At 41.1% G+C, this 115,343-nt stretch carries 97 protein-coding genes and 3 pseudogenes; 60 read left to right on the forward strand and 40 right to left on the reverse strand.

Features of this window, described 5'->3' with window-relative positions; genetic code table 11:
• Window positions 1–223: 223 nt before the first annotated feature.
• From glyQ to V7K56_RS03100, 3 genes are all read left to right on the forward strand, one after another.
• Window positions 224–1,123: a glycine--tRNA ligase subunit alpha gene (glyQ, locus tag V7K56_RS03090; RefSeq protein WP_334907502.1), complete on the forward strand. Its 900-nt coding sequence runs from the start codon at window positions 224–226 to the stop codon at window positions 1,121–1,123.
• Between the two features lie 671 nt (window positions 1,124–1,794).
• The gene (locus V7K56_RS03095; protein ID WP_334907504.1) at window positions 1,795–4,149 is read left to right on the forward strand and encodes a ComEC/Rec2 family competence protein; all 2,355 of its coding nucleotides are present in this window, start codon (window positions 1,795–1,797) and stop codon (window positions 4,147–4,149) included.
• Between the two features lie 269 nt (window positions 4,150–4,418).
• Window positions 4,419–5,519: a tetratricopeptide repeat protein gene (locus V7K56_RS03100; protein ID WP_334907506.1), complete on the forward strand. Its 1,101-nt coding sequence runs from the start codon at window positions 4,419–4,421 to the stop codon at window positions 5,517–5,519.
• A 26-nt stretch (window positions 5,520–5,545) separates the two neighbouring features.
• Here V7K56_RS03100 and V7K56_RS03105 read toward each other — a convergent pair.
• Window positions 5,546–6,244, reverse strand: a pseudogene (locus V7K56_RS03105) (phosphoribosyltransferase).
• A 192-nt stretch (window positions 6,245–6,436) separates the two neighbouring features.
• On the opposite strand from V7K56_RS03105, the gene V7K56_RS03110 reads away from it, so the two are divergent.
• The 5 genes from V7K56_RS03110 (at window position 6,437) to V7K56_RS03130 (ending at window position 12,106) form a co-directional block, all read left to right on the forward strand.
• On the forward strand, window positions 6,437–7,117 hold the full coding sequence (locus V7K56_RS03110; RefSeq protein WP_334907508.1) for a uracil-DNA glycosylase: 681 nt from the start codon (window positions 6,437–6,439) through the stop codon (window positions 7,115–7,117).
• A gap of 169 nt (window positions 7,118–7,286) precedes the next feature.
• The gene (locus tag V7K56_RS03115) at window positions 7,287–7,571 is read left to right on the forward strand and encodes a hypothetical protein (RefSeq protein ID WP_334907510.1); all 285 of its coding nucleotides are present in this window, start codon (window positions 7,287–7,289) and stop codon (window positions 7,569–7,571) included.
• Window positions 7,572–7,659: 88 nt separating this feature from the next.
• Complete coding sequence (locus V7K56_RS03120) at window positions 7,660–9,399, forward strand: Dyp-type peroxidase (RefSeq protein WP_334907512.1); 1,740 nt, start codon at window positions 7,660–7,662, stop codon at window positions 9,397–9,399.
• Window positions 9,400–9,614: 215 nt separating this feature from the next.
• Window positions 9,615–10,802: a class I SAM-dependent methyltransferase gene (locus V7K56_RS03125; protein ID WP_334907514.1), complete on the forward strand. Its 1,188-nt coding sequence runs from the start codon at window positions 9,615–9,617 to the stop codon at window positions 10,800–10,802.
• A gap of 425 nt (window positions 10,803–11,227) precedes the next feature.
• The gene (locus V7K56_RS03130; RefSeq protein ID WP_334907516.1) at window positions 11,228–12,106 is read left to right on the forward strand and encodes an NAD(P)-dependent oxidoreductase; all 879 of its coding nucleotides are present in this window, start codon (window positions 11,228–11,230) and stop codon (window positions 12,104–12,106) included.
• A 187-nt stretch (window positions 12,107–12,293) separates the two neighbouring features.
• Here V7K56_RS03130 and V7K56_RS03135 read toward each other — a convergent pair whose 3' ends face one another.
• Together V7K56_RS03135 and hslO are read right to left on the reverse strand one after the other, a co-directional pair.
• A complete protein-coding gene (locus V7K56_RS03135) occupies window positions 12,294–14,387 on the reverse strand; it encodes a chromosome segregation ATPase (RefSeq protein ID WP_334907518.1) in 2,094 nt (697 codons plus the stop codon).
• Between the two features lie 161 nt (window positions 14,388–14,548).
• Entirely contained in the window at window positions 14,549–15,448 is a 900-nt protein-coding gene (gene hslO / locus V7K56_RS03140; RefSeq protein WP_334907520.1) for an Hsp33 family molecular chaperone HslO, read from the reverse strand.
• 185 nt (window positions 15,449–15,633) lie between these two features.
• Between hslO and V7K56_RS03145 the strand changes: the two genes are divergently transcribed.
• The gene (locus V7K56_RS03145) at window positions 15,634–16,020 is read left to right on the forward strand and encodes a hypothetical protein (RefSeq protein WP_334907522.1); all 387 of its coding nucleotides are present in this window, start codon (window positions 15,634–15,636) and stop codon (window positions 16,018–16,020) included.
• Between the two features lie 401 nt (window positions 16,021–16,421).
• On the opposite strand, the gene V7K56_RS03150 is transcribed toward V7K56_RS03145, so the two are convergent.
• On the reverse strand, window positions 16,422–16,535 hold the full coding sequence (locus V7K56_RS03150) for a biotin/lipoyl-binding protein (protein ID WP_334907524.1): 114 nt from the start codon (window positions 16,533–16,535) through the stop codon (window positions 16,422–16,424).
• Between the two features lie 1,002 nt (window positions 16,536–17,537).
• Between V7K56_RS03150 and V7K56_RS03155 the strand changes: the two genes are divergently transcribed.
• The 4 genes from V7K56_RS03155 (at window position 17,538) to V7K56_RS03170 (ending at window position 18,820) form a co-directional block, all read left to right on the forward strand.
• The gene (locus tag V7K56_RS03155) at window positions 17,538–17,783 is read left to right on the forward strand and encodes a hypothetical protein (protein ID WP_334907526.1); all 246 of its coding nucleotides are present in this window, start codon (window positions 17,538–17,540) and stop codon (window positions 17,781–17,783) included.
• Between the two features lie 102 nt (window positions 17,784–17,885).
• Window positions 17,886–18,128, forward strand: coding sequence for a hypothetical protein (locus V7K56_RS03160; protein WP_334907528.1), 243 nt, complete (start codon window positions 17,886–17,888; stop codon window positions 18,126–18,128).
• Window positions 18,129–18,232: 104 nt separating this feature from the next.
• A complete protein-coding gene (locus V7K56_RS03165) occupies window positions 18,233–18,475 on the forward strand; it encodes a hypothetical protein (protein ID WP_334907530.1) in 243 nt (80 codons plus the stop codon).
• A 102-nt stretch (window positions 18,476–18,577) separates the two neighbouring features.
• Complete coding sequence (locus V7K56_RS03170; RefSeq protein WP_334907532.1) at window positions 18,578–18,820, forward strand: hypothetical protein; 243 nt, start codon at window positions 18,578–18,580, stop codon at window positions 18,818–18,820.
• 689 nt (window positions 18,821–19,509) lie between these two features.
• Here V7K56_RS03170 and V7K56_RS03175 read toward each other — a convergent pair.
• The 3 genes and pseudogenes from V7K56_RS03175 to hisD all read right to left on the reverse strand — a co-directional run bounded on the left by V7K56_RS03175 (window position 19,510) and on the right by hisD (window position 22,373).
• Window positions 19,510–20,097 (reverse strand): annotated as a pseudogene (locus V7K56_RS03175) (Uma2 family endonuclease).
• A 19-nt stretch (window positions 20,098–20,116) separates the two neighbouring features.
• Window positions 20,117–20,542 (reverse strand): universal stress protein, encoded by a 426-nt coding sequence (locus tag V7K56_RS03180; protein WP_334907534.1) that lies wholly within the window; start codon window positions 20,540–20,542, stop codon window positions 20,117–20,119.
• A gap of 529 nt (window positions 20,543–21,071) precedes the next feature.
• The gene (gene hisD, locus V7K56_RS03185) at window positions 21,072–22,373 is read right to left on the reverse strand and encodes a histidinol dehydrogenase (RefSeq protein WP_334907536.1); all 1,302 of its coding nucleotides are present in this window, start codon (window positions 22,371–22,373) and stop codon (window positions 21,072–21,074) included.
• 741 nt (window positions 22,374–23,114) lie between these two features.
• Between hisD and rpsT the strand changes: the two genes are divergently transcribed.
• From rpsT to V7K56_RS03215, 6 genes are all read left to right on the forward strand, one after another.
• Entirely contained in the window at window positions 23,115–23,411 is a 297-nt protein-coding gene (gene rpsT, locus V7K56_RS03190; protein WP_334907538.1) for a 30S ribosomal protein S20, read from the forward strand.
• Between the two features lie 240 nt (window positions 23,412–23,651).
• Window positions 23,652–24,449: a TatD family hydrolase gene (locus V7K56_RS03195; RefSeq protein ID WP_334907540.1), complete on the forward strand. Its 798-nt coding sequence runs from the start codon at window positions 23,652–23,654 to the stop codon at window positions 24,447–24,449.
• A gap of 515 nt (window positions 24,450–24,964) precedes the next feature.
• On the forward strand, window positions 24,965–25,180 hold the full coding sequence (locus V7K56_RS03200) for a hypothetical protein (protein WP_334907542.1): 216 nt from the start codon (window positions 24,965–24,967) through the stop codon (window positions 25,178–25,180).
• 271 nt (window positions 25,181–25,451) lie between these two features.
• Entirely contained in the window at window positions 25,452–28,751 is a 3,300-nt protein-coding gene (gene rpoB / locus V7K56_RS03205; RefSeq protein WP_334907544.1) for a DNA-directed RNA polymerase subunit beta, read from the forward strand.
• Between the two features lie 209 nt (window positions 28,752–28,960).
• Window positions 28,961–30,838: a DNA-directed RNA polymerase subunit gamma gene (locus V7K56_RS03210; protein WP_334907546.1), complete on the forward strand. Its 1,878-nt coding sequence runs from the start codon at window positions 28,961–28,963 to the stop codon at window positions 30,836–30,838.
• A 97-nt stretch (window positions 30,839–30,935) separates the two neighbouring features.
• A complete protein-coding gene (locus V7K56_RS03215) occupies window positions 30,936–34,979 on the forward strand; it encodes a DNA-directed RNA polymerase subunit beta'' (RefSeq protein ID WP_334907548.1) in 4,044 nt (1,347 codons plus the stop codon).
• Window positions 34,980–35,393: 414 nt separating this feature from the next.
• On the opposite strand, the gene V7K56_RS03220 is transcribed toward V7K56_RS03215, so the two are convergent.
• The 5 genes from V7K56_RS03220 to V7K56_RS03240 form a co-directional block, all read right to left on the reverse strand.
• Window positions 35,394–35,783: a VOC family protein gene (locus V7K56_RS03220; RefSeq protein ID WP_334907550.1), complete on the reverse strand. Its 390-nt coding sequence runs from the start codon at window positions 35,781–35,783 to the stop codon at window positions 35,394–35,396.
• 82 nt (window positions 35,784–35,865) lie between these two features.
• Window positions 35,866–36,402, reverse strand: a complete 537-nt coding sequence (locus tag V7K56_RS03225; RefSeq protein WP_334907551.1) for a GAF domain-containing protein — start codon at window positions 36,400–36,402, stop codon at window positions 35,866–35,868.
• Between the two features lie 371 nt (window positions 36,403–36,773).
• Window positions 36,774–40,262, reverse strand: a complete 3,489-nt coding sequence (locus V7K56_RS03230; RefSeq protein WP_334907553.1) for an Eco57I restriction-modification methylase domain-containing protein — start codon at window positions 40,260–40,262, stop codon at window positions 36,774–36,776.
• Window positions 40,263–41,102: 840 nt separating this feature from the next.
• Window positions 41,103–44,534, reverse strand: a complete 3,432-nt coding sequence (locus V7K56_RS03235; protein WP_334907554.1) for a helicase-related protein — start codon at window positions 44,532–44,534, stop codon at window positions 41,103–41,105.
• A gap of 445 nt (window positions 44,535–44,979) precedes the next feature.
• Window positions 44,980–46,164 carry an NAD(P)H-quinone oxidoreductase subunit H gene (locus V7K56_RS03240; protein ID WP_334907555.1) on the reverse strand — a complete coding sequence of 395 codons (1,185 nt, stop codon included), beginning with the start codon at window positions 46,162–46,164 and terminating at the stop codon, window positions 44,980–44,982.
• A 283-nt stretch (window positions 46,165–46,447) separates the two neighbouring features.
• Between V7K56_RS03240 and V7K56_RS03245 the strand changes: the two genes are divergently transcribed.
• Window positions 46,448–48,364 (forward strand): M48 family metalloprotease, encoded by a 1,917-nt coding sequence (locus V7K56_RS03245; RefSeq protein WP_334907557.1) that lies wholly within the window; start codon window positions 46,448–46,450, stop codon window positions 48,362–48,364.
• Between the two features lie 171 nt (window positions 48,365–48,535).
• Entirely contained in the window at window positions 48,536–49,420 is an 885-nt protein-coding gene (gene rsmH / locus V7K56_RS03250; RefSeq protein ID WP_334907559.1) for a 16S rRNA (cytosine(1402)-N(4))-methyltransferase RsmH, read from the forward strand.
• A gap of 13 nt (window positions 49,421–49,433) precedes the next feature.
• Here the strand turns inward: rsmH and V7K56_RS03255 are convergent, their stop codons facing one another.
• Both V7K56_RS03255 and V7K56_RS36895 read right to left on the reverse strand, forming a co-directional pair.
• Window positions 49,434–49,658: a DUF6887 family protein gene (locus V7K56_RS03255; RefSeq protein ID WP_334907561.1), complete on the reverse strand. Its 225-nt coding sequence runs from the start codon at window positions 49,656–49,658 to the stop codon at window positions 49,434–49,436.
• Window positions 49,655–49,834 carry a DUF6888 family protein gene (locus V7K56_RS36895; protein WP_442939906.1) on the reverse strand — a complete coding sequence of 60 codons (180 nt, stop codon included), beginning with the start codon at window positions 49,832–49,834 and terminating at the stop codon, window positions 49,655–49,657. Before V7K56_RS36895 ends, V7K56_RS03255 begins: the two co-directional genes overlap by 4 nt.
• A 394-nt stretch (window positions 49,835–50,228) precedes the next feature.
• Between V7K56_RS36895 and V7K56_RS03260 the strand changes: the two genes are divergently transcribed.
• Both V7K56_RS03260 and V7K56_RS03265 read left to right on the forward strand, forming a co-directional pair.
• Window positions 50,229–50,435, forward strand: a complete 207-nt coding sequence (locus tag V7K56_RS03260) for a glycogen debranching protein (RefSeq protein ID WP_104909440.1) — start codon at window positions 50,229–50,231, stop codon at window positions 50,433–50,435.
• Between the two features lie 383 nt (window positions 50,436–50,818).
• A complete protein-coding gene (locus V7K56_RS03265) occupies window positions 50,819–51,376 on the forward strand; it encodes a methylmalonic aciduria and homocystinuria type D protein (protein WP_334907563.1) in 558 nt (185 codons plus the stop codon).
• A 196-nt stretch (window positions 51,377–51,572) separates the two neighbouring features.
• On the opposite strand, the gene V7K56_RS03270 is transcribed toward V7K56_RS03265, so the two are convergent.
• The 5 genes from V7K56_RS03270 to dnaK form a co-directional block, all read right to left on the reverse strand.
• Window positions 51,573–51,845, reverse strand: a complete 273-nt coding sequence (locus V7K56_RS03270; protein ID WP_334907565.1) for a DUF3143 domain-containing protein — start codon at window positions 51,843–51,845, stop codon at window positions 51,573–51,575.
• A 99-nt stretch (window positions 51,846–51,944) separates the two neighbouring features.
• Window positions 51,945–52,469 (reverse strand): J domain-containing protein, encoded by a 525-nt coding sequence (locus V7K56_RS03275; protein ID WP_334907712.1) that lies wholly within the window; start codon window positions 52,467–52,469, stop codon window positions 51,945–51,947.
• A gap of 222 nt (window positions 52,470–52,691) precedes the next feature.
• Window positions 52,692–52,820: a hypothetical protein gene (locus tag V7K56_RS03280; RefSeq protein ID WP_334907567.1), complete on the reverse strand. Its 129-nt coding sequence runs from the start codon at window positions 52,818–52,820 to the stop codon at window positions 52,692–52,694.
• A 233-nt stretch (window positions 52,821–53,053) separates the two neighbouring features.
• A complete protein-coding gene (locus V7K56_RS03285) occupies window positions 53,054–54,049 on the reverse strand; it encodes a DnaJ C-terminal domain-containing protein (protein WP_334907569.1) in 996 nt (331 codons plus the stop codon).
• Window positions 54,050–54,236: 187 nt separating this feature from the next.
• Window positions 54,237–56,294, reverse strand: a complete 2,058-nt coding sequence (gene dnaK, locus V7K56_RS03290; protein WP_334907571.1) for a molecular chaperone DnaK — start codon at window positions 56,292–56,294, stop codon at window positions 54,237–54,239.
• 329 nt (window positions 56,295–56,623) lie between these two features.
• Here dnaK and V7K56_RS03295 point away from each other — a divergent pair, with 329 nt between their 5' ends.
• Window positions 56,624–57,472, forward strand: coding sequence for a M28 family peptidase (locus V7K56_RS03295; RefSeq protein ID WP_334907573.1), 849 nt, complete (start codon window positions 56,624–56,626; stop codon window positions 57,470–57,472).
• A 177-nt stretch (window positions 57,473–57,649) separates the two neighbouring features.
• Here V7K56_RS03295 and V7K56_RS03300 read toward each other — a convergent pair whose 3' ends face one another.
• The 6 genes from V7K56_RS03300 to V7K56_RS36910 form a co-directional block, all read right to left on the reverse strand.
• Complete coding sequence (locus V7K56_RS03300) at window positions 57,650–58,564, reverse strand: bestrophin family protein (RefSeq protein ID WP_334907575.1); 915 nt, start codon at window positions 58,562–58,564, stop codon at window positions 57,650–57,652.
• A 464-nt stretch (window positions 58,565–59,028) separates the two neighbouring features.
• Window positions 59,029–59,436: a VOC family protein gene (locus tag V7K56_RS03305; protein ID WP_334907577.1), complete on the reverse strand. Its 408-nt coding sequence runs from the start codon at window positions 59,434–59,436 to the stop codon at window positions 59,029–59,031.
• Window positions 59,437–60,231: 795 nt separating this feature from the next.
• Window positions 60,232–61,056, reverse strand: coding sequence for an SIMPL domain-containing protein (locus V7K56_RS03310; RefSeq protein WP_334907579.1), 825 nt, complete (start codon window positions 61,054–61,056; stop codon window positions 60,232–60,234).
• Window positions 61,057–61,584: 528 nt separating this feature from the next.
• Window positions 61,585–61,782 carry a hypothetical protein gene (locus tag V7K56_RS36900; RefSeq protein ID WP_442939903.1) on the reverse strand — a complete coding sequence of 66 codons (198 nt, stop codon included), beginning with the start codon at window positions 61,780–61,782 and terminating at the stop codon, window positions 61,585–61,587.
• A gap of 302 nt (window positions 61,783–62,084) precedes the next feature.
• Complete coding sequence (locus V7K56_RS36905; RefSeq protein WP_442939904.1) at window positions 62,085–62,309, reverse strand: hypothetical protein; 225 nt, start codon at window positions 62,307–62,309, stop codon at window positions 62,085–62,087.
• 20 nt (window positions 62,310–62,329) lie between these two features.
• A complete protein-coding gene (locus tag V7K56_RS36910) occupies window positions 62,330–62,446 on the reverse strand; it encodes an NAD(P)-binding protein (protein ID WP_442939905.1) in 117 nt (38 codons plus the stop codon).
• A 134-nt stretch (window positions 62,447–62,580) separates the two neighbouring features.
• Between V7K56_RS36910 and V7K56_RS03320 the strand changes: the two genes are divergently transcribed.
• From V7K56_RS03320 to V7K56_RS03330, 3 genes are all read left to right on the forward strand, one after another.
• Window positions 62,581–63,423, forward strand: coding sequence for a hypothetical protein (locus tag V7K56_RS03320; RefSeq protein WP_334907581.1), 843 nt, complete (start codon window positions 62,581–62,583; stop codon window positions 63,421–63,423).
• A complete protein-coding gene (locus V7K56_RS03325) occupies window positions 63,405–64,772 on the forward strand; it encodes an O-antigen ligase family protein (protein WP_442939907.1) in 1,368 nt (455 codons plus the stop codon). Before V7K56_RS03320 ends, V7K56_RS03325 begins: the two co-directional genes overlap by 19 nt.
• A 286-nt stretch (window positions 64,773–65,058) precedes the next feature.
• Window positions 65,059–65,574, forward strand: a complete 516-nt coding sequence (locus tag V7K56_RS03330) for a hypothetical protein (RefSeq protein ID WP_334907585.1) — start codon at window positions 65,059–65,061, stop codon at window positions 65,572–65,574.
• A gap of 111 nt (window positions 65,575–65,685) precedes the next feature.
• On the opposite strand, the gene V7K56_RS03335 is transcribed toward V7K56_RS03330, so the two are convergent.
• Window positions 65,686–65,850, reverse strand: a complete 165-nt coding sequence (locus V7K56_RS03335) for a DUF6887 family protein (protein ID WP_334907587.1) — start codon at window positions 65,848–65,850, stop codon at window positions 65,686–65,688.
• A gap of 16 nt (window positions 65,851–65,866) precedes the next feature.
• Entirely contained in the window at window positions 65,867–65,983 is a 117-nt protein-coding gene (locus V7K56_RS36915) for a DUF6888 family protein (protein ID WP_442939908.1), read from the reverse strand.
• A gap of 282 nt (window positions 65,984–66,265) precedes the next feature.
• On the opposite strand from V7K56_RS36915, the gene V7K56_RS03340 reads away from it, so the two are divergent.
• From V7K56_RS03340 to V7K56_RS03350, 3 genes are all read left to right on the forward strand, one after another.
• Entirely contained in the window at window positions 66,266–66,787 is a 522-nt protein-coding gene (locus V7K56_RS03340) for a Ycf51 family protein (RefSeq protein ID WP_334907589.1), read from the forward strand.
• A 715-nt stretch (window positions 66,788–67,502) separates the two neighbouring features.
• Window positions 67,503–68,768 (forward strand): iron-containing alcohol dehydrogenase family protein, encoded by a 1,266-nt coding sequence (locus V7K56_RS03345; RefSeq protein ID WP_334907714.1) that lies wholly within the window; start codon window positions 67,503–67,505, stop codon window positions 68,766–68,768.
• On the forward strand, window positions 68,765–69,997 hold the full coding sequence (locus V7K56_RS03350) for an aspartate aminotransferase (RefSeq protein WP_334907591.1): 1,233 nt from the start codon (window positions 68,765–68,767) through the stop codon (window positions 69,995–69,997). Before V7K56_RS03345 ends, V7K56_RS03350 begins: the two co-directional genes overlap by 4 nt.
• A 1,057-nt stretch (window positions 69,998–71,054) precedes the next feature.
• Here V7K56_RS03350 and V7K56_RS03355 read toward each other — a convergent pair.
• Window positions 71,055–71,459 carry a hypothetical protein gene (locus V7K56_RS03355; protein ID WP_334907716.1) on the reverse strand — a complete coding sequence of 135 codons (405 nt, stop codon included), beginning with the start codon at window positions 71,457–71,459 and terminating at the stop codon, window positions 71,055–71,057.
• 196 nt (window positions 71,460–71,655) lie between these two features.
• Here V7K56_RS03355 and ppsA point away from each other — a divergent pair, with 196 nt between their 5' ends.
• The 5 genes from ppsA to V7K56_RS03380 all read left to right on the forward strand — a co-directional run bounded on the left by ppsA (window position 71,656) and on the right by V7K56_RS03380 (window position 77,308).
• Window positions 71,656–74,157, forward strand: coding sequence for a phosphoenolpyruvate synthase (gene ppsA, locus V7K56_RS03360; protein WP_334907593.1), 2,502 nt, complete (start codon window positions 71,656–71,658; stop codon window positions 74,155–74,157).
• Between the two features lie 65 nt (window positions 74,158–74,222).
• Window positions 74,223–74,657: an element excision factor XisH family protein gene (locus V7K56_RS03365; protein WP_334907595.1), complete on the forward strand. Its 435-nt coding sequence runs from the start codon at window positions 74,223–74,225 to the stop codon at window positions 74,655–74,657.
• Window positions 74,627–74,986, forward strand: a complete 360-nt coding sequence (locus tag V7K56_RS03370; RefSeq protein WP_229452824.1) for a XisI protein — start codon at window positions 74,627–74,629, stop codon at window positions 74,984–74,986. Before V7K56_RS03365 ends, V7K56_RS03370 begins: the two co-directional genes overlap by 31 nt.
• A 147-nt stretch (window positions 74,987–75,133) precedes the next feature.
• Window positions 75,134–75,730: a GNAT family N-acetyltransferase gene (locus tag V7K56_RS03375; RefSeq protein WP_334907598.1), complete on the forward strand. Its 597-nt coding sequence runs from the start codon at window positions 75,134–75,136 to the stop codon at window positions 75,728–75,730.
• 24 nt (window positions 75,731–75,754) lie between these two features.
• Entirely contained in the window at window positions 75,755–77,308 is a 1,554-nt protein-coding gene (locus V7K56_RS03380) for a dolichyl-phosphate-mannose--protein mannosyltransferase (protein WP_334907600.1), read from the forward strand.
• 295 nt (window positions 77,309–77,603) lie between these two features.
• Here the strand turns inward: V7K56_RS03380 and V7K56_RS03385 are convergent, their stop codons facing one another.
• Complete coding sequence (locus V7K56_RS03385) at window positions 77,604–78,767, reverse strand: calcium-binding protein (protein ID WP_334907602.1); 1,164 nt, start codon at window positions 78,765–78,767, stop codon at window positions 77,604–77,606.
• Window positions 78,768–79,353: 586 nt separating this feature from the next.
• On the opposite strand from V7K56_RS03385, the gene V7K56_RS03390 reads away from it, so the two are divergent.
• From V7K56_RS03390 to V7K56_RS03430, 9 genes and pseudogenes are all read left to right on the forward strand, one after another.
• On the forward strand, window positions 79,354–79,938 hold the full coding sequence (locus tag V7K56_RS03390; RefSeq protein WP_334907604.1) for a helix-turn-helix domain-containing protein: 585 nt from the start codon (window positions 79,354–79,356) through the stop codon (window positions 79,936–79,938).
• An 18-nt stretch (window positions 79,939–79,956) separates the two neighbouring features.
• On the forward strand, window positions 79,957–80,307 hold the full coding sequence (locus V7K56_RS03395) for a cyclic nucleotide-binding domain-containing protein (RefSeq protein ID WP_334907606.1): 351 nt from the start codon (window positions 79,957–79,959) through the stop codon (window positions 80,305–80,307).
• On the forward strand, window positions 80,307–80,546 hold the full coding sequence (locus V7K56_RS03400; protein WP_334907608.1) for a hypothetical protein: 240 nt from the start codon (window positions 80,307–80,309) through the stop codon (window positions 80,544–80,546). The genes V7K56_RS03395 and V7K56_RS03400 overlap by 1 nt, the downstream gene beginning before the upstream one ends.
• Window positions 80,486–80,923 (forward strand): annotated as a pseudogene (locus V7K56_RS03405) (dolichyl-phosphate-mannose--protein O-mannosyl transferase); the annotation flags it as partial. The gene V7K56_RS03400 and the pseudogene V7K56_RS03405, both read left to right, overlap by 61 nt.
• A gap of 327 nt (window positions 80,924–81,250) precedes the next feature.
• On the forward strand, window positions 81,251–82,513 hold the full coding sequence (locus tag V7K56_RS03410; RefSeq protein WP_334907610.1) for a flavin monoamine oxidase family protein: 1,263 nt from the start codon (window positions 81,251–81,253) through the stop codon (window positions 82,511–82,513).
• Between the two features lie 1,012 nt (window positions 82,514–83,525).
• On the forward strand, window positions 83,526–84,251 hold the full coding sequence (locus V7K56_RS03415; protein WP_334907612.1) for a helix-turn-helix domain-containing protein: 726 nt from the start codon (window positions 83,526–83,528) through the stop codon (window positions 84,249–84,251).
• Window positions 84,145–86,865: a peptidase domain-containing ABC transporter gene (locus V7K56_RS03420; protein ID WP_334907614.1), complete on the forward strand. Its 2,721-nt coding sequence runs from the start codon at window positions 84,145–84,147 to the stop codon at window positions 86,863–86,865. Before V7K56_RS03415 ends, V7K56_RS03420 begins: the two co-directional genes overlap by 107 nt.
• Before the next feature lie 65 nt (window positions 86,866–86,930).
• Window positions 86,931–88,454, forward strand: coding sequence for an HlyD family efflux transporter periplasmic adaptor subunit (locus V7K56_RS03425; RefSeq protein WP_334907616.1), 1,524 nt, complete (start codon window positions 86,931–86,933; stop codon window positions 88,452–88,454).
• Window positions 88,455–88,743: 289 nt separating this feature from the next.
• The gene (locus V7K56_RS03430; protein WP_334907618.1) at window positions 88,744–89,490 is read left to right on the forward strand and encodes a peptidylprolyl isomerase; all 747 of its coding nucleotides are present in this window, start codon (window positions 88,744–88,746) and stop codon (window positions 89,488–89,490) included.
• A 179-nt stretch (window positions 89,491–89,669) separates the two neighbouring features.
• Here V7K56_RS03430 and V7K56_RS03435 read toward each other — a convergent pair whose 3' ends face one another.
• Window positions 89,670–89,831, reverse strand: coding sequence for a bacteriocin (locus V7K56_RS03435; RefSeq protein WP_334907620.1), 162 nt, complete (start codon window positions 89,829–89,831; stop codon window positions 89,670–89,672).
• Window positions 89,832–90,563: 732 nt separating this feature from the next.
• On the opposite strand from V7K56_RS03435, the gene V7K56_RS03440 reads away from it, so the two are divergent.
• Both V7K56_RS03440 and V7K56_RS03445 read left to right on the forward strand, forming a co-directional pair.
• A complete protein-coding gene (locus tag V7K56_RS03440; protein WP_334907621.1) occupies window positions 90,564–90,947 on the forward strand; it encodes a hypothetical protein in 384 nt (127 codons plus the stop codon).
• Window positions 90,925–91,098 (forward strand): DUF5615 family PIN-like protein, encoded by a 174-nt coding sequence (locus tag V7K56_RS03445; RefSeq protein ID WP_334907623.1) that lies wholly within the window; start codon window positions 90,925–90,927, stop codon window positions 91,096–91,098. The genes V7K56_RS03440 and V7K56_RS03445 overlap by 23 nt, the downstream gene beginning before the upstream one ends.
• A 174-nt stretch (window positions 91,099–91,272) precedes the next feature.
• Here the strand turns inward: V7K56_RS03445 and V7K56_RS03450 are convergent, their stop codons facing one another.
• The 6 genes from V7K56_RS03450 to trmB form a co-directional block, all read right to left on the reverse strand.
• Entirely contained in the window at window positions 91,273–92,373 is a 1,101-nt protein-coding gene (locus tag V7K56_RS03450) for a T3SS effector HopA1 family protein (RefSeq protein WP_334907627.1), read from the reverse strand.
• Window positions 92,374–92,398: 25 nt separating this feature from the next.
• The gene (locus V7K56_RS03455; protein WP_334907629.1) at window positions 92,399–93,559 is read right to left on the reverse strand and encodes a phosphotransferase; all 1,161 of its coding nucleotides are present in this window, start codon (window positions 93,557–93,559) and stop codon (window positions 92,399–92,401) included.
• Window positions 93,560–93,732: 173 nt separating this feature from the next.
• Window positions 93,733–93,948: a hypothetical protein gene (locus tag V7K56_RS03460; protein WP_334907631.1), complete on the reverse strand. Its 216-nt coding sequence runs from the start codon at window positions 93,946–93,948 to the stop codon at window positions 93,733–93,735.
• A 48-nt stretch (window positions 93,949–93,996) separates the two neighbouring features.
• Window positions 93,997–94,434 carry a nitrogen fixation protein gene (locus V7K56_RS03465; RefSeq protein WP_334907633.1) on the reverse strand — a complete coding sequence of 146 codons (438 nt, stop codon included), beginning with the start codon at window positions 94,432–94,434 and terminating at the stop codon, window positions 93,997–93,999.
• Window positions 94,435–94,556: 122 nt separating this feature from the next.
• Window positions 94,557–94,847 (reverse strand): hypothetical protein, encoded by a 291-nt coding sequence (locus V7K56_RS03470; RefSeq protein ID WP_334907635.1) that lies wholly within the window; start codon window positions 94,845–94,847, stop codon window positions 94,557–94,559.
• A 511-nt stretch (window positions 94,848–95,358) separates the two neighbouring features.
• A complete protein-coding gene (gene trmB, locus V7K56_RS03475) occupies window positions 95,359–96,006 on the reverse strand; it encodes a tRNA (guanosine(46)-N7)-methyltransferase TrmB (protein WP_334907637.1) in 648 nt (215 codons plus the stop codon).
• 396 nt (window positions 96,007–96,402) lie between these two features.
• Between trmB and V7K56_RS03480 the strand changes: the two genes are divergently transcribed.
• The 3 genes from V7K56_RS03480 to V7K56_RS03490 all read left to right on the forward strand — a co-directional run bounded on the left by V7K56_RS03480 (window position 96,403) and on the right by V7K56_RS03490 (window position 98,602).
• On the forward strand, window positions 96,403–97,131 hold the full coding sequence (locus V7K56_RS03480; RefSeq protein WP_334907639.1) for a MotA/TolQ/ExbB proton channel family protein: 729 nt from the start codon (window positions 96,403–96,405) through the stop codon (window positions 97,129–97,131).
• 42 nt (window positions 97,132–97,173) lie between these two features.
• Window positions 97,174–97,866, forward strand: coding sequence for a biopolymer transporter ExbD (locus tag V7K56_RS03485; protein ID WP_334907641.1), 693 nt, complete (start codon window positions 97,174–97,176; stop codon window positions 97,864–97,866).
• 373 nt (window positions 97,867–98,239) lie between these two features.
• On the forward strand, window positions 98,240–98,602 hold the full coding sequence (locus V7K56_RS03490) for a phage holin family protein (RefSeq protein ID WP_334907643.1): 363 nt from the start codon (window positions 98,240–98,242) through the stop codon (window positions 98,600–98,602).
• A gap of 115 nt (window positions 98,603–98,717) precedes the next feature.
• Here the strand turns inward: V7K56_RS03490 and psb29 are convergent, their stop codons facing one another.
• Window positions 98,718–99,425: a photosystem II biogenesis protein Psp29 gene (psb29, locus tag V7K56_RS03495; RefSeq protein ID WP_334907645.1), complete on the reverse strand. Its 708-nt coding sequence runs from the start codon at window positions 99,423–99,425 to the stop codon at window positions 98,718–98,720.
• A 208-nt stretch (window positions 99,426–99,633) separates the two neighbouring features.
• On the opposite strand from psb29, the gene V7K56_RS03500 reads away from it, so the two are divergent.
• Window positions 99,634–100,239 (forward strand): chromophore lyase CpcT/CpeT, encoded by a 606-nt coding sequence (locus tag V7K56_RS03500; RefSeq protein WP_334907647.1) that lies wholly within the window; start codon window positions 99,634–99,636, stop codon window positions 100,237–100,239.
• 79 nt (window positions 100,240–100,318) lie between these two features.
• Here the strand turns inward: V7K56_RS03500 and V7K56_RS03505 are convergent, their stop codons facing one another.
• Window positions 100,319–100,687 carry an STAS domain-containing protein gene (locus V7K56_RS03505; protein WP_094351701.1) on the reverse strand — a complete coding sequence of 123 codons (369 nt, stop codon included), beginning with the start codon at window positions 100,685–100,687 and terminating at the stop codon, window positions 100,319–100,321.
• Window positions 100,688–100,964: 277 nt separating this feature from the next.
• A complete protein-coding gene (gene hemF, locus V7K56_RS03510) occupies window positions 100,965–102,005 on the reverse strand; it encodes an oxygen-dependent coproporphyrinogen oxidase (RefSeq protein ID WP_334907649.1) in 1,041 nt (346 codons plus the stop codon).
• A gap of 449 nt (window positions 102,006–102,454) precedes the next feature.
• On the opposite strand from hemF, the gene V7K56_RS03515 reads away from it, so the two are divergent.
• The 8 genes from V7K56_RS03515 (at window position 102,455) to V7K56_RS03550 (ending at window position 112,180) form a co-directional block, all read left to right on the forward strand.
• On the forward strand, window positions 102,455–102,979 hold the full coding sequence (locus V7K56_RS03515) for an SRPBCC family protein (RefSeq protein ID WP_334907651.1): 525 nt from the start codon (window positions 102,455–102,457) through the stop codon (window positions 102,977–102,979).
• Between the two features lie 284 nt (window positions 102,980–103,263).
• Window positions 103,264–104,334, forward strand: coding sequence for an Mrp/NBP35 family ATP-binding protein (locus V7K56_RS03520; RefSeq protein ID WP_334907653.1), 1,071 nt, complete (start codon window positions 103,264–103,266; stop codon window positions 104,332–104,334).
• A 166-nt stretch (window positions 104,335–104,500) separates the two neighbouring features.
• Entirely contained in the window at window positions 104,501–105,814 is a 1,314-nt protein-coding gene (gene rodA, locus V7K56_RS03525; protein ID WP_334907655.1) for a rod shape-determining protein RodA, read from the forward strand.
• A 102-nt stretch (window positions 105,815–105,916) separates the two neighbouring features.
• Window positions 105,917–106,114, forward strand: a complete 198-nt coding sequence (locus V7K56_RS03530) for an NAD(P)H dehydrogenase subunit NdhS (RefSeq protein ID WP_100898602.1) — start codon at window positions 105,917–105,919, stop codon at window positions 106,112–106,114.
• A gap of 162 nt (window positions 106,115–106,276) precedes the next feature.
• On the forward strand, window positions 106,277–106,933 hold the full coding sequence (locus V7K56_RS03535) for an HAS-barrel domain-containing protein (RefSeq protein ID WP_334907657.1): 657 nt from the start codon (window positions 106,277–106,279) through the stop codon (window positions 106,931–106,933).
• A gap of 145 nt (window positions 106,934–107,078) precedes the next feature.
• A complete protein-coding gene (locus V7K56_RS03540) occupies window positions 107,079–109,217 on the forward strand; it encodes a cation:proton antiporter domain-containing protein (RefSeq protein ID WP_334907659.1) in 2,139 nt (712 codons plus the stop codon).
• A gap of 471 nt (window positions 109,218–109,688) precedes the next feature.
• Complete coding sequence (locus V7K56_RS03545; protein WP_334907661.1) at window positions 109,689–110,639, forward strand: UDP-glucuronic acid decarboxylase family protein; 951 nt, start codon at window positions 109,689–109,691, stop codon at window positions 110,637–110,639.
• A 149-nt stretch (window positions 110,640–110,788) separates the two neighbouring features.
• Complete coding sequence (locus V7K56_RS03550) at window positions 110,789–112,180, forward strand: UDP-glucose dehydrogenase family protein (RefSeq protein WP_334907663.1); 1,392 nt, start codon at window positions 110,789–110,791, stop codon at window positions 112,178–112,180.
• A gap of 195 nt (window positions 112,181–112,375) precedes the next feature.
• Here the strand turns inward: V7K56_RS03550 and V7K56_RS03555 are convergent, their stop codons facing one another.
• Window positions 112,376–113,170, reverse strand: a complete 795-nt coding sequence (locus V7K56_RS03555; protein ID WP_334907718.1) for an LmeA family phospholipid-binding protein — start codon at window positions 113,168–113,170, stop codon at window positions 112,376–112,378.
• Between the two features lie 107 nt (window positions 113,171–113,277).
• On the opposite strand from V7K56_RS03555, the gene V7K56_RS03560 reads away from it, so the two are divergent.
• Together V7K56_RS03560 and V7K56_RS03565 are read left to right on the forward strand one after the other, a co-directional pair.
• Window positions 113,278–113,415, forward strand: a complete 138-nt coding sequence (locus tag V7K56_RS03560; RefSeq protein WP_334907664.1) for a hypothetical protein — start codon at window positions 113,278–113,280, stop codon at window positions 113,413–113,415.
• A 199-nt stretch (window positions 113,416–113,614) separates the two neighbouring features.
• Window positions 113,615–115,300 carry a DUF262 domain-containing protein gene (locus tag V7K56_RS03565; RefSeq protein ID WP_334907666.1) on the forward strand — a complete coding sequence of 562 codons (1,686 nt, stop codon included), beginning with the start codon at window positions 113,615–113,617 and terminating at the stop codon, window positions 115,298–115,300.
• Window positions 115,301–115,343 lie beyond the last annotated feature (43 nt).

Raw genomic sequence — 115,343 nt, forward strand, 5'->3', positions numbered from 1 at the left:
ATCGCTTTCAAACTATAATATTTTCAAGGTTCGGTGTCTTGAAAAGCGTCGCTTTTTCGCGCTCCGTTTCAAGCACTTATTCAATATAGCGAACCCAACTCCTCATGTCAACTATTTTTCCCAATTCTTTGGGGAGTGCTTTTGAGTTTCCTGAAATTGCCCACAGTACCGGGTTCTAGGCAACAATGGTTTATGCACTGTGTTGACTAAGGATGGAACAAGCGTGAATTTTCAGTCAGTAATAAGTTTATTGCATCATTTCTGGAGTGATCGCGGTTGTCTGATCGCCCAGCCTTACGATATTGAAAAGGGGGCTGGTACTAAGAACCCACAGACCTTTTTAAGAGCTTTGGGGCCAGAACCTTGGGCTGTTGCCTATGTTGAACCTTGTCGTCGTCCTACCGATGGACGCTACGGCGAAAACCCCAACCGTTTCCAGCACTATTATCAGTACCAAGTTCTCATTAAGCCCTCACCAGATAATATTCAGGAGATTTATCTTGATTCTTTAAGGGCTTTAGGTATCCGTCCTGAAGACCACGATATTCGGTTTGTAGAGGATAACTGGGAAGATGCAACTGTGGGAGCTTGGGGCACTGGGTGGGAAGTATGGTTAGATGGGATGGAAGTTACTCAATTTACCTACTTCCAACAGTGTGGAGGAATTGATTGTCGTCCGGTGTCGATTGAGATCACATACGGGCTAGAACGGCTGACAATGTATCTCCAGCAAGTAGAAGCATTTACAAAGATTCAGTGGACAGACAACATCACCTATGGTGATATTTACCTTCAGGGAGAGATTGAGCAGTGTATTTATAACTTTGAAGCGTCGAATCCTGAGTTGCTACTGACACTATTTAATTTGTATGAGCAGGAAGCTACCCAATTGACGGAGCGAGCATTGGTCTTGCCTAGCTTAGATTATGTAATGAAGTGTTCGCACACGTTTAATCTGCTGGATGCTAGAGGTGTAATTTCGGTGACAGAGAGAACTCGCTATATTGCCAGGATTCGGCATTTGGCTAGGAAAGTAGCTCATTTATATGTTGAGCAAAGGGAGAAGTTAGGTTTTCCGTTGCTCAAAGATTTAAAACCAGTCATACAGCCACCTGTTTTATAGACAGTTGTGCAGCAACTTGTTTCACAGCCAGTCTGATCACAAGCTGTTTTAGAGTCTACAGTTAAATCTCGTTACCAATATATTATGATTGGCTGTTTTTGATTCCAATTATCTCTTATGTCTTTTGGCTAATACTTTCATTAGTTTCGGTAGAAGATTTTGTGTATCAAAAAGTACACATTACCAAAGTAATTGTTACTTAGCTTCAGTAAGAGGATATTTACAAAGTCTAATTGATAACTTGTCTATGCGAGTACAAGTCGCGGCTACACAAACAAAACCTGCCTCCGCAGGTTAGAAAACCCCTGATTTTGCGTTCTCTAAGATAGGTATATCTTGATGATGTGGCTATTGTTAAAGGTTAGAAATAGCGTTAAATTCTGAGTCTAGAACATTAAAGCTACAACGATAAGGCCCGCCTGTGCGGGCTTTGTTTGTATAAATTTGATGGACTATATTTCACTACAAGGATACAAATTTTTTGCTGTTGCTGATTATAGAGACAAAAAACTTACGCATAGGCGCTCCAAGCGCAGATAATAAGAGTTTGGAATATTTTATTTTTGAATTTCATAGCCAAATTCAGTAATGCTGATTTTTCTTTATTGCTGCCCTAGTTATTTTTAAGTCAGCTGCAAATTCGGATTGTCAGGTGCTTTTACAAAAATCTTATGATTCAAACCAGTGGTGTAATTATTTGTCTTGGCTACATTTTTGGGTTGTTGTTTACAGCAGTTCCTTGGGGTGGTGTATGGATTTTGGGGTTGGGGATAGTGGGAGCAATTATCTTTAGAAGACGCACTATCTTACGGCAACTTGCTCAGAAATCAGAAAATGCTGGAACCAAAACAAAGTCAGTGTCTAATAATTGGCAAACTATTCCCCATCCTCGAATATGGCTAGCTGCTGGCTTGGTGGGATTATTGGCAACTCTATATTTTCAATGGCGAGTGCCGCAACCGGGTGCAAAAGATATTAGTCAGTTCGTCCCGCTTGGAAATAGCAGTAATCAAGAACAACTTGTGATTGTACGTGGCGAAGTGGCAAGTAATCCTCGCTTAACTCGCAGTCAGCGAGGACAATTTTGGCTGGAAGCGACTCAGCTAGATGAAGTCAAAAATGATAAAGGTTCAGCGGGTGTTCCACAAGGGGTTACAGGCAAATTGTATGTGACAGTGCCTATACTTCAGGCTACTGGGTTATACCCTAGTCAACAAATTGCTGTAACTGGGATTTTATACAAACCGAAAGCGGCTTCCAATCCTGGTGGTTTCGATTTTCAGAAGTTTCTCAAGCAGGAAGGAACGTTTGCTGGTTTGATTGGGCGACAGATAAATGTTTTGGATCAGGAACGTAAATGGGGATGGTGGCAAATTCGAGAGCGAATTGTGCGATCGCAAGTTCGTTGGTTGGGTATTCCTGAAGGGCCGCTTGTCAGTGCAATGGTTTTAGGTAGCAAAGCTGTTGATTTACCCTACGATATCCGCGACTTATTTGTACAAGCTGGATTAGCTCATGCTTTAGCTGCTTCTGGGTTCCAAACTTCTTTGATTTTGAGTGTGATTTTACAGTTAACGAAGCGGGCAAGAAAAGGAACCCAATTTACCCTTGGCTTTTTGGCTTTAATCATTTTTCTAAGTTTAACAGGGTTTCAACCTGCGGTTCTCAGAGCCGTAATTATGGGTTTTGCTGCATTAGTTGGTCTGCTATTAAAAAGGAAGGTAAAACAGTTCGGATCGTTACTATTAGCAGCAACTTTGCTATTAGTGTTTAATCCTCTATGGATTTGGGATTTAGGTTTCCAATTGAGTTTTTTAGCAACGCTGGGATTAATTGTAACAGTACCTGCATTAGTTACTCGCCTAGCATGGCTACCACCTGCGATCGCTGCTTTGATTGCTGTTCCCCTAGCTGCCACTATTTGGACTTTACCCGTGCAACTCTTTGTCTTTGGAGTTGTACCATCTTATAGTCTGTTGTTGAATGTGGTTAGTACTCCATTAATTTCGATCATTAGTATAGGTGGAATCATCAGTGCCTTAGTAGGTTTAGTTTGGACTGACGCAGGAAGCTTCCTAGCCGGGGTTTTACATTACCCTACTGATTGGCTAATTAAACTAATAGAATATTTTAGCAAGTTGCCTGGAAATTCTGTTGCGGTAGGCAGCATATTTACTTGGCAGCTTTTGGCGATTTATATACTAATTATATTGGTCTGGCTAGTGCCTTGGTGGCAAAGGCGGTGGTGGTTTGCTAATATGATTGCGATTGGCTTAGTATTCATCCCGCTTTGGCATTCTAAAAATACATTGTTTAGGATAACTGTCTTAGAATCCGGTACGGAACCAATTGTAGTTGTTCAAGATCGAGATACTGTAACTGTAATTAATAGTGGTGATGAAGGTACAGGACGTTTTACAATTCTACCGTTTTTACAACAGCAGGGTGTAAATCAAATAAATTGGGCGATCGCAACTGATTTCCAAGGTAATGAAAGTAATGCTTGGTTTGAATTAATGCAGCGTTTACCAATTAATAATTTTTATGAATATTTATCCCAAACAGATAATTCTATTATAACTCAGGCTATTCAACAGGAACTACAAAAACATCAAGGAATTTATCAACCTTTGGCAGTTGGTCAATCTGTGAAAGCTGGTTCGATAGTAGCGCAATTAATCAACGAACAATTACCAATTTTACAATTGCAAATTTTAGATCAGAATTGGTTACTAGTAGGTAATGTTAAATCTAAAGAAGTACAACAACTAGTAAAAAATGGAAGTTTGTCTCGCCCGCAAGTAGTTTGGTGTGCCCCTGAGTCATTGAAAGATTTAGTTATTGCTCTGCAACCACAAGTAGCGATCGCTTCTTCTGCCAACTTTGATCCAAAAACTTTATCTGAACTAAATCAAAGCCAAACTAAACTGTTTTTTACAGGACGAGATGGGGCTATTCAATGGACTCCTAATGGTCAGTTTGAAGCATTTATTGAATCAACAGAAAATAAATCATCTGTTTTATAAAAAATTCACAAATTCTGTAACATCAAAAAAGTTGTATTAAATTCGAGAAAATATAAGAAATACAGACGATCGCAAACGCTCTAAGACTGCTACAGAGTTATTACTCCTCATAAGTGGTAATCTAAAAGCTTCGATTGACGATTCAATAGCGCTCGCTATATAAACTCTTACCTCTCCTAAACTTCTGCTGTGGTGAAGTAGACTGATGAAAGATGCATCCTGGTTTTGGGAACACTAGATTTAGCACCAGACTTCACAGAAAGGAGTTGATGTCTAAAGGCGAATGGAATAAGAGATCGAAAAATACAGTTACCTTGCAATTACCCATAACATACCTAAAACCAGTGAAGCGTAATACAATTACCCATGAATTTGACTCTGGTTCACAAGCAGAAATAATACCTACACAAGAAAGTGATGACCATTTGTCAGAAGCGTCCAAGCTACTAAGACAAGGAATTCAACAGCAGCAAGGTGGCGAATTAATAACGGCTATGAAGTCTTTACAACAATCTCTGGGGCTGTTTCAGGCAGTTGGCGATTTAGAAAAACAGGCACAGGTACTTTCTTTTTTAGGATTGGTAACTTACAGCGCTGGAGACTACAAAGGTGCTATATCTTACTCCCAACAGTGTCTGTCTTTGCTCAATAACACCTCAGATTTAGGATTGCAAATGCAAGCACTTTCCCATTTAGGCAATGCATACCGTCATCTGAATGATCATAAAAAGGCTATTGAGTTTCTAGAAAAATGTTTGAAAATAACGCAGCAACTGCAAGATAAACGAAGTCAAGTGGCAGCACTCAATAATTTGGGATTGGTGTATAAAGCTTTAGGCAACTTTACACAGGCTATTGAGTATCAGCAGCAAAGTTTAGAGATTGTCCGGGAACTCAAAGATAATTGGGGCGAAGAACAGGTACTCAAGAATTTGGGTAATGCTTGGTATGCTTTGAACAATTACCCAAAAGCGATCGCTTATTATGAGCAGTGTGTAGTCCTATCACGCTCCTTAAAAAATGTTCGCAGTGCTTCTCAGGTGCTAAAAAATCTAGGCAATGCTTGTTATGCTTTAGGTGATTATACCAAAGCTATTAAGTATTATGAAGATCGGTTGCAATTAGCCAAAGAAATTCAAGACAAGCGTAGTGAAGAACAGTCTTTAAATAGTTTAGGAGTTGCTTGTGAAGCTTTGGGTGACTATAACAAAGCAATTACATATTATGAAGAACGTTTGCTGTTAGCTAGAAATATCAAAGATCGTCGCAGTGAAGAACAAGCTCTTGCCAGTCTGAAAGTTGCTTGTTATGCCTTGGGTGATTATGCCAAAGCTATGCAATATCAGCAGGGAACATCTTCAAATAGTTAAAAAGTAAGACTGGAAACAATTCAAAATTATTCGCACAGATCAATTCGCTTCATTGTTTTTTGTTGTTGGAGATATACGAGAACTTCTAATGTATCTACTTGGGGAAATTCTGCGTAAAAATTACTCACACTCCAGAAGGGTTCGGGTGTTTTCAAGACTATTGTGCGATCGCCCCACTGTTCTAACCAAAGTAGCAATTTTTGTGGCGCTAATGGAGTACATAACCAAACTGCTGCTGGAGAAAGCGCTCTCATGGCAGTTGCTGCTACCGCTATTGTCATACCTGTAGCAATGCCATCATCAACTAAGATCAGCGTAGCATTCTCTGCATTCACCTGCGGACAAGCAGGAATTAATTGAGCTTCAAGAGACTTAGCTTGCTTGATCGCTTTATTTAAAGCCACTTTTCGTCACCGCACATCATGTTTAGAGCGAAATAGCTTTTGATCGGCCCAAAGAACATTTCCAAAAGTAGTCACTGCACCAATTGCTAACTCCGGGTTTTCTAAATGGCTAATCTTTTTTGCCACAGCAATTGTCAACGGACAATCCAAAAGACATGCTATTGGTGCTGCTACTGGTACACCTCCTCTTGGCAAAGCATAAACAATTGGTACAGGCTTTACCCCAGAATCAATAGTTTGTTGAGTCAAAGCATCATGAATTACTTGCGCCAATAACTCACCTGCATGGGTACGATCGGCGAAAAGTGGGGTATGTGACATGGTTTCCCCCAGCATCTCAGGACGGCACTCCTTTTATCATGACTGAATTTTGTTTCAAATTAACTGATACAATAAGATTTGTATAAATAATTAAGTATTCAGCAAAAGTTTATTGTTCTGAGCAATATTCAGCCAGAGGGCTATTTAAATTCAGATATAACAGCTGGCGCTGATGCCAAAATCCTGATTTTCATGAGCAGCGAAACCCAACTCAGCCTCTTCGACGACTCAACCTTTAACCAACGAGAACTGATTCCTACAGACCCGAAAATTCCAATCGCTCCCGGAACTTATTCTGAGATAACGGAGTTGACACAGGATTGTGATCGCTGCCACCGTTGTGCATTGGGAGACACTCGCACTCATGCTGTTGTCGGACGTGGCAATCTCAAAGCACCAATTATGGTCGTGGGAGAAGCGCCAGGTCAAAATGAAGATGAGACGGGTTTACCATTTGTAGGCAGATCGGGACAATTGCTAGAGAAAATTTTGGCATCAGTGAATCTAACTACTGAGCATGATGTATACATAGCCAATATAAATAAATGTCGCCCACCAGATAATAGAGTTCCCACTCCTGTAGAAGTGGCGGCTTGTCTACCCTACCTATTAGAACAAATTCGCTTAGTTGACCCCAAAATAATTCTGTTAACGGGTGCAACTGCTGTCAAAGGGATCACTGGCGATAAGCGGGGGATTACAAAAATTCGCGGACAGTGGCTGGAGTGGGAAGGGCGTTTATGTATGCCAATTTTTCATCCTTCTTACTTGCTGCGTAACCCTTCTAAAGAAAGAGGTGGGCCAAAATGGTTGATGTGGCAGGATATCCAGGCAGTGCGTGCTAAGTTAGAGGAAATCCAAAATAACAGCTAATGCTTAATTCCGTCTTTTTTAAGGCTTGTCACTACCAACATCTTTTCAATTACTCACTTTGTTGCTTTCCCGGTTGGGAATAAATTCTAAAGCTAATAGCTAAAGTCTTCTCAAGATGACTAAATAACGCCTAATGTGAATTAGAAAAAAAGGCGGGAGAAGTAAGAAGATGAAAGTTACTAGCTTTTCAATTCAGACTTCCCCCATGACTAGCATAGACAATGGATCGCTATTAACAACCATATTTGTCATCGTAAATGATTGGTATCAAAAGCAGGTAAAAAATACAACACTCTTAAAGCCAAGAGTGAAAGCAAGCATGAGCGATAGTGAAATCATGACACTAATGCGATTAATGGATTATCTGCCATTTCCAGGAGAAACCAAGATTGCATCTTATACTGTGCGTTTGTTGCTCCGTCGCTGTTTTGGTATTGATGTTCTCACTTTCTAGTCCCAACCTCTTTAATTCACATTATACGTAATTTGATATTTCCATTCTGGAATAGTTAATAGGCTTTACAATCAACAGGACTTTGATCATGACACAACAAATAATTCGTGAAGCGCCTGCTCCTGAACCGTTAGAAGGTCAACAGGCAAACGCATTTTACGTCGCCGCGCCTAATGAGCCTATTCTCAATGTCAACAATATTCAAGGCAACATTTTAGGTGGATTCAATAAAGACTACCAAGCCCTCTTATTCCTTGAAATTGAAAATCCAAATGCTTTCAAGAATTGGCTGAAGTCACAGATTGATTTCATTGCCACAGCCTCAGAAGTGATCGCCTTCAACCGCTTATTTAAATCTGCCAGACAACGACGAGGCCGCGAAGGCACTGTTAAGGCAACCTGGGTCAATGTAGCTTTCTCTTTTGAGGGGCTGAAGAAACTAACTAATGATGCCGACTCATTTACGGATGAGGCCTTTAAAGCTGGGCTAGCAGCACGCGCTGCTGAACTGAACGACCCAGTAGACAAAGATGGTAAGCCTATTGGCTGGGTTGTGGGTGGGCCGGATAATGGCAAAGTTGATGTAGTTTTTATTATTGGCAGCGACGATCGCGCGGACTTGCTGGCAGAAATCTCGCGGATTTTAGAAAGCATTGTGGCATTTACAGATGGGAAAGGCAACGCTAAAAGCAGCGGAGCCAGAATTACCTTCTTAGAAGAAGGAGCCAACTTACCCGCACCTCTAACTGGACATGAGCATTTCGGCAACTTGGATGGAATATCACAACCTGGTATTCGTGGCAGGGTTGCCGATAATCCTAAAGAACTTCTAACTCCTCGGCAGAATCCAGAGAATAAAAACCAGGGCAAACCAGGACAGGATCTTCTGTGGCCAGGAGAGTTCGTTTTTGGCTATGAGGGTCAGGATAATGATGCTAAAAAGTTGGAACATAGCAAAGGTCAGGTTGTGTCAGCAGGATTACACTGGGCAAATGATGGCTCTTACCTTGTATTCCGGCGATTGCGTCAAGACGTGTATAAGTTTCACAAGTTCTTGAACGATACTGCTGTTGACTTAGACACCGACCCTCGAAAGGTGAGCGCAAAGCTGATTGGTCGCTGGCCCAGTGGTGCTCCCACTGTCCGCACGCCCGAAGAAGACACCCCAAAATTGGGTGATGATGAGAATGCTAACAATGATTTTGAATTCAACGGTGATGATCCACCAGAGGGAAAATTCTTCAAAAACGATGTAGTTCCACCTTCCAAAGATGCAACAGGTCTGCGCTGTCCGTTTATTGCCCATACCCGCAAGACTTATCCACGCAATGACAAAACACCAGGAGGTGGAGGCCCAGGGCCAGAAGAGATTGACCGCAGTGAAGTGACCACTCAAACACATCGCTTGCTCCGTCGCGGCATTCCTTATGGCCCGGTGTCTCCTTCCACGCCAAACAATCCGCTACAAGACCCGAACTTTGTTGATCGCGGTCTCCACTTTTTGGCTTATCAGACTTCGATTGTAGACCAGTTTGAGTTTGTCACTAAGTTTTGGGCTAACGATCCAAACTTTAGTGAGGAGGCGGCTAAAGGTCACGAGTTTGAAGGTAAATTAACTCTTGGTCACGATCCAATTATTGGCCAAAGTGAAAATAACAAACCAGGTGGCGATCGCACACGCAAGTTCTTTATCCACCTTGAAGATGACCAAAATCAACCTCAAACTAAGGAGTTGACTGCACGTGAAGACTGGGTAATCCCTACTGGTGGTGGCTACTTCTTTGCACCGTCGATTTCTGCTTTGAAGGAAGTATTGACAAAATTATGATTTTATGCAGTACGGGTAGAACCATTTGGTGGCGATCGCATCGAACTGCAAACTTCCTCAGTTTTGTCTGTCAATAAATGCCAGCGCTTAGACCACAGTGGTCGATATCATGGGGTTTCTAGACCATTAGGGAAATAATGAATTATGAATTTTGTTTTGCATCATTCATAATTCATTTATTTTTCTTTATTCCCCAATCTCAAACCTCAAATTTTATGGATTCAAATCCAGCATTGTGTGTTGCGATCGCCAACCACATTACCACCAGTCCCCAGCAACGAATCACTTTCGCCCAATTCATGGACATGGTATTATACCACCCTGAATACGGCTACTATTCCAGCGATGCACTCAAAATTGGCTTTAAAGGTGGTGATTTTTTCACGTCTCCTAACCTCTGTGCTGATTTTGGTGAGTTACTAGCAGAACAATTTTTGCAGATGTGGGAGATTCTAGGAAAACCTGTACCCTTTTCTCTGGTAGAAATGGGAGCTGGTCAAGGATTGCTGGCATTGCATATCCTTAAATATCATCAACAGCACTACCCAGATTTTTTTACCGCCCTAGAGTACATCATTGTTGAAAAGTCCCCAACTTTAAGACAAGAACAGCAGCAACGCTTGCAAGATTTCTCCGTGCGTTGGTGCAATTTCGAGGATATATCACTAGATGCGATCGCTGGTTGCTTTTTCTCTAACGAGTTAGTTGATGCTTTCCCCGTCCATCAATTCATCCTAGACATGGGAGAACTCCGAGAAATTTATGTAACCACAGATCGCAATGAAAAAGAAACTAATGCCTCATGCCCATCATTTATGGAAGTCATAGGAGAACCTTCAACACCCCAACTAGTTGAACATTTGGATTTACTGGGAATCGACTTCACCCAAAGTACATATCCCGATGGCTACCGTAGTGAAATTAATTTAGCTGCTCTAGACTGGTTGAGTATAGTAGCAGACCGCTTGCAGCGCGGCTATGTGTTAACAATTGATTATGGCTACCCCAGCAGTCGTTACTATAATCCCAGGCGATCGCAGGGAACGCTACAGTGTTATTACCATCATCGTTTCCATGACAACCCCTATATTAATATTGGGCGACAAGATATCACTGCCCATGTTGACTTTACAGCTTTAGAACGCTGGGGTGAGAAGTGTAACTTAAAGAATGTTGGTTTTATCCAGCAGGGATTATTTTTAATGGCGTTGGGGTTAGGCGATCGGATTGCAGCACTTTGTGATCAACAGCAACCTCTCTCGCAGTTACTACAGCACCGGGACGCACTACACCAACTTATAGATTCCACAGGACTCGGCGGCTTTGGAGTCTTAATTCAGAGTAAAGGTCTGGACAATACAGAAATTTCTCAACCATTAAAAGGATTGATTCTGCCAGAGTAAGCGTAAAGAAAGAAAAATTAAAACTCTATTTAAGAATGCAGTATCAGTCTTATTTGGATTAGCATAACAGTGATTACTGTAAAGTTAAACACACTACCAAAGTAATAATTATGTCCACTCATGACCTGTTAATGTTAGTAACACTACTTACCCCCGGTATTTTACTTTCAGTGATAATTATGTTGACTTTTGCTGCTGGTGGTTGATTGCCAAAGTTAGGGAATAGGAAAATTGGGATTTAGAATTGTATCTTAAATTTCAAATAACTACTTCCCAATTAAATTTGAATCAAACAATCCGATGTTCACGATGAACTATGACGCTCGATAACTTACTCTAAACGTTGCCGCGGCCTTTGGTAGAGAAGCTATGCCAAAAGCTTTATGCAACGCTTACGGTGACGCTGTATTAAAGGAACGTAAAAAATGAAGGTGGCATTTCTGGGAACTGGACTGATGGGACTACCAATGGCTCAAAGGTTATTAGCCGCAGATATACAGCTAGTTGCCTACAATCGTACCCCAGAAAAATTAGCACCACTACAAGCAGCTGGGGCTGAAATTGCTATACATGCCCGCCACGCCATTATTGCTGCTGAGTACGTAATCCTCATGCTCACTAATGCACCAGCCATTTATAATGTCTTGCTTTCAGATACTGCTTCGCAAACTCTCAAGGGGCGCACTATCATCCAAATGGGAACAATTACGCCCACAGAAAGCCAGGAAATTAGAGATGCAGTTGTTGCTGGTGGCGGTGAGTATTTAGAAGCACCTGTATTAGGGAGTATCCCAGAAGCAAAAGCTGGCAAGTTGAATGTTATGGTAGGGGCCGAGGCAGAACAATATGAACGCCACTTAAAGTTACTCCAAAATTTTGGGACAGAACCTTTACTTATCGGGCCAGTGGGATCTGCGGCGGCGCTTAAATTGGCACTAAATCAACTAATAGCTTCTCTAACAACTAGCTTTGCTCTGAGTCTAGCTTTTGTCCAGCGTCAAGGTGTCGATGTCGATGTGTTTATGCAAATCTTGCGCGACAGTCCACTCTATGCCTCTACCTTTGACAAAAAGCTACAACAAATGTTAGATGGCAATTATGCCGATCCCAATTTCCCCACAAAACACTTGCTTAAAGATACGGAATTATTTATCTTAGAAGCGAAATCTCGGAGTTTGGATCTTAGCAGTATTAAAGGAGTACGGCAAATCTTACAAACAGCTGTGAAAATGTCATTTGCTGATGATGATTACTCATCACTATTTTTTGTAATTAAGGAATGGGGAGAAGCGATCGGAGAATAAATTTTTGTCGGGTCTACAAATATACATTGGTGTCAACTTAACGTTAAAAGAGCGGTTGATAACCGCCCTGCGTGTAAGTTGACACTTGACAAATTTTGTAAATTCGGTTCTTCTTAGACCTCGACATTATATCTTTGAAAATGCTCAATCAAAAGGTATTAACTGAATCGGAATCGTTAAAAAGATATTACTGGCCATTAATAGGAGTTGATTGGGGAAATGGTAGAGATTCAGTCTGAGGTTGAGGCACAGACGAAGGCTGAGGCTGAGGTTCAGGTTGAGGATTGAGAAATTCCTGCCAAGTCTTAATTTGCTCTTGCGCTGCACTGTAAGCAGCACTACCGCGTGGAATTGATTTGGCAGTGTCAATGCCTTTAGCAATATCAGACTGACCTTGAGTGCGTGCTATTTCTAACAATTGTTGACTCCATTGGTCAATAGCCTGATTCGCATCCATACGTAAAATGCTATTGTTTGAAACTCGATCCGCCAGTCGTATTGCCTCAATCAAGGCTTCTGGAGTGCCAGCTGCCCCCACTTCCTGGGCTTTTTTCCAGTTTTCTCTAGTGCGGATTTCCCCTTCCCAGTCATTGATCGCAGCTTGTGCTTCTTGTGAAAGCGCCCTTCCCGATGAAGCAATTTGTTGAGCTGTGCTAATGGCGGCGGTGAGATTTCCACTTTGAGCCAGTTCTTGTGCTCGATCTAAATAAGGTTGGTCTTGAATTCGCTCAATCTTTCCTACCCAAGTACGAATTTTTTTCCGTGCTTCTGGATATAAAGCACGACCTCTACGAATTTCGCTAGCCTGGGCGATCGCAGCTTGCAAGGAGTTAATATCCTCGAATATTGCGATCTGGTCGGCGCGGTCTAAGTAAGGTTGGTCTTCAATTGTCTCTACTTGGGCATTCCAGCGACTTATCTCTTGTCTAGCTTCTGCACCTCTCGGGTTACTAGCAGGAATAAGCTGTACTTGGGCGATCGCTGCTGTTAAATTAGGGACTGTTCCCTGGCTAGCCAATATTCTTGCTTTTTCCAGATGGGCAACATCTTCAATTTCCAACTGCCAACGAGCGATTAGTTGCTGTGCCTCATTATACACTGGTCTGGAAGGATCGATTTGTTGTGCTTGGGCGATCGCTGCCTCTAAACCAGAAACATCACCAATCCAAGCACTCCTTTTCGCATCAGCTATGGCAATAAAGTCATCAGTTTCGCCTTGCAGTTTCGCACTTTCCGGTATTTCCCTAGCAATATTCAGCGCTTCATCTGCATCCTGCTTGTCTAGTTTCGCCTGTGCCAATTCCAACATTTTGCGTCCAAATGCCGGAATTGCTTCTTGAGCTTTTTGATAAATGTAACTTTCTTGCCCAATTGACTCAGCTAACTTGATCGCTTCTAGTATGTTATCGACTATTTTGCTGTCTGCTAAACTTTCGGCTTTTCCTAACTTATCGCCATCTTCCCGTGCTGTGGCAATCAAACGATTCAATTGGTCGTATTTAGTACCTGCCCAGTATTGATTGTCTACACGCAGCATTTTAGCAGATAACATAAATGCCGATTGCCAGCGCCGTTCTTTTACTTCGGCGATCGCACCGTTATATGTGGCTTCAGCCTTTGACCAAATTGACTGCCATTTACCAATTTGTTCATCGACTAATTTATAAGCTGCTACATCTTCGGGTATCTTACGAGCAGTTGCGATCGCTTCTTCCAAATTCCCTGTTTGGAAACTTTGATCGGCTAGCTTTAAAATATCCCGCGACCATTCTTCGATGAAACGATCAATTTCTCCATGCAACGGGTGATTTTGTGGTAGTTGCTTCACCAGAGCGATCGCTTGCAATAGGTCGTTTACTGTTTGCTTAGAAGCCGCTAACTGAGCGCAATGTAGCCGCACAGAAGCACTAGCTAGCGGCCAGAAAATCGATGGGCAATTAGGGGCAGCCGGCAACTTCAGCAGCATTGCCATTGCCAAGAATCCTACACTGCCGGGAATCAACATTAGTAGTACTAGCCACAACGTCCAGCTTTTCATCCAGCGTGGCCATTTCCCAGAAGTACCACTGAGTTGAGCAGTTTCTTCTGAATGACTATTTATAGTTAATCCTTCCCTATGGTTTTTTTTTCGCCGCTTCACCGACTTGGAGGTAGAACCAGTAGCTGGGACATCGAATGGCTGAGTTTCACCGAATTGTTCTGTTCGGGATAATCTTTGGCTTTGATCTGGCTTTCTTCCACTGGCTGAAGACCAACTGTCTGGAATATCCCGCTCTGTCATCTCTCACACCAAAATAATTGAATAGCGCTCTGTTTTAGGTTGATAATTCCATTGTTGACATAGTAACTTTCTCGTCATTAAAAAGCTACTTTTTTGATTATCTCTCTCTACAGAGTACCATTATCAATCTCAAAAATCAGTGTGATTTTATACTTTAATCCTCAAACAGCAGATTCGGCTTGCAAATCGCAAATTAGTTGAGCTAACTGCTCGCTACTTGCCTGATAGACGTTGCCGCAAAAGTCGCAAGTTGCTTCAGCACCATCATCTTTAATAATCATATCTTGCAGTTCAGCTTCTCCCAAAATCTTCAGTGCCCCCAAAACGCGATCAAAAGAGCAACCACAGTGGAAGCGCAACATTTGGCGTTCGGAAAAGATTTCCAACCCCATATCTCCCAATAAGTCACCAAAGATTTCAGGTAAGGTCTTCCCAGCTTGCAACAACGGCGTAAATCCTGTTAGACCAGCTACCCGTGATTCCAACGTTTCTACTAAAGCTTCGTCTCTGGCGGCTTTGGGCAATACTTGTACGAGTAACCCTCCAGCAGCAGTTACTCCTGCAGATCCCACGAACACACCTAAAACTAAAGCTGAAGGTGTTTGTTCGGAATTCACCAGATAATGAGCGACATCATCACCAATTTCGCCAGAAACTAGTTCTACCGTACTAGAGTAAGGATAACCATAGCCGATATCTCGCACAACGTAGAGGTAGCCGCCACCCACAGCACCACCAACATCTAACTTACCTTTGGCATTGGGAGGCAATTCTACAGATGGATTCCCAACATATCCGCGTACCGTACCATCTAAGCCTGCATCCACTAATATCCCACCCAAAGGCCCATCGCCCTTTACTCGGACATTGACCCTCGATCCAGTTCGCTTCATACTAGAAGCCATTAACAAGCCTGCCGTCATAGTCCGACCCAGTGCTGCCGTTGCCACATAAGAAAGCTTGTGGCGCTGCCGTGCTTCTTCTGTTAAACGTGTGGCGATCGCACCTACGGCACGAATTCCACCTTCAGCTGCTGTTGCACGAATTAATTGATCCGCCATGAATAACCTTACATTTCTTAACAAGTTCACTTTTTCTATTTTAAGTTCTCTGCTGGTAGAAAAGTAACTTAGTGGGGCATTGGGCATGGGGCATGAGGCATTGGTTATTAGCAAAGGATAAATGACCAATGACAAATGACTAAATTAGAAATAGCAATATCTTATCTTTAGGTGATCCGAGAAAAATGCTGGGTAATTTTCAACAAAGCCAACTGCGGATTGAAATCGAAGCATCAACAGATGCAATTCGTGACAGTCTGCTGCATCCCGTGCAATTAAAAAAATGGCTTTTAGGGCAACGTTTTGCCCCAGGAATGCCAGAAGAACTGCTTCCCGGATTCCAGTTTACAACCTGGACTGGGCCAGTCGCGATTCATCATCAAGTGGATGTTGTAAAATCCAACTGTCTCCGCTTGGTACTTAGCGGAGGTATTGACGGGTTTCACGAATGGTACTGGGGAGAAGGTTGGGTACAATCCCGTTTAGAAGGAGTTTCACTTTTGCCCTTAAATTTGGGTCAAACTTTGAGTTTGTTGAGCTTGCGTCAGTTTCTGGCAACTCAAGGACGTTGAACCAATTCGCAATTTTTTGCAATGGGCTACGAGACGCTACGTTCGCAAAGCGTCTCGTAGAGAAGAGAGCAATTACGTTTTGTGACGGGGATTTATATCAAATCCGGTTAAATGCACACAGTAACCTGGCTATTTGTTTGTGGCCACCAATCGTTGGGATTCAGCCCTGCTTAATCCCGTTCTAGTCTAGCAACAGCAGCTTTGAAAGCTTGTTCTGTTTCCTTAATTTGCAGAATAGCGATCGCCCCCGTATTTCCCATCTGCTGATATTGCTTCATAGATCGAATCGCCTGTAGCATTGCATTGGACTCAGTAGCCATTTGAATTTTTAGCGCTTTGAGTTGTGCATCGATTTGCGATCGTTGTAACTAATTCTGCTGAATATTTCCGAGTATTTGGCTTTATTTACTTTGCAATTGCAAGTTGTCGATCTGTGCGATCGCATCTCCCTTTTTCACAACCTGATTTTCTTTCACCTTGATGCTTATGACTGTTACCTCTGCTGCTGCTTGCACTAACCGTATTTCTGCTGTTGGACGGACAGTAGGATCTGCTTTCGCTATTATCTTGTATTGAATGACAAAAGCTTAATTTATCGAACCTCCAAGACTTCCTTTCCTTCGGAACGCTACGCGAACGCGCAGCGTCTTGTAGAGAAGAACGCCAATAATCGTAGAGTGTGCGTAAGTCCTATTACTGATAAGTGCTTTATCTGTAAGTAGGTGGGTGTGAAAATTTACAAGTATGTCATTGCGAGTAAAACAGAGTGCAACAAAGCAATCACAAGGACTTTGATAGGTTTACATTTTGTTATATAGTTAGGTTAATTCGTGCCTACCTATTTATGTATTTACTATGTTAATATCAATTTTAGTACCAACATCAAATCTTTATAATTTTGACCTAAAATTTTATCGCTTCTTTATTTATTTGCAAAAAATTTGTCTAATTTATCAATAATTCAGCAAAATTAAACGTTTTTATATTAAAAGAAATTATATATATTCAATTTATTGTTGTATAAAATAATTAAAAAAAAACATTTTTATATAAAAATACTTATTCAAAAATGCCGAATTCCAGTTTTGAGTTTTAGGAATTTATTTAAGTATAAATTGTATAAAAAGTGTTATTTTTCTGCTTCATATATCTTGAATTCAGGGCATTTACGTTATTTTACCAGTATTAATACGCGATAACCTTAACTTATATAAGTGTCGATAAAATTTAGCTTTTAGTTCGCCATATCTATATTTATATATATCAACGCCTGTGGTTTTTTGAGCGATAAAAACTTATTTTTTAAGAAAACACGTATAAATAGTAACTATGTAATATATTTCTTCAACAGTGTACTACACATTTCTTAAATATTTAATCGCTTGACCTATTTCGCCAGAGGAGTAATAATACTCCTAACGGCACAAAAAAGTTATTAAATATACAGTTTTTTGCTTATATCTATTACTTTAAAGTGACGTGACTTTAATCCCAACAATCAAGTGAGAACTAAAATAATGGAAAGCACACTTTTTTCTTCATTAAGCACCAACGAAGAAGCTAATCTGTCTGGTGGTAGAAGAAGGCAAAATGTCGGCAATGCTAGTGCTAATGGCGGCAATGCTAATGGCTACGGTGGCGCCGCTGGCAATGATTCTATCAACGTTTTAACTATTAATGATGCAAGTGGAAATGGTGGAACTGGTGGAAATGGTGGAACTGCAAATGGTGGAGGTAATGGCTCCATTATCACTCAGCTCTAGCAGGATAAAAAATTCATCGCCATAGGCAAACTTAGTTAGGTTTAACAGGTTTTTGCTTATATCTATTACTTTAGTCCCAACAATCAAGCGAGAATCAAAATCATGGAAAGCACACTTTTTTCTTCATTAAGCACCAACGAAGAAGCTAATCTGTCTGGTGGCAAAAGGCAAAATGTCGGCAATGCTAGTGCTAATGGTGGCAACGCTAATGGCTACGGTGGCTACGCTGGCAATTTTTCTATCAACGTCGGAAGTATTAATGATGCAAGTGGAAATGGTGGAACTGGTGGAAATGGCGGAACTGCAAATGGTGGAGGTAATGGCTCCATTATCACTCAGGGATAAAAAATTCATCGCCATAGGCAAACTTAGTTAGGTTTAACAGGTTTTTGCTTATATCGCTTATATCTAATTACTTTAGTCCCAACAATCAAGCGAGAATCAAAATCATGGAAAGCACACTTTTTTCTTCATTAAGCACCAACGAAGAAGCTAATCTGTCTGGTGGCAAAAGGCAAAATGTCGGCAATGCTAGTGCTAATGGCGGCAACGCTAATGGCTACGGTGGCGCCGCTGGCAATGGTTCTATCAACGTCTTAACTCTTAATGATGCAAGTGGAAATGGTGGAACTGGTGGAAATGGTGGAACTGCAAATGGTGGAGGTAATGGCTCCATTATCACTCAGCTCTAGCAGGATAAAAAATTCATCGCCATAGGCAAACTTAGTTAGGTTTAACAGGTTTTTGCTTATATCTATTACTTTAGTCCCAACAATCAAGCGAGAATCAAAATCATGGAAAGCACACTTTTTTCTTCATTAAGCACCAACGAAGAAGCTAATCTGTCTGGTGGCAAAAGGCAAAATGTCGGCAATGCTAGTGCTAATGGTGGCAACGCTAATGGCTACGGTGGCTACGCTGGCAATGGTTCTATCAACGTTTTAACTTATAATGATGCAAGTGGAAATGGTGGAACTGGTGGAGCTGGCGGAACTGCAAATGGTGGAGGTAATAACTCCATTATCACTCAGTTGTAGCAGGATAAAAAATTCATCGCCATAGGCAAACTTAGTTAGGTTTAGTAGAAGGGAAACAATAAACGCCAAGACACGATTAATTGCGCCTTTAAAGAAATAAAGCGTTGCGTTTTAAATAATTTACCCTGTTAGCGCAGGTTAAGTTACTTTTTTACGCCCCTGAATTGCTAACTGACTTATCCTACGAGCCATTAGCTGTTTCTTTATCGGGTTAATCTTAACATACGTTTATTGTTACCTAACTACTTTTCTTCAAGGAACTTAACATTGACGTTGCCCACCAGCAACCGTCGATAAGCTTTAGCAGCGCTTTTCCCTAAACATACTGTTTACTTTGAGTAGTCCAGTAAGGAAACAAGCGCTGCTACTTCAGTAATCGACCATATTTATCGCAATCTATAGGACTTACGCAAACTTGTCTCAAAAACCTGATTTGTTGTAGCGGTAATTCTTAAATTACCGCTACTGGAAAAATTTTTTGCGTAAGTCCTGTCTAATAACTTGTAGACAAGCTTTTGTTTTACCGTCAAGGTAAAACTACAATCCTGATTAGTCACCCTCCTAAAGTCATCAATCGGGCTGATTGGATTATACTCCTGGACTAAATAAATTGAAAATGCAAGCTTCTCTAAAGAAGTTACGCCACCAACCCGGCGGCCATTTAGACTTTCTCAATCCTAAAATTATTTTTAATTGTCAGCTGTTAACACTTGTTCAACTGTTAATTCTAACTCCCCAAAAATTTGAGATTGAATGCATTGAGTAGCAAAAAACTCTACTGGTTCGTATAATTCTTCAATCAATGTGAAAACAGTCACTTTGTTCGTTAATGGATTGACAATCCAATACTCTGGAATATTTAAAACGTTATACTCAACTCGCTTGGCTCGATAATCTACAATTTTTGTTGACTCACTGACGACTTCCACCACTAACAAGGGGGGTGGTTCGTTGAGTTCAATAACTGCTTCTCGGTTTCTCAACTCCCGCCACTGAGGCAATGGAATCACAACTACATCTGGAATCCTCGATGTATCCCATCTGCCAGCACGGGGAGAACGAACACCGATAACCATTTGTTTAGAAATCCAATCCAACTTTAGCCGGAGAATTTCTGCTCAAAAACAAACATTGAGAAATTCTGTTACCGCACCATGTTGTCCACTTCCTAAATTCATGGGAATTAGTTCTCCATTGACCAATTCGTAGCGGGTATCAGTACCATCATCATATTTTAAGTATTCCTCAAAAGTTAGTTTTGGGGTAGTTATAGTCATTGCTTCTTGTTGCGAATTTTTACCTTGCTTTGACGACTAACACCGAACAATTAGCCTCTTCCACAACTTGACTGCTAACAGAACCTTGGACAATTCGCTTCATCCCAATCAACCCCCGACTGCCAATTATAATCAAGTCAGTTTTGTAAATATTGGCAAGGCGAATAATCTCTTCGGCAGGATCACCAGTTACCAGTTCTAGCTCACTGTTGAATGATAAGTTTTCCTGATATGATTGCAGCTGTTTTTCAATATGAAAATAAGAAAATGTTGGGGACTCTGGCTGAGGACGATCAGCAGGTAGTTCCATCTCTGACTCTGGCGTAAGGAAAACATGACAGAGAATAACCTTGGCATCTTTTGACAACGCCAAATTATCTAAAGTCTGAATTACTCGTTCTGAAATTTCCGAACCGTCCAGAGCTACCAAAACACTATTTAGCACCGCTCTCGTCTCCTAAAGAGTAGATCCCTTACATAAGTATCTAGCAAAATTCGCCGACAGCTACACTAAATTATTTTTCCATCTGCCTACTTACTAGACTTGTCGCTTAATAAGGTTTTTAAATTTTTCGAGCTAGATAGGGAAAGGCTTTCAGACACCAATTTTTTATAAAGCGACAAGTCTACTTTATATATTCGAGGCTGTGCCATAGATCGGTTTCACCCCACTTTGACGCTAATGAGTTGTAGCAACTGGCGTCGAGAATATTTTTGCCCGTTATTTGAAAAAGGTTATCCTCCTGTAAACTGTTTGCTAGCTGATTACGCAAGTACTCCTTTTCTAATAGCTAGTGGATTAGGCGGGCAATGCCTAACTTGTAGACACCCGCCAAAAAGGCTTAAAGCAGGGTAGCAACTAATCTGCATAAACTCAAAACGGCTTGTCGTCAGACATCGCGATCCAAACTTTTATTCATCACTTATCGAGTAACTTTTGCCAACAGTATTAGGAAAAAATTAACCATTCTAAATCACTCTTCTTGCTGAATTCGGCGTCGGACTGAATCAGCATGGGAAGGTAAACCCTCTGTTGTTGCTAGCACATCAATGGCACTAGCCACATTTTGCAGTGCAGTTTGGGAGTATTGAATAATACTGGAGTGTTTGAGGAAAGTTTCAACCCCTAATGCCGAAGCATAGCGGGCAGCACCAGAAGTTGGCAAGGTATGGTTAGGGCCTGCCAAATAGTCTCCTACAGCTTCTGGTGTGGAGTAACCCAAAAAGATTGCCCCAGCGTGGCGAATTTGTGGTAGAAGTGCCCAAGGGTCTTTGACTTCTAATTCCAGGTGTTCAGGGGCAAATTCATTTGAAAATTCTGCTGCTGCTTGGAGCGATTCTACAACTATAATCAAGCCGTAGTGAGCGATCGCTTTTTCTGTGTCTATTCGCCGTGGGTGATCCACTAGCTGTCTTTCCAAGGCTACTTGCACGTTTTTCGCTAAAGCAGCATCTGTGGTTAGCAAAATTGCTGCCGCCATTGGATCGTGTTCGGCTTGGGCAAGCAAGTCAGCAGCTACATGCACTGGATTTGCAGTTTCATCGGCAATCACCAGTACTTCGCTGGGGCCTGCCAAAGAATCAATGCCGACGGTGCCGTAGACAAGTTTTTTCGCTAGGGTGACATAAATGTTACCAGGCCCAGTAATTACATTCACTTTCGGAATCGTTTCTGTGCCATAGGCTAAAGCAGCGATCGCTTGTGCGCCTCCAATGCGATAAATTTCTTGCACCCCTGCTTCTTGAGCAGCTACCAAGACTGCTGGGTTAATAGCACCCCCTGGCCCTGGTGGTGTTACCATCACCACGTGGGGTACAGCAGCAACATGAGCCGGAATTGCATTCATTAGCACTGTACTGGGATAGGCAGCACGACCACCAGGCACATACAACCCGGCTCGGTCTACGGGGGTGTAGCGTTTGCCCAGTACTACTTCATCGTCACCAAAATGTACCCAGCTTTTTGGTACTCGCTGACGATGAAACGCTTCAATTTGGCGGCAAGCTAGCCGAACTGCGCCCAACAACTCCTTTGATACCTGCTGATAGGCTGCATCCAGTTCCGAGCCTGTAACTCGGAGTTCTCCTGCTTTCAGGGTTTGTTTGTCAAATTCGGCTGTGTAATGCAATACAGCTTTGTCGCCTTGGCGCTTCACTGCTTGCAAAATTTCCCGCACCGTTGCTTCTTTGTGAAGTACCTGTTCGTCATGGGTGCGATCGCAGATCCGTTGTAGTTCTGCTCTAACGTCTGCCTGCTGAGTAATAATTCGCAGCATGGAGTAAGGACAATGCCAAAATTATAATATTGCCACCTGAGATTTAGTATTGCTCTTGACCCACTGGGGTGTGCAAGCTGACTCTAATTCTCTTCTCTAGCTTAACCTGTATTTTTTTGATACTCTCAAGGCTACAGCGTATAGTTTGCTTGAGAAGGCGACTTAATTGCTCAATCCGACAAGCCTTGATTGGCTAACGGCAGGAAGCAGGTGTGCCATTTCCCACTTCCCTTACACCCTTTCCCTCAATCCTTGTGGGGTGCAGATGGTATATTTACACATCCAATCCCTTGAATTTACAGGGGTTAAGGTCTGAGTATAATTTTTACTTATTTCCCTAACTTTTACTAGTTAATATGTGTACAGGCACGATATATCGGTTCTATACTTGAGAATCCCTGAAATTTAGCTCTTTACAGTTCCTGTCTCTAAATAATACATCTGGTTTACGGACAAACTATATTTATTGACAATCACATTGCTTAATCAGGTTGTGATGAGTTAGGGTGACAGTTATTTAGATGTATTTTATTTTAACGCATTTCCTCAATTGACGAAATACTGAATTGGTGAGTAGAGAGTATGGAACTAATACTAATATTGATATTGATCTTCATTCATGACCCAATACCTAATTCCATAATTTTTTTAGGAAATTATAACATTGGCAATTTGGATGCTATATTAGTAAATCTAGTAGTGTGTGTACATAATTAATAATCATAATTTTTGGAATTGACTGTGGCGAATACAAAGTCTGCTCTCAAGCGTGCCCAAATCGCAGAACGTAATCGACTGCGTAATAAATCTTACAAATCAGCAGTCAAGACGCTGATGAAGAAATACCTCAATGCTGTAGCTGCTTATACAGCTAATCCTACCCCAGAATTAAAACAAGAAGCGCAGGCTCGGTTATCCGAGGCTTACGGCAAAATTGATAAGGCGATAAAACGAGGTGTTCTTCACCCAAACAATGGGGCAAGGAAAAAGTCAAGATTAGCTCACAGACTAAAACCCTTCACACAAATAGCTGAGTAGTCATTGGTCATTTGTCCTTAGTCATTAGTGATTGGTAACAAAACAAACGACAAAGCGCAAAGTCGAGCCAGTCGCATAGTCAGGTTTTCCTGACTTGGGCTTTCCTGGCGTTGAGCGGAGGTTTCCACCGGAAAGCGTAGCCCGCCGCAGGCATCAGACGGCAGTTCCTTATAAGCGGGGGAACCCCGCCAACAGACTGCCTCAACTTTGTAAGAGAGGACAAACAACAAAAGGCAAAAGATGCAACTGATAGACACGCATGTACATCTTAACTTTGATAGTTTCCAGCCGGATTTAGCAACAGTGCGATCGCGATGGCAAGAAGCAGGCGTAGTGCGTTTAGTGCATTCCTGTGTTCACCCGGAGGAGTTTTTTAGTATTCAATCCATAGCCCAAGAGTTTCCCGAAATTAGTTTTGCTGTAGGATTACATCCTTTAGATGCTGATAAATGGAATAGCGAGACAGCCGATAAAATCAAAACTTTAGCGAGTTCTGACTCAAATGTGGTAGCAATTGGGGAAATGGGACTGGATTTTTACAAAGCTGATAACTATGAACAACAGTATATGGTGTTCGAGTCCCAGTTGGCGATCGCATCTGAACTAAACTTACCAGTGATTATCCACTGCCGTGATGCTGCCGTGGCAACCAGAGAAGTGTTGCAAAAATGGCGGCAACTCAAAGGTGAAAGAGTACGGGGTGTGATGCATTGCTGGGGAGGAACACCTGAAGAAACTCAATGGTTTCTCGATTTAGGCTTTTATATAAGCTTTAGCGGTATAGTAACGTTCAAAAATGCCAAAGCAATCCAATCCTCAGCTGCAATGGTAAGTAATGATCGCCTACTGATTGAAACAGACTGCCCATTTCTCGCTCCAGTTCCGAAACGGGGCGAGAGGCGCAACGAGCCTGCCTACGTACTTTATGTAGCCGAGCAAGTAGCTAAACTGCGTCATCAAACGGTAGAGGCGATCGCCGATCAAACCACTCAAAATGCCTGTGAATTATTCGGTCTGTCAATATCAAGTGTGTCATAGTATTTTTTGTTAAGTTGTGTAAAAAAAATAAAACTATAGGGGGGACAAAAATATGCTAATATTATTCCCTCAAAAACATTTTGCTTGCGCCATAATGATAAAGGAAGGAGCCTAAAACTTCTCATCTTAATTTTCCATGCTGTTATGGCTTGGTCATCCTCAAAATCTCTACAAGCGGATGCTCTCCACACATGACTAACTGTGCCAACCTAAATTAAGCTAGACTTTTGCACAACATCAGCTTGGTGTGTATTGAACCTATTCAAAATCGTTAAACAAAAATTGCCTTGTGAGTATAATCCAGCAAAATGAAGTGATTCTGATTCAAAATCGACAAGGTGCGGATCGTTCCCTCAGTCTTAGGATATCTAAGATATCACTGAGAGTATTAACAGCGGGGTGGATTTAAAACACACTGTGTAGAGCTGCGTCAGGCTAATTAACGCGCTTTTTGGAGAGGAAGTGAAGAAAGTAAATCAAATTCAGGAATATTTTAACTGGATATTCTTTTTGAAATGGGCATTGGAGAGCCAGTGCGTTGGGGAGGCAGTGCGGTCTTTTCTCAAGGGGAGACGCCAAGGGCGATGGGGTCTCACGCCACTCCCTTCAAGTCGGCAAAGCCGCCCAACGGGGTGGCTCCCCAAGTGGAGCAACTGCCGTCGGCTTTTCCGACTTGTAGCCCTGCTGGTAAGCAAGCTATGTGTAGCTTCTTCGACAGGAAAAACAACTAACGTTATTGGGCATGGAATGCAGAAGGAAAAGACTTTCACCAACTTTTTCCCTGTTCGCATAATACCCAGTACCCATTACTTAGTCCCTATTAGGGGTGATTGCTCCCTTGTCAAAATTGCTCATTCCAGATTTAATCGCTGTGGTCTACACCTGTAAATCACAAGTGTATAAGAAAAAGTTCCCAAATAGCTAAGGACACTAGCTAGCAGTGGGAAGCGTTAAACATCAGTGTCCAAGGGAAAATTTAACCAGGTTGACAAAGGTAGAGGCATGACTAAAGAAACATATATGGAACCCGCCTTTCTGTTACCCGACTTGATTGAAATCCAGCGGTCAAGTTTTCGCTGGTTTTTAGAAGAAGGGCTGATAGAAGAACTTAACTCCTTTAGTCCTATTACAGATTATACGGGTAAATTAGAACTGCACTTTTTGGGTCATAACTACAAACTCAAGGAGCCAAAGTACAGCGTCGAAGAAGCCAAACGGCGGGATAGTACCTATGCGGTCCAAATGTATGTTCCCACACGTCTAATTAATAAAGAAACCGGGGAAATCAAAGAGCAAGAGGTATTCATTGGGGATTTGCCTTTGATGACCGATCGCGGCACGTTTATTATTAACGGGGCGGAGCGGGTAATTGTCAACCAAATAGTGCGATCGCCAGGAGTCTATTACAAATCAGAAATCGACAAAAACGGGCGACGTACTTATTCAGCTAGCTTAATTCCCAATCGGGGAGCATGGCTGAAATTTGAAACAGACCGTAATGATTTGGTGTGGGTACGTATTGACAAAACCCGCAAACTCTCAGCGCAGGTACTTCTAAAAGCTTTAGGTTTATCAGACAACGAAATCTTTGACGCCTTACGCCATCCAGAATATTTCCAAAAGACTATTGAAAAAGAAGGGCAATTTTCTGAAGAAGAAGCCCTAATGGAGTTATATCGTAAACTCCGTCCTGGTGAACCACCCACAGTCTTAGGCGGACAACAACTTTTAGACTCCCGTTTCTTTGACCCGAAACGTTATGACCTTGGTCGCGTCGGACGGTACAAGCTGAACAAAAAATTGCGCCTCTCTGTCCCAGACACCATGCGTGTGCTGACTCCTGGTGATATTTTGGCGGCTGTAGATTACCTGATCAACCTAGAATATGACATTGGTAATATTGATGACATTGACCATTTAGGCAACCGTCGGGTGAGAAGCGTCGGTGAATTGTTGCAAAACCAAGTGCGAGTAGGCTTAAATCGGCTAGAAAGAATAATTCGGGAACGGATGACCGTATCTGATGCTGAAGTGCTGACTCCTGCTTCCTTAGTAAACCCCAAACCACTGGTAGCAGCAATTAAAGAATTTTTTGGTTCCAGCCAGTTAAGTCAGTTCATGGATCAAACCAATCCTCTGGCAGAACTGACCCACAAACGCCGTCTGAGTGCCCTTGGTCCTGGTGGTTTAACCCGCGAACGCGCTGGATTTGCCGTGCGAGATATACATCCTAGTCACTATGGACGCATTTGCCCCATTGAGACACCAGAAGGCCCCAACGCCGGATTGATTGGTTCCTTGGCAACCCATGCACGGGTTAACCTGTACGGTTTTTTAGAAACACCATTTAGACCTGTAGAAAATGGGCGAGTTAGATTTGATCTACCTCCAGCTTACATGACAGCTGATGAAGAAGACGACCTACGGGTTGCCCCAGGAGATATTCCTGTAGATGAAACTGGGCACATTATTGGGCCGCAAGTGCCAGTCCGATATCGCCAAGAATTTTCCACCACAACACCAGAACAAGTGGATTACGTAGCAGTATCTCCCGTACAAATTGTCTCAGTAGCTACTAGCATGATTCCTTTCTTGGAGCATGATGACGCTAACCGAGCGTTGATGGGATCGAACATGCAACGACAAGCAGTTCCCCTGCTCAAACCAGAGCGTCCTTTGGTGGGTACTGGTTTGGAAGCGCAAGGAGCAAGAGACTCTGGGATGGTGATTGTATCGCGTACCGATGGCGATGTCACTTATGTAGATGCTACAGAAATTCGCGTCCGTCCTAAACCTAATACTCCCGAAATTAAATACATTCTTTCCAAGTACCAACGTTCCAACCAAGACACCTGTTTAAATCAGAAACCTCTCGTCCGCATTGGTGAACGAGTTGTTGCTGGTCAGGTATTGGCTGATGGTTCCTCCACCGAAGGCGGTGAATTGGCGCTAGGACAAAATATCGTCGTTGCTTATATGCCTTGGGAAGGGTACAACTACGAAGATGCAATTTTAATTTCTGAAAGACTGGTGCAGGATGATGTCTACACCTCAATTCACATTGAAAAATATGAAATTGAAGCTAGACAGACAAAACTGGGGCCAGAAGAAATCACTAGAGAAATTCCCAACGTTGGGGAAGATGCATTACGTCAGTTGGATGAACAAGGAATTATTCGGATTGGTGCGTGGGTAGAAGCTGGTGATATCTTGGTAGGAAAAGTCACACCCAAAGGTGAATCTGACCAACCGCCAGAAGAAAAACTGTTGCGGGCGATTTTCGGTGAAAAAGCGCGGGATGTGCGGGACAATTCGCTGCGAGTACCAAATGGTGAAAAAGGTCGCGTAGTTGATGTGCGCTTGTTTACTCGCGAACAAGGCGATGAACTACCACCAGGAGCCAATATGGTAGTTCGGGTATATGTTGCTCAAAAACGCAAAATCCAAGTTGGCGACAAAATGGCAGGACGTCACGGTAACAAAGGGATCATTTCTCGGATATTACCGTCGGAAGATATGCCTTATTTGCCTGATGGTTCACCAGTGGATATTGTACTCAACCCCTTGGGCGTACCCAGTCGGATGAACGTTGGACAAGTATTTGAGTGCCTCTTGGGTTGGGCTGGTCAGACCTTGGGAGTACGATTTAAGATTACTCCCTTTGATGAAATGTACGGTGAAGAGTCATCCCGGCGAATCGTGCATGGCAAATTGCAAGAAGCACGGGACGAAACAGGAAAAGACTGGGTATATAACCCAGATAACCCAGGCAAAATTATGGTGTATGACGGTCGTACAGGTGAACCCTTTGACCGAGCAATTACCATCGGTGTAGCTTACATGCTGAAGCTAGTGCATTTAGTGGATGATAAGATCCACGCCCGTTCAACTGGACCTTATTCACTAGTGACTCAGCAACCCTTGGGTGGTAAAGCACAACAAGGTGGTCAGCGATTTGGGGAAATGGAAGTATGGGCATTGGAAGCCTTTGGTGCGGCTTACACCTTACAGGAATTGCTCACAGTTAAATCTGACGATATGCAAGGACGGAATGAAGCGTTAAATGCGATCGTTAAAGGTAAGGCAATTCCTCGACCTGGAACTCCAGAATCCTTTAAGGTGCTAATGCGCGAGTTGCAGTCATTGGGGTTAGACATTGCCGTACATAAGGTAGAAACCCAAACAGACGGCAGTTCGCTAGATGTGGAAGTCGATTTGATGGCAGACCAATCAGCCCGTCGCACACCTCCTCGACCTACATACGAATCTCTTTCTCGCGAATCGCTGGAAGATGACGAATAAAAATTAGGGAATGGGGCATGGGGCATTGGGCATAGGAAATGAGAAGTTGGTAATTATCAATGCCCAATCCCCAATGACGCCAGTTGCTTCTCCCAAGGGGAGACGGTGCGCGAACAAGTCGGGCATTGCCCGCCCAACGCACTGGCTCCCCAATGCCCAATGTTCCAAAAACTAAATATACTCATAAATCAAAACTCAGCACTTAAAGTATGAGACCTGCCCAAACTAATCAGTTTGACTACGTAAAAATCGGCTTGGCTTCCCCTGAACGCATTCGTCAGTGGGGCGAGAGAACATTGCCCAATGGTCAGGTAGTCGGTGAAGTTACCAAGCCAGAGACGATTAACTACCGAACTCTCAAGCCAGAGATGGATGGCTTATTTTGTGAGCGAATCTTTGGTCCTGCAAAAGATTGGGAATGCCATTGTGGCAAGTATAAAAGAGTCCGTCATAGAGGTATTGTCTGTGAACGCTGTGGGGTAGAAGTCACCGAGTCACGGGTGCGTCGTCACCGTATGGGCTATATTAAACTCGCCGCACCAGTAGCTCACGTTTGGTATCTCAAAGGCATTCCTAGCTATATTTCCATTCTGTTAGATATGCCCTTGCGGGATGTCGAGCAGATAGTTTATTTCAACTCTTATGTTGTTCTAAGTCCAGGTAATGCCGAAACCTTAACTTACAAACAACTACTGAGTGAAGACCAGTGGTTGGAAATAGAAGACCAAATTTATAGCGAAGATTCTGTGCTGCAAGGCGTAGAAGTAGGTATTGGTGCTGAAGCACTGTTGCGTTTGCTTGCCGATATCAATTTAGAGCAAGAAGCGGAAAGCCTACGGGAAGAAATTGGCAACGCCAAGGGACAAAAGAGAGCCAAGCTAATTAAGCGACTGCGGGTGATTGACAACTTCATCGCTACTGGTTCCAAACCAGAGTGGATGGTGATGGCAGTTATTCCTGTGATTCCTCCCGACTTGCGTCCAATGGTGCAGCTAGATGGTGGACGGTTTGCCACCAGCGATTTAAACGATTTGTATCGACGGGTAATTAACCGCAACAATCGTTTGGCACGCTTGCAAGAAATTTTGGCACCAGAGATTATTGTGCGGAACGAAAAGCGGATGCTGCAAGAAGCAGTGGATGCTTTGATTGACAATGGTCGCCGGGGACGCACTGTGGTAGGGGCAAATAACCGACCCCTGAAATCTTTGTCCGACATTATTGAGGGTAAGCAAGGACGTTTCCGACAAAACTTGTTAGGTAAACGGGTTGACTACTCTGGACGTTCGGTAATTGTTGTCGGGCCAAAGCTGAAAATTCACCAGTGCGGTTTGCCTAGAGAAATGGCAATTGAGCTATTTCAGCCATTTGTGATTAACCGCCTGATTCGTAGCGGTATGGTAAATAACATTAAAGCTGCGAAAAAGCTGATATCCCGCAATGATCCCAGTGTTTGGGATGTGCTGGAAGAGGTGATTGAAGGACACCCTGTAATGCTAAATCGGGCACCAACATTGCATCGCTTGGGTATTCAGTCTTTTGAACCGATTTTAGTAGAAGGTAGAGCGATTCAACTGCATCCTCTCGTGTGTCCAGCGTTTAACGCCGACTTTGACGGCGACCAAATGGCGGTACACGTCCCGCTGTCGTTAGAAAGTCAGGCTGAAGCGCGATTGCTGATGTTGGCTTCTAACAATATTTTGTCACCAGCCACAGGTAAACCTATCATCACACCTAGCCAAGATATGGTATTGGGAGCGTATTACTTAACAGCAGAAAATCCCAGTGGGACAAAAGGTGCAGAAAGGTACTTTTCTTCGCTGAATGACGTAATTATGGCTTTTCAGCAAGAGCAAATTGACTTGCACGCCTATATCTACGTGCGGTTTGACGGTGAAATAGAATCAGACCAACCGGATACGGAACCGCTGAAAGTGACGGAAAACGAGGATGGTACCCGCACATTACTTTATAAGTTCCGCCGAGTCAGACAAGACGCTAAGGGCAATTTAATTTCCCAGTATATTTACACAACTCCTGGTCGCGTTATTTACAATAATGCTATTCAGGAAGCACTTGCAAGTTAGGGAATAGGGCATGGGGCATAGTGCATGGGAAATAAATACCAATGCCCAATACCCAATGCCCAATGACTCAGGACTAATGACTCAGGACTAATGACCAATGACTGAAAAAATGATTTTTCGCAATCGCGTAGTTAACAAAAGTCAACTGCAAAAATTAATTTCTTGGGCCTTTACGCATTATGGTACGGCGCGAACCGCAGTGATGGCGGACAAGCTGAAAGATTTGGGATTTCGCTATGCTACTAAAGCAGGGGTTTCTATCAGTGTAGATGACTTGATGGTGCCTCCAACTAAACGATTGCTCTTAGAAGCAGCCGAAGAAGAAATTCGCGCCACTGAAACCCGTTACCAACGGGGAGAAATCACGGAAGTAGAACGTTTCCAAAAGGTAATTGATACCTGGAATGGTACTAGTGAAGCTTTGAAAGATGAAGTAGTCGTTCACTTCAAGAAAACTAATCCCCTAAACTCCGTATATATGATGGCATTCTCTGGGGCACGGGGTAACATCTCTCAAGTGCGCCAATTGGTGGGAATGCGGGGACTGATGGCAGATCCTCAAGGGGAAATTATTGATTTGCCCATCAAAACCAACTTCCGTGAAGGACTGACTGTGACGGAATACATTATTTCGTCTTATGGTGCCAGAAAAGGATTGGTGGATACTGCGTTGCGAACAGCTGACTCTGGTTATCTCACCCGCCGTTTGGTGGATGTATCCCAGGATGTAATTATTCGGGAATTTGACTGCGGCACCACTAGGGGTCTTAGCATTCAACCAATGACAGAAGGGGCCAAAACCTTGATTCCTCTAGCAACCCGGTTGATGGGACGGGTAATTGGTGAAGATGTGGTGCATCCGGTGACAAAAGAAGTTATAGCAGCACGCAATACCCCAATTTCTGAGGATTTGGCGAAGAAAATTGAAAAATCTGGGGTGGGAGAAGTTGTAGTGCGATCGCCACTAACTTGTGAAGCTGCACGTTCTGTCTGTCAACACTGCTATGGCTGGAGTTTGGCCCACGCCAAGATGGTAGATTTGGGCGAAGCTGTGGGGATTATTGCCGCCCAAAGTATCGGTGAACCTGGTACTCAGTTAACCATGCGGACATTCCACACAGGTGGTGTGTTTACCGGGGAAGTAGCGCAACAAGTTCGTTCTAAAATCGATGGAACTGTTAAGCTTCCCCGCAAACTAAAGACCAGAACGTATCGTACCCGCCACGGCGAAGATGCGCTTTATGTTGAAGCTAATGGCATCATGCTTTTGGAGCCAAAAAAAGTAGATGATGTCACCCCAGAAAACCAGGAAGTTCATCTAACTCAAGGTTCAACACTATACGTATTTGATGGAAATCAGGTAAAACAAGGTCAGTTGTTGGCAGAAGTTGCCCTCGGTGGACGCACAACTCGGACTAATACAGAAAAAGCCGTTAAAGATGTTGCTTCTGACTTGGCAGGGGAAGTGCAATTTGCCGAAGTAATTCCAGAACAAAAAACCGACCGTCAGGGTAATACCACAACCACAGCCGCACGGGGTGGTTTGATTTGGATTTTGTCTGGGGAAGTTTACAACTTGCCGCCTGGTGCAGAATTGGTGGTGAAAAATGGTGATGCGATCGCTTCTAATGGAGTTTTAGCAGAAACCAAGTTAACCAGTTTGCACGGCGGTGTAGTGCGCTTACCCGAAGCGACCCCAGGTAAGAGTACCAGGGAAATTGAGATTATCACTGCTTCTGTGGTCTTAGATCAAGCAACAGTGACAGTCCAAAGTTCTCAAGGTCGCAATAATTACTTAGTTTCTACTGGCAACAACCAAGTATTCAACCTCCGGGCTACACCAGGTACAAAAGTGCAAAATGGTCAAGTGGTAGCTGAGTTAATTGATGACCGCTATCGCACAACCACTGGTGGATTCCTAAAGTTTGCAGGTGTCGAAGTTCAGAAAAAAGGCAAAGCCAAGCTCGGTTATGAAGTCGTGCAGGGCGGTACACTGTTGTGGATTCCCGAAGAAAGCCACGAAGTTAATAAAGATATCTCCTTACTGTTGGTGGAAGACGGTCAGTTTGTCGAAGCTGGCACCGAAGTTGTGAAAGATATCTTCTGCCAAAACAGTGGTGTGGTAGAAGTGACCCAGAAAAACGATATCCTGCGGGAAGTGGTGGTGAAGCCAGGGGAACTGCTGATGGTGGACGATCCCGAATCAGTTATCGGGCGAGATAACACCTTTATCCAACCAGGTGAGGAATTCCAAGGCAATGTCGCGACGGAATTGCGTTATATCCAGTATGTAGAGACACCAGAAGGACCCGCCCTGTTAAGCCGTCCAGTAGTTGAGTTTGCCGTACCGGATAATCCAGATGTGCCATCAACGACATCGGTAAGTCAACAAACCGGACGATCAATTCAATTAAGGGCTGTGCAGCGACTACCTTATAAAGATTCAGAACGTGTCAAATCTGTTGAAGGCGTGGAACTGCTGCGAACCCAGCTAGTGCTGGAAATTGAGCAAGAAGGGGAACAAGACCATAATGCTTCACCCTTAGCAGCAGATATTGAATTGGTAGAGGACACCGAAGACCCAGAAGTTCAACGTTTACAACTAGTAATTTTGGAATCCTTGGTAATTCGTCGAGACATTACCGCTGATGCCACCCAAGGTAGTACCCAGACGACACTTGAGGTACATGATGGGCTAACCATCGCCCCAGGTTCTGTAGTCGCACGTACCCAAATCTTGTGTAAAGAAGGCGGAGAAGTGCGGGGTGTCCAAAAAGGAACTGAAAACGTGCGTCGCTGTTTGGTGTTGCGCGATGCTGACAGGCTTCCCATTAATACTAGTACTCAGCCAAAGGTAAAAGTGGGTGACTTGCTAGTAGAAGGTACAGAAGTTGCTCCGGGAATTTTTACCCCAGAATCAGGGCAAGTAGTGGATATTAAAAGTGTCGCTGCTGCATCTGGTGAGGAATCAGCTTTGAGTAATAAAAATTACGTTATTACTACCCGTATCGGTCGCCCTTATCGAGTCAGCCCTGGTGCTGTATTGCAGATAGAAGACGGCGATTTGGTACAACGGGGTGATAACTTGGTATTGCTGGTGTTTGAACGCGCCAAAACCGGAGATATCATTCAAGGTTTGCCCCGGATTGAGGAACTACTTGAAGCTCGTAAACCGAAAGAAGCGTGCATCTTATGTCGGCGGGGCGGAGAAGTTAAAGTAGTTTACGGTGATGGTGATGAAGCGATCGCCATCAAGGTCGTAGAATCAAATGGCGTGGTGACAGATTATCCTCTAGGACCAGGACAAAATTTGATTGTGCCAGATGGATCAACAGTATTAGTAGGACAACCGTTGACCGATGGCCCATCCAATCCCCACGAAATTTTGGAAATCTTCTTTAGCTTGGGTTCTGAAGACGGAATCTATGCTTGTGCTAGCCTTGCCTTGCAAAAGGTACAGACTTTCTTGGTGAATGAAGTGCAAATGGTGTACCAATCTCAAGGGATTGATATTTCCGATAAGCACATTGAAGTGATTGTTCGCCAGATGACCAACAAAGTCAGGATTGATGATGGTGGTGACACTACAATGCTTCCCGGCGAATTGGTAGAACTGCGCCAAGTTGAGCAGGTGAACGAAGCTATGGCAATTACAGGCGGTGCTAGGGCACAGTATACCCCAGTATTATTGGGGATCACTAAAGCATCGTTGAACACCGACAGCTTTATTTCCGCCGCGTCCTTCCAAGAGACAACACGGGTACTCACCGAAGCCGCTATCGAAGGCAAATCTGACTGGCTGCGCGGATTAAAGGAAAACGTGATTATCGGGCGATTGATTCCGGCTGGTACTGGATACAATACCTATGAAGAACCAGGAGCGATCGATGACTATGCTGCTGAAATTACCAGTAGTGTATTAGATGAAGTTGATGATCCCTTAGATATGGTCTTAGACGATCGCACAGCTCGCACCTATAATTTAGATTCTCCTACTCTTGGGGAATCTGGCTTTGGCAGCAGACGTGCAGAAAGGTCAATTCTAGATGAAGAAGATGAATTAATTGCTGACGAAGTAGTAGACGATGACGATTACGAAGAAGAAGAGGAAGACGACGAAGATGATTTCGACGACGAATAGAGACTTGAAATTTCGCGTCTAAAAGGTAAAAGGTAATATCGAGTCTGCTCAATTACCAATAACCAAAGTACCTCACCTGTGCTAGCGTGCCCCTTGCCAAGGGACACGCTAGCTTCAGTTTTACCCCTCCCCGATGCGTTATACCAATTTGAAAAAAGAATGCGACAAATAGACCATTTGTAGAGACGCGATTCATCGCGTCTTTACCCAAAGATGTGTTGCAATCATTAATTGAATTGGTATTAGAAGAAAATTAAGTTTTATAGCCGTAGCCACATAGGTTAGGACAATGTTGATTGCTAAAAGCCTTGATATCACTGGGTTTATACTCAGACCGGAGCTTCGGAGTCTCCAGCTTTGCTCAGCACTTTGCTATATAAGTGTTAATTTGATTGATCAAGATAGCGATCGCTATTAGCCACTTACCAACGACACCAGTACACCATTAAGATCGCGGACACGAGCAATAGTTTTTCCTCCAGGCTGAGTTTTAGGAGCATCTAGTGTTTTTGCGCCTGCCCCAATTGCTCTCATGTAGGCACTGCCAACATCAGGAGTGATAAATGATATCTGAATTAATGCTGGTGATTGTGTGGAATCGTTAGCATGGAAGCCTCCAGGAAATAACTTTTGTGCTTCGCTACTAGAAGAGAAAGCTAGTGTAGTGTTTCCGGTTTCGATTTCGGCCCAGATAGATTGTCCTTTATCCTGGAGAGTGCGACGAAGTAGACCAAAGGCTTTTTCGTAAAACTCAACTGTTTTAACTACATCATCTACCCAGATGACCATGTAACCAAATTTCACAGTTCTTTCTCCTTATCTAGAAAAATCAGTGCTGGCGAAGATTCCTGTTATTTAACTGTATGCGATTTGAATACACAGTAACTTAACTTTCCAGAATATTACGATCTGTTGCTAGAGTTTGTGCCCCTGTTTGCATCATTTCCATATCTGATGGCGACCAATAATGAGGCTCTTGACAGTGATGTGCTACTAGTAATCCCCATAATCCTCTAGGTATGAGAATTGGTACAATCAGGTTGGCGCGAACCTGCAAATTGCCAAGAAAATCTCGGTGACAAGGCTGGATTGACTCTAATTCAATATCAGCGATCGCCTTTACCCGTCCTCCTAAGTATAAAGCAGCATACTCGTTGTTAAAACAATCATCGGGGCCAGTGGAACCAATTATTGAAAATTCCTTAGAACTCAAAGATTCAAAAGTCACCTGTCCTTGCCACTGACTGTAAAAATAATACAACACCACCCGATCAACCTGAAGTGATTCTCTGAGTTTATTGGTTGTTTGCCGCACTAATTCATCGCGTTGCATTGTTTTAACAAGGCGATCAAGCAAATTTTGCAAACCCTGGTTACAGCGATCACGGCTATCGTTAAATTTCGAGTGAGAAAGAATTTGCACGGTTCTAAAATTACTACTAAGTAAATGCTACAGGATTTATATATATAGTAATTTATTAGACCTTAATTAAATACATTATTGTATTTATAGCAGTAATTTCATTTTATCGGAACATAATACTATTCCAGCTTTGCGGTGAATTTAAAATAAATTCTAAAGAAATTCGATTGTTTTAATTTGCACCCCAACAATTTAAAATTATAAATTTAAAGTTAAAGTTTTTGAAATTTCCAAAAAATATGCTGAGTATTTCTCTAGTTTGAAGCAATAAATATACTTCAACCTGTAATATGAAAGTCAGTTTGTATTTCTAGTTACAGATATTTATAAACCAATATAACTAAAAACCTTCATGGTAGTGCCATTAATATTCAAAATGCTACTTGTAAGTCTCTAAATATTGGGACAAAAGTACGGTAAGCTTCTAATGCTGCTTCTTTTACGGTTACATTCACAATTGGAAATGTAGTGAGGATGTAGCTAAATTCATCTTCGGTTAAGTTGTAAAGGTGTGCTACCATGCCATCGAGTTCGGCGCGGAGTTTGGCGCGTTCTGTTTCGTTGGTAACGCCTTGTTGATGGGAACCTAGACCGACTTCTTGTGCGAGTTCGTCAAACTCTGGTGTGGTGCAGATGAGTTTAGCGGCGCGTTGTACAATGTCGTTGAAGTAGCGATCGTTTTTTGTTAAACGTGGGACGGGTAGTTGGTAGACATAAAAGAAATTTACATTGGCAGTTACTCTTAAACGTAGTAAATAATCTAAAACAAAGCTGTTCCAGACTCCGCAAAGATAAAACATCACATCATAGCCAATTTGACGTTTTTCTTCATTATCGTATGTGCGAACAGATTGAAAACTTTCTGCATGAAAGTTGGGAGGAATGATTGTCGAAATCATAGTCCTTGCATCTGTGTTCCTAGCAATTTTACGAAACCCAAGTCGGTAATCTTGATAGTCAAGCCTTTGTCCTTTGTCTTCTTTGCGTCCAAGTAAAGCTGATCTTCCCTCCTGTTCTACAATCCAGTACCGGGGTTTATCAAACTGATAGTTAAATTGATGAATCATTTTGCCCTCATATAAAGGCAACATTTTTGGTTTTATTTCTTGCTGAAAAAGATAACTATCATTGGTCATGTGAAATTCACTTTGGAGACTGATATTCCAACATTTATTCAGTTTTTCACCTAAAAGTGGAGATTTAGATACTTTTTCTGCTATTAACAAATCATATTTATTTGTAAACTCGACTATTCCTAAACTTTCAGGTGATAGTTGACGTACCATCTCAACGCTAATCTGCAAACTATCCTCAAGAGGAAACATTTGAAGTTCTTGCACATCATGACGCATAAAAGCAGATGGAAACTTATTTGTTATACTACCTTTTGCAAAAGTAAGAACAACTATTTTAAAACTGCGATGAACACCTTCAAAAACTTCCTTACGGTTTTCAAGACAGAATAAACCAGTAACTTTAGTTTGAGTAAACAACATCTCCCGCAATTGCTTAGTCCCCAAGTCAGTGTAAATCCCGCTAGGAATTACAATTCCGCACTCACCGCCAGAACGCAGAAGATTAAAACATTGTTCTGTAAACAGCTTATAGAGATTAATATCCGTACCTGCTTTTTTACCATTCACAATAGAAATCTGATTTTTATACTGTTCAGATGAACGATAATAAGCGCTGACATAAGGATATTGACTTTGATATTCTAACCAAGTACTTGCAATTATTGGATTTTGTAATAGTTTATTTTGCTCTTTCTCAAAATCCTTAATATCCATCTTGTTCTTCGTCACCAGTTCATTATGTTGTGCAAAGAACTCTTTAGCTTGTGGCTTAAATATTTCCCAAGGTGGATTAGTGATAATTGCATCAAAACCACCGCGTTCTAAAACCTTGTCAAAATGATAACCCCAGTGAAACGGCTTCAAGGCTGCAATATCCTCAACATTCAAAATACGTTTCTTTGATTTTCCAGTTAGCTGAACTTCCTCGTATTTAATACCCAGCTTTTGACTAAACTCATCCAATAATAAAAGATTTAACTTTTTTTGTGATTCTTTATTAAGGTTATCAATAGATTTACGTAAGTTCAATAACCTTGTATCTTGATGCGTTCCCAGTTCTCCACCAGGAAGTTTTTCATCATCAGGAATAAAAGCGTGTTTTTTGTAAAGTTCAATAGACTTATTCTTTTCTTCTAAAATAGCTTTGTAATTATCTGCTGTGAGACGCTGTAATAGATTACCTTGTTTAGTATTTCCTACTGTATCAAAAGCAGTGTCATCTACCTTAATCAGTCCAATCAACGAATTACCCGCCATAATATTAAAGTCAATATTAGGCAATGGCTCTAATTCTTCAACATCGTGAGCAGAAGAAACCAAAGCTAAGAAAAGACGCAGTTTAGCAATTTCTGTTGCTTCCTCCATGATATCTATACCATAGAGGTTATCCCTAAGAATGCGCTTCCTAATAAAATACTCTATGGAAAGATGCTCAGTTTTTTCAATTTTTAACCAGTCCTTTAATTTCTGATCTCCTTGTAATTCAATTGTTCCAATTATCGCACTATAAACTTGGATTAGCGTCTTCATCGCTGCAACGAGAAAAGCACCAGAACCGCAAGCTGGGTCAAGAATTGATAAATTAGGAAGAATATCTTCCATTAATGAACGACAAACGTTTGTATTTAGTTTGATGAGGAGTTCGTTGATATCCTCAAATGGCTTATACTTATCAGATAGCGCATCATTTACACGGTCTACAATTAACTTGTGAATAGTTCTATCACAAAGATATTCTGTAATCTGCGGTCTAGTATAATAGGCTCCAAAAGCCTTTTGATTAATATACTTTTCAAAAATATAACCTAAGACATCTGGGTTGATTTCGTCGTCTTTTCCTTCCGGCGTATCATCGAGATTCCAAGAATAACGCTCAAATAAATCTAGAACTTGCTCAAACGCCTCATCAACAATAGAAATCTGATATTTCTCTTCAATATGATGCTTGAGAAATAGTCCGCCATTCAGGTATTTAACTTTTCCTACTAATTCTTGTACAGATAAATCGCGCTCAAACTCAGGTTTAGCAAAGCTTTCAAAAAATAAAGCCTTGAGAAATTCACTATAAAAATGATTTTCCCCTTTTTGCTTGCTTTGCTCAAGCTTGTTTTGCAGATAATTTAAATCCTCATTATCAATAAAACCCTTACGTTGAAGAAAATAAACAAACATCAGACGGTTGAGAATTACCGATGTATACCAACGTCTATCTGTCTCATTATCAATTCCTTTCACAAACAGCAAAAACTTCTGGTGTTGCTCTTGAAATTCCTTATAAAACTTCTTGGTTACTGGCTCAACATCGAAACCGCGTTGTAGTTTATAAGCAATTTCTACAACAGTCGGTTCCCCGTGTTCTAATTCGGTAATATCAATGACTAAAGAACCAAGCTTGCTTAAAAACAAGTCTCCTGGTTGACCTTTCACATATAAATGGTCACGAACAAAAGTTTTACTTCCTTCTCTTTTCACCCAATACCAAAGACTACGCGTGCGTTCTGCGGTAATAAAAATTAGGAGATTTTCAGCTATCAGTTTATTAATTTCTTTGTAAATCTCATCTCTAACTTTAGCCTCTGGTATTTTCCCATCTGCTGCGGTGACTTCAAAGATTGCAACACCTGAGAGTTCGGCAATTTTCTGGTATTGATACGTCTTATTCTCAATATTTAAAGTTATAGGTTTTTGTCTTGAGGGTTTAGACCAACCTAATTCCTCTATAAATAAATCACTAAATTTGAACTTAGAGAGTAGATCGCGTGTTCGTTGAAAATTAAGCGACATAATTTATCATGCTTGAAAAATCAAAAAGAGCATGGTAAATTTGCCACTCAGAAAATAAATCTGTGGCTATAAAAATTAAGTCTGCGCTAGCTGACTTTAAGAAACCCTCTTTATACGAGTTAAATTTTTACCCATGCTTTTTATATTTTATAAATTCCTTATATTTAATTAGGCTGAGAAATTATACGGAAAAGTTGTTAATTTCTCTAAATGTTGGCTTGATTTGTACAGCCGTAATTTTGAATTATCAGGTAGATTTGCTGATTACTTTACCAAAATGCCTAATTGCTTTATAAAAATGCCCGTTTGCTTTCTTAAAATACTGAAATGCTTTCTCAAAATGAGCTTTGACTTACTCAAAAGAAGCTTTTACTTTCTCATTTTGGTGTTTTCCGTAAGCAAAAGCAGCTTTGACTTACTCAAAAGAAGCTTTTGCTTTCTCATTTTGGTGTTTTCCGCAAGCAAAAGCAGCTTTGACTTATTCAAAAGAAGCTTTTGCTTTCTCATTTTGGTGTTTCCCGCAAGTCAAATCAGCTTTTACTTATTCAAACCCCAGTTTGCTTTCTTATTTCAGTATTTTACGTAAGATGTAGGTTGGATTGAGAAATGAAATCCAAGATATATCAAAGCTTTGTTGGGTTTTGCAAAGCCTCAACCCAACCTACTATAGGGCTTCTGAGTTGAGTGCAATACAGACCTAACCTCCAGGCTACAGTGTATATACAAGTCAAATTACCCCCCTTAATCCCCCCTTTCCAAGGGGGGAAACAGGAATCTAGTTCCCTCCCCAATACATACGGGGAGGGTTAGGGTAGGGTAAAACTGACGCGAAAAATCAGATTACGAATTAGAAAATAATCCTAAAGAACAAATAATCTGAGGTTCTCGCTTTTCCAGTTCTTCTGTGACAATACACAAACGGTCATCCATCCGTAGCGCCACAACTAAATCAGCCAACTGCTGATTATTAATACCGCTTCTCAGTTGACGGTTAAGAGTATCAATGGCTGACTGTCGCAAAGGATAACGATAAATCTCATCAATTGCTTTTAAAAGTTCTTCACTGACAAATAGCGTTCCCTTCATTTCTTGAACATAACTTTTCAGTCGTTCATAAGCGCGGAACCTTGCACCTGATGGTCGCCCTAATTGACCCCCTGCATTTTTCTCATCTTCAGCAATCAATTCAGCACCCTTGTTTACTAATTTGTGATGCTGTTTATCTCTGGGTATCGCTGGGGTAGATTCTTCACACGCCGCCACTCGAAGAACTGCTAATTGTGATTGAGTAACGCTATTTCCATCGCGGTCAACATAAATTAAAGAATCATTCCCCTCGGTGGTTTTCATATAAAGCAATACTCCTTCCGGTTGCACAGGTTGGGGAGTATGGGCGCGAGTAGAATAAACTACATTTTCCATTTCCTCAATCGTTTTTTTCAAACCTGGATTACCATCAGTAGCTTTTTTCCAAATTTGAAATGCTTCTGATGTCAAATCAACTTCTGTATCTTCTTCACCATCTAAAATTCCAGATTTTTCATTGTAGAGGTCAAGAATTACCCGTGCATCATCATCTTCAAAAAAAGCTTCATCAGTTCCCACCACTTCCGCATTTTCTTGTAGTCGTTTGCGGAGTCGTTCTCGCAAATTAATAATCCGTTCTACTCCCTCGGCTGGTAAAAAAGAATAGCAGAGAATTTTATCAGCATTTTGTCCGATGCGGTCTACTCTTCCGGCACGTTGAATTAAGCGAATAATTGCCCAAGGTAAATCCCAATTGACGATAATTGCACAGTCTTGCAAGTTATGACCTTCACTCAAAACATCGGTGGCGATTAAAATACGCAACTCATCTGATGATGAAATTTGCTCGCGTTTTCCATTACTCACAGGACTAAATCTTCCCGTCATTAATGTTGGGTCTTTAGATTGACCTGTCACCCCAGCTACATTAGTAATATGACTAGACTGCAAATTATCTTCAAGGTAGCGGACTGTATCGGCAAATTGTGTGAAAATTAGCACTTTATCATTAGGGTGAGTTTTTGTGAGCAGTTTGATTAAAGCAGCAAGTTTTTCATCTTTTTGAGGATTCCACTCGCCACATTGCAGCACATTAATCAGTGCTTTGGCATCCTCTAATAAATCTCGTTTCAGTTTTTTAATATCAAAAAGTGTAGACCGCAGCCATTTAAATCTTCGTTGATATCGAGTTATATATTCTTGGTAAATTGATTCTGCTCTTTGACGAAAAACTTTTTCTGTTTTAGATGCTTTCTCATCCCTGTTATCAAAATAAGTTACTTCTTCTTCCTCTCTCTCCACTTGCAGCAAAGTAGTAGAATCATCATCTTCTGTTTCTGTATCAAACAAAGCTGCTGCTACAGAATCGGTATCTTCATCATTATTACTTGTATCTAATAACTCAGCCTCCTGAGTTCCAATCGGAATATTAAGCCCTTGCTCTAAAGCATATAAATAAATGAAGTTACGTAAAATGTGGCGCTCAATTGATTGAATAAAAGCAACACCACTACTTTCCAAACGTTTAAATAAATTAGTGCGAGAAAAACCCATTAACCTCCTACCACCACGAAATAAGCTATTAATAAAGCGTTGCTCTGTGTCTGTAGGTGGCTGTTTGTGTTTGGTAATAACGTAATTTCCTAGCCCATAACGAGGTAAGTTAAGGTGATTAATAACTTCTACTACCGATTCAGAGTAAAGACGAGCATAAAAGTCTGTGTTAGAAACTTCTAAAGGAAACTTGAGACTACGAGGTAAACGCTGAGGAAAATAAGAACGTCTTCCATCAGCAAATTCTAAATATTTCCGCCCAGTTTCATCTGTTTGGGCATAATTATCTTTAATAAAAGAGCGAGTGCGTCGCACCATGTAACGCTTCATCAATTCTCGCCAGTCATCAGGGTGTTCGCTTTTCTCAAAAGCCGCTAAAGAACGTACAGAACATTGATGTTTTCTAATAAATTCTAATTCTCCTAAAGAACTGCCGCCAAGTTCATTAATTAAAGCTTCCGGTCTTAAGCCTAAATCTTGGTCTTCTGGCACAAATAGCCGCAGTTGGGCGGATAGGTCAAGATAACTTTTATTGTAAGGAGTAGCTGATAATAAAATACATTTACTTTCATTGGCAGCAATATATTCTGTAATTGCTCGATAACGTTTTCCTTCGCGGTTACGTAAATTATGACTTTCATCAATCAATACAACTCGGTAACGGCGGAGTTTTGGTAATTTATTTTGTACTTGACTAATTGGCATAACTTCGGCAAGTAACCGATAGTTATTTACATATTCTTGCCACATTGGTACTAAGTTTTTTGGGCAAATAATCAGTGTTTCTAAAAAGCAATCTTCTTGTAAGATTTTGGCAAGGGCGGTTCCAACTAAAGTTTTGCCCAAACCGACCACATCGCCCACTAATACCCCGCCACGCCTTGTTACATGACGTGCTGCTAGCTGTACGGCGGCTTTTTGGAAATCAAATAAGTTATTAAATTCGCGAGGGATACGAAATTCTGAAAGTCCAGCGATCGCTTCATGGGATAAATGATAAGCTATCTTCAGGTAGATGTAGTAAGGTGGGATTAACTCAACTCTTGCCCAGCTTTGATCGATAATTTCTGCCAATTCTTGGGAAATATCAACACAACCGTAATCTTGCCAGCGATCGCTAAACCACTTTTGCAGTTTATTACAAGCATCGTGGTCTAAAATATCAACATTCAACTCCCCTTGTTTTGCTAATCCGGGAAGGGTTAAATTACTACTACCCAAGAATCCCACTGTTGGAGTATTAGGGTCATGCCGATGCACAAGATATAACTTGGCGTGGAGAGAATGGCGCAAAAACAGTTTAATAATTAGTTTCTGAGTTTTTAGCTGATGACTTAACCGCCGCAACCCCGCTTCATCTTGATTAGTCGGCGCACCAATAGTCAACTGCTGGCGAAATTCTGCCGCCATGCGTTTTTTAAACCGCACAATACTACTGTTGTCAATCCGTCCATCACTACTACTAAGGGAAAATGCCGCATGAACTTCATCACTAGGCAAGCTTTGCATCCCAATTAGCAAACGGCAACAAGCATTTTCACTACCAACATACTGTTCAATCAAATCATCAATTCTTCGCCAACCTCTAAGGTTGAAGTAGCCAACGCAAAAATCTGCCCGATAAGAGATTTTGAGGGTTTCTCGTAAAATCGGTAGCAATTGTAAATTAATGTTGTCAAATATGCGGGGCATTATTTAAAACGTTTAAAAAGAGATCATTTATGTTATATGAGTAAAAAATTTTTCCAGCCAGAAAACCGTGGTTCATTAGTGAACAGTGCGATCGCCACGTACTAGACTTGATATATAGCGCTTCAAAGTTGAGTTCAATATAGACCTAACTCTCAGCCCCTTCCCTTGTAGGGAAAGGGAGTAAGATTCAAAGCCTCTCTTCTTTTTGAAGCGTGTACACAGAAGTCGTGTTACCCCCCTTAATCCCAGCAGGGCTGTTTCGTTCCACAAGGGGAAAAAGTTTGTCAATATCATTAGAGAGAAATCTATGTGCAATTGTGATAGAAGTATGACCATTACAACGGAGTATATTGATAGCGATCGTTATAATCGGCAATTAAAAAAAAAATAGAGCAGTTGTACTGTGATACAACTACTCTAAAAAATACTTAGATAAATATTTACTCTACCTATCTACAGACCCCATAATTACGTCAACACTGCCGAGAATCACCACAATATCTGCAACCTTCATGCCGCGCAGTAAATGTGGAACAATTTGGAGATTGTTGAAATCTGCTGCACGAATCTTCCAACGTGCAGGGAAGACATTATCCTCGCCTACCAAATAAATTCCCAATTCACCTTTGCCACTTTCTACACGGGCATAGATTTCACCCTTGGGCATCTTAAAAGTGGGGGAAACTTTTTTACCAATGAATTGATAATCAAATCCATCCCACTCAGATTTTTTACCTGCGGCTAAACGCTTGGCTTCCAGATTTTCGTAAGGGCCGCCAGGAAGTCCTTTAATTGCTTGGCGAATAATCTTTACAGATTCGCGCATTTCCCGCATCCGCACCACGTAACGGGCAAAGCAATCACCGGCAGTTTCCCACTGTACATCCCAGTCGAAATCGTCGTAACATTCGTAATGGTCAACTTTCCGCAAATCCCATTTCACGCCAGATGCGCGTAACATTGGGCCAGAAAGTCCCCAGTTAATTGCTTCTTCACGGGTGACGGTACCAATACCCTCAATACGTCGCCGGAAGATGGGGTTATCGGTTACTAAACGTTCGTACTCATCAACTTTGGGTATAAAATAGTCGCAAAATTCCAGACATTTATCTACCCAACCGTAAGGTAAATCGGCTGCTACCCCACCAACGCGGAAGTAGTTATTATTGACCATCCGATAACCTGTGGCGGCTTCCCACAAATCATAAATCATCTCCCGTTCCCGGAACTGGTAGAAGAAGGGAGTTTGTGCGCCTACGTCAGCAAGGAAGGGGCCAAACCACAGCAAGTGGTTAGCGATGCGGTTCAACTCCAGCATGATGACGCGGATGTAGCTAGCACGTTTGGGGACAGCGACACCTGCAAGCTTTTCTGGGGCGTTAACAGTGACAGCTTCGTTGAACATTCCCGCAGCGTAATCCCACCGACTAACGTAAGGGACGTACATTACATTAGTGCGGTTCTCAGCAATTTTTTCCATTCCCCGATGTAGGTAGCCGATGACCGGTTCACAGTCAACGACATCCTCACCATCCAGAGTCATGATTAACCGGAGAACCCCGTGCATTGAGGGGTGGTGTGGCCCCATATTTAGCACCATCGGTTCAGTGCGGGTTTCTAGTCTGGTCATAGATTTCGTGTTCTCCCTTTGTGTTCGCGTAACGTGCTGAAGGCAAATTTTGAATTGAACCGCTTAGATGCCAACCAGAATGTTTTAGTTTGTTGCACTTCTTCAACTATTATATGGAAGCTCGATATCCACTTAATTGAGGCATCGGATTTTTTTCACTTCATCGTGCTGTGACAAGGGGACAATGCCCAATACCCAATGCCTAACAATTTATGGGTTTTTACGTAAGCTAGAGAGATATTATGTCAGTTATATTACAGTTTTATGTGGCTGATACATATCTATGACTTTCAATCAAGAGCGTTTTGATAAGCTAATTCAGAAGTTAGAAGTTTTTGCTAATAAACAACCGCATCTTTATAAATTGCACGTTGCTTTTTTGGCTACTTTAGGCTACGCATATATATTTTTGGTTCTAGCTGTAACATTGACTCTGCTGGTAGTTATTATCTTTGGGATACTTAATACTCAGTCAATTTCTAACTTATCTTTGACAGGTCTTCTGTTTTTTATAACGTTAGCATTCGTATTAGTGCGATCGCTTTGGGTTTCTTTTCCCCCACCTACAGGTTTACCATTACAATCCAAGGATGTACCCAATCTCTATTCTTTAATTAACGAAATCTCATCGAAGCTACAAGCTCCACGGTTTCACCACATCCTGCTGACCAACGATTTTAATGCATGGGTTATCCAAATACCACGCTTAGGTTTGCTGGGATGGCAGCAAAATTACTTAATTGTCGGTCTACCACTCATGCTAGCACTGCCGCCCGAACAATTTCGTGCCGTCTTAGCCCATGAACTGGGACATTTATCAGGAAATCACAGCCGCTTTAGTGGTTGGATTTATCGCCAACGCGAAACTTGGTATCGCATTCTTAAAGGACTCCAACAAAGTGGACATGATCTATCATTGTTAATTTTTCAACTGTTTTTGATATGGTACATCCCATTTTTTAATGCCTATTCTTTTGTATTGGCACGGATGGATGAATATGAAGCAGATAGATGTGCTGTTGATTTAACGGGAGAACAAAACACTGCTAAAGCTTTGATAAATTTGGAGGTCAAAGCTAGATTTTTAGAAAGATATTTTTGGTCTAGTATTTATAAACAGGTAGAGACAGAAATTGAACCACCAAAAATGACTTATATGGATATGAGACAGGCTTTAAGCCAAAGACTTAATCAGGAAATTACAAATACTTATTTAATTGAAGCATTAACGGAAAAAACCAATAATACTGATACTCACCCTTGCCTGACAGATAGATTAAAAGCCTTGGGATATATACCCAATATTCAGCAAAAAGCAGCTATATTTTCAGCAATTGAAATTAGTGCAGCCCAAGAGTTGTTAGGAGATAAATTAGAAAAAATGATTGAGTACTTTAGTCAAAATTGGCAAGAAAAAGTAGCAACACCTTGGCGACAAAAATATGCTGAGTATCAAAAATCGATAGATACATTAAAAGATTTAAATAACAAATTGCAAAAACAACAGCTAACCCTAGAAGAAGCTAGTCAGCGAGCACTTTTGACGTTAGAACTTGAGGGTGAAGACGCTGTTATACCTCTATTAAAAGAAATTATTCATCGTGATGCTCACCATGCCTCAGCTAATTATTTATTAGGTCAAATATTTTTAAAAAAACAAGATGCAACTGGAATAGAATACATTGAGAAGGCAATAGAACAAGATTTAAATTTAATCATAAAAGGTTATCAGATAATTTGCTACTTTCTTAAAAACCAAGGTAAAAATAATGAGGCAAAGTCTTATCAACAACGTGCAGAAAATTATAGTAAATTAATTTTAAAAGCGCAGCAAGAGCGCTCTAATTTGAAAAAAGATGATAAATTTGAGCCTCATAATATCTCGGATATAGAGGTAAAGAAGCTTTGTCAGCAGTTATCTCATTATCCGCAGATAATAACTGCTTATTTAGTTAAAAAAAAGCTGCAATTTTTTCCAGAAAAACCACTTTATATTATAGCTGTAAAGCGTGGATTTAGTTTTTGGGAAGGTAGTCGTATTTATGAAAACGATAACTCTAAAATTGCAAGTAGCTTATTAAATAAAAATGAATTACCCGATGATGTATTCATTTTTATTTTAAATAGCCATTTAAATATGGAGAAAAAATTAAAAGTGATACCAAATTCGATAATTTACCAAAAGAAAGGTAAAAAATAGCACTATAGATGCTTAAAACTTAACATTCAAAGCTGATGCTGGGTGTTGAGCTTATGATATTTTCTTTTGTGTCTTAGTGGTTTAAAAACTATTTTTTAGCTAGGAGCCATAAAGACACAAACAAAAGAATACATAATTAAAGTTCATCTGTGGTTTTTTGCCCTAAGTCTCATGAATCGTCAGCTAGCTATCGAAGAACCGATATTTTCTCATCTACCAGTGTTACCGCAGGAAGTAATTGCAGGTCTAGCGGTATCTCCAGGAGGTCATTATCTTGATACAACGGTAGGCGGTGGAGGTCACAGCCGTTTGATTTTAGCAGCTGCGCCAGATGTACAAATAACAGCAATTGACCAAGATGAAGATGCTTTAGCAGCAGCGAGGAAAGAATTAGCTGAGTTTGGCGATCGCGTACAATTTATTTATAGCAATTTTGCTGACTACGAGTTTCCCCCTAACACTTTCGATGGTATTTTAGCCGATTTGGGGGTAAGTTCTTATCATTTAGATCAAGCAGAACGGGGTTTCAGCTTTCGCCAAGCTGCGAATTTAGATATGCGAATGGATCGAGGGCGATCGCTAACTGCTGCTGATATGATTAATAATTGGGATGAAGCAGAATTAGCAGATATTTTCTTTAAGTACGGTGAGGAGAGATTATCGCGGCGCATTGCTAGACGTATTGTAGAACGGCGACCGTTGCACACGACTACAGAATTAGCTGATGCGATCGCTTCTTCAGTACCTCCAAAATACCGTTATGGAAGAATTCACCCCGCTACCCGTGTTTTTCAAGCTCTGCGAATTGTCGTCAACGATGAGTTAAAATCGCTAGAAACCTTTTTGGATAAAGCACCAAATGCCCTTGTCCCTGGCGGTAGAATTGCGATTATCAGTTTTCACAGTTTAGAAGACCGTCTGGTGAAGCATGGTTTAAGAAATTCACCTTTAGTAAAGGTATTGACAAAAAAACCGATTATTGCTCAAGAAGAGGAAATTAGTAAGAATCCGCGATCGCGATCGGCCAAACTGAGGATAGCCCAAAAGCTGCTTTAACTGCAATGCAGCGTTAAACTGCTTCATCTCGTGGCTCAGAACTACTGCGAATACGCTCAATGAACTGAGGATAATTTTCTAAATCCTGTTCTGACTGTAACGGTGGCATTTCAATCCAATTACCTTCGAGATGTAGCTTATCCACATAAGCATAGAAGGCTTCTTGATTTTCCCGATGAGCAAAAACGTAATCATGTAACTCTTTGTGACTCATTGCATGAAAATTAGGCTTGCTCATCCTATATATCTCCATTTACCACTAGGGTATATCTCTATGATATTTTCCTCACCTGCCAAGAAGAATAAATTTTTTGTCCGTTCATCCATACGAACGATATTAATAGGCAAGTAAAGTTTAGTAAACCAACAGCACAATATATAGCACTGTGTTTTTTGTTCTAGTGTAGGAATAATCTAAACTCCTTAACATTTATTAAAGTTACTGCTAAAAAGAAATTCTCACATCTGACTTTTCCCGTTAAGTGGTGGAAAAGCGAAATAGCAAGGGTTTGACACTGTATTTTATTTTCAATAAATTAGTTTTAATGACAATTGTTTACGAGAGAATAAGACTTTTGGATAGAGGTATAGTAAGCGTTGGCGCAGCCCGTCGTAGACATCGCTTTCTCAAGGAGATAAAAGAAAAAGTTAAAATAAATGAAGCAAAACTAGGTAATTGTAAATTAGTAATTGGTAATTGGGATTAATTCTCTATTTGTTACCGATTTTGCTCTAAAACTTTTGACTCTAATAGTATTCTAAAATGACGAATAGTTTTTTTTTGCTACAGTTATTGAGGAAATATTCCATGACTATTTGGGTAAATGAGCAAATTGATCCGTCTGGGATGATTCATGCCTGCATTGCCACATGTAATGAATCTCAAGCTAAAGATTGTCATGATTCTTTTGAGAATAATTTGACCGAGAGGCAAAAGGCAGCAGGTTGGGTAGCGCGATTGCGGACAGTCGATTCTTGGGATGAAGTGCCGGTGAATTCTTTAAAACTCAATTAATTGGGTGCGATAGAAATTAGGCTGTATAGCTGAAGTATCTCTTGGCAGACATAATTACTTTCGTTATTTTCTGCTTACTCCAACCTGCTTTGCTTTTTTGGGATTTCGATCGAAAATATTTCATCTGCTTAGGCGTAGCCCGCCATAGGCATCGCTTGTCTACCACAGGCTGCATCTGTGCCAATGCCTACAGGGATCGCCGCAAATTCCATAAGAACAGATTAATAAAGCATAAAATTCGGATTAAAATTCTCAAATTATTAGTAACTGCTTCTAAAAAAAAGTAACATATTATAGGAAAATGATGATTTTTCTTAAATTTTAAGAGGTATCATCTATACCGTAGATTAAATTAAAAAACTTGTATAAGCCGAATCAATTTAGTGAACTATCCCAAAGTTTACACTTCGGAGCAAGCCTGTCCCATTAATTTAGTTGGCGAAACAGGACAAGCGGTTCAAATTTCAATTCATGCTCCCAGTCAATATATCTGTGCCAACTGCGAACGGATATTACCAGATTGGAAACGCCAGCCATTTTTACGAGTAGTGATTGTATTACAGCAATCGCGTTATCAATTAGTCGAAAAAACAGCAGAAGTAGAGTTAGAGAAAGAACGCTTACGAGAAAAGTTTATGAGATTTGGCTGTGATTTAGCATTTAATCTGCGCGATCGCGGCTATTTAACTGACCTGATTGACCCTCGTACAGGCTATCCTTTACTCTCCCATCCCGGAGCAATTCCTCACGATGACACAGCAGTTGTCAAAGCCTTGCTCAACTACCCAGTGATTAAAAATCAATGCCGTGTGTTAGTTCATCCCGATTGGGGTGCAGCAGTTTATCCTGGGATTTTGATATCAGAAGCTCCCCCAATTGCGATCGAATGGGTTACAAAAGGCATAGCATCCATGCATGGGTGGAAAGAAATTAATCATTAGTCATTGGTCATTGGTCATTAATCAGTGGATATGTAAAGACGTATATCAGCACTTGTATCTCCAAACAAATTCTTCCAAAAAGCTAGGATAGTCAATTTTATAGGACTTACGCACACTCTACGATTCTTCTCTACAAGACGCTACGCGTTAGCAAAAGCATATTGCAGATCAGGCGGTTCGATAAATTAAGCCTTCCTTATGGCCCAGAAAACACAGCTTGTTCTACATCATTCCGACTAAGAGAATACTTGAATGAGCGTTGGATATCTTGTCCATTTTCCCCAGATTGAACATATCGCACTACAATTTGCTCAACATCGAGCCATAATTCAGCTTGCCAATTAGGTCGCTGTACACGCCAGCAATGTCTTTGTATTTCGTCTTGTTGACAGCCTTGATCTTTTAGCCACTGCTCAATTTGTGGCAGGGGATGATTATATAGGGGAGTATCAGCAGGAAGAAGAGCCATAGGAATTTTAGATTTTGGATTTTGGACTTCGTTGTGAGTACGACCTGACTGAGCGCTCGTCGAACGTCTCAGTCGAATGATTTTGGATCGGGGAATTGTTTAATTTTTAATTATCAGATAGGTAATTAGTTGCGACATATAGGTAATCTGCTGTTGTACAGATGCGGCTGATTGCAGTTTATGGGTTTGGAAAGCAGCCTCGCCACGAGTTAAGCCAATGGCAACTGCTAATAACAGACAACCTACAAATGTTAACACCAGCATAAATAAAGCAAATATTTCGCCAGATGATAAGGGGCGATCGCTCGCATCAAGGTAAGCTGATTTTGACCAGTTATATGAACGCGAGACGGGATGATTTAAATCAGGGGGTGGTTGAATCACTCCAAAGCGGGAATAGCCAATTTTTAAATCGTAGCTTAACCGCCGTTCTGGATGGCTAAGGGTGGCGTAGGCTTCGTTGATTTGCTGAAATTTGGGAGTGGCGATCGCAGTCGGCAAGTCTGTAGTATCAGGATGATAAAGTTTGCTCAGTTGCCGATAAGCGCGACGAATGTCAATTACCGATGCCCAGGGATGCAGTCCTAGCAGGGAGTAATAAGTTGGTTCGCTGCTTTGTGGCATTGCCCCGTTTTGATTCACATCTGTTTGAGTCACCTTGCAATCAAGTTTTTTCTAGTATTGTTAACCTCTGCCCATTCCACAGAGGAAAAAATGGCTGATGAGATTCTGGCATCATGCCCAAACCTTTTATAGGTGAGGACTTGAATGGTTGTATTTATATACTGTACAATAGTATTTAGAGGGGCAAACGTCGGCTTCATGCCGTGTGTTCGAGTAGTAATTCTACTTAGACCTAGCCCCTTTTAGCTTTTCAAGAGTTAATGGATTGCGATCGCCATACCACTCTCCATAAGGTTTGTTGCGATTATCGTCCAAGTCCATAATCAGTCTATATTTCTTAGCAAGGGGCATAAAAAACTGGTCATCGTCGCGTTCATAGCATCGCTGTACAGCCCACAGGTAATAGTCGATGACTTGTAAACCAGCAACCTCAGATGGATAAGTAGGCTCAATGATAATCGAACTATTTGAGCTAATTTTCCATTGAGACTGAAAGTTTTTCTGAGCTTGGTTGATGGCTTGTTCTAGTGCTTCTTCGCGTACTGCCTTTGATGTCAGTCATGGATTAATACACTACTTCATCCCTAACGTATTAAATCAGCACGGGGTTTAAAGGTTTCAATTTGCCGTAACTTTTCGTAAAGTTCCCGTTCTTCTTGACTAATATTTTTCGGTGTAACTATTTGAATTTCTACCAATTGATCGCCACGTTTACCGTCATCGTTAGGATAACCTTTATTGCCCAGTCGAAATTTTTGACCAGACCTAACTCCAGGAGGGGTGGTCATTTTCACTGGTCCATCAAGAGTAGGTGCTTCTACCTGTCCTCCTAAAACTGCCTCGCTGGGAGTAACAGGTACTTGGCAGACGATATTTAAACCTTCTAGCTTAAATAATCGATGAGGTTCAACGGTAATTTTTAAGTATAGATCGCCACCACCAACGCCTTGGTTCCGCAAACGGATGGTTTGACCTGTTACCATCCCTGGTGGCATATTAACTTCTAGCGATCGCCCATCTTCCAAACGAATGCGTTCATTACCACCTTGATAAGCTTTTTCTAGTGGAAGCGTTAATCTAGCTTCTATATCCCGACGGGTAGTCCGAGGTGGGGGGTTAACTGTATAGGCAACTTTTGTTCTAGGAGAACGAAACGGATCGCTATTATTGCTATTAGTAGAATTACTTGCCGCACTCTTATTTTTGACACCGATAACTTGATTAATAAAGCTTTCAAAATCGGAGAATTGGCTGGGATCTACGTCTTGATTGCCATTGCGATCGCTAGCGCTACTCTGCCAAGTTTTAGCCTTTGGTGTCTTCGGGTTACCCGCAAAACCTTTTTGCTTCCAGTAGCGGCTAAACTGGTCGTACTGCGATCGCTTGGCTGGATCGGAAAGAACTTCATAAGCCTCGCCGATATCTTTAAATTTTTCCTCAGATTCTTTGTTACCCGGATTGAGATCGGGGTGATATTGCCTTGCTAACCGCCGATAAACCTTTTTAATTTCCTCAGCAGAGGCATCTTTAGATACTCCTAAAATCTCGTAGTAATCGCGAAAGTTTGGCAAATTTTGCATAGTTCAGTTATTTAAATTTTAGATTTTAGATTAATTGAAGAGTTAGGGGTTGAAAGATTTAATTTTTAACTTCTACTCTTAACTCTGATCAGAAGTACTAATCGGGTAGACATAAATTAAACGTAAAATGCCAACCAGTGAAATCATTTCCCCGAGCAGCTTTTACCTTCTCCCTTCTGCCTTCTACTTACAACCAATCATTGTCTTCTTCATCATCCCAGTTATCTTGGTAACTGGGGCGGGATTTACGTGGAGGACGGCTTTCATAAGAGGAAGAACGATTATCGCGGTTATAATCTCTGCTATAGTCTTTACTGTATGAGTCGCGTTCTCGATATGTATCTCTGGGATATTCGCGTTCTCGTTCCTTATCACCACCAGTAAAGATGTCACGGATAGTACCAAATAAATCGTCGTCTTCATCTTCAGCATAAGACTGGCGGACTTCCCGATTTAGCTCATAGAGAGCATCTTGCAAGTCGGCGTAGGCTTGATCGATACCGCGATCGCTATTTTCTTGAAGACTTTCTCGTAGTTGTCGGCTAATATTATCAATTCTTTGGCGGCGGCTGCGGGCAAACTGCATACCAAATTCCAGCGCGACTTCTCTAAGTTGTCGTTCTGCTTGGAAAATCAACGCCTCAGAACGAGTCCGCTTTTCTATCCTCTCTTTACGTTCGCGATCAACATCGGCATATTTTTGAGCATCTTGAATCATCCGATTCACTTCCGACTCGTTCAAGGTAGAAGCGCCTTGAATGGTAATACTCTGCTCTCGCCCAGTGGTTCTATCTAGGGCTGTTACCTGTAAAATACCATTAGCATCAATATCAAATGATACCTGAACCTGGGGAATTCCTCGTGGTGCTGGTGGGATACCATACAGCTTGAACCGTCCTAAAGACTTGTTGCTTGCTGCCATTTCCCGTTCACCCTGAACTACGTGAATTTCCACAGTATTCTGGTTATTTTCAGACGTGGAAAAAATGTCAGAACGACGTACTGGGATGGTGGTATTGCGGGGAATAAGTTTTTTCATCACGCCGCCGATGGTTTCCAATCCCAAAGATAAGGGTGTGACATCTAAAAGCAGCACATCTTTGAGTTCGCCAGCGAGAATGCCTGCTTGAATTGCTGCACCCACTCCCACTACTTCATCGGGGTTGACGTTTTCATTGGGTTCTGTACCAATCAAGTCCCGCACAAGCTGCTTCACCATTGGCATTCGTGTAGAACCGCCAACTAGCACAACTTCTTCAATGTTTCTAGGTGAGAGTCCGGCATCTTTGAGGGCCCGTTTAACAGGTATCCGCAATCGCCCTACCAAATCACTACACAAACCTTCAAACTGGGAACGAGTTAGACGAGTTTCCAGATGTTTAGGGCCATCTTCTGTGGCGGTGATGAAGGGTAAGTTAATATCAGTAACGCTGACAGCAGAAAGTTCTCTTTTGACTTTTTCTGCTGCTTCCATCAAACGTTGTAAGGCTTGGCGATCGCGTCTTAAGTCTACCTCTTCTGTTTCCAGAAATTGCTCTGCTAGCCAATCTACAATTTTTTTGTCAAAGTCGTTCCCACCAAGTTGCGTATCTCCACTGGTAGCTTTGACTTCAAATATGCCATCGCCAACTTCCAGAATCGATACGTCAAAGGTGCCGCCACCCAAGTCAAATACTAAAATAGTTTCCGTCTCACCCCGATCAAATCCATAAGCTAAAGATGCAGCAGTTGGTTCATTGAGAATCCGCAGCACCTCTAAACCAGCAATTCTGCCAGCATCGCGGGTTGCCTGCCGCTGAGAATCGTTAAAATAAGCCGGTACTGTAATCACTGCCCCTGTCACTGGTTCACCCAAATAGCGACTAGCATCGTCTGCCAATTTCTTCAGCACCATTGCCGAAATTTCTTCTGGGGCGAAATCCTTATTGAGACGGGGACAGGCAACTTTAATATTACCTACTTCGTCTTTGCGGATGGTGTAGGGTACACGCTTGGAATCTGGACTAAGTTCGCCATATTTGCGCCCAATGAAGCGTTTAACTGCAAAAAAGGTATTTTGGGGATTGAGGACGGTTTGTCGCCGTGCCATTTCTCCAACCACCCTTTCACCTTCTTTACTGAAGCCAACTACGGAGGGGGTTATTCGCTCTCCTTCTGCATTGGCAATCACCACCGGCTTGCCACCCTCCATAACGGCGACTACTGAGTTGGTTGTACCCAAGTCGATGCCGACTACCTTGCCCATGCGTTACTCTTCTCCTAAAGTGTCTTATATATTTATTATGATTGGGCGGAACTACCTCTAGCTTTGTGCTACAAGATAAAAACACCTCAATGTATAATACTCAAATACTCATCATTAAGGCAGTAAGCTAACAAGTGCAGCTAGGGGAGATAGTTGCAAGACTAGGATAGCATTGAGATGGTTGGTGTGCCCAAGCAGCCTCAATTCTTGTTATCCGCCTACTTCTGTTTACGGTATCTGCAAAAAATTGGTAAATTCACCTTAGTAATACTTGCTCTGCTTTTTTGAGTGCCTGAAAATTCTCATATTATTGCTACTATTTTAAAGATTTGAATTTAACAGAGCGATTACAAACTTCCCTGAGTGAGATAGCGCGAGAACGCGATCCTTACATGGCAACAGCTGGGCATTTTTTTGTCCAAGAATACATCCGCCAGCAATTTTCCCAATGGGGGAGTGTGGAAATCCACACCTTTGAAGTCAGAGGTAAAGCTTGTAATAACTTGATATTAAATTTACCCGCCCAAGGGAGAGGGCAAAAAAAGGATTTACTACCAATTTTAATTGGTGCTCATTATGATGGCGTTCCGGGAACACCAGCGGCAGATGATAATGCTACAGGTGTGGCGGTGTTGCTAGAATTGGCGAGAAAGTTTGCTACTGAACCTGGCAGATATCCCTTAAGGCTGGTTGCTTTCGATATGGAAGAATACGGTTTACTGGGTAGTGCTGATTATGCAGCCTTTTTGCATCAACAAAAGCAACAGCTACGCTTAATGATCTCCTTAGAAATGCTGGGCTATAAGGATTCTACACCTGGTTCCCAAAGTTACCCCGCTCCTCTGGAACGTTTCTACCCAAATACAGGTGATTTTATTGCTTTAATTGGTAATTTGCGGACATTGCCTGACTTAATTGGGATGAGCCGTAATATTCGCAAAGCTGGCGTATCTAGTCAATGGCTACCTGTGCCGAATCGAGGTTTAATAGTTCCCCAAACTAGACTTAGCGATCATGCACCTTTCTGGGATTTGGGTTATCCAGCAATGATGGTGACAGATACGGCATTCTTGCGAAATCCACATTATCACAAAGCTAGTGATGTGATCGCTACTTTGGATTTAGATTTTCTTACTTGTGTATGTGAAGGTTTAGAAATGGCGATTCGGCGGTTATGAAAAGATATGAGGAGAGGTTCATAGTTTGCCAAACAAGACTTAGCGATCGCACCTCTTTTTTAGATGTGATTTATCTGCCATTATGGGTATAAATACAGTATGTTTGCGGAATATATATACTAAGCATAAACCGAGTAAATCGCCACTGAGATTTATTTTTCTTATTCTCACCTTTTTTCAATTGCTTATACTATCTTGCTGATGCGATCGCGTATTGGGAGTCAAAGTAATTAAATCATCAATATTACGCTTCATTGTCTGGCAAATTGCATCTAATGGTAAATCATTAGCGTCATAACCAAAGGGGTTTTCTATCTCTAAGCCAATAGCCTCAATGCCAAACACAGTAAATCCAACCAAAGCAGAAATTAAACCTGTCCACCAACCGAGTTGTTCTACTATTTGAAATGGTAATAGAAAGCAATATAGTATCAGTAATTGCTTCAAATGAATAGCATAAGCAAGTGGCATAGGCGTTTTTAAAATACGTTCGCAAGCACCTAAATTATCCACAAGATTATTCAATAATTCTTGCATAGATGTTAGTTGATAGCTATTAAGGCAATTACGATTATACTGCTCCTGTAAATAATCTCCTATCCAAAAGGCAACCTCTATGGGAGGATTATTCATAATCTTCAGTTTTATATACTTAGTAGATGGCATTAAATCTTCTAACTCGCTATTGACAGCTTCTCCTCGCAAATGTAATTTAGTTGTTACAGCAAAAGCTGCCAATAAATTTAATGCTGTAATTTTCTTGTTTTTATCTTCTGGTGAAATTTCATCAACTGATACCCAAATTTGCCGCGCTAGATTTCGGACATTATTTACTATAGATCCCCAGCATTTTCTCCCTTCCCAAAATCGCTCATAAGCAGTATTTGTACGAAAGACAAGTAACAAGCCTAAAACAATACTAGGAATAACACTTCCTAAAATAGGTTGGGATACAGGTTTTTCAAAATGGTGAAGCAGAGAAATTAAAAATCCGAAAGTTCCACACCATAAAATATGTTTGAAAATTGCTTTCGTCACTGAACCTTTAGGTTGTAGTGCTGTGCGTAACCATTTGATTTTTTCGGCTATCATGTAGTCACCCTAATAAAATATTTATTTAACCGATACATTCAGTATTTATTAGCTTAAAAATTATTATAAAAATAGCATAATTAGTAAATAGATACTCCAAAAAATATTCTTGCTAAGAACATAATAGACTGGCGACAAGGTATTGTATTATAGCTTTTGTTATACAATATTAACTCTGGTTAAATCCTTATTATTAGAACTGACACGGAGAGTTTTTTGATCGTCAATTAGATGGACATTATATAAAAGCCAAAAGTGATACTTAAGCAGCAATTGTAAATAAATGTAAAGATTTTTCTGTGGCTGCATAAACTCTACATTTCATCCTGATAAATCTATGGAAGAAAAGGTATATTCCTATCGATAATGTTCATACAGCATTAGTCGGTATCATGTACCTTAGTAAATCAAAAGGTTCTAGCCTGTAAAAATCCTGCCCTGTACATTAAACATCTAGACATAACTTATTGGGTTATGTCTTTTTTGTTGTCGTTAGTCTCGAAACGTTGAATTTCAATCAAATAACCATCAGGATCGCGGAAAAAACAATGATAAATGTTGTATTTTTTATTTAGTGTCGGTGGCTTTTCAAATTCGACGCCACGTTTTTTGAGATATTCAAACCATTCATCCACCTGCTGTGTTACTAGAGTAAAAATAATATTTGATTGCTTATCGCTTGGAGGAACCGATGTTTCGCTTGCTTGACACAATCCTAAGTATCCAGAACCACTAACAGTATAAATTCGGCAGGTTCCTTGGTCAAGCCATAACTCCAAGCCTAGCTTTTGTTCGTAGAATTCTGTAGATACATTGAGGTTATGGGTAGAAAAGAAGGTAACTTGTTGGTCGATTTGCGGATGAGTAGACATAAAACACATTTGAGTATATACCCTAACGACATCGAGCGATCGCAGATGTAAAAATTGATTGATGTTAGAAACCTGTTACTGCTCCAGAATACCTTAAGTGTATCTGGAGTTTTTTTTGAAAAAAGCTATAAAAATTTTTCCAATCATTGTGATTTGGCAAAACATGGCTAAATAAGGATGCATACTGAATTATCTATTTTTAACACGGGCATCACTTATTGATGTACCTCTCTTGCCAAACAACTCTCGCAAAACAGCTTCAGTTTACCTGGGGCTGTTTTGCGTTATTTTTAACAGAGAAAGATTGTAAACGAGAATCCTCAGACACTTTTATCTACATTTGAGTGTATACCCGGATGACGTAGGATTTTCTCAAGGTGAAAATTTGGTATAGGTAAATGCGTATCTTTCCTGGCTCCAGATTTGTCACAAACATTTCTGGAGTTTTTTGATTACTGAAGTTTGAAATTAGCAATTTAGTCTAGTTTTCGGTGCGAAACTAAATTTCCAAAAAATAAGGATACGGATTTAAGATGTTTCCAGGAACTAAAACCAAGGTTTTTAGGCTTTATAGAATGAGCCTTCTGAGTTTCGCACCGGGAACTAGTCTAGACTCTAGTGAATATTTTATTTTGATAGAGTATGAAATTTTATAGAAAGTGATTCGCAAAATATGAAGTAAATTAGAAGCGCGATCGCACCTATCTTTATTTATTCGACTCAGAATAAAATAGTTAAGCGATCGCACTTTCATTTTTAACTAGATCAAAGTGCAATCGCACTAAATATAAATGTTTATTTCGTTGTATATGTCACAAAAATATCCTTTTTCATTTCAACTTCTGCTGGAGCATCTGGATTATAAGCTGGTGATAATAAAAAACTAGCAAATGATGGCAAAGTAACTCCAGTTTTAGAATTACACGAGGGATAAAATAATGTGTAAAATGGCTCGGCGACAGAAGGAGTACTAAGTTTAACTTCCATTGCAGTTGCTAAAGCCTGAGCGCGGCTTTGAGCATCTTTCATCGCTGATTGATAAACTGAATTCTGCAAAGCCTGACAGTCATTAACTGCGTAATCAACGCCCACATTCTTAATAGAAAGGTTTTCAAGCTGGCTTATGGACTTATTTGCTGTAGCAACAATTTCCTGGACGCGATCGCGCGTTGGTTTTTCTAGTCTCACTAATATCTTGGCGTTACTTTCACTGGAATTAGGATTAATTTGCACTTGAATTTTATCAGCCCTAATGCCTTTAGCAACTAAGCTATTAACTATAGGTTGAAGAGTTGCTTTAGTTAGGGATTTTTTGCTTGGTAAAGATTCTGCTGCTGTTTTGTAATTAAAAAGTAGAGTCGGTGAGGATATGGGGCGGGTTTCGGGTAGAGATGATGGTTGCGTTTGTAACTTATCATTGCTACCTCCACTACTGAATATCAATTCAATATCCGCTGTATCTGCTGGCACTCTCACCACGCCTTGACCGATTACCATTAATGAATGGCGATCGCTTGCTGGTGGGTAAAATAATTGGGCGTTAGTGACTTTGGGTGTTAATGTCCCTATCCCAATAGTCACAGTAATATTTACCAGTATTAAAGCAGTTATTTTTTTCATATCCTGGGAATGTCCTTTGAACTTAGTAATTGTCAAAGTTTACACCTCAAGAGGAATATACTGAACCCTTTATCCAAATAATTGACTAAAAAAGATACTGGTGATTAGGAATTGGAAATTAGGGACTGGGAAGAATTATTCTAATCCTCATCCCTAATTCTACTTATAGTGTTAACCATCAAAGAAGGGTTGGGGTTTGACAAAAAATATTGAGCCAATCCCACGTCTTTTATACTGACTTTAGTTGTGAGATTAGCTCAATATTTTAGGACTTACGTAAAAAACCTCTCAACCCCTCATTACTCCGTGTCCTCTGTGTACTCTGTGGTTCGTTTTGAGTAATTGACATCACTTTTTAGACTTGAGGCAAAATTTGCTATTTCATCTAAAAAACTTATTTGTTGCACTTTGATTTAGTCAGTCATAAAAATGGCGACTCACTATAGTGCAAAATCAGTCTAGCGACAGATGAAATGATTGTGTAAAAACGTTGAAAAAATTCACATTATCGAAAGAGAGATGATGCAACTAATTGTTAATTTCATCAGCCGTAGCTAATCCAGAAAGCATCGCGCCTTCAACAAGATTGCCGCCACACCAATCACCACAGCGAACTAAAAGTAAGAGAGTTTCAGCAGACAAAAAAGCTTCGTGCCAAGGACGGCTAGGAAAGGCATAACGCCAACGATGTACTTGCATCCATTCGGGAGGGGAGTATTTAACCAAGGAAGGGACAGAGATTCAGCTGTTCGTTGCAACATATATTGTCCGGCTGGTTGTAAATCCTGTGATTCGAGATGACGTTGGGCAAATTAGCGCTACTTTGCACCACAAAATGTTGTTGTTGAGGGTTAGGACGCTTGCTACTGTTCAAACCAATTCATGTTAAATCAGCATCATCTACAAAAGTTAGGGCTTTCCATTGAGGGAGAGGTTGAAATGTAGAAGGATATCCAGCGATGTCTGACGACAAGCCGCTTTGCGTCTACGCATTAATTGAAGGATAAAATTTTACAGAACGCAAGTTGTCAAGAAAGACTGCATCCAATACACTTATCACCCAAAGGTTCCAATAACATCACAGCTTGGGGTGCGGGAATAACGATGACTATAGCTTGTGCAGTTAATTCTTCATTGCTAGATTCGAGAGTCAAACGCCAGCTATTTTCGGGAGTTGGGGTAATAGCGATGACACGCTGATTCAGTAATATTTCTAAATCTGGGGCGAGGGATTTAACGATGTCTGACGACAAGCGGCTTTGCCTCTACGCACTCATTCCTTTAGGCGCAACATAACGTCCACCACTACCACCGAATATCCAGCTTGACTTAACTGCTGGGCACAGACTAAATCGGCAATTCCGGCACCAATTACTGCAATATCAGTCATGAGTCAATAGTCCCTTGTTAATCATTGGTCATTAGTTATTGGTTATTATCAAAGGACAAAATTACTACTAATGACTGCTGAAAGCTAATAGTAGAATAAGGTACAGAAAGCTGCACGGAAGGGAGGAAGGGAAATTGGATGAAATGAGGGCGGCGCTAGAGTTAGCGACCGAAGAAGAATTGCAAGACTTAACGGCAATTCTATTTAGTCGTAAGTTCAATCCCTTAGACTATGTACACACACCCGAACCCATCGAAGTACAAAGCCGAGACCGCAAGGCTTGGTTAGACGCACTAGAGGGTCGCTTTCGTTTTTTGGCGGCAGATGGGATGACGGTATTACGGGGACGGACAGACCAGGTAACTTACCGACAAGCGTTAGTTCAAGTATGTAAGTATCTAAAAATTCCCTATTCTCATCAGCTGGCAACTATTGATTTAGAAGCAGAAGTATTTTTACATCTGCTAGGACAGGTGTGGAAAAAATTGCCGGAACAGGAAAAGCAAAAATTGACTATACAGGTGCAGCGTCAGCTGCTGAAATCAGAACTAAAACAACCCCTACCACTTTTATTGCAACGCGATCCCTTGGGATTACTTTTTAAAGGCGGTAGTGCGCTAGCGGTTACTTCTCTTCTTCAGCCACTTGTACTTAAGCAAATTGCCCGTCAATTTGCCATCCACTTTGCTACTTATCAAGTAGCCAAACAAGCGGTAATTACAGGCTCAGAAGCAGCTGCAACCCAATTTCAAAGTTATGTAGCGATGCAAATGGCGCAACGGGGTATGACAGTGAGTGTAGCTCGTTATGGGGCAGCCCGCGCGATGTTTGCCGCGATCGGCCCAGTGATGTGGACTTGGTTTTTTGCAGATTTAGGCTGGAGAGCGATCGCCACTAACTATGGTCGGATTATCCCTACTATCTTCACCTTAGCTCAAATTCGCCTCACCCGTGAGGAATATTGGGAGCCAGCTTGAACAAAGTTTTTAACTATTTCAAATCTCGTTGGCAATCTTCTTTGAACTACTCTCTATGGGCACTGTTAATCTTCCCATTGAGTCCTTTAATAGGGGCGGTGACTATAAGTCTTGTATCATTAATAACTTTAGTGCAACAATACCCCAAGATTAGCCGTCGCCCCCTCAACTGGGGATTTGCCCTTTTGAGTGTATTGCTGATCGTGACTGTTGGGTTTGCCCAAGACAAGACAGCAGCTTTCCTCGGCTTATTTAATTTATTACCATTCTTTATAGTTTTTGCTGGTCATAGCGCTCTGATTCAAACATTTGCCCAATTGCGACAAATGGCTTGGATTGTGGTAATCGGTTCCATGCCAGTAGCAATTATGGGCTTGGGACAATTATTTTTAGGCTGGAGTTTGAACTTAGAGATTTTGTGGATTGTGTTGAATTGGACGATGCCACCAGGAGGAAATCCACCAGGTCGCATAGCCTCACTCTTCTTTCACGCTAATACCTTCGCAGCTTATCTAACGATAGTTTTCATCCTGGGCTTAGGGTTGTGGCTCGAACAATGGCGATTGAGGAAGGTGGAACCCCTGAAGGGGATAAGGGGTAATGGGTATCGACGATTGAGTATTGGCAAGAATTCAGTCCCCTTTGTCTTTTTAACCGTGGCGGTGATTACAAATTTCATTACCTTGATTTTCACCAACTCACGCAATGGATGGGCAATCGCTATTTTTGCCTGTTTAGCTTATGCACTCTACCAAGGTTGGCGCATTCTTGTAGGTAGCGTTGTGGCGATCATCTCTAGTGTGCTTTTGGCAGCTTTTGCTCCCTCATCAGTAGCTCAAATTTTTCGCTTGGTAGTTCCTGCATTCTTTTGGGCAAGGTTAAATGACGATATGTATCCAGATAGACCAGTCGCTTTAATGCGAAAAACTCAGTGGGAATTTGCCTGGTCTTTAGCTCAACAACATCCTTGGACTGGCTGGGGATTACGTAGTTTTAGTGCACTTTATAGAGCAAAGATGCAGATTCCCTTGGGTCATCCCCATAACTTGTTTTTGATGTTATCTGCTGAAACTGGTTTTCCCAGTACTTTTTTATTTTGTGGCTTACTCGCTTGGATTTTGATTACAGGTGTCCAATTACTGCAAAAGTCAAAATATTTAAATACAGGGGACAGATTGATATTTTTCAGTTATCTTCTAGCTTTTGTTGGGTGGATTTTATTAAATACAGTAGATGTAACCGTCTTCGATTTGCGTTTGAATGCCCTTTCATGGCTAATTTTGGCTGCCATTTCTGGAATAGTACATCGTTATCACGAAAAAGACAGGCTTGCATCTCATCAACTTTAGCTATTAGTTTTTTCAGTGTATGCACTGGGGACATTGAGAGTTTTAAGTTAATAAGATTGTTATATTCACGTCTGTGAGTGTGACTAATACCTAATTAGTCACTGTTGCTGATTGTTGGGAAGGTGTAGGGACATCCCTTTGGGGTTTTCCTGCATGACGGGCATCTCTTGTAGATGCCCTTTTGTATATTTATTATTTTTCTTTAGTTAAACACAATTTAAAAACTTATTTAAATTGACTGAATATCATAAATATTTTTAGCTTTCATCAAGGAATATAAAACATAGTGACTGAAATTAAAGTAGGTCTTTGTAACCCGCCAGAACCTATTTATTTATATGTCAAAAGTGGCGAATTAAGTGGTGAATCTTATTTATGGTATCAGTATGATATCAATAATAAAATAACTATTCCTGTGCAACAGACAGAATTGACTGGGTATATATCAGAACTTAAATTAACGACAAAAGAATTTAGAGAAAGGGATAACATTAAATTAGATATTGTTGTTAGAGCCGATGAAATTTATATTATTAGGACTGGGATAGAAACGAACTTTGCTAAAACTTTTCTTTTGGCTGCATCACTAGTTCAGGATTTTTCCAAGCCCCTGATTATCGCTGCAATTGCTGGCAAAGAGAATGTGGTTTTTTGTCGAATTTACGACGCGGCGACTAAAATCAGGATTCTGTCTAAATGGAACAAAGATGCTGATTGGACGGCAATTATTAATAATGTTCAAACGAAGTTGCAGACATCTCAAAATTACCATATTGTTTCTAGTGAGCCAATACTATTTTAGAAAAACTGGGGAGACTGGGAAAGTCGGTTAAGCAATTTCTTTCCCAACTTTATTCGCTAAAACCTAACAAAATTAAATTACTCACTAACGGAATAATGATGTGTTTTTTAGCTATGGCTCTAAGCCTTGGCTACGTTTTTCTTGGATGATTTGTTGTAGATCATCTACTGAATTAAGACGTTTGCCATTAGACTGAACATGTAACACTAGGGCATGAATTGCTTCTGTATCGCCACGATTTTGTAAGATATAATCTCGCAATTGCTTGCGTGTCATTTATTTAAAGTTAGGCTTATTCATAATCAACCTCTCCTTCTGGATTAATCACTACAACTGTCTCTTCACCTGCTATTATTACGATGTTATCTGTTCGTTCATCTAAGCTAACTAGGTAAACCGGGAGATATATTCGCGTTAGCTAAGTCAAGACTCTGTATAACTGTTTCAATTGTTCTGAGGTTGGCTCCATTCACCGCTAAACTTAGGCTATACACAAGTTGAAACTTTATTATGATCGATAACCTTTATGATATAGTACTAATTCTTTGTGAAACTGCACAAAATTAGGCTTGGTGATACAAGAAGCTTGAGCAAGTTATTCTATCTATGCAACTTCACAGGTAATCGATGTAAGCTCTCGGTAAAATGGGTGTGTCGGTAACGAAAAAAAGACGCCTCCATAAACAACCTTATGCTCACAACAGCTAACTTTCTTCAGTACACCCAATGGTCAGGTATAGCTACATTGATATTTGCTGCCTTGACATTTTTGGCTTTTATTCTCAAATGGGGCATCCGCTTTCGGCTGGTGGGTACGACTGGCTTTATGCTGGTGGTGACTGCTGGTTTATTTGCACTCTCAATAGTCCCCTTGAGTCGGACTGTGATTCCCGGAGCAGTCCGGTACACTCTAGTTTATGACAATGGGTCAACACAAGCGGTGATTGCTACATCACCCCAAATTACACCTACACAATTAGAAGCAACTTTACGTCAAGCAGCTAGTAATCTATTTTCTTATGGTCGCTCAGGTACGCGAGAAGATGACAAGTTGACAGTTCGCGCCCGTACCATCATCCACCAGGAAACAGGGATTTCTGTCCCAGTTTACTTGGGTGAGGTCAAGCGATCGCTCGTTTCTCATCAAAATTCCCCGGTAACAGTCAAAATTTACACAGACAATTTCGCCAAATTGCCAAAACCCAATGCTTAAGAGGCAGGGAGCAAGGAGCAGGGGGAGCAGAGGAGACAAGGGGGACAAGGAGGAATTATTGAAAATCTCTCCCTTCTTTCTTGTCTCCTTTGTCTCTTCCCCATGCCCTATGCCCCCTGCTCAGAGAAAAAAAGTAATTTACCTGTTATCAGGATGACAAAAATTATTTTGTATTTACTGATACATTAATGGTTATTTTTAGATTAAGATATTCACACTTTAGTGGTTATACTGTGGAAAAAAGTTAATCAGCGTGGGGTAATGGGTACTGATAGTTGTAATTTGTCAGTATTGCCCCTGTTGCCATTTTCAAAATTCTTTGCAGCAAATCAAGGGGTTGTAGAGACATATATTTGCATACCTTTACATATGTATCTGTAGCTAAAAATTGCATGAAATAGCATGATCGCCTACACATTATCAATTCTCGATTGCTTTTCTTGAGAATCTGACAATGGTAATGTTAATTGATTATACGGTTATTCAAAACTTTGATAGTTCGGAATTTCAGGTCAATGAGTATTTATAGATTCAAGCAATGTCGTCAAACTACCCAATCAGTCGGCAACAGGACTTGTCTATTTAATTGCTTGGCTAAAATCCAGATCAGCCGGGTGGAAGGTTGGAGCCATCCAAAAACCAGCTTGGCAACAAGTATCCTCGATCGCCAGTCTATTTGATTAAGAAATATCAAGGTTTTGGCAAACGAGATTATATGCCCAATAATTTTTCTACTCAACCTTCTTTGTCTACTCAAACCTCTAGTTCATTATTTACGCTCACAGTTTCCCCTGCAAAAGTAATCCGTGGTTCTGGTGTGTTGCAAATAGCCGCAGCAGAGATTGCCTGTTTGGGAAGTCGTCCTTTAATTGTGGCAGGTAAGTCTACTCTCGCCATCAGCCAACAAAATTTACAACCAGTGTTAGAAGCGCAGCAGTTACACACTGTCCAAGCTTCTTATGGTGCAGATTGCTGCGAAGCTAGCCTAAAATCTTTACAGAAGAAGGCAAAAGAACATAAAGCTGATCTAATTATCGGTGTTGGTGGCGGCAAAGCCCTAGATACAGCGAAATTAGTCGCACAGCAGTTACATCTACCAGTGGTGACAATTCCTACTTCCGGTGCTACTTGTGCAGCTTGGAGTGCCTTATCGAATGTTTATTCGGAAGATGGGGCTTTTCTCTACGATGTAGGGCTATCTCGTTGTCCGGATTTATTGATACTCGATTATGACTTGATTAAAACTGCACCACAACGTACCTTAATAGCTGGAATTGGTGATGCGATCGCTAAGTGGTACGAAGCCTCAGTTAGCAGTGGACACTTGCAAGACACTTTAATTATTGCTGCGGTGCAACAAGCACGAGTTTTGCGAGATATCCTGTTGCAAAAGTCAGCCGCCGCCCTCGTAGAACCAGGTAGTGAGGTTTGGCGAGAAGTGGTAGATGCCACTGTTTTATTAGCTGGGGTAGTTGGGGGACTTGGAGGGGCACAGTGTCGCACAGTTGCCGCCCATGCCGTGCATAACGGTTTAACTCATATTTCAGGACATGGCAGTATTCATGGCGAAAAAGTTGCTTTTGGGATTTTGGTGCAACTGCGTTTAGAAGAAATGCTACAAGGCAATCAACTTGCTGCATCGGCACGGCAACAGTTGTTAAAGTTCTACGCAGAAATTGGACTACCCCAAAAATTAAGTGATTTGGGATTGGGCAATATTACATTAGGCGAGTTGCAAACAGCCGCCGAAATGGCTCTAATTCCTAATTCTGACATCCATCGACTACCGTTTAAAGTCGCGCCAGAACAGCTGATGGCGGCAATGGTTTCTACCACTGCACCTATAGATAGTAGAGATACTAAGGCAGTCGCCTCAACGGATAGCGGAGCGTTAGCGAGTCATCGAGCGTCGGGAACCTCCGCACGGCGCAGCCTTACAAATCGAGTTTCGCCCAAGGGAATGAGTGACGAGGTTTTATGAGTTTAAATTGGATTGTCCCAGCAGAACGCATACAAAAACTACCACCTTATGTATTTGCCCGTTTAGATGAACTGAAAGCTAAAGCACGGGAACAAGGGTTAGATTTAATTGATTTGGGTATGGGAAACCCCGATGGTGCAACGCCAGCACCAGTAGTAGAAGCGGCGATCGCTGCTTTAAAAGATCCTGCTAATCACGGTTATCCACCCTTTGAGGGCACAGCTAGTTTCCGCCGTGCCATCACTAACTGGTATCGTCGCCGTTATGATGTGGTTCTCGATCCTGATAGCGAAGCTTTGCCACTACTGGGTTCTAAAGAAGGATTAACTCATTTAGCGATCGCTTACATTAACCCTGGTGATTTAGTTCTGGTTCCTTCCCCAGCTTATCCAGCACATTTCCGTGGCCCGGCAATCGCTGGTGGAAAAATCCACAGCTTGATTCTTAAACCCGAAAATAACTGGTTAATTGATTTAGCTGCCATTCCTGATGAAGTTGCAAAACAAGCCAAGATACTCTATTTCAACTATCCCAGCAATCCTACCGCCGCCACCGCCCCCCGCGAATTTTTTGAAGAAATCGTCGCCTTCGCCCGCAAATATGAAATTTTGCTGGTGCATGATTTGTGTTACGCCGAGTTAGCTTTTGATGGTTATCAACCCACTAGCTTGTTAGAAATTCCTGGTGCAAAAGATATTGGTGTGGAATTTCACACCTTATCTAAAACCTACAATATGGCTGGTTGGCGCGTCGGGTTTGTCGTGGGCAACCGCCATGTAATTCAAGGTTTGCGGACGCTGAAAACTAACTTGGATTATGGCATTTTTGCCGCATTACAAACAGCAGCCGAAACAGCTTTGCAACTGCCAGATATGTATTTGCATGAGGTACAACAACGTTACCGTAACCGCCGCGATTTCCTGATTCACGGGTTAGGAGAGTTGGGTTGGGATATCCCCAAAACCAAGGCGACGATGTATCTTTGGGTGAAGTGTCCCGTTGGTGTTGGTTCCACAGATTTTGCGCTGAATGTGTTACAACAAACAGGCGTTGTGGTTACTCCAGGTAATGCCTTTGGGGTTGCAGGTGAGGGTTATGTCAGGATCAGTTTGATTGCAGAGTGCGATCGCTTGGGTGAAGCTTTACATCGCTTCAAGCAAGCTGGCATCCGCTATCAACCTGAAGCTGTAGTCCCTGCTTCAGAGGCGATCGCCGATCTCGTTAGTTAATTATAGAAAGGAAAACCAATATTATATGACTAAAATTTTTGCTGATGGTCTTTGAGATCGTGTAAAAAAGTAGAAAGAGTTAACAATGATTGGTACTAATATTTATATCAATCAAGAAACTCAAGAATCTTGAGTTAAAGCTGCTACTTTAAAAGAAGTATCTGTTGAAAAACTAGCTTCTTCTCTTTTGAGGGAAAGTATTCAAAAAAGTTTTGGGCAAATACGCTATTCTAGTTGCACAAAATACTACAACTAGAGGATTTACTCAAAGTAAAGGTTAGGTAGTATTAGTTAAAAAGCTAGAGGTCACTCGCTTCTAAAAATTAAAAATTCAATCCCACGACTGCCGTAAGTAGCTGGGTGGGAAAATTTATCGTTGAGAGAAGGCAGGAGGCACGAGGGAAGAGGATTTTAGCCTAGTTAAATTTTCTTCACATAGTTTGGTTTTATTGCACCAACTTACTTAAGCTCTGAAACTCTTGATGCCTTGCGCCTCTTTATGAGACGCTCTGCGCGAACGCGTAGCGCGCCTTCTTCACAATTATTTTTTAAAATAAGCTCTATATCCCACAACTAAAGTTTTATTCGTAATTTTCAATTTTTAATTGTTTTGTCAAGAGCCAATAACTTTGACTCGCCAAATTACCAGCTGTGGAAGCTGGGGAAACACTACAGACGATCTGACGAAGTACACCACATGCAAATATACGAAGCTACAGCTATTGCAAGCTCACTCTCTAACGTAGATTTCCAAATTGAGATAACCTGTAGCTATGTTCAATATCTGCTGTCAAAAAGGTAATGTAGCATTCATTGCCTGCAAACTAGGATATTGAATGAAGACGGAGGGCTGTTCGAGCTTACGGAAAACTGCCTTCTGCTTCCTGTCTTTTTTAATGAATACCTAATCTTAAATCCAATATCTAATTTTTTTGCTATGGTAATCCCAAAGGAATTGTTAAGTGCTTACAAGATGTAAATTAAGTGATTCACTAATCAGAAAGTATATTATATTACAAATGCATAACTAATTTATGGATAAAATACATCTTTATTGTTACTTAGTGAATTGATTAATACTCATTTCAATATCTTCCAATGTTTGTAATAATAAACGATTTGCCTGCAATTTCCAACCCCATTTCTGAATTCTGTAAGCTAATACACTTCCAACTACAGACGCTAACAAGCCTATGGGTTGATTTAAAGAAATTCCTAGTAACAAACCTAATCCAGCAATTCCCCAAAATGGTAAGGCTATTGCTTGTCTTTGTTCTTCTATAACTTGGGTAATTATATTAGATTTCATCATAGCAAGTAATGCCTCTTTGACTTGCTGCTGTTCTGTTAGCGACACTGTTAAACTTATTTTACGGCGTAGTTTTTCTATTTTGCGGGCATCAGTGCTGTATTCAGTTAGTTCATCTTCTGCCATTTTTAGGAGTCGTTCTAGCTGCGCCATCATGTATTACATCCAGTATTTTGATCGAGTTATTAAACTGAATAATTATTAATTTTTCTTGCTGATAATTTTGTATTTCATCACCAAATATCAAACTACGCGACAGAACCAAAAATCTCAAGCTGAATATGGCAAAAATAAATATAGTAGCAGTTATGCACTTACAAGTTGAGTATAAACTTAAAAGGTAATATTTATGACTATAGTATCTAAAAGCACTTTGTCTCTATCTGCCCAAGAACGATCGCTCATTCTCTGGTTTGATGAAATTGGTATTGCTGATATACCAGTAGTTGGTGGTAAAAATGCCTCACTAGGGGAAATGATTCAACAGTTAACACCAAAAGGCATTAACGTTCCCACAGGATTTGCTACTACTGCTTACGCTTATCGTCATTTCATTCAATCAGCGGGGTTAGAAGCAAAACTACGTAAACTCTTTGCTGATTTAGATGTTGAAGATGTCAAAAATTTACGAGAACGCGGAAAAAAAGCGCGATCGCTATTAATCCACACACCATTTCCAGTAGAATTGCGCGAGGCGATCGCCACAGCATACCATAGTCTCTGTGAACAATACAATGCAGACACAGATGTGGCAGTTCGTTCCAGTGCTACTGCTGAAGACCTTCCTGATGCTAGTTTTGCTGGACAGCAGGAAACTTACCTCAACGTTGTCGGTGTCGAAGGTGTTTTAGCAGCTTGTCACAAATGCTTTGCGTCTCTATTTACTGATCGCGCTATTTCTTATCGTCACGCCAAGGGATTTGACCACTTTAGCATTGCTCTAGCTGTGGGTGTGCAAAAAATGGTGCGTTCTGACTTAGCAACCTCTGGGGTAATGTTCTCCATTGATACAGAAACAGGTTTTAAGGATGCAGCACTAATTACAGCCGCTTACGGTTTAGGTGAAAATGTTGTTCAGGGATCTGTAAATCCCGATGAATATTATGTTTTTAAACCAACTTTAAAAGCTGGTTTTTGCCCAATTATCGATAAAAGATTGGGTAGTAAAGAACTGAAAATGATTTATGATGACGGCTCCAAATTTACGAAAAATGTTTCGGTTTCGCCCAGCGAAAGAGGAAAATTCGCTCTGAGCGATCAAGAAATTTTACAACTAGCAAATTGGGCATGTTTAATTGAAGACCATTATTCCCAAGTCCACGGCATTTTCACTCCAATGGATATCGAGTGGGCAAAAGATGGGATTACTAACCAACTCTTTATTGTGCAAGCGCGTCCCGAAACCGTCCAGTCACAGAAGACGGGAAATGTGTTGCGGAGTTATCGGTTGGTATTGAGAAATCGGGAATGGGGAATCGGGAATGGAGAAAAATCTTCCCACTCCTCACTTCCTGATTCCCAATCCCCAATCCCGCTTGTTACGGGACGTGCGATTGGGGAAGCAATTAGTCAGGGAAAAGCACGCCTAATTTTAGATGTTCACAAACTAGACCAGTTCCAAGTCGGGGAAGTTTTGGTGACAGAGAGAACCGATCCCGATTGGGAACCAATTATGAAACGCGCTAGTGCAATTGTCACTAATTCTGGGGGGCGCACCTGCCATGCAGCAATTATCGCGCGAGAATTGGGTGTACCTGCGATCGTCGGATGCGGCAATGCTACAGAAATTTTAAAACCTGGTCAAGAGGTAACAATTTCTTGCGCTGAAGGGGAAGAAGGAAAAGTTTATGCAGGCTTATTACCTTTTGAAGTGGAAGAAGTTCCTTTAGAAAATTTGCCCCGCACCCGCACTCAAATTTTAATGAATGTAGGTAATCCCCAAGAAGCATTGAGTTTATCGGCAATTCCTAACGATGGCGTAGGTTTAGCGCGAACAGAATTTATCATTGCTAACCAAATTCAAATTCATCCAATGGCGTTGATTCATTATGACTCCTTAAAAGATGAATTTGTCAAAGCTAAAATTGCTGATATTACTTCACTTTACGACGAGAAACCCCAATATTTTGTAGATAAATTAGCCCAAGGTATAGGTAGAATTGCCGCAGCATTTTATCCCAAACCAGTGATTGTGCGAATGTCAGATTTCAAAAGTAATGAATATGCCAATTTGTTAGGTGGGCAACAGTTTGAACCCCATGAAGAAAACCCAATGCTGGGTTGGCGGGGGGCAGCGCGTTACTATGATCAAGGTTACAGAGAAGCTTTTGCCTTAGAGTGTCATGCCATCAGGCGGGTACGGAAAGAAATGGGTTTGACGAATGTTATCCCGATGATTCCCTTTTGTCGCACTCCCGATGAAGGGCGTTTAGTTTTGGCAGAGATGGCAAAAAATGGTTTAAAGCAAGGTGTTAACGACTTGCAGATTTATGTAATGTGTGAGTTGCCTAATAATGTGATTATGGCTGAGGAGTTTGCTGAGGTATTTGACGGCTTCTCAATTGGTTCCAACGACCTAACTCAATTGACACTGGGGATAGATAGAGATTCGACGTTAGTGGCGCAGTTATTTGATGAACGCAGTCAGGGTGTAAAGCGAATGGTAAAAATGGCGATAGAAGCGGCGAAAAAATGCGATCGCAAAATCGGCATTTGTGGACAAGCACCCAGCGACTATCCAGAATTTGCCCAGTTTTTGGTTGAACAAGGAATTGACTCGATTAGCCTAAATCCTGATTCAGTTTTAAAGACAATGTTGGAAGTGGCAAAAGTCGAGGGTAGTAATTCGTAATTCGTAATTCGTAATACTCGCCTCCGGCGAGAAGCAAGCTACGTAATTCGTAATTCGAGTAATTTATGCCAGTTAGAGACCGTTACCACGAGAACGTCAAAAATGCCCTGATTAAAGATGGCTGGACGATTACCGACGATCCATTTCATCTGAAGTGGGGAAAAAGGGATATGTATGTTGACCTGGGTGCAGAGAAATTGATTGCTGCCCAAAAGGAAGGACAGTATATAGCCGTTGAGATTAAAACGTTTCGCAGTGTATCGGACATGACTGATCTTGAACACGCGCTGGGACAATATCTTGCATACCGTTCTGTAATGACTAGAACCAATCCCGAACGCGTCCTCTATCTCGCTGTTCGTGACGAAGTATACGCCGATATCTTTGATGAACCAATTGCTAAACTTTTGATAGAAGATTACAAAGTCCATATCGTTGTATTTCAGCTAGAGCAAGAGGTTATTTTCAGATGGATACCTTGGAGCAGTACAGGCAATTAATTCGGAATATTCTGATTGAGCATACAACAATTCCTTTCAGCATTGGCAATATTCAATTTGAAACAGTTTTCGACAGCGAACAAGATCGTTACTTATTGATGATTTTGGGAAGAGAACCAGCCTATGATTTATCTCCTACTGTGACTCGTCGCGTTCACGGCTGTCTGATTCACATTGATATTATTGATGGCAAAATTTGGATTCAACGTGATGGCACTGAAGAGGGGGTAGCAACGGAATTGGTGAAGGCAGGTATACCAAAGGATCGGATTGTGTTAGGGTTCCGATCTGAAGAGCTGCGGAAAGATTCAGAATTTGCGATTGCATAACCAACAGTAGTTGAACTTCTGGATAACTGCTTATAGCATAGCGATCGCCATATTTTGTTTATGTAATTGTCTACAAAACTTTTGACTGCTCAACCATAAGTATCTTAGTATTTTGCAGAATGGCGATTTATTTTAGCCAAAAGCAAGATGACAAATCTTTTGGAAACTGAACGCTTGATCGTTCGCAGTTGGATACCCGAACGCGATGCCGAGCAAGCTTTTGTTGTAATGTACAGTGATTCTGAAGTGACGCGCTTTCTTCGTCATGCTTCTCGCGTCACAAGCATTGATTTACAACGTCAGCGCTTGATCGAAAACAGTGAGCGAATGCACCAACGCAACAATGGTACTGGTTCTTGGGCAATTGTTGAAAAGCAAACTACAACAATTGTGGGAACTATTCTTCTGTTACAATTGCCCGACAAAGATGGTTTACCCACTCTAGATTATGAGGTAGGCTGGCACTTGAGGCGAGTTTCTTGGGGTAAAGGGTATGCAACAGAAGCAGGACAAGTTATGCTCAACTACGGGTTTAGTGTCCTGAACTTGCCAGTGATTTATGCCGTAGTGAAGCCAGAAAATCATGCTTCAATCCGTGTAACTCAAAGACTGGGTATGAAACCAATAGGGACTACAAACAAGTATTACGGTATTGAGTTACTCCTGTTCCAACTAGATGCACCTGAAGAGTGGAAGGGGAGCAGGGAGCAGGGAGAGCAGGGGAAGCAGGGGAAGAAAGAATAACTAATATCCAATGACAAATGACAAATGAATAAAAAGTGGTTCCGAATTGGGATGGTAAGTGTATTTATTCTCTCACTTGCCTTACGGTTTTGGGGACTGGAGCGATTCAACACTCTGGTATTTGATGAAGTTTATTTTGCCAAATTTGGTAATAATTATCTTACGCATACGCCATTCTTTAATGCTCATCCGCCGCTGAGTCAATATATTATTGGTATCGGCATTTGGATTGGCAGTCATATTCCTTTTGGGCACGATACAGTAAATGGACTTACAGGTTCATTGCGATCGCCTTGGACTTATCGTTGGTTCAATGCCCTCACCGGCTCATTTATTCCTGTAGTTGTGGCTGCGATCGCTTATCGGTTAAGTTATCGTCGTACCTTTGCAATACTTGCAGGATTATTCACAGCTTGTGATGGTATTTTTTTAGTTGAGTCTCGGTATGCTCTAAGTAATATTTATATTGTCATTTTTGGTTTGTTAGGGCACTGGTTTTTATTATTGGCATTAGATAACCAAAATCGGCGACGTTCTTTTTGGTTAGTTTTTGCTGGCATTGGTTTTGGTGCCTCAGTCGGTACTAAGTGGAATGGTTTATGGTTCCTATCAGGTGCTTATCTCATTTGGGTAGCAGCTTGGGTAATTCATTTGATACATTCTTTTCCTAAGCTCAAACTCTTTTTTACATCCTCTTCATTGAAGGAGGCAGCAGGAGATGCAGGGGGAGCAGAGGGAGCAGGGGGAGCAGAGGATGCAGGGGAGGTAGGAGTTAGTACTTATTCTCCCTCATCACCCTCATCTCAGACACCACTACAAAATTTGACTCAGCTCAATATTTTTCAGATGCTGTTTTATCTAGGAATCATCCCAGCTTTTATCTACAGTATCATCTGGATTCCCCACCTTCAACTAGATAAAACTTATGGATTTATTGCAGTACATCAGCAAATTTTGAAGTTTCACTTACATTTAGGAGGAAATAGCCCTAACGTACATCCTTACTGTGCTGCCTGGTATAAATGGCCTTTGATGACTCGACCAATGGCATATTATTATCAAACGGCTGAAAGTATCACTGAACCGTTACCTGTGATGGGCCCACCTTTACCTGCCGGTGCTGGACAAGTTATTTATGATGTCCATGCAATGGGCAATCCATTTTTGTGGTGGTTTGGTGTCGCTGCTATGTTGTTTTTAGTAGGGATGCTGGTATTACAAGCGGTAATTCCTTGGGTGAAAGAAAAGCGTTTTTCTATGCCTGCAACCCTGAGTGTTGATACTTGGATTGCCTTATATTTAGTTATAAATTATGCTGCTAACTTATTACCTTGGGTGAAAGTGACAAGGTGTGTTTTTATCTACCACTATATGTGTGCAGTAGTGTTTGTATTTTTAGCGATCGCTTGGTTTGTCGATCGGTGTCTTTGCAGTTATTATCAACAACTCCGGGCGCTAGGTGTCACCATTACTTTTATTATTCTGGCTGCTTTTATTTTCTGGATGCCCATTTATTTGGGTTTACCCCTCTCCCCTAACGATTATAAACTGCGAATGTGGTTCAACTCTTGGATTTAATTAAAAGGGCATCGGCTAAACAGGGTATGGGGCATAAGGCATGGGAAGAATAATAACTCCTAACTCCTACTCCCTTCCCGCGATAAGATTAACAGTAAACCAAAAAGTTTTTCCCCAAAGAGCTTTGACTAGTTGAAAAGGAGGAGAGGGGAAATTGGGGAAGCTGAAGGAGTAAAGAAAATGATTCAGTTATGGCTAAATTGGCAAAAAATATTGCTTAATTGCCATCCAATCCCTCCCCTACCCAATATCTCTGAAAGTTACACCAAATACTTTATTTTAGTGCTATTGGTTTTTAAACCAGTTGAATGTCTAGATTAGCTTGGAAACCAATAGGCTTATTTTCAATGACGGCGAATCTAGATTCTTGGAAGAACAAAGAACCATTTAAGGGATCATAACTGAAGTCGCTGATGGAAGTAGCACCAAACCCTGCTTGAGAAATCTGGATTTTGTCACCTTCAACAGCCTTAAAGTCTTTGATAATGTCAACACCCTCTAATACGTTGCTAAAAACAAATTTATCTGCACCTAATCCACCAGTGAGAGTATCGTTGCCGTTTCCACCAGCGAGTATGTCATTGCCACTCCCGCCAGAAAGTATATCGTTACCGCCATTGCCAAATAACAGATTATTTTGCCTATCTCCAACAATGGTGTCACTTTGATTTGTACCTTTGACATTATCAAAGTTTATAAATGTGAACTTAGCTGTATTTCCGTCAGGAAGATTATTCACTACGAAACTTTGAGTTTCAAGGTTAGCGTTGACTGATGCATCTCCAATTAGAAAGGGTGCTGAAGGAGCAATTGAGGCGTCTATAGTGTTACTTTCAGCACTAGCATCAACAACAAGCTTTTCAAATTGGCCAAGTAAATCTGTACCTAGTCCGCCACCTTTTTTAAGAGTTCCATCAATGAAGATGGTAGAGCTTACACCTATTTTGCTGTAATCAGCCGTATCAATCCCATTTCCACCAAGTAAGGTATCGTTGCCTGCGCTGCCTCTAATAATATCATTGCCGCCACTACCAGATAATTGATTATCCTGAGTATCACCAATAATGGTATCATTTTGACTTGTACCAATTACATTTACGAAATTACTCACCTTAACTACTATTGGCGGCGAACCTACAACTCTGATTTCTAGTCTTTCTTTAGATAAGTCAGCTACTATTGATACATTTGTGCTGTCAGAAGTAGCATCAATACTGTTAATCTGTCCAGTAGCCCCAATGACGCCTTTAATAAAATCTTTAAAGGAGTCAGTTCCAATAGCACCTTTTTGAATAACCACTGGTTGGATTGTTATAGGTTGTCCTAAACTGCTGTAGTCAACAACATCGTTACCATTTCCACCCTTTATGGTATCATCACCTGCACTACCGATAAATGTGTCATTACCGGCAGTTCCGATCAAAGTGTCGTCTGCATCAGTGCCTATAATTGTTGCCATAATTTTGCTTCCCTGGTATTGAAGTAACTGCTATCTATGAATTTGATATTTAACTATATTATATTAATATTTCAAGAGCATCTAAATTTATTTTCAGAAAAGTTTTTTTATAATTTTACTACTTTCCAATGAGTTGGTATCTGTTATTGTTCGTAACTCATTTAGGATTGCTATACCGTGCTCTTACGCATGATCTATTCAATTGAAAACTGCTCTCAAAGGAATTTTCATCCGTGGTAACAGCGATTCTGCTATGACTCATTTTTCTCTGAAAAAATAAATTTTCTTTACAAAAACTTTATTAAAATTCAGCGACTATTTTCGGAATTTATAAATAGGATTTGTAGCTTAACTCCATACAACAAAAGCAATATACAAAACTTTGTTATAAAAAATCTCATTTATGAAAATTAAATTCGTTGCATAAAATAAAAAACAAAACGTAATAAGTATTAGAGCTACAAGGAAAAATTAACTTTTGTATATCTCTACTTAGATGAGATGTAAGTGCCAAATTATGCATCATTTACAAGACATTCGGATGTCTAAAAAACTAGTTAATTGTACGTGTATGTCCGACTACCAAATGAAAAGTGAAACAAAATATACAAATATTACTAAAAGTAAGTATTTAACATCATTTCAACGGAAATTACTGTTAGGAAGTTTGGAAAAAAGTTTACCTGAATCTTACCGACAGCGGATTGAAATCATGTTGTTGGCAGATGAGGAAAAAACTCAAAGGTCAATTTGTCAAATTTTGGGGTGTTGTCCAGCAATAGCACGGCATTGGACACACATAGCCAGAACTGGGATGGCGCATCAATGGCTAGATTGTCCCATTGGTCGCCCAAAGGCAGTAAATGACGAGTATTTAGAGCGTTTGAAGGAATTAATTAACAGTAGTCCCCGCGATCATGGCTATGCTTTTCGCCGCTGGACAGCTAACTGGGTTGGGAAACATCTGGCAAAAGAATTTGGGATTGAAGTGAGCGATCGCCATATCAAACGACTGCTCAAACAGATGGGATTATCCACACTACCAAAACCCAGAAATTCTAAAGCAAACAGCAACGAACAAGCTCAGGGTTCCAAAATTTTGATTAGTGACCTCAAATCCGCAGCTATTCCAGATGATACCGAATTTTTACTATTAACTTTGCAAAATTAGAAAAAGATTTAGACATTCATGGCGCAAGATATATCCACTCAGTTAGTAACTCTGCAATTGTTCAACAATACTCTGGGTTATTCTCTTTCGACAGAGGAATTTCAACACTGTCTTCAACAAATTAAATTTATCAATCCGAAAGTTGGCAAGTTCTGGCAAGGAACTGATGCCAAAGTGGGTATTTATATTGCGATCGCTGGTAAGGTCAGGTTGCTAGATAGCGCCGATGAGTTAATCGCCACTTTGAAGGCAGGTGACTCATTTGGGGAATTTACCTTATTTAAAGAGGGTGACTTTAAACCTTACGCTGCCAGGGCTTCAGTAAAGCTGCAATTGTGCTTTGTTTCGGGTGAAGTGTTGTGCCTTTGATGGCTAAATATCCCCAAATTCGAGAGCATTTGTGGGCTAAGGCGCTATCTCGTAATCCTCAACAGGTGGACTCAGCTTACCCCGCATCTGACTCAAAATGGGTGCATGAAACGAAGGTTTTGTCAACCTCAGCAGTAAAGCCACGCGAGAAAAAGATTAGCAAAGCCTATTTTCCTAACTCCACGCAATGGGCAATCCATTTTTGTGGTGGTTCGGTGTTGCTGCTATGTTATTTTTAGTAGGAATGCTGGTTTCACAAATCGTAATTCCTTGGGTGAAGGAAAAGCGTTTTTCTCTTAAAGCAACTCCTAATGTTGATACTTGGATTGCTTTATATATAGTTATCAATTATGCTGCTAACTTATTACCTTGGGTGAAGGTTAATAGGTGCGTTTTTATTTATCACTATATGTGTGCATTGGTGTTTGTATTTTTAGCGATCGCTTGGTTCGTTGAGCGGTGTCTTTGCAGTTATTATCAACAACTCCGGGCGCTAGGTGTCACCATTACTTTTATTATTCTGGCTGCTTTTATTTTCTGGATGCCCATTTATTTGGGTTTACCCCTATCTCCTGACGGTTATAAATTGCGAATGTGGTTCAACTCTTGGATTTGATTAATCAACTATTATTGATACATTTTACTGTCAGAAGTAGCATTAATACTGTTCAGTTCTCCGATAGCACTGATGACAGTTTCAACAAAATCTTTAAAAGTGTCAGTTCCAATTGCATCTTTTTGGATAACCATTGGTCGGATTATTACAGGTTTTCCTAAACTTTTTGAATAACACTCCGGTGGATAGAAGAGACAATTAACAGAGTATGCAACATTAAAATAAGAAATTTATAAGAAAAGACAAAATCTGTAGACTAGTCGTTCAAAACTTGAAAGACAATTAATTCAATTTGGGCGATAGTATGCAGCAAGATAATGACAACCTATGAGCAAACGAGTAATTGTAGTTGGGGCTGGGTTGGCAGGACTTACAGCTGCTTATGAACTGGTTCGTGCTGGGTTTGATGTGCAAGTGTTTGAAGCCCGCGAACGAGTTGGAGGGCGAGTCCAAACAGTCTTTTTTGGAGCAGAACAGCATGGCGAATTGGGTGCAGAGTTCGTCGATGATAACCATACAGCATTGATATCTTATGCCAGTCAATTCAACCTCATGCTTGAGCCTGCCTTTAAGTTTCCAGATGACCTGTGCTATTACATTGATGGTAATTTCTCAACTCCAAAAACGCTCTTGTCTCAACATCAAGATTCTTTAAATGATGCATATCAGAAGTTAGATCAATTATTGTCACAGCTTGCCGATCCTGCCCAAACATTAGCTCAGTGGCTGACTGCACATTCCATTGATCCCTTTGCCTGCAAAGTTATCCGTCAGCAATCCTATGGAATGTATGCTACCGATCCGGAGGCAATTGGAGTTGGCTTCTTTGCTTACAGTGCTACTTCCGGCGATCGCAATTTCCGAATTCGAGGTGGTAGTACTCAACTTGCAACAGTATTTGCTCACTTTTTAGGCGATCGCATCCATCTTAATACCCCAGTTCAGCGGATTCAGCAGCAAGAACAAACCGTTGCTGTGAGTTTAAAAACGCTTCAGGGACAGGTTGAAGTATTTGCCGACTGGATTGTTGTCACAATTCCCTGGAGTGTTTTGCGCCATTTGTCTATTGAAGTTCCGCTTACAGAGGCACAACGAGAGGCGATCGCTCACTTGTCTTATGGGGTATCGATTAAGACTTTACTTCAGTACTCCAACCGTTTCTGGCAGCAATCCAGTTGGGGGTTAGTCGTGGGAGAAACACCTTATCAAACGGTCTGGGAATCTACCGTAACTCAGGCAGGTGAAGCAGGAATTCTTGCTTGTACAAGCAGTGGGACACCTAGCCGAAATGTTGCTGGACAGTCCGTTGAGTTAGCACAACAAACAGTATCCACGCTTAAGCCAAATGCTTCCAAAGCGCTCGCAACTGCAACTCATGACTGGAGTGCTGATCCTTGGTCACAGGGATCTTACTGCTATTTCGCTCCTAGAGACTTGAAAAGCTGGCGCTCTAACTTACCGTACTCTGCGGGAGGAGTCATTTTTGCAGGAGAACATACCGCTCCCGTTGAATATTGTGGCTATATGGAGGGAGCAATTCGCAGTGGACAACGAGCAGCAAAGCAAATTTTAGCTTTCGTGATTACATAAAACGCAGATTTTTCACACTTTTTTACAGATTATTACGGCAAACATTTAAAAGCCAAGGAATGTACGCTTAGCTCGAAATCCTTGCGATGGCTGAGTTTTAGTCATCACTCACAAGTATTGTCCCCACATGAGAGATTATTCCTAACGATATATTTGTTCTACAATACGCTTATAAGTATCCGAATATACAGTAGCGTAATGTCTCGACACACAGAAGCCAGAACAGCTTTCTTTGACCTCTAAATTTTGGTCTCAGTGCCAGCAAGGCAACATCAGCAATATCATTTCGACCTTGCAAATCAAGTTCAGACCAAACCTTAAGACAAGGAAATCCCTCATCTGAGTTACTAGTGACTAGCTGAAGACCGCCTGCTAAGTAGCCATTTACAGTGAGTACAAAGTATTTTGAAGAGTCCAGATAGGCACGCAATTCATCTCCTGGATGCCAAAACTGCTCAACGGCAATTTCTTCAAATAAACTTATAACTTGCTCGACCTCTTGAGGATTAGCGCTGTAAGGCTAAATTGGGGTTGAAAACACAATTTTTGAGCAGGCGATGCCTACGGTTTTTGCTAGCCTACGCGTAATTTTGATACGCATCTTTATATTCTTACTCCATTGGTTCAGTAAAAGAAATAACTTCATATCTCTGCTTGTTCCAAATTTTCAGCATAATTTTTAATTGACAAACGTAAGATTATTTTAACCTCTCACCGATGGAGTCCTATGTATCCTTTTGAATTACAAAAGTATTTTACTTGTAAAGAAAATGTACAGTGATTGTCGTATTTAGCCTAATATTTCATAAAAGTTTTACGGTTAATTTACCGAATTCACATATATGATTTGTAGCCTGATATATACCTGACATACAATACATATAATACATAAAAAATTGTCCGCTATTAGGGTAATCACTAGCCCCTAAATAGATTTGTTTGTGAGTGCTTGATAAATTATTTGTCAAGCACAAGGCATTTATGCGTCTATAAAACTAGCAATTCTACGTTTATGTCCGACTACCAAGATAAACCTGAAACTAACTACTTAAGTGGATCTACTGGTAAGTATTTAACAGCATTTCAGCGGAAACTGCTATTACAAAATTTGCAAAAAAGTTTACTTGAATCCTACCGTCAACGCATTGAAATCATGTTGTTGGCAGATGAGGGAAAAACTCAAAGGTCAATTTGTCAAAGCTTGGGATGTTGTGCAGCAACAGTAAGGCATTGGACACACATAGCCCGAACTGGGATGGCGCACCAATGGCAAGATTGCCCCATTGGTCGTCCGAAGGCAGTAAATGACGAGTATTTACAACGTTTGAAAGAACTGATTAATAGTAGTCCCCGCGAACATGGCTATGCTTTTCGACGCTGGACAGCTAACTGGGTTGGGAAACATCTGGCAAAAGAATTTGGGATTGAAGTGAGCGATCGCCATATCAAGCGACTACTCAAACAGATGGGATTATCCACACTATCAAAACCCAGCAATTCTGAAGCAAATAGCACCGAACAAGCTCAGGGTTCCAAAATTTTCATTAGTGACTTGAAATCGACAACTATTCCAGATGATTCAGAATTTATGTCTCTGAACTTTGCAACATTAGGAAAGGATTCAGGCATCTATGGCGCAAGATATATCCGCTCAGTTAGTAACTCTGCAACTGTTCAACAAAACTCTGGGTTATTCTCTTTCGACAGAGGAATTTCAACACTGTCTTCAACAAGTTAAATTTATCAATCCGAAAGTTGGCAAGTTCTGGCAAGGAACTGATGCCAAAGTGGGTATTTATATTGCGATCGCTGGTAAAGTCAGGTTGCTAGATAGCGCCGATGAGTTAATCGCCACTTTAGAGGCAGGTGACTCATTTGGGGAATTTACCTTATTTAAGGAGGGTGACTTTAAACCTTACGCTGCCAGGGCTTCAGTCAACTTGCAACTGTGCTTCGTTCCGGGTGAAGTGTTGTGGCCGTTGATGACTAAATATCCCCAAATTCGGGAGCATTTGTGGGCTAAGGCGCTATCTCGTAACCCTCAACAGGTAGACTCAAATAATCCCCCATCTGACTCAAAACGGGCGCATGAAACGAAGGTTTTGTCAACCTCAGCAGTAAAGCCACACCAGAAAAAGATTAGCAAAGCCTATTTTCCCAACTCCACGCAGCGAGTCGGGCATTTATTACAGCGTGTGATTCGGCGCTATCCGTTTTTTGCTCAACAGAGTGGCTCGGATTGCGGTGCAGCTTGTTTAGTGATGGTGTCTCGCTATTGGGGGAAAAACTTTAGTGTAAATCGCCTGCGGGATATCGCCAATGTTGACCGCAATGGCTCGTCGCTGCGGGGGTTATCGGCGGCGGCGGAAAGTATTGGGTTTAGCACGCGACCGGTGAAAGCGAGTCTTGACCAATTAGCGAAGCAAAAATTGCCTGCGATCGCCCACTGGGAAGGCAAGCATTACATTGTTGTCTACGAAATTACGCCCAAACACGTGATTGTAGCCGATCCCGCCATTGGTCAACGCACCCTTAGCCACCAGGAATTTAAAGCTAACTGGACTGGCTATACACTACTGCTACAACCTACAGCCTGGTTGAAGGATGCCAAAGAGACTACAACTCCCTTTTGGCAATTCTTTGAGTTGATCAAACCTCACTCTTTAGTAATGCTGGAAGTGTTTGTCGCTTCCTTATTTATCCAGATTTTTGGACTAATTACTCCCCTATTCACACAGTTAATTTTAGACCGCGTAGTAGTGCAGCGTTCTGAACTAACCTTAACGGCGGTGGGGTTAGGGCTACTGATTTTTAGTTTATTTCGTGTGGCGATGACGGGTTTGCGACAATATCTATTAGATCACACGGCAAATAAGCTCGATTTAGCACTGATTGTCGGATTTATTCGCCATACCCTGCGCCTACCCTTAAGTTACTTTGAGTCCCGTTATGTGGGGGATATTATCTCTCGTGTACAGGAAAACCGCAAAATTCAACGGTTTCTCTCCGGTGAGGCGTTGTCCATCCTGCTGGATTTAGTCACTGTCTTTATCTATTTAGGATTGATGTTTTGGTACAGCTGGAAAATGGCGTTATTGGTGTTAGTGATTATACCGCCTTTTTTCCTGTTGGCATTGATTGCCACACCTTTTTTACAAAAGATTTCTCGGGAAATTTTTAATGCTGTTGCTAATGAAAGTAGCTATCTGATTGAAGCCCTTTCTGGTGTGCGAACAGTTAAATCCACAGCAGTAGAACAGACAGTGCGTTGGCATTGGGAAGAGTTATTAAGTAAGGAAATAAAAACCAACTTTTCTGGACAAATTATCAGTAATCGCCTGCAAATATTCAGCAACACAATTGAAGCAGTAGTCACTACCGTCTTGCTGTGGTTTGGGGCGTATCAAGTGATTCACAACCAGCTAACCATTGGACAATTAGTAGCATTTAATATGTTGCTGGGAAATATTATTAGACCCTTCCAACGATTGACAGTTTTGTGGAATCAACTGCAAGAAGTGGTGATTGCAGTGGAACGCATTAATGATGTGTTGGATGCGGAACCAGAAGAAGATTTGCAGCACCAAGCGCGGCAATCTTTACCACCTATTCAAGGTAACATTCGCTTTGACAATGTGACGTTTCGCTATCACCCTGAAAGCGATATCAATGTTTTAGAAAATCTTAGTTTTGAAGTCCACAGTGGGCAAATGGTTGCCCTAGTGGGACGGAGTGGTTCAGGGAAAACCACGATTTCTAAGCTGGTTTTGGGGTTATATCCCCCCACAGATGGCAAAGTGTTGATTGATGGACAGGATATTACCAGTCTTTCGTTGCGTTCTCTACGCGAACAGGTTGGGGTAGTTGACCAAGATACTTTTTTGTTTGGCGGAACGATTCGAGAAAATATTAGTTTGGCACATCCTGGGGCAACTTTGGCAGAGATTATTGAGGCGGCGCGATTAGCGGGTGCTGATGAGTTTATTAAAAAGTTACCTATGGGTTACGAAACCCAGATTGGTGAAGGAGGGGGGATGTTGTCTGGAGGACAGCGACAAAGAATTGCGATCGCTAAGGCGTTGTTAGGCAATCCCAAGCTGTTGATTTTGGATGAGGCGACTTCCCATCTGGATGCAGAGTCAGAAAGGATTATTCAGACAAATTTAAACACAATTCTCAAAGGCAGAACCACCTTAGTAATTGCCCATCGCCTTTCAACTGTACGAAATGCAGATTTGATATTGGTGCTGGATCGCGGCGTGTTGATTGAGAGTGGCACTCACCAAGAGTTGATGGCCAAACGGGGACATTATTTTTATCTCAATCATCAGCAGATGGATGTTGCAGGGTGAAAAAAGAACATAAGCAGGAAGCTTTTGTTGTCTCCCAAAATCCAAAATTGATATTAGGAAAAATTATGCCAAACACATTAAATGGAAGGGTTCACACCCAAATCTATGAGGTAGAACAGGGCGAGGAAGTTTTCAGGGAGCAAACACCAGCTAGATCAACTGATGATTGGGCTGACGCAACCAAGGATTTACTTGATAGCTTGCCCCAGGTGTGGACAAGAGGGTTGCTATATTTTTTGGTGGTGTTTGTCTCGATTATTTTACCTTGGGCAATGCTATCTAAGGTAGATGAAACGGGTACGGCAAGAGGGCGGCTTGAGCCAAAAGGAAAGACGGTTAGGTTGGATGCTGCTGTAGCAGGTACTGTTGCCGAAATTCGGGTAAAGGAAGGTGATTTAGTTAAAACTGGGCAGACTTTATTGGTGTTGGAATCGGAATTAGTTAAAGCAGAATTGCGGCAGGCACAGGATAGGTTAGAGGGACAATTAAATCGACTTTCTCAGTTAAAGTCATCTAAAAGTCAGTTAGTTGTATCTTTGACAACACAACAGCAACAAAATCAATCTCAACAGTTAGAAAAGCAGGCTCAAATTGACCAAGCACGACAGAATATGGATGCTCTAAGAAATTCCTATGATTTACAAAAAGACGAAAAATTAGCTCAAGTCAATCAGGCACGGCAAACTCTTGAGCATAGTCAAACAGCTAATAAGTTAGTAAACAGTAGTTTGGCGAGTACCGAGCGAGAAGTTGAACGCTATCGTAGTCTTTGGCAGTCAGGGGTTGTTCCAGAAATTAATGTTGTGGAAAAACAAGATATAGCAAAAGATAAACAACAGTTATACGAACAAAATCAGTCAGATATTCAGCAAGCTAAATTACGTTTGGTAGAACAACAGAGTAGTTATGAGCGGACTATTAGGCAAACAAATGCAGATATTGAGCAGGCGCAATTGAGACTGAAAGAACAAGAAAGGAGTTATCAGACATTAACTCGTTCCAACAAGCTGGCTTTGTTAAAAATTGATGAACAACAGAAGAATTTGGAGACAGAAATTACTACACTTAAAGCAGAAATTGCTCAAACTAAGAGCCAGATTGTCTCGTTAAAATTTCAGTTAGGACAACGAGAGTTCAGAGCCACCGTGAATGGTAAAGTGTTTCAGTTACCGATACAACGGGCTGGCTCTGTAGTGCAACCTGGAGCAATGATTGCGGAGATCGCACCCCAAGGTTCGCCTTTAATAATTCGGGCACAAATGGCAACCACAGAGAGTGGTTTTTTGCGAAAAGGGTTGCCAGTCAAGTTAAAGTTTGATGCTTATCCATTTCAGGATTATGGAATAGTGGAAGGAGAATTGTTAAAGATTTCTCCTACTACAATAGAGGTGGAAACATCCAATGGAAAGGTGGCAGCTTATGACTTAGAAATTGCCCTAAAACAAAATTGTATTCCCTCGGCTAATAAATGTATTGCCCTGCGTCCTGGGGATACGGCGGCAGCTGAGGTAATTGTGCGTCAGCGTCGGATTCTTGATTTTCTACTTGATCCGTTTAAGCAGTTGCAGCAGGGTGGGGTGAAATTGTAATAATTAAACATCAGCTTGGGAGCTAAAGTCTGTGGATTTTATAAAGTATTAGTTTCGTAGAACGCCTTAAGAACGTAACGCACCCTACAAAATAGAATTTTTGCATTTTATTTAATCTACGTTCATAATTTAACTTTAACCTCTCCGCATCTGTCCATCTGTAATTAAAATTCCATATTCATAACGAAAGTACATTTAAATTTTAAATTACTTGAACTCTGAGCCAAAGAATAAATTTTCTGGTGGAATCATGCAAATAACTAACTCCCCATTAATTAGGAGCAAAAATATGTCACTTTTGATCACTATTACTAACGAAGATATTCTTCAACAAGTAAAACTATCTTGCAAAATTCCTGAGATAGTTGAGCAAATTGTTAGCCGTAAAGTGATTACATCTGCTACTGAAGAAGCTGGGATAAAAGTAGAAACAGAAGAATTACAAAAAGCAGCAGACTTATTCCGCTTAATGAATAAAATCACCAGTGCTGAAGAGACATGGACTTGGCTGGAAAAACATAGTTTGTCTTTAGATGATTTTGAAGAAATTGTTTACAGGAGTGTCGTTTTCGGAAAGTTAAGTCAACATTTGTTTACAGAGAAAATCGAACTATACTTCTTAGAACATCAGTTAGACTACGCTGGTGTAGTAATGTATGAGATTGTTTTAGATGATGAGGACTTGGCGCTAGAACTTTTCTATTCTATTCAAGAAGGTGAGATGAGTTTTTATGATGTAGCTCACAAATATATCCAGGATACTGAGTTACGCCGAAAAGGGGGATATCTGGGGATAGTGCGCCGCCAAAATTTAAAGCCGGAGATTTCTGCTAGTGTCTTTGCTGTTACACCGCCTCAGGTTCTCAAACCGATAGTGACTTCTAAAGGATTACATCTAATTTTCGTGGAGGAGATAATCCAGCCGCAATTGGATAAAAAACTGCGTCAGCAAATTATCACTGATTTGTTTGATGAGTGGATTAAGCAACAAATTGAGCCAGTTAAATTGGTAAAAAAATTTGACTCAGGTAGTTAGACAGTTAGATTTAAAAACTAGGTAAAAAGTTAGTTTTATTGTCAGAATTATCTGTTTACAATGGCATCAACAAACCCTCGAATTTACCGAGGGTTTGTTGTTAGTTTAAACTCAAACTATTTGAAAATAAATATTTAGACAAAAATATTTACAGTCACTGTGTAATTAATTCTGTCCGACTATTTAGGTTTTAATGCAAGTATTAAAAGAAGAATCAAAGCTGGACTGCCTCCTATAGTAGTATTAAGTTCGGTTTCAGAAAGCTCGGTAAAATAGCTTTCTGAATCAGAAAATAGGTCAGAACCAGTAGATTTGATGTCATTCACTTTGATATTAGCCATTTGAATTTTCCTCTAATAGAATTGTGGGAGTGATCAGGAATCAAATAGTCATTGTTTGTTTCCTGATTACATCCTATTAAAAAGGCTGGAATATGCCTAGACATTTCAACAGAGTAAACAGACCATAAAACTTACAGATTTAGGTAAAAATAGCTGGCTATTTCTGGTAAAAATCTATTTTTTGTAGAGGATTGTATAAGTAGATGAGCTTAACGAGAGACAAAACTAAAACAGTTATGTCTCCATAGATTATAAAAATTTAGCGTTATTTCATTCTAAGCAGTAAAAGCAAACCCCATGCTATTCGCTACAATCTGTCTCACCCAAATGAGATGTGCTGCAAAGTGTGCAATCGCTTTCCACAGCAGTTCTGAAATCTACTCTCTCATCAATTTTTGAAAGTCGCAGACGCTCTGCATTGGTATCTAAACTCTAAGCTGATCAACATCTCTTAAATGCTTGCATTGCCAAAAATGCATAGCCAAAGCCCGTCGTAGACATCACATCAATTGTGTCAATTATATGAGTTTGATATACTCATATTGTACTTATAAAGCTAGTTTTTAGTAATGAGGTAACATGACTACGCCAATATCATCTAATCCAGAAACGGTAGAAACCAAGCGGCAGAACTTCAACATTACTCCAGAACAAGAAGCAAAGCTCAACTAGCTACGTGATGCGATCGCTGCTCCTAATACCAAAGAAACAATCCTGCGTTCCATCGACCTAATGGTTACTCTCAAGCGCCACATGCGTCCCGGCACTCAACTATTTCTCCACACAAGAGAAGGGCAAGTTCGCCTACTTATCCCAGAACTTGAATCTCCACAAATAGGCGACTGGCTGTATCTGGTGGAACACCCTCACCCCTGGCGGCGGCAACTTTACATTAAAGGACGAAAACTACTTGCCTCGACTGTTTGGCAGGATATGATTGTTAACCAGATGTCAATAGAAGAGGCAGCAGATAATTGGAATCTTCCCCTTGCTGCGATCAAGGAAGCTATTCGCTATTGCGAAAGTCACCAAGAACTTCTGAAACTGGAAGCAGAAGAGGAGCGTTACCGCCTCGAACAACAAGGAGTCTCCCTTGAGCCTAAAACTACTCATTGATGAAGACTCCCAGGCAAAACGTTTAGTCAATTTGTTACAGAATGCTGGTCACGATGTTATAACAGTCAACGAAGCGGGTTTGATGAGCAAGCCTGACTCAGTTGTACTTGACTATGCAAGAGCGTGTGTTAGTGACTCGCAACTGCAATGACTTCCACACTCTCCATAAAGTAAACCCAAATCATTCTGGTATTTTAGCAGTCTACCAGCACCCTGACCTATCAAAGAGCATGAGCTACCTGAGTATCGTTAAGTCCATCGCCAACATCGAAGCATCGGACTATAGCCTAGCTAATCAGTTTATTTCCCTAAACCAATGGAACTACTAATAAATATCTTCTGAATTGGCATTAAGATATGAACGATGTAATTCGATTCCCAAAGAAGAAAATTGTTCACAGATAGCCTGCATTCGCCCTTCAGTTGAGTTATCTTCTTGATACCAAGCTGTTAACAACCCATTTGCTACAATCTGACAGCGATTCATGCCAAAACTTTCTTGAACAGCAAATTTTTGGTCTGGTTCTTCTGCCAACCCCAACCCTAGTGCTAGTTGTTTGGTAAATAAAGGAATTTCTGACTTAAAATGCAATTGGTGTTTTTGATAAACAGTTTTTAAGACTTGCCTAACAACTTCATAGTCTCTCTTGTCAAAGTAAAGCACCCCTGAATCGTAGCGTTGGTATTCCTTGGGGTTGTACAAAACCTTAAAGCTGAAGGGAATTGCCAACTCATTCAGTTCTTGTGTCAAACTCCCCATCACTGCAACAGCACCTTCAGGAGTTACATTGATATAAATTCGTACAGTTACAGGCTGAATTTTCACATCTTCAATACGACTGAAGCCTGTATTGCCAACGGCCATGTAAAAGCCATTTTGTACTCGATTCTTTGGCATCTGGATAGCGACAGAATCACCTACCACAGCTGCCACTTCAGTAAGTTGAAGATGCTTATTCCGTTCAATATGCAGCCTCAAACCGCCTTTAGTCACGGCTAAACTGCCATCACTTTCTTCTCTCAAAACAGACCAACCAGGGTCAAAGTAGCCGTCTCCAAAATTACTTTCATGCAATCGCTTATAAAATCCCACATCTACCCCTAAAACAGTATTATTCTCCAAATCTAGGGGCAAACCATTTCCCTCCCCATTTAGTGCCAATGTACTTTGCATAGAACCGTTGTAATAGATACCGTAAAGAAAAGTCCGCAATTGCAGACTCAGATATTTCTGTTGTATCTGGGTTGGCATCTTCTGAAAACGTTCAACTGCCTCAGATGGTAATTCCAAAGGTTTGTAATCTGGATGGTGGATGGAAAAATCAAATTTTATCTCAATTTTCTGAACAATATCTTGCAAAACATCCAGTAATTGCCCAGTTAAACCAGTCTCTAGCTGAGTTTGAGGAGAATTTAATAATTGCATAACTACTTTAGTAATAAAAAATGATTTAAACAGCAGAACTACTCAGGTGAGTTAATTCAACAGCAGCAGTACCAAAAATTGTTGGCATCGATTGTACAGGACGGCTTAATAAGGTCTTAGCAACCTGAAGCATAGCAATCCCCATATTGCCAAAAGATTTTTGATATTGAATCATTGCCTGAATCTGTTGAATTAAAGCAAAACCTGTAAATTGCACCACCCGTTGCAAGAAATCAGGGCGGTGTTCTAGAATTTCTGGAAAAGTGTTTAAATAAGCTTGGGTTAATCTACCAATTGAAGGCTGAAGTAGTTCTAAAGGTATTATTGCCAAGCGTAGAGACTCTTCAATACTCAAAGAATTACTGATAACCAAGCTACCCAGCCAGATTTGTACATAGCTGCCAATAAGTGTTCCCAAATCAAAAGCTGGATCTCCCCAAGTCGAGCGTTCCCAATCAATTAGCCGGACAATATTGTTACTGCAATTCTGCCAATCTTTGTACAGGAGAATATTATTTAGTTTCAAATCATTATGGGTGAGACAAGAAGGCGTTACAGCATTACCTAATTCAGCTATAGCCTGTCCCAAGCTATCATAACGTTGATATAAAGCAAAAAACTTTAACCCATCCCCAGGAATTAGACCAAAAATTTCTGGTTCAACCCGTTCTAATCTCCGAACTAAATGTGATACTTGATCGGCCATTAAATTATCAGAATTTTTAGAAAAGAATTCCTGATATTCTTGGCGGTTAAAAGTATCATGATGGATAGTCCCTAAAATATTACCAATTGCCATAGCAATTTCTGTAGAAAAGCTATTTTCCTTGGTGTAGAAATCCATTAAATCTCGATAATTATCCAGATATCTAAAAACAATAATAGAATTCTCGACATCAAAATGCAGCACCTCTGGTAAAAATGAGCGGTAGTTATCAAGATTTGGAAATTGTTGTAAAAAATCTTGAATTCGCCACTCACTTAAAAACTCACCAGCCGCTTTCCCTTCCTGATTGTGTCGTTCTTGTTTTACTAGAAGTTTGCGATCGCCTGGTAAAGTAACTAATAAATTAAAGTTTTTAGCTGCAACTATTTCTACCTTAATGGATAATTGTTCGGACTGATTACATAACCCCTGTTCAACTAAATAATCGACAACATTATGAGAGTTTAAGAGAAATGTCATAACTTATTTATTTATAAACCAATTTTGTAGAGAAGACTGTGGTAGTTGAGTTTCTACCACAAGCTGTTTTTGCAAGGATTATTAAAACTAGTACTGCACATTGGAAATAAACCATCCATTCCAAATTAATCAAATGTCTGCGGTATATAAATTACAAATTACGCGCAGCAGTACTAACCCAGTAGATAGCCGCCTACTAAAATTATCATATCTCTTACACCTGTTGCTACTCCACTACCCGTAATGTTTTTCTGTTCTTCTTCAGACAGTTCTGAGAGCGAGTTTTGTTCTAAAACTTGTCTTCGTCTTGCAGATGCATTTACAACAGCTTCTTCAATCAAATTCGTAATTTCAATTTGACTTGTGAAATGTTTGTGATAAATGTTCATTGATATGATATTCTCCTTAAATTACTTCAATAAACTTTGTAGCTTTGCTTAACTAACAGTCGGTGTCGCCACTTTAAGTAGTAATTCAGAGCGATTGTAGTTATCTGTAATAACTTGCGGACAACGCATACAAGCTGCTTTGCCTTCTTGTTGCCACCATCGGCAATCTCGGCGTATGGAACAAGGTGGTAGTTCCTCTACTACCGTCGGTAAATTTTCTACAACTCGCATTGCCAGACGACAATCTTTGCCATCAAAATGTTGACAACCCTTAGTTGCACAGGGTGCAGCTGTCCGAAAAATTTCAGTGGGTGTTACTGGACTAGCCTTTGCTATGAGTTCATCTGTAACAGCTTGTGGCTGCTTGAGATAAGCAACGCGGGGTTCTGTGACTGTGCCACCAACGACGCCAAAAACAACACTGTTCTGCCATTCTGGTCTTGCACTAGGGCAAAGTGTAGTCTTTTCAGTAGCGATGTCTTCCATAAATTGAACCTATAGTGAATTGTATTTTTAAGCTGATGGAGATTGACAGCTAATTTTGGGTCGGACTCTTCTCCATCAACCTAAATAAGCAAATAAAATGTCCAAGAGTTTAATAGTTACTATCAACTTAAAAGGCTGGCTTGTACACTCCAGTTTGGGTCTTGTGCAATTATTCCACAAGTAATCGGTACTCTTACAGGAATACCACCTGCTATAATTGGCTCTTTCACAATAGAAATAGCATTAGTTGCAAGACCACCTGCAACGTTTGCCATTTCTTCATCAGATAGAGTTAATAAACCATCTTCTGAATTCTCAACTGGGTTCCGTCGTGCTAGTGCATTGTTAACAGCGTCATCAATTAGATTGTTAATTTCCAATTGAATATTTGAATTCTTTCTCTTGCCTTCCATTGTGCTTTCCCTCCAAATATATAACTAGATATAGGCTTAATCAGTAAGTACTGTAATTACCTAACCTGTTTTATATTTTAGGCATGAAGAAAATAATTTCATTCTGTCTTGCAAATTATTAACTAGACATAAATAAAACTTTTATGTCACCAAAGAATCAATCAATACTTTCCAGTAACAACTATTTATTGATCAAGGTTCTATATCTATTAGATCAATTTTTAGATATTTAGACTATGACTGAGATGGGGAGTAGCGTAGTTCAATTACTTCAAAAGTGCTGTAATTAATTAACCAGCAAAAGCTTTTACACCACTTTTGGGAGAAGATACCACTAAATTTTTGACTCTTAATAAAACATTTATGTCCCAAAAGCTTTCCAAAATGATGAGCAATGTCTAACGACAAGATAGCAAGCAATATTTAAGTATATATTACTAAATAATTTTCAGGCTACTTAAGAAAACTTGCAATTCAAAATTGTGAGACAGAGTTGATATTACTAACATCTCTATTCAGTACTTCTCACTCTTTCAAACAAAGCTTTATAAACAGGTTCACCCTTTTTTTGCGTGCCTATTTCCCGTTCTGTGGGGACTGGTAGCGGATTTTTGGCTAGCCATTCTTCTGTACCAATTTTCTGAAAAGCTGAATTAGCTGCAAAGCGATCGCACATTTCCACAGCAACAAATTCCATATCTGATTGCAGAAATACCAATCCTCCAATCACAAGATAATTAGCTAAGTCTGCTACTAGTTCTGGTTGGACTACACGACGTTTAGCGTGACGGGTTTTAAACCAAGGATCGGGGAATTGAATTGTAACACGTTGTAAACTTCCTGGAGGGAAGGAAGATAAAAGTGATTGCAGTGAGTTATTCACATTGCAAAATAAATAGTGCAGGTTTGTTAAACCTAACTCAGAACGTAACTTATTCGCCTCCACCACCAGCGGTTCCCGAATTTCCAAGCCGAGAAAATTCCAGTTAGGTTCTATCTTGGACATATTCAACAAAAACAGTCCCTTCGCACAGCCAATATCTAAATGTAGTGGTTGATTTGGCTTTGCATAAATTTTTTCCCAGTCTTGGGGACTTGCTGGTGTTTGATACTTTTTACCAAGTGGATTAACATGCTGGCGGACTCGGACTGCTGCCAAAATTTTTTCTCCTTTACGTGAAAATATCCTCTGGTGATTCAGGTTATATCAATTCAAAAAATGTTTGCGACCGGCACCCCATCCTCACTAACGCGCACCCTCCCTCAAGCTTTGGGAAGGGTTAGGTAGGGTCTTATCTATGTATTGCATTCTTTTTTCAAATTGGTATTACAAGGAAGTCTAGCAAAAGTATGCCAAAAATTACCGATCTATCATTCAATTGCCTACCCAGCAGCAAGTTTGTACAACAGTCTCAGTCAAATACGTCATCCTTGCACTATTTTTTTTAGGTTATCGAGAAATTTATATTTTGGAAGTCCCTCATTTTGCATTAATCTCTAGAATTAAAATGCCTTAACACATTTGCTTTAGTCGTGGAGGGAGGAAATTTAAACAGTGGATATTTTAGATTTGTTTTATAAGGGTGGCCCAGCGATGTGGCCAATGCTAGTTCTCTCAATTCTATCTTTGAGTGTGATTTTCGAGCGTTTGTGGTTCTGGTTGCGAATTTTGACTCAGGAAAAGCAAATAGTTAATCGCGTCTTGGATGCTGCCCAGGATAATTGGGAAGTAGCTGCGGACATTGCAAGACAAGCAAGCCATCAGCCTGTTGGGCGTTTTCTCTATGCCCCTCTACGTTTTGCGAAAAGTGATGCGGAAACTTTTCGACTAGCACTGGAGGCTACGGCAGAAGACGAATTAGCTGGGATGCGGCGGGGTGAAAAACTTTTAGAAGCCGTGATTGCTCTAGCGCCGTTGCTAGGATTGTTGGGTACAGTTTTAGGTTTAATCCACTCTCTGCGCTCAATTCGGATTGGCGATTTGGGAACTGAATCTACCGCTGGTGTGACTACTGGTATTGGTGAATCCTTAATTAGTACGGCAAGTGGGCTAATAGTTGCCATCATTAGTTTGGCCTTTTACCGCCTATTTCAAAGCTTTGTAGTCAACCAAGTCAAAGTTTTTCGCAAGGCAGGGAATGAGATGGAATTGCTCTATCGCCAGTCTCCTCCTGATTTTAGCAATAGGACATCAGCAATTGTGCCAGAAAATTTCACTCCACCCCGCAAGCCAGGAAAGACTAAAGTTTCTGAACCTCCTGAATCCCCGAATACACCTAATTAATAGTCAATAATTCAACCCTTGAACCAGGCTTGAGAGTGAGACATGAAAGTTAATCTACATACTCCAATTGAAGAAGTCCAAATTCAAATCATCCCTTTAATTGATGTCGTTTTTTGTATCCTGACATTTTTTTTATTAGCGGCTTTACAATTTACACGGCAACAGGCAATAAATGTTGATTTGCCTAAAGCTAGCGCCAGTTCAATCTCTGGAATAACATCACAGAGTGGAAGTGTGATTGTGACCATCGATGCTGTGGGCAATACTTACATAGAAAAACAGCCTGTAAAACGGGAGGATTTGAGACAAAGTTTAAAACAGTATTTCCAAGCAAACCCCAGTGCCATTGTCGTGCTGAATGCTTCGCGTACAGCAACTTATAACGATGTGATTGAGACATTGGATTTGCTACGACAAGTAGGAGGCGATCGCGTTTCTTTGGGAATTATTCCTGGCCCATCTCAACCATCCATAAACTCGCCTAACCAGCCTACTATCCCCTCTTTCCCAATCAATCCTGGTGCTGCACCAGTTCCAGGCATCAATCCCGAAGGAAATATTACCCCAAAATTCCCCTTAGCACCTAATTCTGTACCTTTTCCTAGCATCACTCAGCCTCCAACTGGGCAAGGCATCAGTCCTATTAATCCTGGTATTTCTCCGGTGGTTCCTAACTCACCAGCGCCTAAAGCGCCTGTAGCACCCAAACAAACCCAACCTCCTCTTAAAAGATGATATAAGGGCATTGGGCATGGAGCATGGAGCATGGGGCATGGGGCATGGGGCATGGGGCATGGGGCATGGGGCATGGGGCATTGGGTTTTTCTCTTTGTCTCCCTTGTCCCCTTTCAAGTCTTTTCCAAAACCTAAAGATATCTAGAATAAATCTCAGCTAGAGAAAAAAAAGCTGCTAATTTACAAATAATTGGTTGAGCTTTCAAGATTTTTCCACCTATAGACTGAGCAATTCATCACCAATTACCATCCACATTTCATACCAAATTGGGGAAGGATGTCCAAATAGTTTAACAGATTGAAAAGCGCTTATCTCAAGCGTTTTTCAGTGTCTCCTAATTACAAATTACTAATTAATATCAGGGGTTGTGGCATGAATATCGTGACGCTTTTAATTGTTTGGGTCGTAACAGCTATCAGCTTGTTGATAATTAGTAAGTTGCCTTTGGGAGTTGAAATTGATACTACTGGTAAAGCGTTTCTTTCTGCCGCAGTGCTTGGTATCGTGACGGCAATAGTCAGACCGATTTTAAGCCTCATTTTTGTAGTACCAAATCTACTAACATTGGACTTATTATCTGGCATTTTCACATTTATGATTGCCGTGGTTTGTTTTAGTATTGCTGCTTGGTTAGTAGAGGGTTTTCGCTTGCGTTACGGGATTTGGAGTGCTGTTATTGGGGCATTTACGCTGACTATAATTAACAGCTTAATCTACAAAATATTGGGTGTCTAAAGCTAAGAGTTAGGAGTTAGGAGTTAGGAGTACAGACGCGATTAATCGCGTCTGTACAGGAGTTAATTCAAAATTCCTCACTCATAACTCCTAATTCATCACTGCCAAATTGTAACTACTCGTTGGAACTTGGGGGAGCAACTGGGGTAGTTGATTGTTGTTTACGTTGCTCGCGTTTTTTGCGATCGGCTGAGAGGATATCTGCCATCACCACTAGCGCTTGCGCCATTTTGTCTAGGTTAGAACGGTATAACTCCAAATCCTTGTTGAGTTTGTCGTCAGAGAGATGCAAGCCAGCAGCGATCGCTTTCAGCGCCTCAGTAAGTTGCTTTTCGTCTTTGACTAATTCGGGATCTGACTGTTCTAATAACGAAAATACACCAATTGCGAACAAACGGTTGTATTTAAAGTTAGGATTGTTGGCGATCGCTTGCAGGTTTGCTTGCAAGTCAGCATCTCTATCTAAGTAAGTAGTTTGGCCCAGCCATGCAATTAAATCTTTAACTGGTAAACCTTTAGCTACAGCTTGCAATCTCTGGGCATCCTGTCGATATTGTTGCGGATCTTGTTCCATAGCCTGACATAAGGCGTTAAAAATTGATTCTTGATCCCGTTCTGGTTGATAGCCTTCCATGAAGCGGTCAAAAGTAGTGACGACACCCAAGGCATAAATTGGATTGTAGCTAAAATCGATATTTACTGACAGCAGATGCATTTCCACCATCAATTCTTCTACTACCCGACGATAAATAGTGTTAATCGGACGGGTGTGAAGATTATAGAAAGTTCGCTTTGTATCAGAGACTGTACGGACGTTATTCACAAAGAAAAAAGAAATGTTAAGGGCGACGTATCTTTATTTTCTCGCTTAAAGGCTACTTTGCCAAGTTGAGCTTTTAGCAGGTGACAGTTTCATTTACAATATATACAGATCAGAAGTATTTTATAAGCTGGCAGCTACAGCAAATAAGACCTTTTCTCCTAAAAAATAGCCAAAAATTATTATCCTGAATGATTTATTTATTGTACTTATGAACTTCTCGCCACAGTTAATTGCTTTAGGTGACTACCTAGCTGGTGAATTTAATAATCGGGAACAAGCCATCGCAGAACCAGTTTGGTATGTCCACCTTTGCCTCTGGCAAAGACCAGTTAATCTGTTCACAGAAGATAGCATCACCTTATTTGCTGAACAGGCTAATGTTATTACCCTAGATCAACCTTACCGCCAACGAATTATCCGGTTGCGTCAAAGCAGCAACTCTGACGCAACTGTGGAAGTACAATATTATATGCCTCAAGATCCAGGTGCATTAAAAGGCGCAGGTAATAACCCTGCTCTACTAAACACACTGACACCCGAACAATTAGATTTACTACCAGGCTGTATCCTAGCAGTTACTCAGGAGAAACTAGCTGGCGATCGCTATAAGTTTGCCACTACCCCACTACCAGAGACTCGTTGCAGCTTTACTTATCTTGGCAATAGCGTCTATGTTTCTTTAGGTTTTGCAGCTACAGCGACAGAATTTCACAGTTACGACAAAGGAATTGATCCTGCAACTGGAAAAGCAACCTGGGGAGCAATTATGGGACCTTATCGTTACACCAAGCGAAATCAGTATTCAATAAGATAAAGTTATGAGTTATGAATTTTGAATTAACTCCTTACAGACGCGATTAATCACGTCTCTACTTCTAACTTCTAACTCTTTTTTAGCTGGCAATGCTACGCGGTACACCTTCTAAAGCTTCCTCTTCTGTTTCAAAGATTTCAAAAACAGTATCCATCATCGTCACTTCAAACACGAGTTTGGCTTCTGGGTGGACATTGCAGATGCGGAAACTGCCCTTGACTTTATCAGCATCACGCATTCCAGCTACCAAAGATGTAAGACCAGAACTATCAATAAAATTTACCTGGGCCAGATTTACAACTACATGGCGACTGAGTTTGGAAATACACTCTTGTAACTTCAAACGAAATTGCCAAGCAGTGGTAATATCCAGACGGCCTGATGGTGTCAAGACGATAACAGTGTTTCCGTCTTGGGTTGTATAGGTTTTTTGGTCTATATGAATCACTAAAGCCCTCCCCGTGGCATTCATTTTAAGATTAACTAGTGACAGAATTTTCTAATGCTGTCACTTGAGATTAACAAGCTATAGCTAAATTTGTCACCTTTTTCGGCTAAGTGCTTAACTTTAATAGTTTAACTCACCAAAATAGTAGAAAATAGGGCATTGAAAATAGGGCATGGGGCATGGGACATAGGGAGATGAGAGAGGTGGGGGAGATGAGGAAGTGAGGGATAAAGAGGGATAAAGAATTAATAACCAATGCCCAATGCCCAATGCCCTATTAATCTGGTGTCCAGTTGATCCAATCTTGAGGTTTAAGGAAAGTTTCATACAACTCGGCTTCGGGGGAATTAGGTTCTGGTTGATAGCCGTATTCCCAGCGTACTAAAGGTGGTAGGGACATGAGAATTGATTCGGTGCGTCCGTTGGTTTGCAGACCAAAAATAGTACCTCTGTCATAAACCAAGTTAAATTCTACATACCGTCCTCGACGGTAAAGTTGAAAATTTCGTTGGCGATCGCCATACTCTATCCCATGTCGCCGTTCTACAATCGGTACGTAAGCTGGTAAAAATGCTTTGCCACAGCCTTGTACAAAGCCAAACAAATCTTCCCAATTGCGGGTTGCTGGTGTTCCCACCTGATTGCTATAAATGGCCGCTTCTCCATTGGGATTTGGCCCGCGATATAAAGCACCCTGTCCATCTTGGTAATCAAAAAATAGACCGCCGACACCCCGTGTCTCATCACGATGCTTTAGGTAGAAATATTCATCACACCACCGCTTAAACACTGGGTAATACTCTGGGTGGTGTTGGTCGCAAGCCTGCTTTAATGTTTTGTGTAAATGTGCCGCATCTTCAGCAAAAGGGTAATAAGGTGTCAAGTCAATACCGCCACCAAACCACCACACTGGTCCCGCTTCAAAGTAGCGATAATTTAAATGAACTGTGGGCACATAAGGATTTTGAGGATGTAATACCATTGAAGTGCCTGTGGCATAAAAGCCATGCCCTGTTGCTTCCGGGCGTTGGGCTAAAATTGAGGGTGGCAAATGAGAACCCCAAACTTCAGAAAAATTTACACCTGCTTGTTCAAATATTGCACCTTCTCGCAGTATGCGCGATCGCCCTCCACCTCCTTCTGGGCGTTCCCAACTATCTTCATGAAACTTAGCCACACCATCTAGTTTTGCCAATGATTCGGTAATTTCGTCTTGCAGTTGTTTCATAAACTGACTGACCCTAGTCTGAGCATCAGCTGCTGGCAAAGACTTGGATGATTCTGCTTCTACAGTTGGTATTTGCGAGTTGGTCAACATAGATTCCCGAACCTAAATTACAATTTCCAGAAAGCCACAAATTCTTCATTTTAAAATTTGGGGGAAACACGCACCAACAATCAAGCTCTATTTACCCAACCCGCTTTTTTCTTACTGGTTAAGCATTTATACGATTGATGGGCATCACTAGAGTTATTTTCCCTCAAATGCGTATAGGCTTGTATATTGAATTAGTTTTTTTTTGAAATTCTTAATTGGAATATTCTGGTATAAAGACTCAATTTTAGTCTTAAGCTTGAGGTATCAAAGATTTAACTGGTCTACTCAGAAATTTTTTGCCATATTGCTGATGTCGGTTGTTAGGGTCTCTACTAAATCAAGGCTTGCTATGTTTAGGGTATTTTTGAGAAAGTTTTAATTTAGCAGTTGAGCGTAGTTGCACACCATACCAGAGTACCAGAAAGTATCTAGGGAGGAGGATTAGGAAAATGCAAGGTTGGTTATCCAAATTCATCCGCCGCAAACGTCGTCGGTTTTGTGCTTCTCTGGTGTGGACGTATCGAGAGATTAGTTCTGCTTCTGTAGATGAACTCTGGCAAAAAGTGGTTGACTTAACAGATGTTTCCTGGCATCCACAACTTAAGAGTACTAATGTCCCCCGCGGATTAGTACCGAAACCAGGATTAATTTTTCAAGCTGTAACACGCTTTTCGCCGATTCCCATCAGAATTTTTGTGGAACGCGTCAATCCCAGAGAGATGCTGAGTATCCGAGTGATGGCGATTCCTGGAATAGAGGAACGCGTAACTTACCAAGTAGAGTCAACAGTTTGTGGTACTTGTTTATCTTATTCTGTAACCCTACGGGGTTGGTTATCGCCCTTGATTTGGTCTTTATCCCGTCCTTATGCAGACCGCGTTGCACGATCTTTAGTCGAGGCAGTAGAAAAGACGGCATTACCAGCGGTATCTGGTAAGAAAAAATCTCTTAATGACAGTTGTTTTGATTTTTAGAAATGGGGCATTGAGCATAGGGCATTGGACATTGGGCATTGGGCATTGGGGATTGGGTATGGTTATTCTCCTTGTTTCCCCTGCTCCCTCATCTTCCATGCCCGATGCCCAATGCCTAATGCCCAAAGAAAGTTAAAATTTTATTAGGTAATAATGCTATTTGCTAAGTTTTATCACGAAAGTAACAGTGATAACACTAAGCTGACCTTACTTAAGAAAGCATCCAGTTAATAGCTAAGATGTTCCACACAAGTGTATTTATTCATTTTGAATTTTGAATTTTTATGTACGATGTCCTCGATTCCCGTTCTGTGTTAGAAGTTTTGCGACCAGTAGAAGACCCAGAACTTTGCAAAAGTCTGGTAGAACTGAATATGATTCGCAACGTAAAAATTGACGGTGGTAAGGTTAGTTTCACTTTAGTGTTAACCACTCCTGCCTGTCCTTTACGTGAATTTATTGTCGAAGACTGTCAGAAAGCTGTCAAAAAAATCCCAGGCGTTACAGATGTCAGCATAGAAGTAACGGCAGAAACACCGCAACAAAAAAGTTTACCTGACCGCACTGGCATTTCTGGAGTCAAAAATATCATTGCTGTTTCCAGCGGTAAAGGTGGCGTTGGTAAAAGTACGGTGGCGGTAAATGTCGCAGTGGCTCTAGCCCAAACTGGGGCGAAAGTCGGCTTGCTAGATTCTGATATTTATGGTCCCAATGACCCCACCATGCTGGGTTTGTCTGATGCTCAAATTACTGTACGTTCTACTGAAACAGGTGACATCCTGGAACCTGCTTTTAATCACGGCGTCAAATTGGTTTCAATGGGCTTTTTGATTGACCGAGATCAACCAGTAATTTGGCGGGGGCCTATGCTCAATGGTGTAATTCGCCAGTTTCTCTATCAAGTGCAATGGGGAGAACTGGATTATTTGATTGTAGATATGCCACCGGGAACTGGAGATGCTCAGTTAACTTTGACTCAAGCAGTACCAATGGCAGGGGCAGTAATTGTTACCACGCCGCAAAACGTAGCTCTGTTAGATTCTCGTAAGGGATTGCGGATGTTCCAGCAGATGAATGTTCCAGTATTGGGGATCGTGGAAAATATGAGCTATTTTATTCCCCCCGATCAATCAGATAAGCAATATGACATCTTTGGTTCTGGTGGTGGCTCCAAAACAGCTGCTGAATTGGGAGTGCCGCTGTTGGGCTGTGTGCCGCTAGAGATTTCTACACGAGTTGGTGGTGACAGCGGTGTGCCAATAGTTGTTGGCGATCCAGATTCGGCTTCAGCAAAAGCATTAACAGCGATCGCTCTTACCATTGCAGGTAAAGTATCAGTTGCTGCCTTAGCATAATTATAAATTTTAATTTCTATTTACTTCCTAGCTATAGCTTGGGAATACTAGGGACTGGGTATTCGGGAGTGGGTAGGTAGGGAAAAAATAACTATTGATTATTAACCAATTCCCAATTCCCAATTTCCAATTCCCAACAATTAAAGCTAAAGTCTAAACTGGCACAATGTTGTTAAAACGATCGCTCCCCAAAATTCATTGGAAGTCTTGGGTTAAGCCCTGGCAGTATGTAGATTGGCTACTTTTTTGTTTGCCGATTGCTGTCAGTATCTTTGGCGGCCTGATGATTCTCAGTACGGAATTAAAGCAGCCAGTAACTGACTGGTGGTGGCACTGGATGGTAGCAGGTATCGGCGTGCTTATAGCCCTGCTTTTATCTCGTACCCGTTACGAACTTTTGATGCAGTGGCACTGGGTAACTTATTCGTTAACGAACTTCAGCTTAATCGCCGTGATGATTGCTGGTACTAGTGCCAAAGGGGCGCAGCGGTGGATTAGTATCGCTGGCTTTAACGTGCAACCCTCAGAATTTGCCAAAGTCGGTATAATCATCACCTTAGCAGCTTTGCTACACAGACGCACTGCTTCTAGCCTCGAAGGTGTTTTCCGCGTTTTGGCAATCACCGCTATACCTTGGGGATTAGTATTTTTGCAGCCAGATTTAGCAACATCACTGGTATTTGGTGCGATCGTCTTAGGAATGCTTTACTGGGCAAATGCTAACCCAGGCTGGTTAATTCTGATGATTTCTCCGGTGGTTGCCGCCATTTTGTTTAGTATATCTTGGCCTTTAACAGAGCCGATAGTTTTATTTAAAGAACTATCTTTCGGTTTATTAGGACTAATTTGGTCAGTTGCAATGGCTATTGTGGGCTGGCAAACTCTTCCCTGGCGCCGATTTGGTTTAGGTGCTATTGGTGCGTGGACTCTTAATATACTGGGTGGCGAATTAGGAGTCTTCGCCTGGAACCATGTTTTGAAAGAGTATCAAAAAGACCGACTAACTGTATTTATGAATCCCGATCACGATCCACTTGGTGCTGGATACCACTTAATCCAATCTCGTATTGCTATTGGTGCTGGTGAAATATGGGGATGGGGTCTGTTCAAGGGGCCGATGACGCAACTGAATTTCGTACCGGAACAGCATACAGACTTTATTTTCTCCGCAGTCGGGGAAGAATTTGGTTTTGTTGGTTGTTTGGTAGTGCTGTTTGTCTTCTGCTTAATTTGCTTCCGTCTATTGCATATTGCCCAAACCGCCAAAGATAACTTTGGTTCCTTGTTAGCTATTGGCGTTTTCTCCATGATTGTATTTCAGGTGATTGTCAACGTTGGCATGACTGTAGGTTTAGCGCCTGTGGCAGGAATTCCCCTACCTTGGATGAGTTATGGGCGTTCTGCAATGCTGACCAACTTCATTTCCTTGGGAATAGTAGAATCAGTCGCAAATTTTCGACAAAGACAGAAGTATTATTGATTCGTCATTTGTCATTAGTCATTAGTCATTTGCACTTCTCCAAGGACAAATGACTAATGACAAGTATTAAGCTATTAAAAGGAAACAAGCGAGGCTAAAAACATGATTCTGCCTGGAGCAACTGTTCGCGTCAAAAATCCCGCAGATACCTATTATCGCTACGAAGGACTCGTGCAACGACTTACTGATGGCAAAGTAGCCGTATTATTTGAAGGTGGTAACTGGGATAAATTAGTTACCTTCCGCCTGAGCGAATTGGAACTCGTAGAAACCACCGCCGGACGTAAAAAAGCCAAATAAGATTAGTCATTAGTCATTTGTCCGTTGTCATTTGGCAAAAACTAATGACTAATGACCCTTCGGGTGACGCTCGTGCCTCGCTAGCGCTGCGCTAACGCCAGTTGCTCATGGGGGAAACCCCCAAGAGTAACTGGCTCACCAATGACTAATGACTAAATTACTATGCGCCTCCCACTACCACAGTTTGCCACTGGCGATCGCCATCCCAATCATATTGCAGAGGTGATTGAAACTACCAGTACTGAATTCTTAGCTCAGTGTTTGGAACCGGAAGATTTAAGCTTTCCCTCTATGCCACCCTTTGGTAGTTGGGTCTGTTCTATAGATGAAGAATCTGGCAATCAAATTTATGCTGTAGTGTATTATGCCACAACTATGCCCATAGATTCCGTACACCGGGCGAGAGCGTTGGGGTTGTCCTTGCAAGACTTACGGGAGGAACAACCCCAAATATTTGCTATGCTCCGTACAGAATTCCGGGCTGCGATCGTCGGATTTGAACTATCTTCGCAAAATCAAAGTTATAACCAAAGAGTATATCAGTATCTTCCACCCCGTCCCCCGCAAATTCATCAAGCTGTTTATCGATGTGAACCAGAAGCTATCATTAAATTTACTGAAGAACTAGATTTTTTACGGACACTGCTATGTATAAATGGTGCACCAATAGAGTCTTTAACCGCAGCTGCCATTCGAGATGTATACCAGTTACGCAAAGCTGACCGAGAATGGCTAATTAAAGCTGGACGTAGCTTAAGTGTGCTACTTAAAGATGACTATGATCGCTTACGGTTCATTCTGAGTCAAATCCACCCGTAGGTAGTTAATTCTTAAATAATTGCCTAGTTAGTGTAAATTAAGATTTTTGATTTTTCGTCAGGTGGCTTCTCTATTTATTCCTATTGATCGGGCAGTCGCCCTCAAGGCAATCGCTGTTTTACCATAGCCCCTTCAATTTCTATATATGGAACTAATATCACAAGTTCTTGTTCTGGAACCAACTTCCCAAGTTCTTGGCAAAGAACCAATTGTTCCCTTTGCTATTTTGCTGGCGGTCATCTTAGTTATACCCATCATGTTTGAGCGGCTAAGATTACCAGGATTAGTGGGTTTGGTTTTCTCAGGGCTGGTACTTGGACCCTCAGGTTGGAATTTTTTTCAGTCTGACTCACCGATGATTAACCTACTATCAGACATTGGGTTAATTTATTTGCTGTTTGTCGCCGGGCTAGAAGTCGATCTAGAACAGTTTCGCCGGAAAAAAAGTCGTGCCTTTGGGTTTGCTACCTTGACTTTCAGTGTTCCCCTGCTCATGGGAACCTTGGTAGGGCTGATTTTAGGCTATAGTTGGACTACTTCAATCTTAATTGGCTCTTTATTCACTTCCTATACTCTTTTGGCATATCCCATAATCAGCCGTTTGGGAGTAGTAAACAACGAAGCTGTTACTGTCACCATTGGAGCGACGATTTTTACAAACATTGGTGCAATACTGATATTAGCTGTTTGTGTAGCTGTCGTTCATGCTGGAGTATTCAGCTTTGCTAAACTACTCACCTTGTCGGGTTGGTTAACTATTTACTCTGTTGCTGTTGTTACAGGTTTTGATTGGGCAGGCAAAGAATTTTTTAAGCGATCTGGAGACGATGAAGGAAACAAGTTTTTGTTTGTGTTGCTTTCTGTGTTTCTAGCAGCTATGGGCGCTCAATTGATTGGGGTAGAAAAAATTGTTGGTGCTTTTTTAGCGGGTTTGGCAGTGAATGAGGCTGTGGGTGAAGGTCCTGTCAAAGAAAAGGTGGTATTTATTGGCAGCGTGCTGTTCATTCCCATTTTCTTTGTTGACCTTGGCTTAGTGATAGATTTACCCACCTTTGCGAACAATGTGAATACGCTCAAGTTAACGCTGTTGATCGTAGTTGGTTTGATTGTCAGTAAATTGATCGCAGCTTTGTTGACAAAACTGGTTTACCACTATAAATGGCAAGAAACTTTAACGATGTGGTCGCTCTCACTTCCCCAAGTTGGTACAACTTTAGCAGCAACGTTAGTGGGATATCGGGCTGGGTTGCTTCCACTAGAAGTATTACACAGTGTGATTGTCTTAATGCTCGTCACATCAACCTTGGGACCGTTGATGACCAGTCGAATAGCTGTTGGTTTGAATTCTCCGCTAGCCGAAGATCCGGTACCACCTTTACCTGAGGAGAATGCATCAGAAACAAACAGTGCTTTTACTATAGTTGTGCCTGTATATAATCCGCAGACCCAGCAGTATTTAATTGAAATGGCGGCGTTATTAGCGCGTCAGTCTCAGGGTAAAATTATACCCCTGGCGATCGCTACTGCTGCTGCTCAGATGGATGCGCCCCAGTTAGAAGCGTCTCTACAACGGAGTGAGTGGTTATTGAATAAAGCCACGACACAAAGTCGAGCCTTGGGTGTAGCCGCAGAACCAGTGCTGCGAATTGATGATGCCTTTGCTCAAGGAATTAGCAGAGCGGCTCGCGAACAAAAGGCTAATTTAATTGTTATGGGTTGGGGTAAACGGACTGGGTTACGAGCGCGTTTATTTGGGAATGTGATTGATGGTGTGCTTTGGGCATCCCATTGTCCAGTAGCGGTGACACGTCTAGTAGAATCACCGAAAAAAATTCAGCGGATCTTAGTACCAATAGAAAACTTAACAGCACCAACATTACAACCTGTACAGTTTGCCCAGATGCTAGCCGAGGCAAATCAGAGCCACATTACTGTACTAAATGTGTGCGATCGCCGCACTAGTTCTAGTAAAATTGCTTGGAGGCGATCGCATCTCTCTCTATTGGTATCTAAATTGGCTTTGGCCAATGTCCCAGAAATTCAAATCATCGCTCACGAAAATGTTGCCCAAGCAATTTTGCAGGCAGCAAGATTATATGATTTAGTAGTTTTACCTTTTATACGTAATCGTACCAGTCCTGGAGGGTTAGCCATTAGCGATGTTACAACCCAGTTAGCCAGCCAACTCACCTGCTCAATTATCATGCTTGGAGAACCGCAACGCACTCAAACTACAAATTTAATTATGTCTACTACGGTTAGCAGCATTACGTCTGCTGTATGATATAAGGCAGAATACAGTTCAAGTAAGTGGACTTGGGCTGCGTTAGCGTAATCCGCTGGAGGCATCACATTTCCAAAAATCTTGGCAATAAATGAATCGGCTGTAGGAATGTACATCTGTATTGTTGGCATGTATTTGTAGCACGAGTGTCACCCCGCTCTCGACTAATTTTCTGTATCCAACTAAAACCTCAATAACCGTAAAAATACTTTATATTTTTGAAGATTTGATAAAGTTCGGCTAAAGAACAAACAATTTTTAAATAATTTTTGTTATTTTGCTAATAAAATTCTTAAGAAAACAGGTAAAAATATAACAAAACCACAACTGTGAAAAAATAAGTAAGTTCAACAATACTTTTTGATTGAGCCTTATTATTTTTTTTTGTTTTGTATTCTTTGTACCCAAGGTGGGTAATCTAAAAGTAAGTGCAATAGCTACTAGAAAATATTTGTAAGTAACTGGGAAACTATGAGAATTTTAGTGACGGGCGGTGCTGGGTTTATTGGTTCCCATCTCATCGACCGACTAATGGCTGCTGGGCATGAAATAATATGCTTGGATAATTTTTACACTGGTCATAAACGCAACATTCTGAAATGGTTAGATCATCCGTACTTTGAATTGATCCGTCACGATATTACCGAACCAATTCGGTTAGAAGTGGATCAAATTTATCATTTAGCTTGTCCTGCTTCACCAGTACATTACCAGTACAACCCAGTTAAAACCGTTAAAACTAACGTGATGGGAACACTGAATATGTTGGGGCTAGCTAAACGTATGAAAGCGAGGTTTTTCTTAGCTTCCACTAGTGAAGTATACGGAGATCCAGAAATTCATCCTCAAACTGAAGAGTATAGAGGTAGCGTCAATCCTATTGGAATACGTTCATGCTACGACGAAGGTAAAAGAATTGCTGAGACTCTAGCATTTGATTACTACAGGCAAAATAAAGTTGATATTCGAGTTGTGCGGATATTCAACACCTACGGGCCAAGAATGTTAGAAAATGATGGTCGGGTAGTGAGCAACTTTATAGTTCAAGCCTTGCAGGGTAATCCTTTAACTGTGTACGGTGATGGTTCGCAAACTCGTAGTTTCTGCTACGTTTCTGATTTGGTAGAAGGATTCATCCGCCTAATGAATAGCGACTACGTTGGCCCAGTCAACCTGGGCAATCCTGGTGAATACACGATTTTACAATTGGCACAAACTGTGCAAAATATGATCAATCCAGACGCACAGATTAAGTTCGAAGCACTACCTTCGGACGATCCCCGACGTCGCCAGCCTGATATCACAAAGGCAAAAACTTGGTTAAATTGGGAACCTACCATTCCTCTGCAAGAGGGTTTAAAACTGACAATAGAAGATTTTCGCGATCGCATTCAAAGCGATGCCAATAATTCAACCACCTGAGTGGCGTCTAGCGTTGCTCTAAATTTTCATGCAGGCTAATCCGATTGGTAGCTAGTCTATATTAGTTGCTGAGTTTTCTTAAGTGTGTAAGTGTAAAATTGAGAACTTCTTTTTGAAAATTAACCCTAAAAAAGTGAGGAGTTAAATAAATGCGTGTTTGCGTTATTGGTACTGGTTACGTTGGTTTAGTTACAGGTGCTTGCTTGGCTCATATTGGGCATGATGTAATTTGCGTAGACAACAACGAAGAAAAAGTTAAGTTAATGAAATCTGGGCAGTCTCCAATTTTTGAGCCAGGACTCCCAGAAATTATGCAGTCTGCCATTCAGACAGAGAAGATTCATTTTACTAGCGATCTTGCTGCTGGAGTTTCCCACGGAGAAATTTTGTTTATTGCTGTAGGAACGCCACCTTTACCCACTGGTGAAAGTGATACTCGTTACGTCGAAGCTGTAGCTCGTGGGATTGGCGAAAATCTCAACGGTGGTTATAAAGTCATAGTAAATAAATCTACAGTACCCATTGGCTCAGGTGACTGGGTGCGGATGCTTGTTTTAGATGGTGTTGCAGAGCGGCAAAAAACACTAATACCCGCAGGTGGAGTGCCGAGCGATGAGAAATTACCTGAATTTGCAGCCGAGTTTGATGTCGTCAGCAATCCAGAGTTTTTGCGCGAAGGTTCGGCAGTTTACGACACGTTTAACCCCGATCGCATTGTATTAGGGGGCAATAGTCAAAGAGCAGTAGCCTTGATGCAACAACTGTATGCCCCAATTGTGGAACGCAAGTACGCAGAAGATCAATCTTTACCTCCAGTGCCAATTCTGGCAACAGACCTAAGTTCGGCGGAGATGATTAAATACGCCGCTAATGCCTTTTTAGCTACTAAGATTAGTTTTATTAACGAAGTTGCTAATATTTGCGATCGCGTCGGTGCTGATGTTACTCAAGTAGCCAGAGGTATCGGTCTAGATTCCCGCATTGGTAACAAGTTTTTACAAGCTGGTATTGGTTGGGGTGGTTCTTGCTTTCCCAAAGATGTCTCTGCCCTGATTCACACTGCTGATGATTATGGTTATGAAGCCCAGCTACTGAAATCTGCTGTTAGTGTCAACGAACGTCAGCGGTTGATTGCTTTAGAGAAACTTCAACAAGTTCTAAAAATTCTCAAAGGCAAAACAGTCGGACTACTCGGACTGACCTTCAAGCCCGATACCGATGACTTGCGCGACGCCCCAGCACTCAACCTAATTGAGCAGCTAAACCGACTGGGAGCCAAAGTTAAAGCCTATGACCCCATTGTTTCCCAAACAGGTCTACGTCATGGACTTTCTGGGGTCCTAGTAGAAACCGATGCCGAAAGACTAGCTGATGGCTGCGATGCTTTAGTACTCGTCACCGAATGGCAGCAGTTCAGCACTCTGGACTATGTGAAGATGGCGAAACTGATGGCCCACCCCGTTATCATCGACGGTCGTAACTTCCTCGACCCCGAAGCAATAATACGCGCTGGATTTCAATATGTAGGCGTGGGAAGATAAAAAGTAGAGACGCGATTAATCGCGTCTCTACAGGAGTTAAGAATGATAATAAAAATTAATTACAACTTAGTAATTAATAACTCCTAACTCCATTCAAAACCTAAAGAATTAAACTACCGCCTAGATGATTCTAGGCGGTAGTTTAATTTGTTCAAAGTTTCACTTTACTTTGATTGTTTGCGTGTAAGTATTGCATCAAGCGCTATTTGGAATACGTTCAATTTCAGCATATCCACTGAAAATAAGTTTTTGACCTTCAGTTTCTAATCGGTTGAGCCGCATTTTCACTCCATCGAGGTCAAAACGATCGAGATCAACCATATTATCTAAAATTTCTACCAGTGCCACGCTCAAGGTTTGCGAGATTTCCCGTTGTGCTTCTGGTACTTGGTCAAGTTCGATTTTTGGATCTTTGAAAGAAACTCGCCGCCGCCTTTCGATGCCTATAGCTAGGATCATGCTTAGGGGTACAAGTTCGCCATTATTTAAATCTGCTTTTGCTCCAAGCTGTAAGCGATTTTCTGGTAATAGCTTTACCTGAACTTCCGTAAAGGAGACTGGTTCACCGCCAGATAATGCTGTCAGTAATGGTATGGTGAGGTTAAGTAGGCGCTTTTTCACCAGTTCTGCATTAAAGGCTTGGTTTATACCTGCTTCTGATAAAATTACTTGAGCGATCGCTTGAGTGGGTTGCTTAAGACTGAGTTTGCCCTTTAATACCGAGCCGAAGTCAATGGCAACTGCATCAGTTTCAAAAGACATTTCCTCAACCGCGAAATCTTTCCGAATTACCAAGCCACGACCGCTCATTTTGAAGCTATCAATGCTGCCTTGCAAGAGCTTGCTAGAGGGGTAGCAGCGCACAAAGACTTCTACTGACTCGCTCATGCTAAACAGGTGGCGAATCGTTTGGCTAGCGACCGTGTTGAGCATCCGCTCTCCCCAATCTGTGCCTTTAGGCTCTTGTAAACCAGTAAGTCCGCCGAACATGTGGTTTTTAGTCTCTAAAAGTTCTTTGTACTTTTGTAACAAACTGTGAAGAATACAGCAAGCGATCCCGTGATTAATTGTGCTGATGGGTAGGAGTTGGATAGCTGATGGTTACAAGGTCACTGTATCAGATATTACTACTTACAACGGGAGTGGAAGACGTAAATGCAGGCCAAACACGTTTTGTTGAGGAATTTAAACGGGAAATGCAGCAGAAGTATGGCGTTTCTAGTGAGGAAAACTGAGTCAGATGTTGACATTAATATAGAATTTCTGCAAGGAAAGTTATGAATAACTTATTGGTGGGAATACTTTAATTAGGACATCAGACAGCTTATCACCACTGCTAATTATGACACAACTAAATTTAACCTAGCTGATTACGTGAGAGCGGTTTGTGCTAAAGCTTTGATACCTACAGTTTCCTAATAACGTACTAAAACCATGAAAGCTACTCAAACCAAGTTTCTCAACTTTTTAGAAGGCAACAAGCAATTAATCATCCCCATCTATCAGCGTCCTTATAGTTGGACAATTACTCAATGCCAGCAGCTATGGAATGATATTCTGCGTGCTGCTAAAGACAATGAAATTTCAGGGCATTTCATTGGTTCATTAGTTTACATGGTAGATACTGTGTATCTAACAGCAGTAATACCTAAATTGTTAGTTATTGATGGTCAGCAACGTTTAACAACCCTTTCATTACTACTTTCTGTTTTAAGTAAAGCTATTAGAGCAAGTAATGAAGAAATTGATATTAGTTCTGAAGCCCTAGAGGATTTTTATCTTTTTAATAGACATGCAAAGGGTAGTGAACGATACAAGTTACTTTTAAATAAGAAAGATAGAGAAACTCTAATTCGATTGCTAGAAGATACAGAAATACCTAACGATAAATCTCAGCAACTTGTTGATAACTACCGATATTTTGAGAATCAAATTCATAAACTAGACATTGACCTTAATAACCTGTACCGAGGTATATGCAAGTTAATGATTGTAGAAATTTCTTTGGAGCGCGATCGTGATGATCCACAATTAATATTTGAAAGTCTAAATTCCACAGGACTTGAGCTTTCGGAAGCAGACAAGATTCGGAACTATGTACTGATGGGACTTCAACCGGAGGAGCAGAATGAAATTTACAACCTCTATTGGCATCCAATGGAGAAAAACTTTGATAAAACCGGATATTCTCAGCTATTTGACCGCTTCATTCGGGACTATCTGACCATCAAATCTAGATCAGGAACTATTCCTAATATTAGAGAAGTCTATAGTAGCTTTAAGATTTATGTACAAGGGAAAAAAGATACTTTAATCAAAGAGATATTAGCGGATGTTTACCTTTACTCTAAATATTTTGTTAAGTTAGCTTTTGCTGAGGAAACTGACCAAGAAATTAAGCAGTTAATTACGGATATTAATACTCTTAAGGTAGATGTTGCCTATCCATTTTTAATAGAAGTTTATGATGATTACAATAAAAATAAAATAGCACGACAAGAATTTATCAGCATTCTTAGGCTTGTGGAAAGCTATGTATTTCGGCGGACTATCTGTGGCATTCCTACTAACTATATGAACAAGAATTTTGCCACTTTAATTCGAGAAGTTGACCGAGAAAACTACTTAGAAAGTTTACAGATTGCTTTGAGTAGTAAAAAGAGTTATAAAAGATTTCCAGATGATGAAGAGTTTCGTCGAGAGTTGCTAGTTAAGGATATTTATAACTTTCGCGGTCGCAACTATCTACTTCGTAAACTAGAAAATTATGAGCGGAAAGAGTTAGTCAATGCTGAAGAATATAGTATTGAGCATATCATGCCACAAAATCCCAATCTTTGTTTAGAATGGCAGGCAGATTTGGGAGAACAATGGAAAGAAATTCGAGCCAAATATCTACACACTATTGGAAATCTAACTCTAACTGGATATAATCCTGAGTTGAGCGATCGCCCGTTTATAGAGAAGCGGGATAAAAAGGATGGTGGATTCGCAGATAGCCCTCTACGTCTGAATCGGGGGTTGCAACATCTGAAACAGTGGAACGAAACAGAAATCAATAAAAGAGCAGAATTATTAGCAGATATAGCTGTTAAAGTTTGGTCTTCTCCATGTATGTGAAGTGAGGCGATCGCAACCTCAATAAAAAGTGTGATCGCTAGTT

Source organism: Nostoc sp., assembly GCF_036917535.1.
Classification (GTDB): Bacteria; Cyanobacteriota; Cyanobacteriia; order Cyanobacteriales; family Nostocaceae; genus Nostoc.

Bases quoted from the DNA above. Each gene is read 5' to 3' on its own strand.
- V7K56_RS03095 (WP_334907504.1), top strand. From the start codon at position 1,795: ATGATTCAAACCAGTGGTGTAATTATTTGTCTTGGCTACATTTTTGGG.
- V7K56_RS03100 (WP_334907506.1), top strand. From the start codon at position 4,419: ATGTCTAAAGGCGAATGGAATAAGAGATCGAAAAATACAGTTACCTTG.
- V7K56_RS03110 (WP_334907508.1), top strand. From the start codon at position 6,437: ATGAGCAGCGAAACCCAACTCAGCCTCTTCGACGACTCAACCTTTAAC.
- V7K56_RS03115 (WP_334907510.1), top strand. From the start codon at position 7,287: ATGAAAGTTACTAGCTTTTCAATTCAGACTTCCCCCATGACTAGCATA.
- V7K56_RS03120 (WP_334907512.1), top strand. From the start codon at position 7,660: ATGACACAACAAATAATTCGTGAAGCGCCTGCTCCTGAACCGTTAGAA.
- V7K56_RS03125 (WP_334907514.1), top strand. From the start codon at position 9,615: ATGGATTCAAATCCAGCATTGTGTGTTGCGATCGCCAACCACATTACC.
- V7K56_RS03130 (WP_334907516.1), top strand. From the start codon at position 11,228: ATGAAGGTGGCATTTCTGGGAACTGGACTGATGGGACTACCAATGGCT.
- V7K56_RS03135 (WP_334907518.1), bottom strand. From the start codon at position 14,387: ATGACAGAGCGGGATATTCCAGACAGTTGGTCTTCAGCCAGTGGAAGA.
- hslO (WP_334907520.1), bottom strand. From the start codon at position 15,448: ATGGCGGATCAATTAATTCGTGCAACAGCAGCTGAAGGTGGAATTCGT.
- V7K56_RS03145 (WP_334907522.1), top strand. From the start codon at position 15,634: ATGCTGGGTAATTTTCAACAAAGCCAACTGCGGATTGAAATCGAAGCA.
- V7K56_RS03155 (WP_334907526.1), top strand. From the start codon at position 17,538: ATGGAAAGCACACTTTTTTCTTCATTAAGCACCAACGAAGAAGCTAAT.
- V7K56_RS03160 (WP_334907528.1), top strand. From the start codon at position 17,886: ATGGAAAGCACACTTTTTTCTTCATTAAGCACCAACGAAGAAGCTAAT.
- V7K56_RS03165 (WP_334907530.1), top strand. From the start codon at position 18,233: ATGGAAAGCACACTTTTTTCTTCATTAAGCACCAACGAAGAAGCTAAT.
- V7K56_RS03170 (WP_334907532.1), top strand. From the start codon at position 18,578: ATGGAAAGCACACTTTTTTCTTCATTAAGCACCAACGAAGAAGCTAAT.
- hisD (WP_334907536.1), bottom strand. From the start codon at position 22,373: ATGCTGCGAATTATTACTCAGCAGGCAGACGTTAGAGCAGAACTACAA.
- V7K56_RS03195 (WP_334907540.1), top strand. From the start codon at position 23,652: ATGCAACTGATAGACACGCATGTACATCTTAACTTTGATAGTTTCCAG.
- V7K56_RS03200 (WP_334907542.1), top strand. From the start codon at position 24,965: ATGGGCATTGGAGAGCCAGTGCGTTGGGGAGGCAGTGCGGTCTTTTCT.
- rpoB (WP_334907544.1), top strand. From the start codon at position 25,452: ATGACTAAAGAAACATATATGGAACCCGCCTTTCTGTTACCCGACTTG.
- V7K56_RS03210 (WP_334907546.1), top strand. From the start codon at position 28,961: ATGAGACCTGCCCAAACTAATCAGTTTGACTACGTAAAAATCGGCTTG.
- V7K56_RS03215 (WP_334907548.1), top strand. From the start codon at position 30,936: ATGACTGAAAAAATGATTTTTCGCAATCGCGTAGTTAACAAAAGTCAA.
- V7K56_RS03230 (WP_334907553.1), bottom strand. From the start codon at position 40,262: ATGTCGCTTAATTTTCAACGAACACGCGATCTACTCTCTAAGTTCAAA.
- V7K56_RS03235 (WP_334907554.1), bottom strand. From the start codon at position 44,534: ATGCCCCGCATATTTGACAACATTAATTTACAATTGCTACCGATTTTA.
- V7K56_RS03240 (WP_334907555.1), bottom strand. From the start codon at position 46,164: ATGACCAGACTAGAAACCCGCACTGAACCGATGGTGCTAAATATGGGG.
- V7K56_RS03245 (WP_334907557.1), top strand. From the start codon at position 46,448: ATGACTTTCAATCAAGAGCGTTTTGATAAGCTAATTCAGAAGTTAGAA.
- rsmH (WP_334907559.1), top strand. From the start codon at position 48,536: ATGAATCGTCAGCTAGCTATCGAAGAACCGATATTTTCTCATCTACCA.
- V7K56_RS03255 (WP_334907561.1), bottom strand. From the start codon at position 49,658: ATGAGCAAGCCTAATTTTCATGCAATGAGTCACAAAGAGTTACATGAT.
- V7K56_RS03260 (WP_104909440.1), top strand. From the start codon at position 50,229: ATGACTATTTGGGTAAATGAGCAAATTGATCCGTCTGGGATGATTCAT.
- V7K56_RS03270 (WP_334907565.1), bottom strand. From the start codon at position 51,845: ATGGCTCTTCTTCCTGCTGATACTCCCCTATATAATCATCCCCTGCCA.
- V7K56_RS03275 (WP_334907712.1), bottom strand. From the start codon at position 52,469: ATGCCACAAAGCAGCGAACCAACTTATTACTCCCTGCTAGGACTGCAT.
- V7K56_RS03280 (WP_334907567.1), bottom strand. From the start codon at position 52,820: ATGCCCCTTGCTAAGAAATATAGACTGATTATGGACTTGGACGATAAT.
- V7K56_RS03285 (WP_334907569.1), bottom strand. From the start codon at position 54,049: ATGCAAAATTTGCCAAACTTTCGCGATTACTACGAGATTTTAGGAGTA.
- dnaK (WP_334907571.1), bottom strand. From the start codon at position 56,294: ATGGGCAAGGTAGTCGGCATCGACTTGGGTACAACCAACTCAGTAGTC.
- V7K56_RS03300 (WP_334907575.1), bottom strand. From the start codon at position 58,564: ATGATAGCCGAAAAAATCAAATGGTTACGCACAGCACTACAACCTAAA.
- V7K56_RS03305 (WP_334907577.1), bottom strand. From the start codon at position 59,436: ATGTCTACTCATCCGCAAATCGACCAACAAGTTACCTTCTTTTCTACC.
- V7K56_RS03310 (WP_334907579.1), bottom strand. From the start codon at position 61,056: ATGAAAAAAATAACTGCTTTAATACTGGTAAATATTACTGTGACTATT.
- V7K56_RS36910 (WP_442939905.1), bottom strand. From the start codon at position 62,446: ATGACTGATATTGCAGTAATTGGTGCCGGAATTGCCGATTTAGTCTGT.
- V7K56_RS03335 (WP_334907587.1), bottom strand. From the start codon at position 65,850: ATGACACGCAAGCAATTGCGAGATTATATCTTACAAAATCGTGGCGAT.
- V7K56_RS03340 (WP_334907589.1), top strand. From the start codon at position 66,266: ATGCTCACAACAGCTAACTTTCTTCAGTACACCCAATGGTCAGGTATA.
- V7K56_RS03345 (WP_334907714.1), top strand. From the start codon at position 67,503: ATGCCCAATAATTTTTCTACTCAACCTTCTTTGTCTACTCAAACCTCT.
- V7K56_RS03350 (WP_334907591.1), top strand. From the start codon at position 68,765: ATGAGTTTAAATTGGATTGTCCCAGCAGAACGCATACAAAAACTACCA.
- V7K56_RS03355 (WP_334907716.1), bottom strand. From the start codon at position 71,459: ATGGCGCAGCTAGAACGACTCCTAAAAATGGCAGAAGATGAACTAACT.
- ppsA (WP_334907593.1), top strand. From the start codon at position 71,656: ATGACTATAGTATCTAAAAGCACTTTGTCTCTATCTGCCCAAGAACGA.
- V7K56_RS03365 (WP_334907595.1), top strand. From the start codon at position 74,223: ATGCCAGTTAGAGACCGTTACCACGAGAACGTCAAAAATGCCCTGATT.
- V7K56_RS03370 (WP_229452824.1), top strand. From the start codon at position 74,627: ATGGATACCTTGGAGCAGTACAGGCAATTAATTCGGAATATTCTGATT.
- V7K56_RS03375 (WP_334907598.1), top strand. From the start codon at position 75,134: ATGACAAATCTTTTGGAAACTGAACGCTTGATCGTTCGCAGTTGGATA.
- V7K56_RS03380 (WP_334907600.1), top strand. From the start codon at position 75,755: ATGAATAAAAAGTGGTTCCGAATTGGGATGGTAAGTGTATTTATTCTC.
- V7K56_RS03385 (WP_334907602.1), bottom strand. From the start codon at position 78,767: ATGGCAACAATTATAGGCACTGATGCAGACGACACTTTGATCGGAACT.
- V7K56_RS03390 (WP_334907604.1), top strand. From the start codon at position 79,354: ATGAAAAGTGAAACAAAATATACAAATATTACTAAAAGTAAGTATTTA.
- V7K56_RS03395 (WP_334907606.1), top strand. From the start codon at position 79,957: ATGGCGCAAGATATATCCACTCAGTTAGTAACTCTGCAATTGTTCAAC.
- V7K56_RS03400 (WP_334907608.1), top strand. From the start codon at position 80,307: ATGGCTAAATATCCCCAAATTCGAGAGCATTTGTGGGCTAAGGCGCTA.
- V7K56_RS03410 (WP_334907610.1), top strand. From the start codon at position 81,251: ATGAGCAAACGAGTAATTGTAGTTGGGGCTGGGTTGGCAGGACTTACA.
- V7K56_RS03415 (WP_334907612.1), top strand. From the start codon at position 83,526: ATGTCCGACTACCAAGATAAACCTGAAACTAACTACTTAAGTGGATCT.
- V7K56_RS03420 (WP_334907614.1), top strand. From the start codon at position 84,145: ATGGCGCAAGATATATCCGCTCAGTTAGTAACTCTGCAACTGTTCAAC.
- V7K56_RS03425 (WP_334907616.1), top strand. From the start codon at position 86,931: ATGCCAAACACATTAAATGGAAGGGTTCACACCCAAATCTATGAGGTA.
- V7K56_RS03430 (WP_334907618.1), top strand. From the start codon at position 88,744: ATGTCACTTTTGATCACTATTACTAACGAAGATATTCTTCAACAAGTA.
- V7K56_RS03435 (WP_334907620.1), bottom strand. From the start codon at position 89,831: ATGGCTAATATCAAAGTGAATGACATCAAATCTACTGGTTCTGACCTA.
- V7K56_RS03440 (WP_334907621.1), top strand. From the start codon at position 90,564: ATGGTTACTCTCAAGCGCCACATGCGTCCCGGCACTCAACTATTTCTC.
- V7K56_RS03450 (WP_334907627.1), bottom strand. From the start codon at position 92,373: ATGCAATTATTAAATTCTCCTCAAACTCAGCTAGAGACTGGTTTAACT.
- V7K56_RS03455 (WP_334907629.1), bottom strand. From the start codon at position 93,559: ATGACATTTCTCTTAAACTCTCATAATGTTGTCGATTATTTAGTTGAA.
- V7K56_RS03460 (WP_334907631.1), bottom strand. From the start codon at position 93,948: ATGAACATTTATCACAAACATTTCACAAGTCAAATTGAAATTACGAAT.
- V7K56_RS03465 (WP_334907633.1), bottom strand. From the start codon at position 94,434: ATGGAAGACATCGCTACTGAAAAGACTACACTTTGCCCTAGTGCAAGA.
- V7K56_RS03470 (WP_334907635.1), bottom strand. From the start codon at position 94,847: ATGGAAGGCAAGAGAAAGAATTCAAATATTCAATTGGAAATTAACAAT.
- V7K56_RS03485 (WP_334907641.1), top strand. From the start codon at position 97,174: ATGAAAGTTAATCTACATACTCCAATTGAAGAAGTCCAAATTCAAATC.
- V7K56_RS03490 (WP_334907643.1), top strand. From the start codon at position 98,240: ATGAATATCGTGACGCTTTTAATTGTTTGGGTCGTAACAGCTATCAGC.
- V7K56_RS03500 (WP_334907647.1), top strand. From the start codon at position 99,634: ATGAACTTCTCGCCACAGTTAATTGCTTTAGGTGACTACCTAGCTGGT.
- hemF (WP_334907649.1), bottom strand. From the start codon at position 102,005: ATGTTGACCAACTCGCAAATACCAACTGTAGAAGCAGAATCATCCAAG.
- V7K56_RS03515 (WP_334907651.1), top strand. From the start codon at position 102,455: ATGCAAGGTTGGTTATCCAAATTCATCCGCCGCAAACGTCGTCGGTTT.
- V7K56_RS03520 (WP_334907653.1), top strand. From the start codon at position 103,264: ATGTACGATGTCCTCGATTCCCGTTCTGTGTTAGAAGTTTTGCGACCA.
- rodA (WP_334907655.1), top strand. From the start codon at position 104,501: ATGTTGTTAAAACGATCGCTCCCCAAAATTCATTGGAAGTCTTGGGTT.
- V7K56_RS03530 (WP_100898602.1), top strand. From the start codon at position 105,917: ATGATTCTGCCTGGAGCAACTGTTCGCGTCAAAAATCCCGCAGATACC.
- V7K56_RS03535 (WP_334907657.1), top strand. From the start codon at position 106,277: ATGCGCCTCCCACTACCACAGTTTGCCACTGGCGATCGCCATCCCAAT.
- V7K56_RS03540 (WP_334907659.1), top strand. From the start codon at position 107,079: ATGGAACTAATATCACAAGTTCTTGTTCTGGAACCAACTTCCCAAGTT.
- V7K56_RS03545 (WP_334907661.1), top strand. From the start codon at position 109,689: ATGAGAATTTTAGTGACGGGCGGTGCTGGGTTTATTGGTTCCCATCTC.
- V7K56_RS03550 (WP_334907663.1), top strand. From the start codon at position 110,789: ATGCGTGTTTGCGTTATTGGTACTGGTTACGTTGGTTTAGTTACAGGT.
- V7K56_RS03555 (WP_334907718.1), bottom strand. From the start codon at position 113,170: ATGTTCGGCGGACTTACTGGTTTACAAGAGCCTAAAGGCACAGATTGG.
- V7K56_RS03560 (WP_334907664.1), top strand. From the start codon at position 113,278: ATGGTTACAAGGTCACTGTATCAGATATTACTACTTACAACGGGAGTG.
- V7K56_RS03565 (WP_334907666.1), top strand. From the start codon at position 113,615: ATGAAAGCTACTCAAACCAAGTTTCTCAACTTTTTAGAAGGCAACAAG.